Source organism: Paenibacillus sp. FSL L8-0663, assembly GCF_038008125.1.
GTDB lineage: Bacteria > Bacillota > Bacilli > Paenibacillales > Paenibacillaceae > Paenibacillus > Paenibacillus polymyxa_D.
This window is the reverse complement of sequence record NZ_JBBOYM010000001.1, coordinates 1,915,144-2,030,486: the sequence shown is the minus strand read 5'-3', so window position 1 is coordinate 2,030,486 and position 115,343 is coordinate 1,915,144. Positions and strand designations below refer to the sequence as shown.

Below are 115,343 nucleotides of genomic sequence, written 5' to 3'. Positions count from 1 at the left end.
TATCACCGACTGGCGTAGACGTACCATGTGCATTGATATAATCAATCTCTTCAGGATTCAATCCAGCGTCACGGATCGCCATTCTAATGCAGCGTGCTGCTCCCTCTGGATCAGGCTCTGTCATATGATGAGCATCGCCAGAAAGACCGTAGCCAATCACTTCACCGTAAATACGCGCACCACGCTTCAAAGCATGATCCAACGATTCCAGAATAAGAACACCAGAGCCTTCGCCCATAACAAACCCGTCTCTTTCGGTATCAAAAGGGCGGCTTGCCTTTTCAGGCTCGTCGTTACGCGTGGACATCGCTCGCATGGAACAAAATCCAGCCATACCAATCGGACGGATAGTCGCCTCAGCTCCTCCGCAAATCATGGCGTCTGCGTCACCGCGCTGAATCATGCGGAAGGAATCGCCAATAGCATGACTGCCCGTGGCACAAGCCGTAACTGGTGATGTATTTGGGCCTTTAGCACCGAGCGAAATCGACACTTGACCGGAACCCATATTAGCAATCATCATCGGGATGAAGAAAGGGCTTACGCGTTTAGGTCCTTTTTCAATCAGTGCGTTGTGCTGATCTTCCCAAGTTCCCAATCCGCCAATACCGGAACCGACAGATACACCAACACGCTCAGCTTCAGCATTTTCTCCGATTACAAGTCCGCTGTCCTCAAGCGCCAATTTACTAGCAGCAACCGCAAACTGCACAAAGCGGTCCATTTTACGCGCATCCTTACGTTCAATATAATCCTCTGGATTAAAATCTTTAATGGAAGCGGCTATTTTCGTAGTGTACTCACTTGTATCGAAAGCTTCGATTTCACTGACGCCGGATTTTCCGGCCATCAGATTATCCCATAGTGTGTTCAAATCCTGTCCCAGCGAAGTGATTACACCCATTCCTGTTATGACAACACGTTGTTTCAAAGATAATCACCTCTATGTCTACTGCATATTGTATTTTAAGACCGCACACTTTTGTGCGTAAAAATAATATAGAATCAACTAAAGTTAGTAATGCGGCATACTTCTCAGCCTTTGACTAAGTTAAGCTGAACCAAACTCAAAAACACGCAGCAATTCCGCCTTTAGTTCAATCTGTATAATTAGGAGAAAGTCCCGCCTGTAACAGAACGGGACTTTTGATGACATGAATTAGGTATGAGATTGTATGTACTTCACAACTTCACCTACAGTTGTAATTTTCTCTGCATCTTCATCAGAGATTTCCATATCAAACTCATCTTCCAATTCCATTACCAATTCAACTACATCGAGAGAATCAGCGCCTAAATCATCTTTAAAAGATGCTTCAAGTGTAACTTCGGCTTCGTCGGCTCCCAAACGGTCAACGACAATGCGTTTTACGCGCTCCAATACATCGGACATCCGGCTCACCTCCTCTTAGGTATTATACGAAAATTACAATTAAAATGCCATAGAAGAGAGTTTTCTTTGACAACTCTTCATCGGGGCATGCAGATTGGCAACATGCTACTACATATACATGCCGCCATCCACATGCAAAGTCTGGCCCGTCATATATGAGGAAGCATCCGAGGCCAAGAACAGCACCACGTCAGCAATTTCCTCAGGCCGTCCAAGACGGGCCAGCGGAATACCGCTAAGCATATTGTCACGCAAATCATCAGCCAGTACCTGTGTCATCTCAGTATCGATGAATCCGGGAGCTACACAGTTCACTGTAATACCTCTCGATGCAAGCTCTCGAGCAGAGGATTTGGTAAGACCAATCACCCCTGCTTTAGCAGCAACGTAGTTGGCTTGTCCTGCGTTGCCAAGGACACCAACCACGGAGGAGATATTGATAATTCGGCCAGAACGCTGTTTCATCATTGGACGTGTTGCCGCCTTAAGACAATTAAACACACCCTTCAGATTCGTTTCGATCACCTGATCGAATTCCTCTTCCTTCATGCGCATGATTAAATTATCTCTTGTTATGCCGGCATTATTCACCAGGATGTCAATCTTGCCCCAAGCGCCAATCACATCCTTGATCAACTGATCTGCTTCGTCAGCGCGACCGACATTAGCCTGAACTGTAATAGCCTCCACACCTTTGGCACGAATCTGCTCAGCTACCTCAGTCGCAGCCGCTTCACTGCCAGCATAGTTTACCGCCACATTAGCGCCTGCATCAGCCAGCGCCAGCGCGATACTACGGCCAATTCCGCGCGACGCTCCCGTAACGAGCGCCGTTTTTCCACTTAATGGCTTAGACATCATAGTCCTCCCTTGCAAGTATATAACCCGTTAAGGCAATGATTATACTTTTAACGGGCCTCCAAGGCTTCCGTTACAGAAGCAATCGACTCCAGGCTACTTATATTATACAGCTTAACCGTTTTGTCGATTTTTTTAACCAGTCCAGTCAAAACACTTCCTGGTCCAAACTCAACAAAAGTGTCAACACCTTGTTCCAGTAGCCATGCTACACTGTCTTCCCACAGTACCGGAGAATAGACCTGATCCACCAACAGTTGGCGGATTTCACTCCCCTCACGTACAGGTTTAGCTGTTACATTAGCCACCACCGGAATCTGAGCTTCAGAGAAAGTTACAGTCCCCAACTTGTCTGAGAGCTTGGTCGCTGCTTCCTTCATCAATGACGAGTGGAAAGGACCGCTAACCTCCAGAGTAATAGCACGCTTGCCGCCTGCTTCCTTCACACGTTCAGCGACAGCAGCTACGCCCTCCTTCGTACCAGATACAACAATTTGTCCAGGACAATTGATATTAGCTAGTTCGACCAGTTGACCAGACTCCGTAATATCACGGCACAATGCTGTCAATGCTTCACGATCAGCTCCCAACACAGCAGCCATACCGCCTTGTCCATCAGGAATAGCCTGTTCCATAAACTGACCACGTGCACGAACAGTCTCAACCGCATCCGCAAATGCAAGGACACCTGAAGCAACTAGCGCGCTGTACTCTCCTAGACTGTGTCCAGCTACATAATCGGGATGAATGTCCATTTTTTCCTTGAACGCTTCATACAGCGCAATGCTCGCCGTTAACAGTGCAGGCTGCGTATTGGATGTTTGCTTCAAAGCTGTGTCTGGCCCTTCAAAAACCAGTGTGCTTAGTGCGAACCCTAACCGTTCGTCCGCTTGGCGAAATACTTCTGTTGCAGCTGGAACTGCTTCATAAGCATCTTTAGCCATACCTACAGCTTGTGAACCCTGACCGGGGAATATAAATGCCGTTTTGCCCATCGTGTATGCACCTCTCTATATCCAATGCTTGTCCTGTAAAACACTACACAAATTCAATATTATATCAAAAATTCCATCTTATTACCAGACAAGAACCGACGCTCCCCAGGTCAAGCCACCGCCAAAGCCCACCATTAATACACGGTCGCCTTCCTTCATGCGGCCTTCCTCAGCTGCTTCTACTAGGGCGAGAGGGATTGATGCTGCGGATGTATTCGCATATTTATGAACATTAACAACTACCTTTTCCTCTGGCAAATCCAGACGTTGCATCGCCGATTGGATGATGCGAACATTGGCTTGATGTGGAACGAACAGATCAATATCATCTTTGGACAGCCCTGCTTTTTCCAACACATCAACCGTTGCCGTTCCCATAACACGAACCGCGAACTTGAACACTTCGCGTCCGTTCATGTAAATATAGTGCTGTTTATTCTCCAGTGTGTCTGCACTCGCAGGCAAACGCGAGCCACCAGCTTCCAGCTTAAGCAAGGTTCCACCTGCACCTTCAGCCCCGAGATCAAAGGATTGGAATCCTCTGCCTTCAGGCACTTCGCCAATCACTACAGCTCCTGCACCATCTCCGAATAGGACACAGGTATTGCGGTCGGTATAATCTGTAATCCGAGAAAGACAGTCTGCCCCAATGATTAACGCATTATTATAAATACCTGTCTTAATGAAGCTCGTTGCCGTAGCCAGTCCGTATACAAAACCCGAGCATGCCGCAGACAAATCGAAAGCCGCTGCGCCTTTGGCTCCCAGTTTGTCCTGAAGAATGCAGGCAGTTGACGGAAACGCCATATCCGGTGTAACCGTAGCTACAATAATTAAATCCAGATCCTGTGCCGTCATACCCGCGGACTCCAACGCCTTAATTGCTGCTTCATAAGCTAAATCAGATGTAGCCTGCTCTGGAGCTGCAATATGGCGCTCCTGAATCCCTGTACGGCTGACAATCCATTCATCACTTGTTTCTACGATTGCTTCCAAATCTTTATTCGTCAGAATTTTCTCAGGTACGTATTTCCCTGTTCCGATAACACCAACCGGCCGTAATTTATTCATATCGTCACTCACTTCCTGCTGATTTCCTTGGATATACTTTCCACCAACCGGTTTTGCAGGGCCGTACGAGCCTGCCTTACCGCATTTTTGACGGCAACGCCGTCAGACGAACCGTGACTTTTCAGGACGAGTCCACTCAAACCCAGCAAAGGAGCCCCACCATGCTCTTTATAATCCAATTTACCTTTCAGACTGCGGAGCTCAGGCATAATCAAGGCTGCCGCAAGCTTGGTCTTCAAGGATTTGGTGAATTGCTCTTTTAAGAGAGAAAATATGGCCCCCGCTGTACCCTCTAGTGATTTTAGCATGATATTTCCAGCAAATCCATCACACACCAGTACGTCGCAATTCCCAGTTAACACATCTCTCGATTCAACATTACCCACAAAATGGACAGGTAACTGCTCAATAAGTGGAAATGCCAACTTCGTCAGTTCATTGCCCTTCCCAGCTTCGGTCCCCACATTCAGCAGACCCACCCTTGGAGAAGCCACACCGTGAACTTTCTGACGATACAAGCTCCCCATCAGTGCATACTGGGCAAGATGCTCAGGCTTGGCATCCATATTGGCTCCCAAGTCAAGCGCCAGAATACCCTGATCGTCAATCGTCGGTATCATCGGCGCGAGAGCCGGACGTTCAATGCCCTCCATTCTTCCAACCACCAGCAACCCCGTGGTCATTAGCGCGCCTGTATTACCTGCAGATATCATGGCATCCGCTTCGCCTTCTCTGACCATTCGACCAGCTACGACCATTGAAGCATCCTTTTTGCGGCGCACTGCCTTTACAGGCTCGTCCTGCGCATCTATCGTTTCGGATGCATGGCGAATGCTGAGGTTCGTCGGCAACGCTCTACCGTTCAGAACCGATTCAATTCGTTCCCGGTCACCAACCAGCGTAATGTCCGTATCCTTCCATTCCGCCGCCGCAGATAGCGCGCCCTCTACTGTCGCCTCAGGAGCATTATCTCCCCCCATGGCATCAATGGCGATCCGCATGCTGACTTCCTCCTTCGCTATACTCTTCCTCCGTGGAGCGATAAATGACAAAGTTGCCTTGGAACACCATTTCTTCTCCTACGTAGGCGAAAACTTCCACTTTAGCCTTCCCTTTTTGTTCTGGATTTGAACGTACATATGCCTTGGCAATGCACTTTTCACCTAAATGAACCGGGCGGACAAAGCGTATATCCGCTGATGCAGTCAATGCTATCTCATCATTAATCACAGCAACGGCCAATGAATTGGCCTGAGCAAATACATAATGCCCCCGCGCAATGCCAGTACGCGAAAAAACATGTTCCTCTTTAATCTCAAAAATCGAAATACCGCTTCGATCCAACTGCAGATCAACGATATCCCCGATCACTTCATGCAAAGGCAAGGAACGAACCTGGTCGTAGGAGCGCTCAGCCATCAGCTTTAGCCGTTCCCGCAATTCCGGGATTCCCAGCTCCATCCGGTCCAGCCGAATAGTCTGAATACTCACCTTCAGCTGTCTTGTCAATTCCTGATCCGTTACGAATGGATTATCATCAATTAATTGAGTCAGCCGCTGCTGTCTCTGTCTCTTCGGCAAACGTTCGATGTCAGTGACGCCTCCTTTCCCTACAATAAACCATCGTTCAGACGACAGTTCGGGTTACTTTACTTCACTTTCTAACGGCGAAACTTCAAGCCGATTTGTCTTCTTGTATGTATAAAGGAACCCCTTCGGCCCTTCTTTCTTAGAACCTGGTACTAAAACAGTATATAGCATGCTGACGTAAAAAGGAAGCATGCAGACAAAAAAAGTAGCGCCTCACTGAAGTGAAGCGCTACTTTTTCTGCGAAGATTCCAAAGAATCCGCTTATCGGACATTATTGAGAGATGATCTCTCTAGCTTTGTACGTTCCGCAAACTTTGCACACATGGTGAGCAAGTTTCAATTCGCCGCATTCGGAGCATTTCACCATACCTGGTACTGCCAGTTTAAAGTGAGTACGACGTTTGTCGCGACGAGTTTTGGATGTTCTCCGTTGAGGTACTGCCATTATTCCCACCTCCTTAACCAGATCAACCCCGCATAACGGGTATGACTTCTTATCTCATTCAAGACTGAAGAAAATGCCAGAAGCAATTATCTTACAGCCGGTGAATCAAGCCTGCAACATCCACGCATCGGTTCTGTAACTTTCCGGCACAAGCGGATGATGATTTTTCAGAATTGAACTCAATTCTCATTTAAAAAAATCCTTAAGCCCTGCCAGACGCGGATCAATCTTTTCCGTATCGCCATCGCTACTGTCATCGGAGCCAATACTCCAGTTTTGTCCGGTCTTTGGTGCGATTCCCTGACAATCCTCACTGCACAAAGGCGCAAACGGCACATGCAGTACAAACAGTTCTTCACAATACGGTGCAATGTCGAAGGAGTCCTCCGTCACTGCGATAAAATCGCCATCTTCATCCTCCTCTTCAACACTCGAAGAGGTTTGCTTGAACCGTTCACGGAATTCAATCTTTAAATCCTCGTGCATCGGGCTTAAACAGCGTGAGCAGAGCATGTCCAGACCTGCGGTCAACGTGCCTTCCACGCTCATCAACCCTTGACCCAGACTAACGGCGACCAAGTCGGCCTCCAGCGGGGAAACGGCCGTAACATCAGCACGATCATCCACCAATTCACTCACATTAAGAGATTCACGGATAGGAAAAGGACCGTCACTTGTTGCTACTTTGCGAAAAAATAGTTGCATCACTATCACTCCAAACAAACAAAAATTATTATACCGACTGATCGAGTCGTTTGTCAACACCTTTCACTTTACACCACTCACAAATCCACCGGTTTTCCAATGGTTCGACAAGTTTTATGCAGAAGCAAAAATGCATTGTGCTAAACATGTACCGATGAGTATTCGTACCCCCGCCACTCTTCGTGTACAATAATGCGAGTATAAAGCTTTTTCGTCCAGGTCTCAATGGTCTTGTTCATGCCGATGATGAAAAATCAGTATAGCTGCCCTGAAAACAATCATTCACGGGTACTTAACCATTATTGTCAAAATAGTTATCCAATAAGCTACCATAAGAAAGGAGCCGACATACGGTCTTGAAAACACTCGGTATGATTGTAGAGTACAATCCCCTGCATAACGGACATGTCCATCACTGGGAGGAATCTCTTCGCATCACTGGTGCACAGCGCACAGTGGCTGTGATGAGTGGTCCTTTCCTTCAGCGGGGTGAACCCGCGATTACAGACAAATGGTCCCGCACCGAAATGGCACTCGCCATGGGTGTGGACCTGGTTCTGGAGCTGCCTGTGGCCTATGCCGTCCAGCCTGCAGAATGGTTTGCCCACGGAGCAGTCGCCCTGCTCCATGCGACGGGCATCGTAGACGCGCTCTGCTTCGGCAGCGAGAGCGGAGACATTGCCCCGCTGCGCGCGCTGGCCCGCGTGCTGGCGGCAGAGCCGGCCGAGCTCAAGGCCGGCATCGCGCAGCGCCTGAGTAGCGGCGCGAGCTATCCCGCTGCCTACGCGGGAGCCGCAGCCGCGCTCGCGGCCGAAGGAGCGGACGGCGCTGCGCTCGCCGCCCTCATGCAGCAGCCCAACAATACGTTGGGGCTGCATTACTTGATTGCGCTGGAACGGCTGGGCAGCACAATCAAGCCCTTCACGGTAGCCCGCACGGGATCGGGCTACCATGAAGCCGTGGCCCCTGCGGACGGAGTCATCGCCAGTGCCACGGCCATTCGCCGTCTGCTGCTGGACGGCGGGCCGGAGGCCGCGTCGCCATACATACCTGCGGCGACACTGGGGATTTTGCGGCGCGAGTGGCAAGCCGAACGCGCTCCGCTGCATTGGGAAGCGTTCAGCCAGCCGCTGCTGAACGCCCTGATCACACGTAGCTCGCAGCAGCTGGCGGAGCTGCACGAGGTCACCGAAGGGCTGGAGCATCGTCTGCGACAATCGCTTTACACGCTGCCCCAGCCCTCTGTGGAGGCCCTGCTCGCCGCGATCAAGACAAGGCGCTATACTCGTACGAAGCTCCAGCGGATGTGTGCACATATTTTGCTAAATCATGCCAAATCCGATATGACTCCGGCTGAGCTGGCGAAAGGTCCGGGCTATATCCGCGTGCTTGGCTTTAACAGGGCTGGACGCGAACTGCTGGCACGTATGAAGCAGACAGCCACCCTTCCGGTATGGGTCAAGCTGTCTGCCGGATCACATCCTCATCTGGACTGGGATACAGCCGCAGCCGCCATACATGCAGCCGGGATGCCACGCCCCGCCATCCGCGACATGTATGCTGATTACTTGCGACCGCCCATTATGGTTTGATGGGCAGCTTTTCCATATAATTCAGCGCATCGCCAAGTTTGCGAACCGGAACAAGCTTCATTCGGGTTCCAATTTGCTCAGCTTTGGTCTTGGCCTCTTTATAATTATCCGCAGGGACGAAAAACAAATCCGCACCCTGACGGTCAGCAGCAACTATTTTATACTTTGCACCACCAATCGCTCCAACCTGACCGTCCTTATCAATGGTACCCGTACCGGCTACACGATATCCCTTACTCAAATCACCTGGTGTCAGTTGGTTATAGATTTCCATGGTAAACATCAAACCTGCCGAAGGACCGCCAACATCCGTAGATGTAAAATGAATCGTTTTACGTCCATCCTTCGGCTCTACCTTCTGTACCGTGGCAATACTGACGCCAAATCCGGAACGTTGCTTGCCCGTCTCACTGTCCGTAATGGTCGTTAAAGGAGCTTGCACGGACAGCAACTTTCCATCGCGCTTTAGCTTCACTTTAGCCATTATTCCCGGTTTTTCGTCCTCCAAAGCCTTCCGAATGGAACGATTATCGGTCACCCTCACGCCGTTCAGCTCCAATATTTCATCCCCGGGGTCAAACACGCTGCTCGATCCCGGGACCTTAAATACATACACGTAATCCGGCACAATGCGATAGGGGACATGGGCACGGGTGTAGGCAGCCTCCATCGCGGAAGATTGGGAATCCCCCATATACCATAACTGTTCTGCCGCATACTCGTCTTCACTTTTTCCATGCAGACGATCCTCTTTGCGCTGAATCTCCGAATTGCGGTCCAACTTGGACAGACCCAACATGATAACATTGGCATAACGCGCCGATACCGTCGTCATCATAAAGGCCCCCCGTTCGATGTTGTCACCCTCCCGGACTCTAACCATCGGTTTGATCTCATTTGCCCCACCTGGTCCGTAGATCAGATAAGGGGTTGGCATATAGACCAGCACATAGACCATTGCAGCCAGCATTAAGACATAACCGGTTGTAAAAAAAGCTCTTTTCCGGTTTATTCGTTTCATTGCTTCTCCCCCCTTCCAGCCTAACTTCTCCCATCTTATCCAAGTGCCTCTGTGCACCTGTTCTCAAGCCTTTCAAAAAAGCATACATTGTTTACGACAACGTATACGAACAACCTATCCCAAGACAACGAACGTGAATAAACGCTGGAGATAGCATCCGACTCTCCTTAGCATATTTATGAGAGGTGAATTTTTTGATGCAAAAGGAAGCCCATTCCGCTCCTTATTGGACAACCGTACTGCTTGGCCTCGGAGCCATTTTGCTTGTACTGGCTGTTGTCGCCTCACCAGAAAAAGTATTTCAAGCCTCTACTCAAGGCCTTAAGCTATGGTGGAGTATTATTTTCCCAGCTATGCTACCTTTTTTGATGCTGTCCGAAATGCTCATCGCCTTTGGTCTAGTACATGGACTAGGTGTCCTGCTGGAGCCGTTTATGCGATTCTGGTTCCGTCTACCCGGACGAAGTGGCTGGGTGTTGGCCCTCGGCCTGACCGCGGGATTCCCGGCTGCTGCGGAAGCAGTACGCCAATGGTCACAACAGGAAGATATGACCGCGCTTCAGCTTCGACGTCTAACCGCCATCGCTCATTTCTGCAATCCGATTACCATCCTGCTCGTCATCGGGACAGGGCTACTGCACAATGCTGCCGTAGGCGTGATGTTACTTGCCGTTCACTGGATTTCCGGGCTGCTGGCAGGCTGGATCACCGCCAGACTACCTGTATCGTCCAAAGAATTGCAAAAACGGGAAACGCCAGCTGCCCTTCGGCGCACCTCAGTTTCCCGTACTTCTCCCTCCCTGATCCGATCCGCATGGGAAGCTACCCGTTCTGCCAGAGAACGGGACGGCCGCAGCTTCGGAAAACTGTTGGGCGAAACCGTATCCCATGCTGTACAGACGCTGATGGTGACAGGTGGATTCATTATTTTCTTTTCCGTACTGATTCGACTGCTGTCCATATACACAGGCCAAGGATCGCTTTCTTTCATATGGCCTGCTTGGATGGAAATCCATCTGGGTTCCTATGAAACCAGCCGTCTGCCCTACGATCTCCGTACACAAGCAGCGCTGATCAGTGCTGTGTTGGGCTGGGGCGGCCTGTGCGGCTGGCTTCAAATTACCGCCGTCACCAGACCTTCCGACAAGGGTATCACCTTCACCTTGTCACGAGTGCTCCATGGGATCATTGCTTTTGGACTTACCTTGGCGACATGGGTCCCGCTTAACCGCATCGTCAGCAATACAATTCCCGCTTACGTCAGTCGGAGTTCTGTGTCTTCTTTTGCGGAAAGCGTAAATGAATCCGGCACGCATCCTGTCATGGCCGAAGCCAGCAGCTTACTAACACAAATAGAAGGAACATCTATGTACCCCTGGCAACTAACCGTACTGTCCATTGCGCTGCTGGGTACAATTATAGTTACCCTGCTGGCCTTTTCCTTTATGACTTCATGGTGGAGCCGCCGCGATTTGCGTTGACCTTTGCACGCAGCGCGTCTTCCACCTCCGGTGCCACCAGATCTACAACCTTGCCATCAAAATGCGCAATTTCCTTCACCATACTGGAACTCAGATATGAATAAGCCGGATTGGTCATCATAAAGATCGTTTCCGCATCCGGGTTCAGCTTATGATTTGTAGAGGCTAATTGCAGCTCATATTCAAAATCAGTCACCGACCGGATTCCTCTGACAATAACTTGGGCCCCTTTTTGACGTACATAATTAGCTGTCAAATCACGGAAGCTGTCCACCTCAACGTTCGGGATATTGCGAGTTACCGTTCGCAGCAGCTCCATTCGTTCCTCAAGTGAAAACAGCGGATTTTTACTAATATTGTTAAGAACCGCGACAATCAATAGATCAAACTGTCTGGCTGCTCTTTGAATAATATCCTGGTGCCCCATTGTCACAGGATCAAAGGTTCCCGGATATACGGCAATACGTGGTTTGTGCTCAATCATGATGGTCCTCCCCGTCTGATTCGATGATGCCGAACTTGACCACTCCGGCTTCTGTATGTTCTTCGACATCCGATAAAGCATCGGCTGCAAAATGATAAATGGATAACGCCGTTTCCCCATAGACTGCTTTTCTAACCTGTTCGAACGGCCCGAAGCTTTCCGGATATTCATGTCCCGATTCATACTCCAGCACGATGATTGCATCTGAACGAAGCAAGTTCAATTCAACCATACGGCTCATCAATTCATCTCCGTGTTTGAGACGATAGGGCGGATCCAGAAAAACAGCATCAAAAAGAGCTCCACGTTTTGCCAGCGCCTTGAGCGCTCGTCCGGCATCATTGCGGAACACTTCAGCCTGTCCTTCCAATCCAGTTTTTCGCAAATTTTCTTTAATGACATCAATGCTTTTGGATTCCATATCAATAAAAACAGCCTTGTCCATCCCCCGGCTAAGCGCCTCTATACCTAGGCCGCCACTGCCAGCAAACAGATCAAGTGCGACTCCCCCATCAAAATAAGGACCTATCATGCTAAATAGCGCTTCCTTGACCTTATCCGTGGTTGGCCGCGTCCCTGTGCCGGGAACTGCCTTTAACGGCCTTCCTTTGGCACTACCTGATACCACTCTCACGCTGAAACTCACCTATTTTCTATATGTGTTCATAACCATAGATTATGACGCTATCGTACCACATGCACCGCCGTTTGAAAAACTTAGGATGAGGCAGGTATAAAAAACCATTCCCTGGGCATCCTTAGGATATCGGCATTCAACCAATGTCGTAGACAACCGCGGAGAAGACTTACGTTTCCCCATAAGCTCTTCGTCCGGTTTCTCCTCTCCCATTCGGGCGCTCTTTAAATGGAGCGCCTGATTTTTTTTGCATAAAAAGAAGCTGCTTAATAGCAGCTCTATGTATCATTTTTCTATCTCGGCATTTTGTTTATTTCAGTAGTTCCTCGGGTGTATCCCCTTGATAAACATACACGTAACTCGCCACTGATACAGCAAATGTAGCAAACATAGACAACGATGTGGCTAACCCATATACCATTTTTCTCATCATTCCACTCACCTCCTTCCCCGGATCAATGTTAGGCTTTGGACCAAAAAAGCAACAGCCACTACAGAGGAACCGATTACAAAATTAGTACATACAAGCAAGGAGGATAACAGCCGCAAGAAGGGATAAAACCGTACTGGAATGCGCGACTGCTTTTCAATTCTGGACGGGGCAAAACATAAAACGAAAATGAGAGCTATTCCGGTAAACAGGTTTGTCCACCCACTATTTAAGGCAATGCAGGATATGTAAGTAAAAGCTGCTGAGGTCACCAACACACATGTCATGCCCGTTTTCAAATGAATGCCTCCTGACATTTGGCGCAGTAGGGCGAAAGCGACGAGAATCGTAACAGCCTCTACCATACGCCCCGTGAAGAATGAGGCGAATAGTGTCAACACAATGATCAGGGACGCATTCAGAATGAGAGCAAGTGCGTATTTAAGTACCGCGACAGAGGCCGGATGATCAGGCACAGTACGTTTGATCTGGTTAGCAAGTTTGAAAGCCATCGCTTCAATCATCCCGGTATTCCTTTCCGATTGCATAATAGATGAAAAATCCCGAAACCAGTGCAAAAAATATCATACTTAACCATACCTCGTTATAGTAGAGCACAATAGAAGTTGAAATGAGAGACAGGATAATCAGCGTGATGACAATGCCATATTCCTCTTTGAACTTAAGCTTCTTGAAATTAGGGGAAAAGCCGATCCCTTTTCGAGACAACATCAATGAAATAAGCAGTCCTACTGCTGCGCTTACCACTTGTAGCAGATAGCCCTTCAAGGACCCATCCTGCAGCTCAGAAACCGGAAGATTGCCGAACATGACTTTTAAGAGTACCGACTGAACAACGGCATATGCAAAATAACCTGTAACCGTCATAATACCGGACCACACAATCGGAATCTTCACGACCGTAGCGAGTAAAAAAATAAAAAGCAGCATATTTACGACAGGCACCAAATACGAAAGGGAAAACTCTTCTCTAAGCATATAACTTTGCATATTCATAATCAGGTTAACAAAAATGGCCTGCCATAGATAAGGGGTCATTTTAACTTTAAAAATACTCAAAATAAGCGCAAAAACAGCGACTCCCTCAAGTGTGGAGAAAAGCAAAAAGCCGATTGGCTTCAAAAGCATGCGTGCATCTCCTTTACAATTCCAACAAACCTCATCGGTGTATTCAAAAACTTGGATGTACATCGAATATAAAGGGCTGGGAGCTACTTTTCAAGAGGTCTTTTCAATTATTTCATAAATTTATTCAAGCACTTCAACCAAATGTTATCGGATGCCACTTCAAGTTGTAGCTTAGGCAACACTTTCTTTGACCGAATCTCCCTGCTTGCGCACAGGCTTCATACGTGATATAAGCTTTTTCCCCCAACGGATACCGGGCTGTTCAATCCACGAGTAGGTAAACCAAGATAGTCCGATGGTGACTAGCAACGTCATGATAAACATAAGTGTGAGGCTGACTAGGGGAGCAAAAGGTATTTTAACCTGTACGATTAGTCCCAGAGCCAGCATATGCGTTAAATACATGCTGTAGCTAAGGCGGCCGATCCATGACCATACCCGATTAAGCAGCCATATCGGCTGCCAGTGATACAAAGCATACGCTCCCAGCAGCAACCCGACACCTATGAGAACATCGGTCATGCCTTCTAAAAATGAAAATAGCACAGAAACAAGCAGCAAACCTCCACTGACTCGGTCTATACTTTTCCAATGCCGCTCGTCTTTCCAAATGAAAAACAACAATATACCTAGCCCAAAGACAGGCAATTGATTCGGAAACCATAAATACAGATAGTGCCCCCATAAAGAGTGATCACTAATCCATGGATTTTGAACACTTACCGTATTTAGCCCCAAGCTTACCACAAGCGCCATCACGACAAACCACGTCGCATGGCGGACGGATCGGATCAGCTTAAATAATAGAGGGATAAACAGATAAAACATACATTCCACCGCAATGGACCATTCCACACCGATAATGCTGTTGATCCAGTACGGATTCAGACCATTCAGAAACAGGACATGAGCTGCGATATTGGCGGCAGTGACTCCCTCCTGATCCCCAAGCCAAAATCGTGGACCTGTCCCGTTCACAACTAAATAGATTCCTAACATCACGTAATACAAAGGAGCAATCCGAAAAAAACGACGCATCAGGTAAGCTGAAATTCTTTCACTCTTGTTACCCGAACGTCTGCTTAAGGACAAAAATAGCGTAAAAGCGCTGGCCATATAAAATAAAGCGACACCTTTGGCTCCTATACTCAAGCCTTTTTGCAACCATCCGTTTAATCCGTCCACATGCTGGCTGACATGCACAAGCAAAACTCCAATAATAGCCAGCGCCCTTAGCGTATCTACAAATTGCAGCTTGTCATCTTCCATTTTCCCCTTAGCTTCGGGCATCGTATCCCTCCATAACAGCCTCAAATGATACATTTTGTATCTATAATACACAAAATGTATCACTAAAGTAAATATCCTCGTTATGCAAAAAAACACCTTCCGACCGCAAAGAAATGCCGCCAAAAGATGTTCATTTTGTCATTTGTTTAAATGAAAAGGTACGGTCGTTACGATCACGTCTTTATAATTAATTAAATAAGCTCTCATCAGTAAGCTGGTCTGATTGTGTAGAATATTTTCCCACCAGTGCTTGGTGATGAATTGTGGAATGAGAACAGTGATATGGTCCTCGTCTGCTTTTTTCCACTCTACTGTATCGATGAACTTGCGAAGCGGATTAATAATGCTGCGATAACGGGATTTCAGTACGACCAAACGTATACCGACATCCCACTCTTCCCATTTCTGTTCCATTTTGCGAATTGCATCATCATCCACACCCACATATACGGCAACCACATTGTCCGACAAGGTTTTGGCATAGCTGATCGTATTCATGACGACTCGCGTAATGCCTGCCACCGGAATAATAATCGTATTGCCTTTCACCATAGGTTTATCCTTGGTAATATCAATGCGCAGTTGTTCAGCCGTATTTTTGTAATGCCTGTTGATCTTCATAAAGAAATACAGAACCAAAGGCAGGAAGATAAAGACTACCCACACCTGGCTAAACTTGGTGAAGATAAAGATGAGCGTAATCGACAGCGTGGTCAGCATCCCAACCGTATTAATAGCAAGTTTGACAATCCAGCCTGGCGGTTTGAGCTTGATCCAGCGAATCATCATACCAAGCTGTGAAAGGGTAAACGGGATAAATACCCCTACTGCATAAAGCGGGATCAGATTTTCTGTGTTACCGCCAAATACGATGACCAGCAATGCCGAGAAGATACTCAGAAACAAAATACCATTAGAGTATCCGAGCCGATCTCCACGAACCATGAACATGTGCGGCATGTATTTGTCCTTCGCGAGCATAAAAGCAAGCAATGGAAAGGCCGAATAGGCTGTATTCGCCGCCAAAAACAAGATGAGCGCCGTTACACCCTGAATGATGTAATACATCACACCGCGCCCGAAAGTGGCGTTCGCAATTTGCGAAATGACCGTTTCATGCGGATTAGGACGAACACCGTACCAATAAGCCAGCAAACTGATTCCGATAAACATACACCCGAGAATCAAACCCATCATCATTAGTGTAGTTGCTGCATTTTTGGCAGCTGGCTTGCGGAAGTTCGGAATGGCATTCGAGACAGCTTCTACCCCAGTTAACGCCGAGCAACCCGAGCTGAACGCCTTCAGTAACAGGAACAGGCTGACGTTGGATACCGTAGCTCCAAATTGCGGTGCTGCAGCATGAGCTCCCCCTGCCACGTAATGAATGATACCGCTAATAATCAAAACAAATATGGCAACAACAAATAAGTAAATCGGTACAGCCAGCACTGAGGCAGATTCTGTTACTCCGCGCAAGTTCATAATCGTCAAAAAGATGATCATAATTAGAGCAATGGCGATCCGATGATCATGTAACGATGGGAACGCCGATGTAATGGCATCTGTACCTGCTGATGAGCTAACTGCTACCGTCAGAATATAATCGACCAGCAAAGAACCGCCTGCAATCAGACTCGGACTCTTTCCCAAATTGTCCTGTGCAACAATGTACGCTCCTCCGCCACCAGGATAGGAAAAAATGGTCTGTCTATAAGACAGGATCAGAATGATCAGCAAACCCAATACCGCAATGGATATAGGAATGGAATACCATAGGGCAGCAAAGCCGGCTGTAATTAAAACCAGCAGAATTTGCTCCGTTCCATAAGCTACAGAGGATAAGGCATCTGAGGACAGAATGGCCAGTGCCTTGAGCTTATTCAGCTTCTCATCTTCAAGGGCCGTCGACTTTCGCGGACGACCGATTAATAATCTTTTGACTTTGCTCAGCATTTCGTTGACTCCTTCTTTGGATGAGGGTTTTGCAAAAGAATTATGGATCTTATGTTTATTATGTCACCTGCACATCAGATTGATGAAACAAATGAACTATTATTTTATACTCCCTCTTCCTGAAAAAAACAATAAGGAATGCTCCCTAAAAAGAGCATTCCCGAGTAAGAAAGAGCATTTCGATAAAATACCTTTATGTATACAGTAATTTGAACCTTTCCGGGGTAATTCCTTCAGCTCGGCGAAAAGTTGCCACAAAATGACTGGTATCTCGGAAGCCCACTCGCTCCGAAATCTCCTTTACTGTTAATTGCGGATATTCCGCCATCATTTCCTTGGCCTTCCGCAGCCGAATCACAATCAGATAAGCATACGAAGTCACACCAAACGCTTGCTTAAATAATGTATTTAAATGACGGGAGCTGACATTCATCATAACTGCCATATCACCTAGACCCACATCTGGACTGGCATAATTTTGCTCCATAAAGGCCAGTACAGGGGTTAATCGTTCCACATTATGGGATAGGGAAGGCATCGAGCTATGTTGTCCATGTTTACGCAGCAGAGTCAGAAAACGATACATATTGGCCGAAGCATCTAATCCAGACAAATCACGTTCACTAACCATGGAATGAAGCATCGTTTCCCCAAAACTGTGCAGCTCGCTATCCGGGTCCCAATGATACCCACGCGTATGCTTCAACCCCAGTGCAGTCAGTACAGCAGCGGCGATGGGGCCGTCAAATGTAATGTATAACGTTCGCCATACCTTGGTCGCCCGTCTGTATGCATGGGATTCCCCAGGTAGCAGCAGAACTCCAGACTGCTCCCCCAGACGAAAGGTCCCCCCTTTAAATGTAAACATCCCTTCACCAGACACCGTCTGAATCCAGTGAAAGCACGGATAGCCCTCTGGACGGGACACATCTTCCTGCCTGCTGTTAAATCCGATACTTTCAATAAAAAGGGGTAAAGAGTGCTCACGCGTAGTCAGGAAAAATCGCAAATGATGGGGAGTTAAAATCATAAAAAGCACCTCCGGCGTATGCGGGTATGTATTTCTCATGTAGATCCATATTGTTATATACACGTTCATTTTATTATATTTAAAAGCAGTTATTTGTATTATAAGATAGAATTATTCTTATATACAGAGGTGATTGGCATGATAAGCAGTAAACTACCTAAAGTATTTTACGGTGGAGATTATAATCCTGAACAATGGGATGAGGCCACGCATCAGGAAGATTTACGGATGTTCAGGCAGGCAGGGATTGATATCGCCACGGTCAACGTATTCTCATGGGCCAAAATTCAATCCGACGAAATCACATATCATTTTGAATGGCTGGATCAATTGATTGACAGTCTTTATGAAAGCGATATCTTCGTTTGTCTAGCTACTAGCACGGCAGCGCATCCTGCTTGGATGGCTACTCGCTACCCCGACGTTCTCCGGGTGGACGCTGACGGACGGAAGCGGAAGTTCGGTGGTCGCCACAATTCTTGTCCGAACAGTCCTACGTATCGAAAATTTGCGGAGCAGATGGCTGGCCAACTTGCAGAACGATACAAAAACCATCCCGCGATCCTCGTGTGGCACGTGTCCAATGAGTACGGTGGGGATTGCTATTGTGATAACTGTGCGGCCGCATTCCGGGTGTGGCTCAAGCAAAAATACGGATCACTGGAAGAGCTAAACCGGGTGTGGAATACTTCCTTCTGGGGTCATACCTTCTATGATTGGGATGAAATCGTGCCACCAAATAATTTGAGCGAGCATTGGGGAGAAAATCACTCCTCCTTTCAGGGCATATCCCTCGATTATGCACGTTTTAATTCAGACAGTATGCTGGATTGCTATCTGCTGGAATACAACGCGATTAAAAAACATATTCCCCATGCCGTGATAACGACCAATCTGATGGGATTTTTCAAACAACTGGACTATTTTAAATGGGCTAAGCACATGGATATTGTATCTTGGGATAGTTATCCTGCGGCTAATACCCCGCCAAGCTATACCGCGATGGCACACGATCTGATGCGCGGCTTGAAGGATGGGCAACCCTTTATGCTGATGGAGCAAACACCGAGCCAGCAGAACTGGCAGGCGTATAATTCGCTTAAACGGCCCGGCGTTATGCGGTTATGGAGTTATCAGGCAGTCGCGCATGGCGCGGACACGGTCATGTTCTTCCAGCTTCGCCGCTCAATCGGCGCATGTGAGAAATTCCACGGGGCTGTTATTGAGCATGCCGGGCATGAGAACACACGTGTATTTCGCGAGGTGGCACAGCTTGGCAGTGAGCTTGGCGCATTAGGCAACACGCTACTTGACGCGACCGTCAATGCCAAAGTAGCCATTTTGTTTGATTGGGATAATTGGTGGGCATTGGAAAAATCAAGCGGTCCTTCTGTCGCCTTGAAATATGTGGATCAGGTGCATAAGTATTATGCGACCCTCTTCCGGCGCAACGTACAGATAGACCTGATTTCCGTTGATGCAAATTTCCAGAAATATGATCTCATTATCGCGCCTGTACTCTACATGGTCAAGCCAGGTACCGCCGAGAAGCTGGAACAATTCACAGAGCATGGAGGCACCTTCGTAACGACCTTTTTCAGTGGCATTGTAAATGAAAACGATTTGGTCACAACCGGAGGATATCCTGGTAAACTGCGTAACTTGCTCGGGATCTGGGTGGAGGAAATTGACGCGCTTCTGCCGGAATCATACAATCGCATTGTATTAAAAGAAAAGGTGGGCGTATTACAAGGTGAATATCAATGTGGTCTGCTCTGCGACCTGTTGCATAGCGAAGGTGCCGAGGTGCTGGCGGAATACGGCGATGATTTCTATCAGGGCATGCCAGTGCTGACACGCAATCGTTTCGGTCAAGGCGAGGCATGGTACGTTGCTTCAGATCCTGAAGAGACTTTCCTTGATGGCCTGCTGGGCTACATTTGTGAGCAAAAAGGGATTCCATCCCTGCTGCGTGCTCCTGCGGGTGTAGAAACCACTGTACGGACCAAAGATGGAAAATCATATCTGTTCATTCTGAATCATAACGCCCAGACGCAGCAATATCATCTGGATGATCAGAAAGGGAATGAGCTAATCAGCGGTAAATACCTGGAAGGAGATATTTCTATTGAAGGTTACGGCTTTCAAGTACTGGAGCTATCATAATCACTCAGATTTGACACATACAGTTCATTTTGCTGCATGAGTATAATCTAGGTATCAAAGGAGTTCATCATGAAACGACTGCTATGGATCGGCAGCTTGTCTTATTTTTTAATCGGCCTGGCACACGTGGTTGTAGGCTCCCTACTGCCTGTGTTGTTAGAGCATTACGGTAGAAACTATACGGATGGCGGTAGTCTAATCTTCGCTCAATTTTCCGGTTTTCTGGTTGGAGTCCTGCTGTCACCGTGGCTTGCCCGAAGTTTCGGCAAACGCCGAAGTCTGGTATTCGCCCTGCTCTTGCTGTGCGCGGCTGAAGTGCTATACTCATTGCTGCCGCCTTGGGATTGGCTATATGTCGTCGGTGCAGCAGCGGGGTTTGGCTTCGGCATGGTAGAAACACTCATTGGCACGATTATTATCAGCGGTATTACTCAAGGAACGGGCGCGGCGATGAGCCGTCTGGAAGTATTTTTTGGGATTGGCGCTTTGGCTATGCCCGCTATCGCCAGCCAACTTATCACTCTCGGTTGGTGGCGATTGGCCTTTCCCATCATTTCCATGTTTGCAGCCGTGACCATTATAGCTTGGTTGCGCGGGTCCTTCGGCCCGCTGGACGCTGTATTGGACGCTGTATTGGACCCACAGGAACACCGAGATAACAGCCTTAAGCGTTCGACTAATTCACTGAAGTCACCCACGGAGAAGGCTTCTGAGGGTAGCCCTATTGGCAATCGGAAGCTACTTACACTATTTATCGTCTTTTTCTTTATCTATGTAGGAACAGAGATGAGCCTAGCTAATTTCCTGCCCTCCATGTTCATCGAACGGCTGGGCCTCACTCAAGCCGAGGCAGCACTCAGTGTTACCTGCTTCTGGCTAGCAATGGCTACCGGACGGTTGTTCGCAGGAAGTATTGCTGATCGGTACGGCTATGGTGTCTTTGTAGCCCTAAGCTCGCTGGCGGCGACCGTGCTGCTATGCGTGTTCCCACTGACCAAGGGAACTACCGTTGCCTTTGTCCTTATCACACTGCTGGGGCTGGGCATGTCGGGCATTTTTTCCATCGCACTTGTTTTTGCCAGCAAAATGATGCCAGGCACCGAAGAATCTACCACCAGCCTGCTTATAGGCGCAGGTGGAGTTGGGGGAGCTCTGCTGCCTTTATGGCTCGGAAATAGCATGGATCGTGGTGGAGCAGTCTCATCGGCGTGGTTGCTGGCAGGCTTCACATGTATCCTGTGCCTGCTTGGGGGCATCTTGTACGCCCTATATGTGCGCAAAAAGCGGCTTCAAACCGCCTCATCATGATATACACCTCTACTGGTGCCTTTGTCTGTTCCTTGGTTGTCATCCAAGTGCACATTCAAAGGTGCTTTTTTTACATACTAGACGAATGTACCTTGTACAGTAGCCTGTTTTTAGTCAAAATAGATCGTTTCCTATGAATCACAGGACAGATATCCATGCCTCCTCTAGATGAATGGAGTAGTATACAACAAACCATATGGAGGTGTTTGTATTGGGTCATCCTGAATTAAAACGAAAAAAAGGCCGTAAAAAAAATGTTTTTGTCCGTGCCTGGTTTGATAAGTTAGAAAAAAAGTTTGAGGAGAAGCCCCCAAAGAGAAAGAGCCGCTCAAAACGGAAAGGGTTTGGGAAAGATATTATCGTCAAAAAGCAACTTGTAAGTGTGAATATTAATCATGGTGCTTTAGGGCCTGAAGGGGATTCTGGAACCATAGGTGATTTAGCGCAGTTTGGTTATATTTACAATGTGAAGCCCCAAGTTGTTCCGATTGAAGGGGATGTCATTTGGGATACGAACGGTATACTTACTCCTGGAATTGCTCATGTTCCAGGAACTACACAGATTGCTGTATCCGATACTGGAAAATATGAAGTTCACTTTTCGGTGTCCGGTGTGGAACCTAACCAATTCGCCATCTTTATTAATGGCGCACTGGCTGTGGGAACTGTATACGGCTCAGGAGCCGGGACACAACAGAACACAGGGCAAGCCATCCTTGCTCTGGCATGCGGTGACGTCCTTACTCTGCGAAACCATAGCTCTACTACTGCTGTTACCCTGCAAACACAAGCCGGAGGAACTCAAGCCAGCATAAACGCTTCTGTCCTCATTAGAAAATTGGGATAGGCTTGAACTCCCGCAAAGCCTCAGTGTACTAAAAAAGGGTTTATCCATACAGCGAGGATAAACCCTGAATATTTTTAAAAGGCCATAATGATCCCTTTGTCATTGGCATACATTGAACTAATCCCTCTGGTGGACACAATATGAATATCTTTAAATTGATAGCGTTTCCTCAGCGCATTCATTAATTTTTCCGCCAGCCCAGGATTATTGCAGTGAGTAATGACAATGCTTTCTCCTTCGGTAGCCCGGCCACTTTTTTCAATAGTATCTGCGAGCTTTTCGATAATTTGATTCTGACCGCGTGCTTGAGTAAAAAATGCGATATTACCGTCACCATCCGAGCCTAAAATAGGCCTGATATGCAAGAGTGAAAGTATCTTTCCAGTGATTTTATTCATCCGCCCGTTCTTAACCAAATTATCTAGATTTTCTAAAACAAAGTAGGTTTTCATCTTGCTGATAAAGCTCTCCAAGGATGAAATAATTTCGCTTTTATGATATCCCTCGTCAATCAACTTGCGCAGTTTTAGAGCTAACAAGAGCTGTCCAGCCGAAGCGCTTTTCGAATCAAATACATGAACATCCGCCCCCTCTTCTTCCGCCATATCTTTTCCTACCAATGCACTGGAATACGAACTGGACAGGTTGCTGGATAATGTAATGGCAAAAGAAGTATGCGCACCTTGAAAGGCTTCCTTATATAGCATAGGTGACGGTGATGCGGATCCAATTTTGGTTGTACAGGCTCTCATTTCTTCCATAAACTGAGGTAAGTCCAATGTGTCATCATCTACGAAGCATTTATCTCCCAGCGTCATATTTAACGGGATCGTAGTAATCTGCATCTCTTCTCTAAGCTCTCTCGTTAAATCACAGCAGCTATCTGCTATTATTTTATATCTCACCCGGTACACCCTCACATTATGTTATTTTTCAATAGAACGCGCGTTCATAATACTCAAAGAAAGCTCAATTAACCGTATAAATTCCTTCACATTCTTCTCACCCAAACCTACTACAAGCGCTTCAAAATAACCTTCAATTCTCTCTTGCTTCTGTCTGATCAAGGATTCACCATTTACTGTGAGCCTTACACACATTCGTCGTCTGTCATGCTCAGACATTTCCATAGTCACATAGCCTTTTTTCCTTAATCCCGTAAGCGCTGCCGTAATTCTTGATCTGGATACATGCAGATCATCGCTGAGCAAGGAAGGATTAATTTCATCATCCCGGTGCTGAACTAAATATTGAAGCACATGGTTTTCCCCCTGAACAAGCTCCGTCAGGCTACTGAATAATTCCATGTCATAAATCCGGTTAACGGATTCTCTCAATTCGTCCCTTAGTTCATAATCTTTCATAGTGAACCTCCGCAACACACGTAATACATACAGTTAACTATTAATACTATGTACTATAATGAATTGCCCACGATAATAACAATGAAATATTTGTGAATTTTTATACTTTATCCCCCCCTTGAATGTCCAGTAACAGGAGGTTTTATACCGTGGACTGTGAGACACCCAGAGGAGACAACAAGGAGTGTTTTATTTTATGAGGTTCTGGAAATGTGTTATATCATAGAATTTCAAGGAAAAGGGGGATTTGAGCAGCTCCAAATGAGATTGTTGTTTGGACTATATTAGAGAAGTATTAACATTTACAAGAAAAGGCCAACCACTAAATACGGGTTGACCTCATCATTTAAAGACTGTCTTACGTTTCTAAGAGAAAATGAACTGACTTTACAGCACCGTTTTAACCGTATCTTGGACTTGCTTTAGCAGCCCTTTATAGCCATCTTCATCAAGGTAGCCGATACTTCCAAGCAGCAAGTGACCGACGGATTCAATTCCAACGAAATCAAAAATTCCCGTATCGGATGTGATCTTCAATCCTGCGGTCATACCGATTTCATCGTAGATTGCGTTGGGAGTACCATGTGTATTCACGATAAAACCTTTTTTACCTGTAAGCAGCTTATTAATCCCTTCCGCACCAGCCGTATATGCAAAGCCGTATGCAAATACACGATCAACGTAACCTTTCAGGATAGCCGGAAGACCTGTCCACCAAATGGGAGAAATAAAAGTAATCGTATCCGCTTGTGAGATGTATTCCTGCTCCAATTTAATATCAGCCGGAGTTTGCCCTGCTCTCATAGCGGCAGTATCCTCAGGTTTTAATACAGGTTGAAAATTAAGGGCATAAAGATCGCGTACAACGACTTCATCACCTTTTTCTTTCAAGGTATTTACAACCGTTTCGAGTATCGCGTGATTGAAGCTTTCTGCGTTTGAGTGAGCATAGATAATAAGATGTTTCATTTTAATAACCTCCAGATGTTTTATTGTTATTTTGATATTAATATTAATATAGATATCTATACATTTACTTAAAAAAATTTATAATCTGTTTTTGACATGCTCCAGCAAATATTCCAGTTGTTCTTTTTCTTCATCTTTGAGACCACCATAGATGGTTTCTTGTAATCTATTGGAGATCATCTCAAATACAGGCTCTATCTCTCTTCCCTTATCGGTCAGAAATATCAGGGTAACTCGGCTATCCTCCCTTTCTTTTTTTCTTTCGACATATCCCAACTTCACTAGCTTGTCGATCAAAACAGTGACCGTGGGTTGCTGACGAGAAATTTTTTGCGTCAATTCCTTAATAGAAAGCCCGTCGTTTTGATAAAGGAACATTAGGATTCCGCCATGAGTAGGAACAATCCCTTCAATTCCATTCGATTCGAGCTCAGACACAATCAATTTATTGATCGAGTCTCTAATGGTTCCTATCAGTGCAGCTGCATTATTTTTTAACATACAAGCATTATTACATAGACATCTATATATATCAAGTGTTGGTGTCAGTCTGAACTAAAAGCAAATATGACTTAATCTATAATGGTTCATGGTGGATTACTATCGCAGACGCATAAAAAAGCCAAAATACCCAAGTTCCTTACCTGACTTTGAGTATTTTGGCTTACAGTATTTATTTATGAAATGAAGAGATGTTCAAAGTATGATATGTTTTAGTTGAGCGTTTGAAGTATCTCAGGTGTAAAGGTTTGAAGATCATGAATTCGGCCTTCACGTATTTTCGTAGCCCATGCAGGATCGCCCAGAAGCGCACGCCCAACAGCTACCAGATCAAATTCATTGTTGTCGAGCCGTTCCAGAAGTTCATTAATATCTTGGTGTCCTGCCCCTTTCCCTTCGATATAACTTACAAAATCCTCATCCAGACCTACAGAGCCAACCGTAATCGTAGTTTTTCCAGTCAGCTTCTTCACCCATCCGGCAAAGCTCAAATCGGAGCCTTCAAATTCAGGTACCCAAAAGCGACGTGTCGAGCAATGGAAGATGTCCACGCCCGCTTCTACTAATACATTCAGGAATTGCTCCAGTTTATCCGGTGTATCGAACGGCTTTGCGTTGTAATCATTCATTTTCCATTGGGATAGGCGCATGGCAATAGGGTAGTCAGGGCCAACCTCAGCACGAATAGCTTCCACAAGCTCAATGGCGAATTGAGCACGTTTTATGATATCGCCACCATAGCGATCCGTACGTTGGTTCGTCCTCTCCCAAAAGAATTGATCAACCAGATAGCCGTGTGCTCCGTGAATTTCAACGCCGTCAAAACCCAGTCGTTTTGCATTCGCAGCTGCATCGACATAGGCGCGAATGACCTTGACAATTTCTTCTTCTGTCATCGGCTCGGTCACTTTATTGCCTTCCAGATCCAGCCCCGATGGACCAATCGATAGCGCTTCGGGATTCGGCTGAGATCCCAAAGGACGAGCCATCCCCATATGCCAAAGCTGTGGGAAAATTTTACTACCAGCTTCATGAACCTGTCTGACCACTTCAGCCCAACCGTTTAAAGCCGCTTCCCCATAAAAATTAGGTATCCTCGGCTCACTTGTTCCAGCCGGATGGTCAATCACTGCGCCTTCAGTAATAATAAGACCTACATCATTCTCTGCGCGACGGCGATAATAAGCGGCTACATCCGGTCCTGGCACACCATTTGGTGAAAAAGCGCGGCCCATTGACGGCATTACAATACGAGTCTGTAGGGTTAGATTATGAATGGTATAAGGTTGAAATAAAGCTTCTGTTGAATGAACATTTTGCGGTTGATTACTCAAGGATTGTCCCTCCTCATTTTCTTTTATTCTTTTAAAGGATTATATATAAGGCTCGTGCATCTTCAAACGGGGTGCAAGTGAAATGTTAGCAATGTTTAATTTATCATTCAACCGACAAAATGTTCATTCTGTTGCTTAACCAAAAGGGTTATGAAATTGTTGTATATCTAAATTCACTTGTTGACAAAACAACACATGTTTATAATGGGGGAATCATTTGATTTACCTGAAAGGAGTGTCTTTAGGATGCCTGGTGTAACTTCACCCAACCCAAACGATCCTCGCGTCATTCGAACACGTAGATTAATTCTCGACGCATTCGTTGACCAATTAAATAAGAAAGACTTCTACACGATTACGATCAATGACATTACCCAAAAAGCCACCATTAACCGCGCCACGTTCTATGCACATTTTCAAGATAAATATGCACTGCTTGAAACCCTTTTGTCAGATGCATTTTTGGAGTATGTTATCAAGAGGATTGATGCTGAGGCACGTTTGTCGGAGGAGATCATTCAGAAACTTATTCTTTCGTTATGTGACTATCACGACTCAAGTAACCAATGCGTTCATAAATATAATTCAGTGGCACCGATCCTGGAAGAACATATTAAGAATCAATTACAGCAATTCATACTTCAACTCATAACAAGAGAAGCCAATAATACAGACCAAAGAACGTTAGAACTTGCCGCGACCATTTTAAGCTGGTCCATTTATGGTGTAACCTTTCGCTGGAATGTGGAAGGAAAAAAAGAGTCTCCTACAGATTTAGCCGAGAGAGCTGTGCCTTTAATCTTCAATGGGGTTGTCTTATCTCTAGTCTCACAAATCTCTTAGTAGAAAATGCGAATAAAAAGGGCCGTTCCCAGTATACTTCGATCAGTTCCTGGGACAGCCCTTATAGTATTTAGTAAAATAATTGCCTCTTTTATTTAAAGAATTTTCTTAAACATCTCGATAACTTGTTCTTTGCTAGGTATAAACGGATTGCCCGGAGCGCAAGCATCCTTCATTGAGTTCTCGGCAAGCAGATCCAAATCCACTTCATTTACACCTAGTTCAGAAAGTTTGGAAGGAATCCCTACTTCCTTCGACAGGTCTTTGATTCTTTGGATTACATAGTCTGCGCATTCCTTATCCGTTTTCCCCTTATCTTCAAAACCGATGACCTTAGCGATGGCACGAAACTTCTCCGGTACATGCTTGGCATTCTCCTCCTCCACAATCGGCAGCAGCATGGCATTACAAACACCATGAGGCAAATCGTAAACGCCGCCAAGCTGATGCGCCATCGCATGAACGTAACCCAATCCGGCATTATTAAATGCAAGTCCTCCCAGGAAAATAGCGTATACCATTTGCTCACGTGCTTCTATATCATGACCGTCTCTCACTGTACGAGCCAAATGATTAAAAATAATTTCTACTGCTGCCAAGGCAGTCGCATCCGTTACAGGATAGGAACCTGGCGTAACCAAAGCTTCAATGGCATGGGTCAAAGCATCTAGTCCTGTAGCTGCCGTTAACGCGGCCGGTTTGTCTACCATCAGTTCAGGATCATTAACTGAAATCGTAGCTACACTATTCTTATCAACCATAACCATCTTTACCTTGCGCTCTTCGTCCGTAATGACATAATTGATCGTGATTTCAGCAGATGTTCCTGCTGTGGTATTAATGGCGACAATAGGAAGCGATTTATGCTTGGATTTATGAACGCCCTCATACTCGGTTATATGTCCCCTATTGGTGGCAATAATGCCGATTCCCTTAGCCGTATCCTGTGGTGATCCTCCGCCAATCGAAATTAAAAAGTCACATTCATTTTCTTGCAGAAACTGAACACCATCATGTACATTTTTACAGGTCGGATTTGGTTTTACTTCATCGTATACCGCATAGTTCAATCCAATATCATCCAGCAAAGATGTAACCTTGCCTGCAATACCACTCTTCATCAAAAATTTATCCGTCACGACTAGAGCTTTGTTTAAATTCAGTTCTTTTATATACGGCCCAACTTCTTGCAAACAGCCTGTTCCCATAAGATTGATAGATGGTACAAAAAATACATGTGCGCTCATATAAAATCGGCCTCCTAAAGGATTCACTTCTTGTTGCCTCGCTAAATATAAGGGTATTTCTCAAAAGTGAAATATTTCACATATATAATGTTATCTTTATTTTATTTTGGTGTCAACAATTAAACACAGATATTTATTGGTTTTATTTTTGTTTGTTTACGTTTTTCGAATCAATCCAATATTTGGTACACAACTAATCGGAGGAAGCCTCGTACAACTTAGATGAACATATTCACAATGAGGTGATGACAGCATGACAATCAACAAGAAAGCATTGCTAGCTCTGCTAGCAGTATCACTGCTCCAAGCAAACCCGTCGTATGCGAAGTCGGTACCGCTGACTCCGGTGACGACCGTTTATGTAGATGACCGCCCACTTCAGCTTGCTGCCCAGCCGCTGCTGCTAGAAGGAACAGCGCTCGTCCCGATGCGCCAGTTGTTTGAGGCACAAGGAGCCGAGCTTTCCTGGAACGCATCCAGCAAAACCGTAACAGCTACCAAAAATGAAGCGGTGCTGACCTACCGTATGGGGGAACTTGCTGCCACCTTAAACGGCAAAACGCTGTCCCTGAATGTTCCTGGACAAATTGTTGAGGGCAACACAATGATTCCACTACGTTTTGTGAGCGAGGCACTTGGGAGCACAGTGAAGTGGGATGCCCTGACCCGAGCGATTCGGATTGTCTCCAGTAACGATTTTTTTACAACGGTTCTTTCGGGAGTCAACCTGCGCAGCAAACCGGATTCGTCGGGAGCTTCCCCTTCCCTGCGGCTTATTCCAGCCAACGAAAAGGTTCATGTCATCCGTGAGATCAATGCCCTCTGGTTGGAAGTGCGCACTAAAGACAACCTGACCGGATACATATCGGCTAAACCCAAATACAGCGATTATACCAGCTCATCCCTGGTGGAACGGCAGGGAGATGAACTCATCGCCTACGGAGAGAAATTCCTTGGTACTCCTTATGAATTCGGCGCAGCAAGCGGCCAGACATCGACCTTTGATTGTTCTTCTTTTGTGGGGGAAGTGTTCCGACATACGCTCTCCATCGACCTCCCCCGTGTCTCTTACGATCAGGCTAAAGAAGGCCAGAAGGTCGGGCTAAACGAGCTACGTAAAGGCGACCTGCTGTTCTTCAGCGCACGCGACCTGGAGATCGGCCATGTGGCGATCTATGCAGGGAACAACAAATTGTTGCATACATTCTCCAAAGAACGTGGCGTTCATTTTGACACGCTTGATGGTAAATGGCAGAATCGTTTCGTAACAGCCCGCAGGCTGTTTTAAGACAAACTGGATGGCTAATAATAGCGGGCTATTCCAGTACCACATTCAATATTTTCTGTTTGCATTTTTGCCGGACGCCTCCCTTGCGGTTTGCGTTCAGGTGGCAAAAGGTATTGATTCGTTCCCATTGTTCAACACGTAATTCGATCCTCTTCTCTAGCACTTTCTCTCAAAATCTTGGATCTTCCCCATCAGATCTGCTTAAATAGGATTAATAGAATGTGCAGAAAACACGAATATGTATGCTAATTATAGACAGGAGGAATCGTTATGCAATTTGAGACAAAACGGCTCATCATTCGTGATATTTGTACATCCGATTGGGGAAGTATACATACCTACACGTCATTGCCTGAAGTTACTAGGCACACAGCATGGGGACCCAATACAGAAGAAGATACAAAGGCATATATAGAACAAGTTCTAGCCTCACAGCAGGAAAAGCCACGACAAGACTACGAACTAGCCATATGTCTGAAAAACACTGGAATCCTGATCGGCGGTGTTGGTATTCATGTCAAAGATACTAATGCAGAAATGGGCTATATTCTAAACCCAGATTATCAAGGAAAGGGTTATGCAACAGAAGCGGCACGAGCCCTGCTAGGCTTTGGATTTAGCACACTTGATGTCCATCGTATTTATGCAACATGTCGTCCAGAAAATAAGGCTTCTGAGAAGATTATGCAACAGATCGGAATGCAACGTGAAGGTATAATGCGAGAACACTGGTACTACAAAGGCGAATTTCACGATTCATATTTGTACTCTATTCTTTCTGAGGAATATAACAGGACATAAAAGGTATTGTTTACATCTTGGGAAGCATGTTGCTGCGATAAATTGATAGTAAACCATTTTGACTATCTAGTTTGAAAATATATATCGTTGGAAATAGGTGTTGTTAAGAACGTGTCTGAGCCATTCTGTGAGGAGTTTTAACGACAAATAGGTTCGAGGAACTTCTCTGAACGATACAATTTTTAATTAAGGAGGGAACAACATGGAAGCTTTTGCAGAATATTTAGCGCATATTGATAACCCCCAACATCGGGCTCGAACGCAAGAAGTATTGGCTTGGGTAACCAAGAAATTTCCAAATTTAATGCCAAAAATTGCGTGGAATCAGCCTATGTTTACGGATCACAGCACATTTATTATTGGCTTTAGCGTAGCCAAACATCATTTGGCCGTTGCCCCTGAAAAGGCAGGGATTAATCATTTTTCTGAGTTAATTGTGCAGGCTGGCTATGATCACACCAAGCAGTTGGTACGTATCCAGTGGGATAGTCCAGTTGATTTCTCATTACTTGAGAAAATGATCGAGTTTAATATTTTGGATAAGGCAGACTGTTCAACCTTTTGGCGGGAATAAAAAAAGGTTCCTTTTCTCGTAAAACTATACACCGAGCATCACAAATAAGTGTTTTTCTTCTCACCCCCTCTACCATCCTTCGAAATCTCATCAGGCTAATGCCCCTTAAAGCGGCTTTATGCTATAATGTGGAAAGTATGGATTGTTACATGCACAGGAGGATTGGAGAAAAATGATTGGGAAATTTTTAATTTTCTCTCTACTATGGAGTTTGCTCGGCAACCCGTTTCTGGCACTGCTCGTACTCTTAATCGTGATCTATATATTGGATCGTAGCTTTGTCGGTGTATTGCCCAGCATCAGCAAACCATGGAAAAGAAGACGCAATGCCGCTCGATTGCGCCAACAGATTGCGCTAAACACCAACGATGTGGCTGCTAGGTTCGATTTGGCTCGTATCTGGATCGAAAGCAAGAAATATCCGCAGGCTTTGGAGCTCTTATTGGAAATTCAATCCCGTTATGAAGACTCAGCAGACTATTGGAACGCACGGGGAACGGCTGAAGTACATACAAACCATCTGGAGGATGGAGAACAACATTTACTAAAAGCACTGGATATTAACCCGCGGGTACAGTACGGTGAGCCTTATTTGCATTTAGCCGCTGCTTTCAAGGAACGTGACGTCAATAAGTCGCTTCATTATCTGCAGCAATTTCAGGAGATTCAGTCTTCTTCCAGCGAGGGTTATTATCTGACAGGCTTGATGTACCGTATGCTGGGACGCAAGGATGAAGCCACTATAGCCTTTAACCAGTCCATTGCCGTCTATCGCTCTCTACCCAAATACCGCAAACGAAGTGAGCGCAAGTGGGCTGCGCGTAGCTTATTTCGTAAATCAATCGGCTAAACAGCGCCTACTAACGCAAACAAAGAGGTTCATAATGGTCAGTTTCTACTGTCATCATGAACCTCTTTCTTTAATATACTTTGTCTGATCCAAAGCATCCTCTCACGCTCGCCTTAATGGCGCATAACCAAGCCGATTCAACTCTTCCGCAATCACGCGATAACCACGACTGTTCGGATGCACCCGGTCTAACGAAAGTAGTGCCCGTTCATAGCCCTCAAATGCGGGATAAATATTCGCCACCCGGTAATTCGGTCCGCCTAATGTATAGAGAAACGAGTTGTACTGACGCACATATACTCCCGCCTCCCTTACTTCTGGAAAAGGATTATATAATCCCACCATTCGAATGATAAATGGCTCACGCTGACCGGACTTTATCTGATACAGGGCATGTACAATTTGGCGTACATGTTCTTTTGTGTGATTCAACGCTTGTGGAATGGAAGAACCCGACAAGCCGGACCCTCCAGCAAGGGCGCTGATGTATGGGCGCAGATCATTCCCGCCGATCGTTACCGTTATAAGTTCAGCCCGGCTGATCGCCGACCGAAAAAGTGGATTGTTGCGGACCATGGACAGCAACTCCTGCGATGTCAGCCCGTTAATTCCCAGATTCTCGTAACTGACTGGCGTACGCAGATGTCTTTCTGCCATTCGCCGATAGATAGGTACAAATCCGCCGCTCAGCAACGTCCCTGCACCTGTTGTTAAAGAATCTCCAATCGCTGTGTAGTGGTACGCCAATGAAACCCACCTCCCTCTTTCTGCATAACATATCTTATGTAGAAAGAGGGACGCGGGACCCGGAGATTCGCTTATTCTTCGTCTATTTCATATACACAATGGAATTGCCCACCATCCGGCAAATCCTCTGATCCATACACGGCAAAGCCCACTTTGCGGAAAAAATCTGCCCCCTCCGCATCCGTGTCCACAGTAAGCCGTTTTGGATTACGCTCCTGAATGAGCGTAAGTAGCATACCTCTGGCATATCCTCTATGACGGTTTTCAGGCAACACGGCCAGATGGCGAATTACAGTTGTTCCATCCTCCTGGTCCTCAAAGCCGACAATACCTACAATAAGTCCTTCATCTTCTACACCGAACAGCTTCCAGTCATCCGAGCCTTGATAGGTACGTAAAGCTGTTTCTCCGCGTTCAGGATGATCCAGCACGGCGTAGGTTAACAGCTCCAGAACTTCCTCACGATCTGAATCTATTTTTATATTTTTAAACATTGTTTGTCGTCTCTCCTTAATATCCTAAAATTAGGATTTCACTCTAATTCTCCATAATAAGCAACGGCCAGTTATCAAGCCATTGCTTCTCAAATACACGCTGCCGAAAAGCCGTTGTGTGACGAAACAAAGGGCTTTGCCGTACCCGCATATCCAGCAGATCTTCCAATCCATGCGGACAAATAACCTCTATTTGATCCTTGTCATTCAATCTAACCGCCACCGCCGTTGCCGTCTCTGGCCAGCGGCTCATCGCATCCTCTACCGAGGAATAAGGAGCCTCCCCGTTGCGAAAATGCATCTGAGCCTGATTTTTGACAGACCAATTACGTCCGGCCTGCTTACGGTTCAAGGACAACTCTAGATACTCATCTCGTTCCTCTAGCGTGTTTTTCGGGTCAAAATAGATAACATCTATATCGTTTAAAGGTGTAGCCGTTGTATACCCATGGAGCTTGTCCCAAACGCGGTTACGTACATAGCCTGCGGCAATACATCCTTGCGGCAACTTCAGCTCTCGCACATAGCGCAAGTCTTCCATTACCTGCGGATCATTCATATATTGTATGACTCGTAGCACATCTTCTTCCGACTTCATCCTGCACTCAACTCCCTTTTTATGATGACAGTTGCTGCACCGATTCTCCTCCTTGAGCCGCGATCCGTGCTGTACGCTGCACCAGGCGGCGGCGTGCGACCAGAAGGAACGGAATGCCAATCACAACCGACAGGGCAACCGGAACAAAAACAACAAGCGGCGCCGTTTGACCATAGATATCCAGCAACCAGCCACCAAATAAAGGAGCCAGCACGCTTCCCAAATTATTAAATCCGATTGTACCGAAGTAGGTCCCTTTATATTGAGCATCTGCAATTTGGTCAATCAATACGTCCAGCATCGTGAACAATAACACTTCACCAACCGTAAACAGCACCATATCCAGTATAAACATCCAGCCTGAGTTTAGCATACCGCACAGCAACAGGCTGACCGCAATACATATATTCCCTGCAATCAGAGAATTCACCGGGGAAAATCGGCTTGCCAGCCGCACCAGCGGATATTGAAATGCCAATACACAAACCGCGTTGACCGTCAGCATATATGTAAACCATCGAGTTCCTTCCGCGAAGGATAAGGACAAGAATTGAGGCATTGTGGAATTGGAATGCGCATAGCCCATTACACAAAATACCGTTCCCAGCAAAATCGGCATAAACACCGGATCACGGCTGGCTGTACGGAATGCCTCAGCCATTCGCAGTGGAGCCTCTCTCGCCGTTGTACCTATATGCAGATCCGATGCATAACGGGCAAATTGGATCAACAACAGTACTCCGTATAGTGCGTACACACCAGCAGCTACCATGAACGGCGTACCATTGGATGCAGATCCTAACATCAAACCAAGCAACGGCCCTGCCACTACCCCAACATTAATGGCCGCATATCTCATATTATAGATAAGCAGTCTTTTCTCCTTGGGGGTTACATCTGATAACAGCGCCCGCGAGGTTGGCTCGAACAAGGACCTGCACAGTCCATTTAGAGCATTAATGACAAAAAAGGCCCAGGCCGCTTCCGCCAACGCAAAAGCAACGAATACAAGCGCCCAGCTCGCAATGGACACCAACATCACCTTACGCCGTCCGATTCGATCTGAAATATATCCACCGTAAAAGCTGGCAAAAATGCCGACCAACGAGCTTACCGACACGATCACCCCCGTATGAAAGGGGGACACTCCTAAACGGGTGGTAAGGTAAATTGACAAAAACGGGATACTCATGGATGTCGCCATCCGCCCGAAAATAGTACCGACAATAATCGTCCAGGCCAGCGGGTGAATGGAACGCAACTGTTCTTTCATATATGCCTCTTACGTTCTCCTTCCGCGTGCAAGTCTAATAAGGGGGGGGAAAACGGTCTAGCACTGGTGAATATAGCGTTCCAGTTCTAAACACGTTGCTTGATAGACAGATTGGAGCGCAGACAACTTCGCTTTCGCATTCTCGAGTCGGTTCTCCCGTGCAAGCTGTTCAATATCCGACAGCAACGAGGACAAACGCCCGACACCCAGACTCACGCTGCCTGATTTCAACTCATGAGCAGCCTCTACTACTTTTGTGACTTCGCCCACAGCAGCCAGTTCTCTTAACTTATTGATTTTGGCAGGTGTATCACTTGTATACATTTCGACCAATGACTCCAGTAGTGCCGTGCTGCCATCCTCGTCCAGCAGCATAATTTCACGTATAACTTCCTTATCCAAAATCGGCTCGGTTTCCGGCTTTGGAAGCCATTTGACAAGCTTTTCAGAGAGCTTTTCAATCGTTACTGGCTTTATCAAGTAATCGTTCACTCCAACCTCCCGGCCCCGTGCCTGATCCTCCTCAGACACATTCCCGGTCAAAGAAATGATCGGTACAGGTGGTTGCTGGTTTTCTGCTTCCCGCTGGCGGATCGCTTTTGCCGCATCATGACCATTTAGCAGAGGCATGTAATGATCCATTAGAATACAAGCGTAGGATCGTTCGGAGGCCGCTTTTACAGCAGCTTGTCCATCCTCAGCAAAATCAATATGCTGGAATCCCAAATGGTTAAGCTGTAATTGCACCACCTGACGATTTACCCGATTATCCTCAGCCACCAAAATAGTTAGAGAATGACTATGCTCACGCAGCAACTCGCTAAATACCTTTAAATCACCATTTTCACGCTTCTCCATTTCGCCTGCCTGCTCCAATCCTTTCATGAGGGGAATTTCAAACCAGAACGTGGAGCCTTGGCCTTCTGTACTGACGACCCCAATTTCTCCCTGCATGAGTTCCACAAATGAACTGCATATCCATAGCCCTAGACCCGTTCCTCCATATTGGGAGGCGCTGCCTTCACCGGCTTGTACATAAGGCTGAAACAGCTTATTCTGATCCTCCGGTGAAATCCCAATACCCGAATCCTGCACCTCAAACCGAACACGTTGGGAGTCTTTTGTTTCCTCCACTAATTTTGTTCGAATGATGAGCAATCCTTCACTCGTAAATTTATTCGCATTGTTCAACAGATTGAGCAAGATCTGCATGATCCTTGCCGAATCTCCCTCCAGATGCTCTGCCACACCGGTATCGGTCTCTATACTCAACCGGTTACCCATCTGATAGATTTGCGGCTCCAACAACTGAGCAACATGGCTCATAATCGCCTGAACTCTGACGTTTCCGATCTCCAGTTCCATCTGTCCTGCTTCCACTTTGGATATATCAAGCAGATTATTAATCATGTTCAATAACAGGGAGGCTGACTCACGTATCACACCGATGGCCTGCCGTTGATCCGGGGAAAGTTTGGATGAACCTAACATTTCGATCATTCCAAGTATTCCGTTCATTGGCGTTCTGAATTCATGACTAACCACAGCCAGAAAAGTGCTCTTTAGGTCATTAGCCCGTACCGCTTCTTCCTTCGTCCGTGATAATTCCGCATTGCTTTTGGCAAGCTGACGCTGCAGATTAACCAGCTCGTTGTTCATCGCTGAAAATTCATTCAGCAGCTTTTCTTCCTCAGCCTTGCTTTTCACTATCTCATCCGTTAATTGTTCGACCGTTTTCCGCAGAACAGCCATTTCTGCTGTCGGTTCCTTCATATTAAAAGGCCCCCTTTACAAAATGACTTACAGGTTCACAAAACCAACCTTATTTCCTGAGCGAAAGTAAGTCACCCGCAACCTCCAGCGCTTCTTCCGCACCTGGTGCGTATCCGTCCGCCCCTACTTCTTGCCACAAGAGGGAATCGAGATTAAAAGGCAAGCCTCCGACCATAATTTTCACATGGCTAGTCGTTGGGTCTTGCCGAATGAGAGCAATCAACTCTTTCACTAGATGGACATGGTAAGCCATGGTAGCTGAGATAGCCACTACATCCGCCTTGTAACTCACAATGGCCTGAAGCAAACTCCGGTTAGGTACATTGGCGCCTAAATAATACGTATCCCAACCATCCATTTCAAATATATCAGCCAGCATACGCACTCCAATTTCATGCTGCTCGCTGCCTACACACGCCGCCACCAGGCAGCGTTCCTTACTTCCACTCCCCATCCATCTGGGATACAGGCTTGAAATAATAAATTGAGTCACGGCAGTGCAAAAATGCTCTTGACCGACGGTGATTTTGCCTTCATGCCATAGACGGCCTATTTCATATTGCGAAATTTGAAAAATATATTTATACGTATGTTGAATAGAGATACCCTCATCCAGCAAGCGAACGATCCAATCCAAAGCCTGTCTGCGATTACCTGAGAGTAAATATTCCAAATATTGAGCCACGTCAGCAGCATAGGGATTATCACCTGTAATAAAAGAGGCATACTCCTCTTTCTTCCCAATTTGCTGTATCCCCAAATCCAGGTGCTCCAGCACCATGACTTTATTCGTATGATCGAAGTGCTCTACCAATGTCTCCTGGATTAATCTGAAATTGATGCTCAAATCTTCTTGGGTTATCCCGAAACCCTCCAGAAGCTTTTTTAACCAAGAAACATACTGTGTAAATAAAATAGGGCTGTTCATGATTACACTTTCAGCCAAATAGTTCAAACTATATATGGAATCCTGTTTTGTCTTTATTTTACCGTTATCCCCAAAACGCTGCAAAAGATCGGGCTGTAATTCGTATTGCTTATGGGTAACTAATTCAGCCAAAGCTCCTGCTTGCATCAATAGCGATTCACCTGCGGTGTATTGCTGTATACTCATGTACAGCTCCTTCCCCGACAAGGTTTTGTATTCGAAACAGGTACTGGGAATTTGTTCCGGACGTGACTATTAGACAATTATACCTGATTTGCGTCCCTACATTAACCCTACTCCCCCATAATACGACAAAAAAATAAAATACCGAAAAGTCGGTATTTTATCTAAAGCAGATTTAACCTGTACATGCACCGTTTATGATCCGTTACTCTTCTGCCCCTCAGCCGTTAGTCCAAGCTTTTTTAACAGATGAATAGCCTGCTCCTTCTCTTCCACAGATAAGCCATCCACGGTCTCCATAATGACACGATGATGCTGCGGGAATATTTGCTCAAAGAAATGACGTCCATCATCAGTCAATTCTGCATAAATCACACGCCGATCATCTTGCGAAGCACGACGGGTAAGCAAGTTTTTCTTCTGAAGTTTATCGACCACGTACGTAATATTCCCACTAGAGATTAGTACCTTTTCTCCAATTTTCTGTAAAGGCTGTGGCCCCCGATAATACAGCAGATCAAGCACACCAAATTCTGTTGTATTTAATCCATGACTATGAATGTCCCGATTCGTACGAGACGTGACCGAATTATAAGCACGAGCCAGAACAACGAACAAGTTAAGTGCTAGGTCCTGATCATCTGGTTTTACAGACATATTAACAGCCTCCGTTACTCATATCTTTATTCCAAGATATCTTAATTGTGCGCTTTTGTCAAGTTTAAGCGTTCCTCCCCCTACTCCTACGGCCTAAAAATGGAGGAATTGTCGTCTATTATGTGAAGATTACAGTTCATTATGTAAAAAAAGCCCGCTCTCAGCCAGTCTTAACACACTGATCCAGAGAGCAGGACGATTATATTGCAATCCCTAACTTCTTACGTAAAAATACGTAGGCAATACGGCCGCATAATACTCCCAGAACATTCAGTATGATGTCATCCACATCCATTGTACCTGCGCCCAGCAGCATTTGGGACACCTCAAGAATGACCAGTGCGATCACTATCGTTAACAACAGACTGCCTATACTTCGCATGGACACCCAAATGATAGGCACAAGGATACCGAAGGGAATGAATACGCCAATATTACCGAGCAAATTAACACCCCATACCCGAAAAGGAAACGACTCCATTGCCCGCCAGTATTGCCTGATCGTATCAAACGGCACAATATTATACGAATACGGGGGTCCTGGCCGTAATGTACGACCAAAACCGAGAAACATCCAATATAATAGAAGTCCTGTATATAAAATCAATAACACCAATGCCACATGATGAAGCAGACGGGTCCTAGACATTACTTGTTACGGACGTCGATCTGTCCATTGGCCCGTGCGATAATCACCTGGTCCGCCATATTAATGAACAGTCCGTTATCGACTACTCCCGGAATTTGGTTCAAGCGGATTTCCAACTCCTGCGGATTCTCAATCGTACCATAGCGACAATCGGCAATATAATTACCGTTATCCGTAAGGTAGCGCTCGGCGTCTTTCTTACGCCACTCCGCTTTGCAGCCCGTCTGCCGCAAGGCCTCCAACGTCCATTCACTGGCAAAGGGTACGACCTCAACGGGTAAAGGAAATGCACCCAGTACCTTCACATCCTTGGACTCATCGACAATAATAATTAATCGGTCGCTATTGCTTTCCACAATTTTCTCTCTCAGCAGGGCTCCGCCTCCACCTTTCACCAGTACCAGTTGCTCGTTCACTTCATCTGCACCGTCGATGGTAACATCAAGCCTTCCAATCTGATCAAACGGAATGATGGGAATTCCCAGCTCCCTGGCCTGATCTTCCGAGGCTTGGGATGTAGCTACAGCCTGTATATGTAATCCTTGCGCTACACGCTCACCAATTTTTTGAATAGCCCAAAAGGCTGTCGAGCCTGTACCAAGTCCTACTTTCATACCGTCCTGAATCGCCTCAACTGCTTTTTCAGCCGCTTTTTGCTTTAAATTCATTATCATCTCTCCCGCTATATAGGCTAGTATTGATCATCATCCATTTTATAAGAGAACGCTTTATATTAATAGAGACAGCTTTTTACCATAACAAAGGCTGTTTTCATCGTGTTCATACTCCCCAAATCGTTCAACAGGTTCGTATCCCCGCTTGGTATAGAGAGCAATCGCTTCAGGTTGAGCCGCTCCGGTCTCCAGTTTAATTCTTACAACTCCCCGTTTGCTGGCTTCCTCTTCCAAAAAAGATAATAGGCTCACCGCAATCCCTTGTCTGCGATAAGAGGAATCGACATAAAATCTTTTAAGTTCCATTTCTTCCGCATCTATAGGCCTAAGCCCTCCACAAGCCACCGGTTTTTCGTCCACATACACAACAGCGAAAAACATTTCTTTAACTTTCGGATTGGAAAAATCAACCAAGTAAATTTCATCGGCAGGATACCTTTCCAGCAAGTCCTCATCCAGCCTTTGAATCAACTTATGCAGATCCTCGTGATTACTCTCAACCTTTAAAATCGTAAGCTTGGACATTCTTCTTATCCCTCTTCTCTTTGCATGGATATAAAGACTCATTTGCAAACAATTCACAAAAACCGCGATAAATCAAGCATTTACAACGTTAAATATGAAAAATGTCCCAAATTGATAAGTGCATTTGACTCTATTATAAAGTATGATGGTTTCTGTTGAATAGTTGCTTATGGACTGTAATGAATTCAAATCTCAAGTTGAAGTATAAATTGGAATATACTGAAACACAGACAGCGTTTACCTATTAAAATTAATTTTTTATTGTGTAAGGTATTCATTTCAAGGGCTTTTCGTACGACATATATATAGGGATATCATACTTGTCTGTAAAAGGACTTAAGACCTATTACATAAAATTCAAGGGTCTATGATCTCGATTATTTTGTTTGTAAGGGGGACTTGATTATCTCATTCGATAAGCGGTTCAACACCATATACAAAAAATACAACCAGGGAGTGGAACATTTTGAAAAAGTGGAGTAGCTTATCATTCTTCACCAAAAACCTATTATTATCCTTCTTCAACATCGTATTGATTGGGCTAGTTCTTATTGTGTCCAGCTATTTGATCCAACGTACGATTTTGATAGACCAATTGCATGGGCAAGTGGAAAAAATCACATTGAAGTGGGCCCAGGGCATTAATTCCGATGAAGTAACCCAAGCGGTTCAAGAGAAAAATTATGATGGACCCATTCAAACCAAACTCCGCGCGTACCTAGATAACATCATGGCGACGAATCCAAATATCTCTCATGCCTATATTTTCGGGACGGAGCTCGAAAATGGCAATCTGACATCTATTGTGGCGATGCCAACGGATCTCAGAGAAGCATTTGAAAAAGATAAGATGCTCGTTGGCTCTATGTATGAGCAACCCAATGTCGTGGCAGTAGGCGTAACCGGTATGCTGGACAGTGGCAAACCAACATTCACCAGCTTCTACGATGATACTTTTGGTACATGGACGACTTTGATGACTCCGATTAAAGATCCAAGCGGCAAAATCTTTGCATATTTTGCAGTCGATGCAGATGCCGGTGCCGTACCTGCAGGATTGACCAAGCTGCTCATTAGCGGCGCTACCATTTTAGTGATTTTCCTACTGATCTGCCTGGCGCTTCAATATTGGGTTGTGAAACGTACGCTGTCCCCGATTAAGCAATTGATGTACGGTATCAGCGAAGTAAGCAGAGGAAATCTGGATGTTCAAATTCATGCAGGTCATGATGATTTGGGACTCGTAAATCAGAATTTCAACGATATGGTAAGTCATATTAACAGCATTATGACTAAAGTGAAGCAGACAACTGATGAAGTCAATGAATCCGCCAAAGAATTACTCGCAATCTGCGAACAAAACGGAATCAATTCCAACATCATCAATCAAAACATCAGTGAAATCACGGAGAATATCCGTTCGCAGGAAAAAGCAACAGGCGATAGTGCACGTGCCATGGCTGAAATGGCTTCGGTCATTCAAAATATTGCCACGAGTTCTTCCAATGTTGCGGAAGAAGCCAATTCGGTAGAGAAACGCTCTAACGAAGGCAACGAGATTGTAAGTAAGGTATCATCCCAAATGCACTTGATTACCGATACAGTAACCAATACTTCCCGTATCATCAAGTTGCTGGACAGTCGTTCGCAGGAAATTGGCAATATCATCAGTACCATTTCAGGCATCTCCAGTCAAACCAACCTGCTCGCTCTGAACGCTTCTATTGAAGCTGCGCGCGTTGGTGAAGAAGGTAAAGGCTTTGCCGTCGTTGCCAGTGAAGTACGTAAGCTGGCAGAACAATCTGCGGAGGCAACCAAACAGATTACATCACTGATTGAAGAAATTCAAAATGAAATCGGACAAGCTGTGAAATCGATGGAGCAAGGAAACGTTGAAGTTCAAAACGGAATCGTCGTTGCTGGACAAGCAGGCGTGCTGTTCAATGATATTCTTCAAGCAACTAAAAATGTAGCATGGCAAATCCAAGAAGTATCCAGCGCTACTGAGCAAATATCTGCGGGTACACAGGAAATGACAGCGACAGCAGACGATCTTTCTTCCACTGTAACCAAAACAGCCAATAACAGTGTTCACATTGTGCAAACGGTGGAGGAACAAAAAGCTTCTTTGGATTCGATTATTGATTCATCCCATAAATTGACATCCATGTCTGAAGAGCTTCAAGAAATTACATCTTATTTCAAAATTGCAGACACCAACCGTAGCAAATCATAATAGCCATTTATCGACTTAAAGTTAATTTCATAGTTAATCATTCATTCGGTAATGCCTCCCTCCTGTTCATGCATTTGAAGGGAGCGAGGCATTTACTGAGTTTACCATTTATATTAAGACATCATACATTCAGGAGGTTAGCGTAATGGCTTCATTACTACAAAACAGTACACAGACAACCCCTTCCCCATTCCTAGTTCCCTTGGATTATGCACGTATACAACGCAAGCATACATCCTCTACTTATCAAGTAGAGTTAGAAGCGTCCATCTCGGAACAATTAAATCAGCAAAAAACTGCGGGAGACAAACAAGCGTTGCTCTTATCAGCATATACTGCATGGGTATATCGCCTTTCCGCAGAAGAAGAAGTTTCTTTTTCTACTTTCGTGCCACAAACTGGTCTGCTTACAGCTTCGCTGACAGTCGAAAAAGAAACGACTTTTCATGAACTAGCAGACTTATTTCAGGAGATGCTCCGTGAGCCAAGTGCATACCTTGCGGAACCACAAGCCGATACTTCATTTTCGGCAAATCTGCCTACGGACAGCGGTGTAGAATCTCGTATTATGGACTGGGCTGTCAGTGAACACAATGGCACTTATCAAATACAGATACGATATGATCAATCACTATTGCTGGAAACAACGGTTGTCCGATACGCAGAATACTTTGAAACCCTTTTGCGTGGCGCGCTAACCAATAGCCATGCACTTGTGAATTCAATTGATATATTATCGGATGCAGATCGAGCTGCTCACGAAGATCTAAATAATACAGTCGTGAAATATCCTGAGCATCAGACCATTCATGGAATGTTTGAAGAGGCGGCTTCACAATACCCTGATCGTCCCGCTATTGCTTCACACACTGGGGAGTACACGTACCGTGAGTTGAACGAACGTGCTAACCAAGTCGCACGTGTCTTGTTATCCAAAGGTCTTACCAAAGGTGAATTCGTGACCATCTTCATGGAACGGAGCTTAGAGACCGTTATTTCACTGCTTGGTATCCTAAAAGCCGGAGGCGTATATGTGCCTGTTGATCCCGCCCACCCCGCTGACCGGAGTAGCTACATTGTCGAAGACACGCGTTCTCCTTTTGTCTTAACAACTTCCGCACTCATGGAACAAGCGACTGAACTGTGCGGTTCTATTGAGACGGTAAAAGAAATTTTAGCTATTAACGGGCCGCTGGCAGGCTATGCTGCAAGCAATCCGAACGTTCGTGTGAGTCCGGATGATCTAGCTTATGTCATCTATACATCCGGCTCTACAGGCAAACCGAAAGGTGCCCTGATCGCTCACCGCGGTGTTGTTAACCTAGGAGCTGTCGTGCAACGCGATTGCGACATTACACCTCAGGATGTATTGACCCAATTTGCGACCTACAGCTTCGATGCATCCGTTTGGGATACCATTGGAGCCTTGTTTTACGGTGCAAAATTGTACTTGCTGTCTTCCGAAGAACGTGTATCTGTTGAAGAATTTGCTGAAGCCATTGCACGTACAGGCACGACGATTATTACCATTTTGCCGACCGTATTCTTTAATCAGCTATCTACGTACTTGTCAGACGAAGGCTATCGCAAACTCGCTAAGGTACGGATTGTTACTGTAGCAGGCGAAGCGCTGTACGGTTCCCAAGTTCGAGCGTTCCAAAGCAAATTCGGCACAGATACCGACATCGTAAACGTATACGGACCGACCGAATGCACCGTAGCGACAACGACCCATCGGGTCCGCGGTGCCGTGCCTGAGCATGTCGTCAATATCCCGATCGGCAAGCCGATTTACAATTACAAAGTGTATATCGTTAACGATGATAACAAACTCTGCCCAGTTAATATTCCGGGTGAAGTATGTATTGCTACTCCTGCATTGGCCCATGGTTATCTCCATCAGCCAGAACGTACAGCGCAATCGTTCGTGGACAATCCTTTTGTTCCGGGTGAAAAAATGTACCGCTCGGGTGATATCGCCAAGCTGCTGCCAGACGGTACGATTGAATACGTAAGCCGCAAGGATTCGCAGCTCAAAATTCGTGGAAATCGGATTGAAATCGGAGAAATTGAAGACCATTTTTCCAAACATCCAGGTGTTCAGGACGTCGCTGTGGTAGCCGTCAAAGATCACACAGATCAGAACATGCTAGTTGGCTATTTCACCACTTCGGATGGACAATCTATTCCACAGGACGTTATTCAGTCTTATATTGGGGGCAAGCTGCCTTCTTATTTTGTACCGAGTCATGTCGTTCATTTGGAAGCTATGCCAATTTCACCAACTGGCAAGATCGATCGCAAAAAGCTGGCCCTGCGACCACTACCGGAAGCGTCTGATCTTTCATTTGGCGGGGAACCTCTCCGAGAAGGAACCGAAACACTCATTGCCGAAGCATGGACTCAAGTGCTTGGTAAAAATAACATTGGCGCTACCGATGATTTCTTCCTGATCGGGGGCGATTCGCTTCGTGTCATCCATGTGCTGGCTATTTTGAAGCCGCGTTATGGCGCGCTGCGCATCGGAGATTTTTTCCGCTACAAAACCGTTCGTGAGCTTGCTGAATACGTGGAACAATTAGGTACGGAACAAATGCCGCAACGCAAGCCACTCGCGATTTCTCAAGAAAAAATGGACTTGAATGAGCATCCTATTGAGTTGTCTGGTGCTTCTGACTTAGCTGAAGTCCGCGACTTGCGCGTGATTTTGTTGACCGGTGCTACAGGCTATCTGGGCTCGCACATTCTGTATGACCTACTTCAACGAACAGAAGCCAAAGTATACGCGATGGTACGCCCTTCTCAGAACGGTCCATCCGGTATTGAGCGTATTCAGTCCGTATTGACAGGATATTTTGGACAAGATGTCTCCAGCCTGATCGAAGGACGGGTAAAGGCTGTCTATGGGGATCTGGAGCAAGCTGATCTGGGTCTCTCTTCCCTCGACCGCCATATGCTGGAGCACCAAATCGACGGCATCATTCACAGCGCCGCTGACGTTCGCCATTTTGGTGATTCTGCAGCCTTCGATCGCACGAATGTGACCGGAACACTGGAACTGTTGAAAATCGCTCAAGCCAAGCCAGGAGTATCCTTCCATCATGTCTCCACTATGGGAATACCGGAGGATCTTGCTAACGAAGGAAAATGGGAGTCGGCATTGGAGCTTTCTGCCTTCCCAGACGAACTGAATGTGGACAACCTGTACACGAATAGTAAACTGGCTGCGGAGAAGCTGTTGTTCCAAGCAGCTCAAGCGGGTACGCCTGTCTCGATCTATCGCGCGGGTAATTTGACAGCCCATTCGGCCAACGGACGCTTCCAGCGAAATATTGATAGCAATGCTTATTATCGTATGATGAAGGCGATGCTGCTGCTGGGCAAAGCGCCACAAGCCGATTGGCATACGGACTTCACACCGATTGATTACGCCAGCCGTGCTATCGTAGAGCTGTCTGTTCATCAAAAAAGCGCAAACCGTATTTTCCATATCTGCAATCCGAACCCACTGCCATATGATGAACTGATCGCTATGGTAAACCAACTCGGTTACGCAGTAGAAACCCTGCCTTTTGACGATTACAGCGCCTGGTTGCTAAATCCGTCTTCCGGCATTCAGGAGGATGCACTTCACCTTGCTATGGGACAACTGGAAGGTGACGGAGCCAAGGATTCAGCTTACCGTTACGGATGCTCTGTAACCACAGCTCTGCTGGAACAAGCTGGCGTTCAATGCCCGGCAACCGACCTGAATTTTATTCGGAACATGATCCAGCATGCCGTCGAGATCGGTTACTTCCCGACCTCTTCACCGGTATCTGTAAAAGCTACACAGAGGTAACAAAGTTGTGATATTTCCCCCGCGTGTTTTCGGTATGATAGACTAGATTTTGCTAGTTTCATATCTAGTATAAACCTCTATACTTTCAGAATTTTTTTGCATGCGGGGGATGTCATTCAATGAAACACACTTTTTTTAAAAGAACGTTGCTGATCATAAGTTTGTTGGCTATTTTAGGAATTTTGGTGTATGAAGCACGTAGCATATACCACACACCTACAGTTAAAGGGGCTCATCGTACACGCACAGCTAATGCAGATCGACTGGTACGCCATTTATTTTCAATGACGCCTACACCAGATAAAGTATATTACCAAAACAAAGTAATTGTCCTGATGTATCATGAGGTGACCAAGACTCCACCTGATCCCGGTGCTCTCAAGCTTAGTAATTTAACGAGGCAGTTGGACGAAATGAAAGCTAACGGCTTCCACTGGATCACGATGAAAGAGTATACGGATTTTATTTTACATAAAGCCAAGGTTCCTGATAATGCGGTACTTATGACATTCGACGATGGCTACGAGTCCTTTTATACGGACACTTTTCCTGTGTTGAAAAAGTACCAGGTACCGGCAACCAATTTTCTCATCACGTCCACGATCAGCAATCCCAAACATATTGGTATTCCAAAGCTGACATGGGATCAAATTCATCAGATGCATGCTGAAGGCATTGATTTCTACAATCATACCAATGACCAGCATGCTTACGGATACTCCAACACAGCGCGCACCCAACAAAAGCCGCTTCTGATGGCTCCAGTGTATTCGAAAAAGCTGGGGCGAATGGAAACCGAGAATGAGTTCAAACAGCGAGTTTCTACCGATTTGGACATGGCTGACAAGAAGCTGTTCAAGCATCTACACAATGATCAGAATGTACTTGCCTTCCCTTATGGTGGGTATACCAAGGAGACGATGGAAATTTGCCGTTCCTTGGGTATTGACGTTACGTTTACGGTGAAACGCGGGATTAACTCGCCAGGGCAAACGAACGGCTATCGCGTCAATGCAGGTGGAATACACAATATTCCCGAAGTATTGGTGCAATACATGAAGGAAGGTGCTCCCCTTCGCCCACTTCCTTTTGCTCAAGGTCCCAACAAGGTATCCTAAACGTTGGCTAGCTTATTGAAGGATAAAAAAGAACCTTTAAAACCATTTTATGTCGTGGTTTTAAAGGTTTTTTTAATGTATGAGATGTAGATTAGGGCCAGATGCGAATTGCCGCGATAACAGCCAGATGTACCGGGTAAAAGCTACGCCACAACCAACGCGGTACCCGACTATAAAATCCGCTTTCTCCAGTTGCAAAACATACGATCAGAATACTGGACAGCAGACTAAAGTGCTGAAGATTCGCGTGATGCACCATATCATACACTACGTTCAAAACAAAATGGGCTGCAATCATCATATATGAACGGGTGTATCGATAAATCAGAACCAACAGCAGTCCATAGGCTCCGTAATCCATCTGGCTGAGCTCCATAACCAGAGCTGAGACGACGTACAGGCACGTTACAGCCGTCCAATGCTTTAAGCGGGATGCAGCAGCCAACGCAAGCAACGAGGTCAATAGCGTCCAGATTACGTTCGGTCTAAGCACATCAAACGCCAGCATATAGGGCACCTGAGAAATCAGAGCCAGTCCGAGTAGACGGAGCATATAGCTCTGCATGTCTCGGGTATGAGTATATCCCGCATACAGCGCGTACGCGTAGATTGGAAAAGCAAGCCTGCCGGCAATTCTCCAAGCCGGATCCGTCGGAAAAAACACAAGTCCGACATGGTCAATCAGCATCGTCAGCATGGCCAACCAGTACATACAAGGCCCCCTTATTTATGTTTTACGTTTTATCTTCTGTCAAGCTCAGAATGGCGTTCATGATGTCCGTTTTCGTAACCCGCCCTACCAACTCCCGAATTGGAGTTGAAGAGCTACATTGCTCGTCCAAAACTGGAAGACAATTGACCTGATGCCGAATCAGTTTCGATATCGCTTCCAGTAAAGTGTCTTCTGGAGCAAGCGTCGTCATTTGGGCCCGGCGCGTCATTGCCATGGTCACCGGGACGGTGTGAAGATCGGTATGCCCCAGCATGACCTTCAGCAAATCCTTGCGGGTAACAATTCCAATGAGCTCCTGCTCCTCTCCTGTGACCATCAGGGTGCCTGTATTTTGCTGAAACAGCATCAGCACCGCATCATAGGCGGTCGTGTCACCGGAAATCAAAATCGGATCACTAAGTATATCCGCCACCGTCAGCTTTTTGAGCATGTTGCCGATATGACTATCATATTTAGGATGACGCCCTGGCAGGTAGCCTACCTTCGGCTTGGCATCCACCAGTCCGAGCATAACGAGCAGAGCAAGGTCAGAACGGAGAGTCGGACGCGTCAATCCCAGTGTTTCAGCAATTTTATCCCCCGTAACAGGTGCCAGACGCTGGACAATATCAACAATTTCCCGCTGTCTTTCAGACAGTTGAATAATGATTACCTCCTTATGGAGTGGGGTAGAATACATTATAAAGAGTATAGATCGGTAAATTTCAGGCATCTTCCGACAATTCATCAAATTTTAATCATACACCGCTTGTTTTCAAATTTAAAATGTGTCACAATTAAGAATGTAATACATACTAATTATAAGTTTAACGTGTGCAATATGCTACATTTATAATGAACTATTGTACATCGCGTGTGATATGTATTATGTATTATATAAACCTGAGGAGGAAATCAAATGAAATTTTTCTTGGATACTGGTAACATTGAAGAAATCAAACGTATTGAACGTTTGGGTCTGGTTGATGGTGTAACAACGAACCCTTCACTGATCGCTAAGGAAGGTCGAGTGTTCAAGGAAGTCATTCAGGAGATTTGCAGTATCGTTGAAGGTCCCGTAAGTGCTGAGGTTATTGGTCTGAAGGCTGAAGATATGCTCAAAGAAGCTTATGATATCGCCAAGTGGGCACCGAACGTGGTTATCAAGCTTCCTATGACTGAAGATGGCTTGTATGCTTGTAACGAGCTGACCAAGAACGGAATCAAAACGAATGTAACACTGATTTTCTCCGCGGCTCAAGGTTTGATGGCAGCCAAAGCTGGCGCTACTTTTATCAGCCCGTTCGTAGGACGTCTGGATGATATCGCTGTTGACGGTATGAAGCTGATTCGTGAACTGAGACAAATTTTGGACATTCATGGTCTGAAATCTGAAATCATCGCCGCATCCATCCGCAATATTAAGCATGTAGAAGATGCTGCTCTGTCTGGTGCACATATTGCCACCATTCCAGGTTCCTTGCTCCCTTCTCTGTGGAAACATCCGCTGACAGACAGCGGTATCGAACGCTTCCTGAAGGACTGGGAAACTGTACCAAAAGCTTAATTCGCCAGTCATGGCAAACGATATTATATCAACCCAAGCAGCCCGTATTTTACGGGCTGTTTTTTTTGCTGTAGTGATAGCAGAACCCAAAACGCTGAACAACTTTTTTTGACAAAATAACTTGTTGTTCATATAATTGTTATAACAACTAATTAATTTCGAAGTAATTTATGTACGGGAAACGGAAAGGAGTACCTATGAATAACTTGCCTCCCGATTGTTCCATTGGGATGTTGCTCGGGATTACTCACCGCAAAATGAGTCAGCAGCTCCTGCAGCGTCTCAAACCTTATGATATTTCCCCAGAGCAATGGTCGGTTCTGTACCAAATCTATCAGGCTGAGGGTTTAAATCAGAAAGAAATTGCAGCTAAGGCCGTGAAGGACCAGCCTACCACGACTCGAATTATTGATTTGTTGGACAAGAAGGGCTGGGTACGGCGTGTGAATAGTCCACAGGATCGTCGGGCCTATTTGCTTCATCTGACTGAAACAGGCCGACAGCTTGTGGAGAAGACTCTTCCTGTCGAACTTGATACCAATCACGATTTTGTAAAAGGAATTTCCTCGGCCGATCTGAAGCAATTCCGCCGGACTCTTTTACAAATTCACGCCAACATGACCGAATCAGAAAAACAAGGAGAGAACGATTAATATGCAACAAGGCAAGCAACCTCTTTGGACCAAGGAATTTATCGTTCTTACGGTTTCCAATTTATTTTTGTTTCTGGAATTACAGATGATCCTATCTTCCATTCCTTCTTATGTGAAAAATACATTCCACGCTAGTTCCGTTCAGGTGAGTCTCGTTACCACCTTATTCGCTTTAAGTGCGATTGCAGCACGACTCTTTTCAGCCCGTATGCTGGAAAAGGGACATCGCAGTACCCTGATCTTCGTGGGACTGCTGTTTGCATTGGCAGGAACGCTGGGGTACAGTGTTTCGCCAACGATTACAGTGCTTCTGCTCATGCGGATGTTATTTGGGATTGGCTTCGGTATGAGTAGCACGGCCTTTCCAACGATGGCCTCTGACGTCATCCCGCCCAAACGTCTCGGTGAAGGAATGGGCTTCTTTAGTCTGTCCACTAGTCTAGCGATGTCGATTGGGCCGACCATCGGCATTTCGATGCTTCAATACGGGAGTTTCAACCTGCTTGCCTATACGACAGCAGCTGTAATTGTTGTGATATTCCCGTTGGCTTACTGGCTGATTCGTACACTACCCAAAGAGCACATCGAACCACCTATGGTTCCTTTGGAAGAAGGGCGAAAACCGGCATTTAACCGTAAATTGTGGGTTCCCGCCTTGTTGAACATGCTGATGTCTATCACATATGGTGGATTACTCGGCTTTATGGCGCTTTACGGGGATGAAGCAAATCTGGCACATCCGGCCTACTTTTTCCTGTTTAATGCGGTATCCGTGCTGATCGTGCGTCCCTTCTCGGGCCGTATTTATGACAAAAAAGGGGCAAAAGCACTGCTCATCCCTGGCTCCCTGTTTTTAATTGGCGGTCTGATCCTGCTTTCCTACGCACACAGTGATGTCTTCATGTATATGTCTGCTCTTTGCTACGGTATCGGGTTTGGTGTCATGCAGCCGACCCTCCAAACCTGGATGATTCAGGTCGTGTCTCCTAAACAGAGGGGCATGGCAAACGGTATGTTTCTCAATTCCCTCGATTTCGGGGTTGCAGCCGGAGCGCTTATACTTGGCATTATCGCCAAAGCAAGTGATTATGCGTGGATGTACCGTCTTTCCTCGCTGTTTGTTGTACTGTTCTTACTAATCTATGTCATACAAATCGTTGTGAGCCGCAAGCCTAAGACGCATCTCCCTCTAGAAGGGTAGACTATATTTTACAAATGAACATTAGCTCTTACTTGCTTAGTTATCAAAAACACCCGTTGCCATGGTTTCATGGACAATGGGTGCTTTTTCATTTATTTCGCAGGAGTTTTGCGTCTTAGCTTGGGAGAACGAGGCTTTTCCCGGGACACGCTTGTTTGCTCCTCATTTACACTCATACGGTCCGTGGATTTGTCATCTGTGGGTTCATCCTGCTTGGGTCTGACCGCAAACAGCATCAGCAGAGCTGCAATGCCTCCCACTGCGGCCATCACGCCAAAGAGCAGACCATGTCCACTGCTGCCCAGCAGCAAGGATACAACCGGAGGGCCTAGTGACACCCCGACAAAGCGCATGCTGCTATACAGGGCAGTAATGGTTCCGCGTTCCTCTTTTTCAATTCCCTTTGTAATGAGAGAATCCAAACAAGGCAGCGCAAGCCCAATTCCGCCGCCCCCTAACGTAAACAGTCCGATCACCGCATAAATATTTTGGATAAATCCGAGAATGGCAAAGCTGATCGTCAATATGGCCAAACCACTAAAACCGATCCACTTCATACGCTTTTTGTGCTTGCCGATGATCTTGCCTCCTACATAAGAACACAGACAGAGGGAAATCAGCGGAATGGCTAACACAAAACCTTTCCACACTCTATGGAGGTTGTAACGACTTTCCAAGATGTCGGATAAGTAGAACAAGACGCCAAAAATGACAAACATACAAATGCCGCCCATAGCGAAAATAGCATAGAGCCAACGTCCTTTTTCGGCAAGCACCCGCTTCACATTTCCCACAAACTCCCGAAACATAATCGGTTGGTTCTTACGCTTAGGCACATGGATCAGCCAAAGCACCAAAATGAGCGAAATCAGACAGAGGCCTGGAATTACGGCCAGTGGCAAAAACCATAGAACAGCTCCCAATGCGGCACCGAGTATCGGACTTAGCACTTTGCCAAATGTGTTGTAAGTCTCGACGACCCCCAGGTTCTTACTGGCCTCATCCTCATTCTCGTACAGATCACCCACAAGCGGAATGACTATAGGAAAAGCCCCTGCCGCTCCCGCACCCTGAAGTAGACGGCCTGCAATAATGGTCCAGTATGCTGCCGAATCGTGAAGCAGCCATGCTCCCGCTGCAGAAATCCCCCCACCAATCACCGTCAGAATCAGACAGGGAACAATCACCGCCTTACGGCCAAATCGGTCGGAGAGATAGCCCGCAATCGGTATCAGTAAAATGGCCACCACCGCATATACTGTAATCAACATGCTAATCCGAAAAGAGCTTACATGTAGCTTACGTCCGATTTCCGGTAACACAGGAATCAGCATGGAATTACCCAGCGTCATCATCAGCGGGATGGAACCTAACGCAAGCAGATTCCCCTTATTTTGTTGCATCCCGTTACCACCTTTGCAAAAGTAATAACACAGCTGTTCAGATTTGTTCAACAGATGTTATTGTGTTTACATTGGTGGGGATTTATACGGCTACACTTTAAATCCACCGACCCTTGCATTCAGCAGTTGCGACATATCCGCCAGTGTATGAATAGATGATGCAATTTCCTCCATGGAAGCCAGTTGCTCTTCAGCCGCCGCACTGACGCTCTGGGTTCCTCCTGCCGACTGCTCTGCTACTTCACGAATACGTTCTACTGCTTCCACCATTCGCTCTGATCCGCCGGACATTTGTTCTACGGACCGGTTTACATTGTGAATCTGTTCGCTGACCTGTTGAATGGAACTTCCAATCTGACGAAATGCGGTTTCTGCGGATTGCATGACCTTTACGCCAGACTGCACTTCAACCGTCCCTGTCTGCATACTGGAAGCGACATTTCCAACATGCTCCTGAATATTTTGCACAAATTGTGTGATTTCTGCTGCTGAAACCGATACCTGCTCGGCCAATCTTCTTACCTCAGAGGCTACAACTGCAAATCCTTTGCCCTGCTCTCCGGCTCTTGCCGCTTCAATCGACGCATTGAGCGCCAGCATTCCTGTCTGTTTAGCAATTCCAGTAATAACAGCTCCAATCATGCCAATCTGTTCGGCCTGTTCACTAAGTGAACGTACAGCACGTGCAGAGCTGTCTACACTTTCGCTTACCTTCTCCATCTGACGCATAGCCTGACCTATAGATTGTTCCCCTGCTTCTGCATCTTTAGCGGCTGTATCAGACAACTCATATACCTGCTGGCTCGTAGCTGCAATATGCTCCAGTTCGTGGGCAAGCTCTTTCACAGTATCTGTAGTTTGTGTAATATCGTCGACCTGATGCTCCATACCAGCCGCTAATTCTTCCATTACACCGGAAGTATGACGATTGGCCTGATTCATTTCCTCTGTACTTACGCTAACCCTTTCTGCGGTTACGGTTAATGTACGCGCCGTATCCTGAGCATCCACTATAATACTGCGGAATCCCTCAATAAGCTTGTTGTAGGAGCTTGCAATCATACCGATTTCGTCTTTGGACGTAATATCCAGTCGGCTACGCAAATCTCCCCCACCTTCAGACATTTCCAACAGTTGCTCATTCATATGGTGTAATGGACGAATTGAACGAATCAGAACGATGGATTGAAAAATACTGTAAATGATAACCAGAAGCCCTACAATACTCGTAATCAAGGATGTATTCGTCATCGTTTGGTGCGCTTGCTGTACTTTCACCGTCACCATATCCTCTTGAGCTTTGACGAAGGCTACTACCTTGGTATCAAGTTGCTTGCGCAACACCCGTTCGTTTTCAAAATCATCGAGCAAATCAGAAAATGGCGGGAAAGCGTCATCTCTTGTACTCTGATACCCCGCTGTAGTCAGTAAACGATGAACTTGATTCATATAGGTATTAATCCCCGTCTTGAGATCAGTCATCTTTTTACTAGAATCCTCATTGCCTGTACTAAGCAGAGCTTCTGTCTCCTGTAGCAACTTTGCAACTTCACTTTGCTTGTTTCCGATCTCTTTCCCATACTGTTCGTCACGAGTTAGCAAATATGCCCGCTCATCATTAGATATGCCGTTTAACAAAAATTGAAGAGACTTCGAGTTATACGCAATAGCCTCTTCACGATTCATAATATCCTTGTACTCATTCTCACTATGTACGCTTAAAATGTAATTGGTCAGCAGCATTGCTGCAATCACACTCGGGATCAGTATCGCGCTAAGAATCATTTTGGCCTTAATCGTTAAATTCATGAATCGGTCCCCCAGTTATTTCTGAATAAAATGTCCAACTTACTATATATCGTTTTATTCGATTGTTTTTTTGAATGAAATAGAAAATAGTGTATAGATTTTTAAATATATTTATGTCTATTCAGTGAACATATATATCTTTTTTAATATCAAAAAACAAAAAAATTCAAAATTAGGTAAATGAACTGTTTTCAGTTTGTACTCTTCGAATTTCAGACTATTTAAATGATATACTATGTATTGGTATAGCATAAGCCTCAAGGAGGATCTGCATGAACAGTCTGGAGCTCAAACCGCTTATTCACGTGCTTAACGAGTTGGAAACCCGCAGCTGCCTTATTGAGCAGCAGGGTAACATGATCTTGAATTACTATCGTGAACCTCAAATTGCTAACGAACTCTATAAAATAAATTCCTGCACCAAAAGCGTGATTTCTGCATTAGTTAGTATCGCTATGAACCAGCAACAGGGACCGAAACCGGAGACGCCGATCCTCGAATTCTTTCCCCAGTTGGCCACAGATAGTGATTCTCGAAAACATGATATTACGATTGAACATCTGCTGACGATGTCCGCAGGCTTTAACTGGACGGAGTTTGGCGGACAAAACTCTTTTCCTACCATGAGCAAAACGTCAGACTGGGTGCAATTTGTACTTTCACAGCCATTATCGGATGTGCCAGGCACGCGAATGGAGTACAGTTCTGGCTGTTCTCAACTTTTGGCCACCATACTACGTCATGTTTCTGGACAAACAGTTGCTGAATTTGCCGAACAGCAATTATTCCAACCGCTCGGTATCGAAAGCTACCATTGGGAAACCGATCCTCAGGGCACTCATACGGGAGGCTTCGGACTGCATCTCAGGCCAATGGACATGCTCAAATTCGGGCAGCTTTACCTGAATGAAGGAGGCTGGGAAGGACGGCAGATCATCCAAGCAGAGACGGTTCGATATTCAACCCGTCCGTTTCTCCCTGCTGCCAAACCACAAAAAGCATTTTACGGATGGCACTGGTGGACTTCTTCCTTTTCAGATGGAACAAATACAGGAAGTGAAACGGACTATTTTTACGCTCTCGGCTTTGGTGGGCAATATATTGTTGTCGTCCCGTCGTATGACATGGTTGTTGTCGTTACCGCCGATAAATTCAAAAAGAAACGGACTCCTGTGGATATTTTCCGGCAGTATATTGTACCGCTACTACTCCAGCAGAATGGATAGGAGTAGATAACCAATGCTAAAAGTTGCAACTGATTCTATCAAAAATCTGCATCAAAAAGGGCTTGCCTGTTGGATCAAGCAAGCCCTTTCTTTACATATAATCGCTACATTGTGACATACTTCATCCACTTTCTAGCGCCTTACCTAGCCCAAGTGAATCGTAAGCTCTTGCTGTCCACTGGAAGCTGGTGTAATAATTACACCCTGTTCTCCCGACTGGCTGCTGCCTCGCTCCACTTGAACAACCTCGTGGATACCGCGCAGGACGATCGACCATGGTTTAACAGCACCTTCTGCCTTCACTGTAATGACAGAATCCTTGCGGCTGGCAATAACCGTTAACTCTTCTTCACCTGACGTATTCACGATAACCGTTCGAGCCTGTTGCCCCTCACCAAGCTCAAACAAATGAAGCGCCACTTGATCAGCATAATCATAATCCGGACGACTGTCCTCATGACCGATTGCCAACAGTGTGTTCGGCTTCACGAGCACAGGCAAAGTTGTAAAATCATGATGCTCGTTGACCCAACGACCACCTGACACTCTCTCATTCGTAAGTAAATTTGTCCACTGACCTTCTGGTACATAATACTGTACATTGCCTTCTTTATTAAAGATTGGGGCTACCAAAATGGAATCCCCCAGCATGTATTGCAGATCCAGTGTTGCACAGGTTGGGTCCTGCGGGAATTCCAATACCATAGCCCGCATCATCGGCAGTCCCTTTACCGAGGATTCCACAGCAGAAGGATACAGGTATGGCATTAGCGAGCATTTGAGTTTTGTAAAGCTACGCACCACATCCACTGATTCTTCGTCAAATAGCCAAGGCACGCGATAGGATTCGTTTCCGTGCAGACGGCTATGGGAGGACAGAAGTCCAAATTGTACCCACCGTTTGTATACGTCCGGCGCAGCCGTTAACTCAAAGCCGCTAATATCATGGCTCCAGAAGCCGAAGCCGCTCAAACCAAGCGACAAACCGCCTCGTAAGGATTCCGCCATCGACTCATACGTCGACGAGCAGTCTCCTCCCCAGTGAACCGGGAACTGTTGCCCCCCGGCTGTAGCGGAACGTGCAAATAACGCGGCTTCATTTTTACCCAGCTTTTCCTCCAGCACATCAAATACAGCCTTGTTGTACAAATGCGTATAATAGTTATGCATTTTCATCGGATCAGATCCGTCATGATATACCACATGGGTAGGGATGCGCTCGCCAAAATCAGTTTTGAAGCAATCTACCCCCTGATCTACTAACACCTTCAGCTTATCCTGGTACCAGGCGACTGCAGCCGGATTCGTGAAGTCAACCAGCCCCATCCCCGCCTGCCACATATCCCATTGCCACACGCCACCATCGGCGGTTTTGACCAGATAACCATTCTCCATGCCTTCATCAAACAAAATGGATTTCTCAGCAATATACGGATTGATCCATGCACAAATTTTGAGACCCTTTGCCTTCAATCTTTGCAGCATGCCTTCCGGGTCTGGGAACATGTCTTGATCCCACTGGAAATCGCACCATTGGTATTCCTTCATCCAGAAGCAGTCAAAATGGAATACCGAGAGTGGCAGATCTCGCTCAGCCATCCCGTCCACAAAATGATTCACTGTGGCTTCATCGTAATCTGTTGTGAACGAAGTGGTCAGCCACAAACCAAAAGTCCAGGCTGGTGGTAATGCAGGCTTACCCGTCAGCTTGGTGTAATTGTCCAGTACCTCTTTAGGGTTAGCTCCTCCAATAATAAAATACTCTAACGATTCGCCGGAGACGCTAAACTGAACCTTTGATACATTTTCCGATGCAATCTCATAGGATACCTTTTCCGGATGGTTGACGAACACACCATACCCTTTATTAGATAGATAAAATGGAATGTTTTTATAGGCCTGCTCACTGCTGGTCCCGCCATCTTCATTCCAGATATCGACCACTTGGCCATTTTTTACGAACGGAGTGAAACGCTCTCCGAGTCCGTATACGTACTCACCGATGCCCAGCTCCAGCTGTTCCCGAAAAAAAGGCTGATCCTGCGGGTCTGTAATATAGCCTGGTCCCCGATGTCCGCTACCTGTGACTCTGCGATCCTCGACATAAAAGCCTACGTCCCAGCTCTTTCCACGACCGACTCGCACACTCAGATCGCCGCTTTTCAGTACCGCTGCGTCCTCATCCACCGTAATGCCTACCTCTGTTGGCAAGGTGTGAATTTCAAAATCCGGTCCCTGATGCACCCGTCCCTTATGGTGGTTTAGACGTACCCGAATGACATTCGGCATAGGCGAGCTGTAGGTCGCTTTCAGCAACGCTCCGTTCAGTGTATCTCCTTTATGCTCGATCCGGTGGGTTGCTGCATATACCGTCATGGAAGCATCGTCCGTCACGATATCACGGATTTCAGCAGGATTTTGTATTTCATAGCCCTTGCGAACCAACCAATAGCCATCTGTAAATTTCATCTGTTCCTTCCTCCGTCTCAATCTTTATATTCTTGATTCCAAATCGCTTGTTGGATTTTTTCGAAATCCTCACTATAATAATATTGATTTATGTAAGGGTTTACTTCTTTTATTTTGACGTATTGTATCAATATTTTGATGTTTTCTATATAAATCAGTTTGCCGAAAGGAATCATTGAAATGCAAAGGGAAATGTTACGAGAAAACCGCATTCACGGCAATCCCATGTATCCAGTCAGCGTATATCCGAGCGTAGAGCAATTGAACGGAAATAGTATATTGGAGTCCCATTGGCATGAGGAAATGGAGTTTATCGTAGTGGAACAAGGGACCGCTGTATTTCAGACGGATATGGTCTATACGGAGGTTAGCGAAGGTGAAGCCCTTTTTGTAAACAGTGGCGAGCTTCACGCCGGTTATTTACAAAAAAGTCCTCGCTGTGTATTTTCTGCGGTGGTGTTTCACCCCGACATACTGCACAGCCGCACGCAGGATACGGTGCAGACGCAGTTTATTGACCCATTTATCAGTAAAAAGCTTGTCCCTCCCCCCCACATTCGCGGCGTGCAGCTCTGGGAGCAAGAGGTGCTGGCTGCATTGCGATACATTATCACCAGCCATGAAAAGAATGCGCCTGCCCGTGAACTGGCGACCAAGGCACAGCTCTATAGCATGATCGCCTGCCTGTACCCACACATGACTCCCGCTAACGGAGAGGATGTGATTATGGCGGGTCAGCGCAACAAAGTTGAACGGATCAAAAAAGCGTTGGCGTATATCAACAGTCATGCTCATGAGCCTATACGTTTACGGGAAATCGCAGATGAGATTGGAATGAGCGAGGGACATTTCTGCCGTTTTTTTAAGCAGATGGTTCAGAAAAGCCCGGTAGAATATATCAACTATCATCGGATTCAAAAGGCTTGCAGGTTGTTGGAGCAAAGTGATCGAAAAGTGGTTGATATTGCGCTGGATGTTGGATTTGACAATCTAAGCTACTTTATTGCGACCTTTAAAAAATGGAAAGGCCTGACCCCTTCGCAGTACCGTAAGCAGCACGAAGCAGATCAGGCGCTTGCTGTCCCTTATATAACAGACTGATATGCATAGGATAAATTATTTGTTTTTTTTGGGCTTCATAAGTACTAAAATTATTTTTCTTCCTCTTAATTTAGTAAATATGTAGCCAGCTACACCTCCTAAAACAGAGGGAATTAACCACCCTAACCCTACATTATATAATGGGAGAAAATGGGTGAAAAAATCATTAATTACATTAATTTTTATTCCAGCAGCATTCAAGCCATCAAATAAACTAATGATAAAGGTTAATATCAAACTGCCTTGATATACTTCTGACTTTCCTTTAAATACGGGATGTAAAAAAGTTAAAAATATTAGAGAAATAGCAATAGGATATATTGCCATTAATACTGGCGTTGAAACCTTAATGAGCTGTGTTAAACCTATGTTGGCTACAAGGATACTAAATATAGATAACATGAGAGCGACTCTTTTGTAAGAGACTTTTGGAAATAATCCATGAAAAAAGGAAGAGCAGGAAGTGATAAGCCCCACACTTGTCGTTAAACACGCTACTGTAATCATTAAGCCTAATAGAATAGATCCATAAGATCCAAAATAATAGGAGGAAACCTTAGCTAACACCTCAGCACCATTTCCTAAAATGCCCAGTTTTTCAACACTAGAAGCTCCCATGTATGAAAGAGACGTATAGATAAAAGCTAAGAGTATAACCGCAATTGCTATCGCTTTGCCACAAATGATCATCAGCTCTTTTTTTGTATTAACCCCTCTATCCTTAATCGCATTCACAATGATAATTCCAAAAATAAAGGCTACAAGAGCGTCCAATGTTAAATAACCCTCTTGAAAGCCTTTAAAAAAGACATTGGATGTATAACCCTCCGCAGGTTCTTGGAATTTTCCTATTGGGTGAATAATAGCTACAATCACAAGTAATCCAATGAATGTCAATTTAATGGGTGTTAGGAACTTTCCGATGACATCAATAATTTTTGTAGGATTAAGTGACAACAAACATGCAACTGCAAAAAAAAGGATAGTAAATACAAAAAGTGCGACAGGATGATCTGCATTGTCTGAAAAAAAAGGCTTTACTCCAATTTCAAATGACACACTACCGGTTCTAGGAATTGCATACAAAGGCCCGATGGCTAGATAAAGGATTGTTGTAAAGACAAGACCGAATACAGGATGTACACGACTCGCTAAAGTTTGCAAATTGCTTTTGCCCGAAAAAACAAAGGCTGTGACGGCTAGTAATGGTAAGCCGACACCGGTAACCAAGAAACCCGCATTGGCTATCCATACATTCTTTCCGGCCATTTGCCCAAGCATAGGTGGAAAGATTAGATTCCCTGCACCAAAAAATAAGGCAAATAGCATTGATCCTATAATGATAATAAAGGACGTAGAAACACTTTTAGACATAATAAATCCTCCAACCACGAACTCACAACATTTTGTTTTTATTCGTTTTCTTTTAATTTTGTATACTGTATGTTAATAGGAACGTAGCCAATTGTCGCATTCAAAGAACGGCATCTGATTGCCTAGAGTATGTTACTCTATATACGATCATCGTTTCAAGTAACTTTGTACTTGCAAAAATGAATCATTTCATCCCCTTGCTTTTGCACTTATGAGGCTACCCTATATTTCTCCTCCTACTTAGTGAGCTTAATGAACTATAAGAGAATTTTACACGTAGGACTTATTTCTTACAAGACATAGATGTAGTTACACACACCCGGTAGGTCTCGTAAAAGTTTTAAATTACTACATAATCTGCGGTTTAATCGAATCATCAACTGATTGTAATAAGCACAGGAAATCTTGGGAAAATGCCCTATGGAAGCAAGCGAATAATCCTTACAATTAATAGTACAACAATGCATATTAACGTTGAATACAATTTGAGCGGCTACAATTGAAGGGGTGCTTAAACATGACGAATTTGGCAAAACGCAACTATTGGTCTCTGAGTATTTTTAACTTCGCTTATCTATTTACATGGTCTGCCGCCATGTCTTTTTTTGTCATTTGGCTGGGACAAAGCCTGGAAATTTCAGAAACCTACACGGGATTTTTATACGCGGCTAATTCAATCGTCGCCTTGATCATGCAGCCTTTGTTCGGTTACTTATCTGACAAGCTGGGCTTGAGAAAACACCTGCTGTACATACTCTTTACAATCCTTTTGCTCGTCGGGCCCTTTTTTATCTATGTATACGGTCCATTGCTTCAAACGCAGTTCGTCATTGGTGCCATTGTTGGTGCGCTATTTATCGGCCTGGTATTTAATGCAGGTAACGGTGTCGTCGATTCGTATATGGACAAAGTTTCGCGTAAATATGGCTTTGAATACGGACGGGTTCGTATGTGGGGTTCACTCGGGTGGGCGGCGGCTACTTTTGTTGCGGGACGGGTCATCAATATCAATGTAAATCTGACCTTCTGGATTGCCTCCGTATCTGCCGTTGTTGCCATGATCTGCATCTTCCTGACCAAAGTCGAAATTTCTGGACAGGAGCAGCAGAAAACAGAATCGTTGAAGCTCATTGATGTGCTGCATCTCGTACGTACCACAAAGTTCTGGTTTCTTATGCTATTCATGGTTGGCGTGACCCAAATTTATGAGGTATATGACCAACAGTTTGCCACATACTTCGTATCGCAGTTCAGTTCCAAAGCGGAAGGAAATCAATTCCTTGGCGATTTGAGCGCTGTGCAGGTTTTTCTGGAATTTGTGTTCCTTTTCGTTACCCCTTGGTTTGTGAACAAAACGACCGCCAAATGGGCATTAATTATTGCCGGGTCGATTATGTCTTTGCGTATTATCGGCTCTTCGCTGCCATTCGGTTCTATATGGGTGGCTGCGATGAAGATGATTCACTCCCTGGAGAAACCACTTATTCTGGTAGCCATCTTCAAGTACATTACCGTTAACTTTGACCAGCGCTTGTCCTCCACCATGTACCTGCTGTATTTGTTTATGGGCTCCCTGGTGGTTTCCATTTTCTCACCCATTGTCGGGCATATGTATGAAGTATTAAATTTCCCGATTACTTATGTAATTCTGGGTTCCATTGCAGGTCTATTCACCATCCTATCCTGTTTTACACTGACAGCAGACAAGAAGAATGGAGAGCGGTATCTGGAAGAACGCCGTAAACAGGATCTGAAAAGAGCAACCAAAAAAGCTGAAGCAGTTCATTCGTAATCTAATGGTTTAAGCTTAACAAAACAGCGGCAGTCTAGGACTTTCTTCTCGTCCAAGGCTGCCGCTCTTAACTCCAGTTGATTTGAAGCTTATTTTAAATCTTGAATACCGACACCGTCTGATTCATCTCTTCCGCCCTCTTGGCAAGCATGTTAGCACCCGCAGACACTTCCTGCATGGATGCAGTAGTTTCCTCGACTACGCTTGCGACTGTTTGAGTAGAATCTGCTGCACGTTCGGAGATTTCAGCAATTTTCTTCATCGATTCCACCATAGAAACGGTCCCTTCATTTACGGATCTTGCTTCTACAGCCGCAGTGTCCACCTCACCGCTCACTTCTTCAACGGCACCTACAATCTCAGAAAAAACGTTACCTACGCCTTCGACAAGCATCATGCCTTCATTCAGAGATTGAACACCTTCATTCATTGAAATCACAACTTCATCTGTTCTTAAGGCAATTTCGTTAACCAGAGAAGAGATCTTGCCTGTTGCTTCACTTGCTTGTGCCGACAGATTGCGTACTTCAAAAGCAACAACCGCAAACCCTTTTCCCTGCTCTCCCGCCCTCGCAGCTTCTATACTCGCATTTAGTGAAAGCAAATTGGTTCGAGCTGCTATATCACGGATCATAGCTGTGATCTGTCTGATCTCCGCAGACTTTTCTCCTAGAATATTTACTACTTCAGCGGATTGAGTTACCTTGGTATGCACATCTCTTATTTGAGAAACAGTCGAAGACATTTGGGTTTTTCCGTTGTTTGCTTTTTCTTGTGCTTGGGTTGTGAGATTTGCCACATTCACAAAGCGATTGGTTATGTTCTCTACACTTTTAGAAACGTCTACCGTGTAATTCAGCGTTTCAGCTATGTCTACAAGCTGTGTCTGAGATCCCTCCGCAACCTGAGTGGCACTTATAGCTATCTGCTCGGTAGCAATGCTTGTCTGTTCCGCACTAGCCGTTAACTGTTCAGCCGTAGAGGCAACCAGTAAGGAATTATCCACAACTTCCTTTAAAAGATTGCGAAGTGAATCGCACATTTCATTAAAATCGGATGCCAGCTCCCCGACCTCATCTTTGGATCGGATACTAAGGGGTTCCACTTGCAGGTCCCCTCTCGTTACCAGCTTTATCTGTTCCGCTATCTTTAATATGGGCTTAGTGAACGATTGAGCCAGTAAAAAAGAACCGATAATTCCAAGGATCGTACATATGATAGTCAGAGAAATCATCAAAAGTCTACCTGAATGGTAAGATTGACTCGATTGATTAGCGGCATCAGTAGCGTACTGCTCATTAAGCAGCTTCAGTTTATTCACATCGTCCAAGGCTGCCTTATAAATAGAAGAATTCCCATGGATGATCATGTAGGCCATCACCTTGTCGTTTTCTTCCATGGCCGCGGAAACCACCTTTAGATGGCGGAGATACATTGCCCACTGACCATAAAAGTCGGTGAATAGTTCTTTTTCCTCTGCCGTGGAGGCTAAACTTTGATATTTATTTACACTCTTATCCATTGACGCTGTAGCTTTGGTTAGTTCTTCTTGATAAGTGCTGCGGACGGCTGCATCCTCTTCGAGTATCATTCGAACGGTGAGCCTATCGATTTCTGTAATCTGCTTATCCATACCTTGAAGAAGAATGACTGCAGGTAAAGACCTGTTATTTACCTTATCAGAAGCCTCCCCCATTTCCGACATCTTAATGACGCCTATAACACTTGAAAGGGACAGCACGATCACCAGTATGAGCGCTGCACTAATTATCTTTTTCTTTAACGTTAATTTAAACACCCTTATCTTCCTCCCGTGACTGGTCTCGTATCATCACTGCTGAGCTTTCCAATATATACGTATTTGGCGCAACAGCTCTGCCTTATCTATCTTTCCACTGATGTAGCTTTGGATAGATGCTCCTGTGATGCCCCCATGATCAGGTGGAAGGGTTGCCATGAACGGCAGCGTCTTTCCGCTCGACATATATGACTTGATCGATTTACTCAAAGGATCGGAAGGCACCATGTCAATATTCTTGAACGCCGGTATAACATTGGCCTTGTTAACCAAAAGTTCTTGTCCGGATTTTTCATATACCAGCCAGTTCAAAAACTTCTTTGCTTCCTCTTGCTGCTGAGGTGTGGTAGTTGTGGAGTCGATGAATATATACTTTGTCACACCGACAGTGATCTTAGCATTGTTAGGATCATCCGTATTATCGTTTAGCGGAAGAGGCAAGAAACCGTATTCCTCATTTGCCGTATCATTGCTCTTTATTCCATTCCAAGCCCAGTTGCCCATAAACCAAAGCCCTACCTTGCCCTCTCCCAAAGCTTTGGCTCCATCTTCATACGTACTGTCCAAAGGCAAGTGCTTATTAATGTTGTTATCCTTGAGCAGATCTAAAGTTTGTACCCATCCAGACATTACATTGTTCTGGGACATATCAATGGAGTTATTCTGCATACCTTTAACAAACTCCGGAAAGCCCCCAGGTTGAACAGAATAAGACAGAGCTAAAAGATGAGAGCCGAGAGACCAGTCCATTGGTGAAAGCATGTCCGGTGCTACTCCCGACTTCTGAATTTTAGCCATTAATGAATTCAGGCTACTTCTACTTTTTACCGAGGAAACATCAAAAGCCCCCCCTGTTGCTTTGTCCAGTACTTTCTTATTGTAAATTAATCCGTAGCCTTCTACTGCAAATGGAAACCCCAGCACAGCATCATTTTTCTTGACGGTGTCAAGTCCATTTTCTATCGTATCGGCTACCCACTTCTCTTTACTTAAATCAATAGCTTTATCCAAGAATGTCTGCGTGTCGCCTGGATCAAGCATCGACATGGTAGCTGGACTTCCTGAGCCATACATCGACATCAGCTTTTGATATGCAGACGTCCCCTCAGGAGCGGTTATAATCTCTAAAGATACTTCAGGGTGCTCTTGATTGTATTGTTTTGCTACTTCCTCTAACTGGGTTTTTATTTCAGATTTAGAATTCAAAAGTGTAATCTTGGTCGTCTGCTGTGATAATGGTGAAGCTGAACAACCTATAAACATAATTAAACATGCTAGAGAAATCGCAACTTTTAGCTGTTTTCTCATTAACTTCCCCCCCTAAGGATTTGCTTTCATAAAATTTATGAACAATATTCAATGTTATCGACATAATCCTTCGCGAAGGTTAGAAGTTTTTCGTTGGTAAATATCGGAAGTTAAATAATAGTACAAACAGGTTGTTACGTTAAGTTAACAGACAAGATAGCACAACAAATTTTATCCAATCGCGTCTTAATATGGGGAAAAGTTACTTCACAACAAATTTAATCAAAAAAGGGGTAATCATTTATGAACAAAGCATTCTGCTGGGTTTTTCTTGCAATCTTTTTATTTATTTCATCATCCACTACTTATGCAGCAGAAAATCAAATCAAAGTTGACGGTGTGACGGTTACATCCGATGTGACGCCCGAAATGAAAAATAAGCGCGCCATGGTGCCTCTACGTGTTATTAGCGAAAGTTTGGGGGCCAACGTCGAATGGTCCGATTCCGAGGTTATTCTCGCTAAGAGTGATGTGAAAGTAAAGTTAGCAATAAACAAAAGCACAGCGGAGAAAAACGGTAAAAAGATACTGCTAGATGTAAAACCATATACGAAAAATAATCGCATATATGTTCCACTTCGTTTTTTAGCAGAGGCGTTTGGCTGCAATGTCAATTACAGCAACTTTACAGTGACTGTGGATACTAAACCATTGCTCATCAACGGTGTACAAGTAAAGGCGCTTCAACAGGAATACCATATGACTTTGGGCGGCGTAGTTCAGCAAATTCATGGCAATGCATATAACAAAACCATTTATAATATTTTCACAAAAAACAAAGGTGAAAAGGTCGAAGCACCTGAAAACTATTCTTGGAGCTTCACTATTGACACACCCGGGTCTTATTATAAAAATGCACAATACGATTTTTTAGACCAAAAGGGGAAAAACTTAGCTCGTTTTGATGTGTATTCTTTAATCCAGTCCTTTCCATCCGAAGTTTTAATCGGATATCCCAAGTTTTTGATTCATGACGTATCGAAAGATGAGTGGTATTTGTTTAGCGAAAGCGCAACAAAATCTATAAATCAGTTAATGGATACCGCCGGAAAGAACGGTTTTCTGAAGGTTATAAGTAATACAGTTGTATAATGCGATTTTTTCTTATTACACTTTTTCGTCTCCAAAAGATAAAAGGCGAATTCCCAGCTGAACATAAGCAGCACAGGAATTCGCCTTTATTAACCGTATATAAGATGAACACTTCATTTTACATAGAAAGCGGAATGACGGTTATTTTTCCATCTGTAGCATTTCTGACTCATAGGACTGAAATGCATTTTCCATACCCATCACTACATCTTTAATCTTCATGTATCCTTTGGTATACGGCTCAGAATCGCGAATTTCTTCCCACATATAGTGATATTGCTTCATGTCCTCCGTTTCGCATACGACGAAATCGGTGTAGTCCTTTCCAGGCAATGCTTCTGCATCAAAAAACCGAACCTGAACCTGTTCGTTATACTTTTGAATGGTAGCCTGCAAGGTCCCCGCATGTTTTCGACGTTCCTCCCGAGGAAGAGCCAACCAGGAAGGGTAGAATTCCAATAATACAATCATCATATAACGCATATGCCTATCTCCTTTTTTTGGTGAAGCTTGAATGATGTATCGTTATTGTACGCTGCTTGTCTACAAATTCGCATTAACATAGGTTAATGCGGATCACTACGCAGCAAACGACTAAGTGACACAGGGGAGACGCCTATGTAAGAAGCTATATGATATTGGGCAACTCGCTTGTCCAATCCGGGGTATTTGAGGAGAAAAGCGTGATAACGTTCCTTAGCGGAGAGGTATAATAATTCGCGTTCCCGCTCCTCTTTTCGAATGTAAAGTCTCTCTACACTCTTGCGCACGAATCTTTCCCACATATGGCTTGTATCCATAAGCTCCTTCAATACGTGATATGGAATTTCAATGACAACCGAATCTTCCATTGCCTCAATCGAAAAAGTGGAGGCTTCTTCTTGGATCATAGCCCCATAAGAGGTTACGAAATCATCTTCTGGCGAAAAACCAACATTGTATTCTCTGCCATCTGCTAATGTATAGAATAAACGGAATAATCCCTCTGAACAAAAATAGGCATGTTTCACAAGCTCACCCGTTTCAATGAGAACCGTTCCCTGCTGAACATGCTTCACACGGGTTTGCTCTACAAACCGGTTCCAATCCTGCTCTATAATCGAGGCATGATGAGCCATTTTTTCTAGTGAACGATAATAGGGATGCATCTGCCCACCTCTTCTTGACTTTTATAAAGGAATCGAAGATAACTTTTATGGCTTCGTATATGAAAAACAGGGGTTATCCCTTAGGTCTGGACAGACCTGCAGGACAACCCCCAGCGACGTGTTCTATCAGACTTCCGCAGCATCCTCTTCCACGAAAAGAGATACCTTGCGGATGCCATCCGCTCCGATGACGACAAGCCCCTGATCCGACAGACGGATTTCAGGGATAACGACCAGTGCGAGCAGTGACAGTGTCATCAGCGCGTTGTTCAGCATGCAGCCGGCTTGCTGAAGCGCGCGGCTGATACTTTCGGACTGCGCTGCCACCTCTGCAAACGGAGCTGGGGACATCAGCCCGGCAATAGGCAGCGGGAAGCGTGTCTCACCCGAGGCGGATACAACCACCACGCCACCACGCAGACCAACAGCCTGCTTCGCCGCCTGGGTCATGAGCTCGTCATCATTACCAATGACGAGCAGGTTGTGACTATCATGCGCGACGGTCATGGCAATCGCAGCCGGCTCGGTGAAGCCGACACCTGTCACAAGTGCGACCGCGTGACTGCCACTGGCATGATGGCGCTCGAAAACGGCGATTTTGCACAAATCCTGCGCAGGATCTGATGCAACTTCACCATCACGCACCGGAACGGTCATCCGCACTTCCTTCGTGTCCACATGATTTTCCGTAACACGAATCACCCGTACGGGTACGTTCCCCTCCTGTACTGGAGCCGCAATGCGGAAATCTGCTGCACTCAGCTCTCGTCCCAGATGGACCGTGTCCATTACTTCCGCAGGATAAACGAATCCGTCCCAATCGGCGACCATTTGACCGTGCTCGGCCACCAGCTGGCCCGCTGCGATGGTAGCCGTCACATTCACTTCGGCCAATCGGCCATCAAGCAAAATAATGTCGGCAATCGCACCCGGAATGATCGAGCCGATGTCCCGTGCCACGCCGAAGCGCTCTGCCGTATTCAGCGTAGCCATCTGAAACGCGGTTACGGGCTTGACGCCCTGTGCAATGGCATGACGCACAACGAAGTCCATCTGCCCTTCATGGAGCAAGGATTCTGCGCTGCGGTCATCCGTTACCAGCATCATGCGGCGCGTGTCGAGACCCATTTCCGTGCTGGCGCGGATCGTCTCGGCCACATCATGCCATGCGGAACCTTGCCGCATCTTGGCATACATGCCGAGCCGGATACGCTCGGCTACATCCTCGGGCGTGACACACTCGTGGTCGCCCGAAATTCCCGCGGCTGCATAGACCGGCAGTCGCCAATCATCGGAGGCCCATGTAAAATGGCCATCCGCCACCTTGCCCGCGCGCAGCGTGGCCTGAATTTCCCCGATCATCACATCGTCTCCATAGACGACACCAGGGAAATTCATGACTTCGCCCAGCCCGATCATATCCGGGCCCCAGCTTAACGCTTCTGCGACTTCTGCCGGGCCGAAGGAGGCCCCCGTCGTTTCCAGCTCCGGACCTGTGGACGGCACGCAAGAAGCCACCTGCATGTAAGCTGCCAGCGGTGTCGTGCGGGCTTCGTCCAACATCAGACGAAGCCCTTTTAGACCCAGTACATTAGAAATTTCATGCGGGTCAAAAAAACCACCCGTCACTCCCAGCGGCAGTACAGCCTTAGCAAACTCAGTTACCGTAAGCTGCGTGCTTTCGATATGACAATGTCCGTCCAGTAACCCCGGTGCCATATAGCGGCCTTCCGCTTCAATGATTATGGTGTCTTCTCCAATCGTATGACTGACGTCCCTACCGACGTAAGCGATACGAGAACCTTGCACAGCAATAGACATGCCCGGCAGCAACTCGCCCGATACCACATTGACCAGTGTTCCTCCGCGGATCACCAGTGATGCCTTGCGCTCCCCTCTAGCTGTAGCTACTAACTCGGGTACACACTCCGCCAGTGGCGGGCGTTGAAATACACTCTTCATGTCCATTACGTTTGTAACCTCCGTTTATGCTTCTTACCTGTTTTGCTTATTTGCTTATGTTACTGGAATACGCTCCATAATGCCAGCCAACTCTATATCTATTCAAACATCGCAAAGGTTCCTGTGGCATTTGTCCCCAGCTGATTGCCAATATCCTCTCTACAGAACACGATCACTTTCTTCCACATTGCGGGTATACGTATCCGAATCCCGTAAACTCACGAATGGTGTAATCTCCCCTATGCTATAAATATGCAGCAAATGCATCGCTCGCGTACAGGCGGTGTAGAACAACTTACGCTCACTCTCACGCTGGTATTGTTTCGCTGATCCGTCATAAATCAGGACCGCATCGAATTCCACGCCTTTTGCCAGGTAGGCTGGAATGATATGAATCCCCTTTTCAAAAGCGGGGGTTGTTTTCTTAATTAATTTTGGCTTCACTGACAGCTGTCCTTCCAGCGCTTCGTAGGCTGCCGCGCTTTCGTCAGCATTTTTACAAATCACCGCGATGGACTCATAGCCTTCTGCCAACAATTCAGTGACATTCCCAGCTATCCGTTGATGCAACTTTTCACGTGAACGCACCTCGGTTACCAGAGGCTTCTCACCCTTACGGTTAAACGGTACAATGTGCTCTCCCCCAGCGACCATCCCCCGGGTAAATTCCACAATCTCCTGTGTCGAGCGATAGCTGCGTGTCAGGGAAATCATCTCGGTCTGATCTGCCCCATACAAGTCATACAATGGCTCTGCATCCTGAAGCACCGAGGCATGGGCATAGATGGCCTGATTAAAATCACCCAGTGCCGTCATTTTAGCCTGTGGAAATAAACGCTTGAAGAACGCCAGTTGGAATGGGGAATAGTCCTGTGCCTCATCAATAAACACGTGACGAATGTTGCTATTGGAACGAAAGCCCAGCATCAGCTCACGCAAATATAAAAAGGGCGTCACATCCTCATACGCTAACTCCCCAGCCTGAATTCGTTGCAGGGTTTGCCGACTAATTTCACTCCAGCTGACGGGCAGCTCTGCATGATTCGCCAGTTGGCTCAACAATGCCTCATTCATAAACAGCTCGCTGTAGAGCCGGGTCGTATCTACGAAGCGAAGCGCCTTAATCCATTTGCGCAGAGGCTTTAAGCGGTCACTGACCACCATACGCGCCAATATTTCTCTTTCACGTGCAAAATCGTCGAAAGTATCGCCCTTATTCTTGGATTTACGGCGCATACGGTTATAGGCACGCTGATAATCCTCCGGCTCCATCAGATCCATCTGTTGATCCACCCATGGAGCGGAGCATTCCTCCTTACCAAAGCGGGCCAGCTCTTTAAGCATCCAATCCCGCAGCAGTTCCAATCGATTCGCCAGTCGCACCGTAGAGTCGAATTCATAAAACTTGCGTGCCATCTGCTCTACTGAAACCACCTCACGTCCCTGAAAGCGGATGGGTTTAAAACGCATGCCCTCCTGCTCCAAATACGCCTTGTAGCCTGTAATCACATGTAGGAACGTCTTAGACGATTTAAAACGGATACCTTCCATCCTGGCTTCATACCCAGGCAGTAACGACGCTGAAAGCACATATTCCAGCTGTTCAAATGGATCTTCTAACTGAAACTCCCGGCCCAAACGCCGCTCCAAATATTCCTGAAACGTGGCCTGAAGCATATTTTCCTCACCTAATTCAGGCAATACTGTCGATACATAACTGTTAAACATCGGATTAGGCGAAAATAACACGACCTGATCCGCTCGTAAGCGATCCCGGTACTTATACAGCAAATACGCTACTCTCTGAAGCGCAGCAGAGGTTTTGCCACTTCCTGCCGCTCCCTGAACAATAAGCATACGGCTTCGGTCATCACGGATAATGCGATTCTGCTCCCTTTGGATGGTAGCGACAATACTTTTCATTTGGGCATCCGAGCTGCGGCTCAATACGGCTTGAAGAAGTTCGTCTCCAATCGTCACCCCTGTATCGAACATAAAACGAATTTGTCCATCACGGATCGAGAATTGACGCTTAAGCGTGAGCTCTCCATCCATCTCCCCTGCCGGAGTTTTATAAGAAGCGGGACCCGGCATGTTATCGTAATAAAGATTGGAAATAGGCGCGCGCCAGTCATAGATCAGAAATTCCTCATCTTGATTATCAAGCAGGGAGGCAATCCCCAGATAAACACGTTCCGCAGTCTGCCCTTCCTCAGCAAAATCAATGCGTGCAAAATACGGTGAATCAAGCAACTTTTTCAAACGACCTAACGCCTCAGTGGAATGCTTGTGTCTTCGTTCCCGCTCAGACAAAATCTCAGACTGCTGACGCAAACTGGTGGACGTCTCGCCCACATCATCCGCCTCACTGAAATTGATCGTTACCTCATCCCAGAAGTCTTTACGCATATCGACGACATCTCCGCGCACAGAACCAACCTCTGTCTCTAGCTTCCGAATACGCCCGCTAATTACTGCGGTCACATCTTCTACTCTTCGTTGTTCTTCATTCCATTGCTGTTCAGTAGTCACTGGCATCGCTCCTGTTCCGTTTCCTCCTGCTCCACGCAGGGCTCCTTTGCGTACAAACTATGCTCTATTATGGACCCGGACATACCCGCGGCATCCCCCTGCTCCGGGAAAATTGACTAATCCTTTGAAGCATGCTATAATGTAAAAAGAAGTGTAACTCACAATTTATGCATATGGTTTTACCATAAAACAGAGCATTCTCTATTGTAGCAAGTTCAGTCCCTGTTCGCAACCAGCGGGCTTTTTTTGTGCGTTCTGGCAACCTTCTATTAACCTGTTCTGACATACTTGAATTCATTACATAAAAAAGCGACCGTTCATCTGATTGATGAATGCGGTCGCTTTTCTTTTAGGAAATTCGCCTATCTGCTCTCTTCCACAGGATGAATATGATCGGCCAATCTGCTCAACCTCTCCAGCTGATGACCATAGTCGTACATGGCCGCAGCCACAATAGAAAGCCGCAGCATTCCTTCCTGACAATGGTCAAAACGTGTAATCGCATGCTTCATAAATTCGCCGTTCGCCTGCTGGAACAATTCACTTTCGTCCTCATTCGGTTTTAGCTTATTTTCGAATTTCAGTAGAGCGTGCTCGTGAAAACGAATCAGCAACTCCAGGTGACTGTCAAAAAAAGCATCCGTTCCCTTTGGCCGTAAAGACTGGAAGTAGTGCCTTTCCACCGCATCCAGTACCTCATATCCTTTGTGTAAACTTCCGAGCATTTGTTTGTATACTACCATTTGTCTCGTTTGACTAAACTTGGAGCGCTTGAGCTTCTTCTGCTCTTCCTCGAACAAATGATATTTGTCCGACAGCGATTTAATGGCTCCCTCTAGATTTCCTTTTTCCTCTTTAAAGACAGACTCCTTAATCTCATCGGAAATAGCAGTACGCAGCAGCAAGGACATGCTGTTAAAGACATTTTGAATCTGATTAATAAACTGCCTTTTCGGTTTCGGGGGAAAAACGCTAACATTGATGACAAAAGCAGACACAATTCCAATCAAAGTGAGCGCAAATCGAGTCACCGCAAATTTCCAGTCCCCTGAGGCTTCCATTACAGAAACAACGGTCACGAGTGTCAATCCAACCGTATCAGCCATATTTATTTTCAGACATATCATAAGTACCAATACACATACGAGTCCGACTGCAATCGGCTCATTCGAAAATACCATTCCGCCCAGCAATGCCATGATTGCACCTAGTGTGCTTGTTTGGAGTTGATCCAAGAAATAACGCCACGACCTATATATCGACGGTTGCATGGCAAAAATAGCGGCTATCGCTGCCCCCACAGGCGAATGGGTGTTCAAAAGCGTGCTCAGAAAAAGGGCGAGCGTCACTGCAATTCCCGTTTTCAACACCCGTGCTCCAAAAGCCAAAGCCATCCCTCCTGCTTACCTTTCAAATTTATTCATACCGAATTACTATAATGAAAATTCAATGTAAAGTCCATGCTTTATTATTACCCAAAACAAGCGAAGATCAGGAATATTTATGAAATGTACAGTTCCTGATAGAATACATATCAACAGAATTAACTTATTTGCAACAACGTCACAGGAGGAACTCATCGTGTCATGGATTAGCAAAATGTTAGAAGAGCCCCGAAAGTGGCCACGCAATATCCGATTGTTTTTTATGGCCAATCTGCTGTACCAGATGGGTACAGGAATGTTTTCTGTGCTGTACAATCTGTATATCCAAAAGCTTGGCTTTGACGATGATATGAACGGCCAAGTGGTCAGCATGCAGGCGCTGGCGACGGCGTTGCTGTTCATTCCGGTCGGATTTTTGGGGGATCGGATAAGCCGCAAAAATATGCTGGTCATCGGTGCATTATTCAGCGGCCTGGCCTTTCTCGCCCGTACCTTTACAGATACCAGCGGAAGCATGTTGGTATTTGCCGTAATCTCAGGTGTATTCGCTGCCTTTATTCAGGTGCTGGCCGTGCCTTTTTTAGCAGAAAGCATAAGCAAAGCCCAACGTTTAAAAATATTCAGCTATTACTCAGCTCTTGTACTGGCAGCCCAAGTCCTGGGCAGCTTCGGGGGTGGCGCACTCGCAGATGGGCTGCAGACGTGGGGAATCACACCGCTATCCAGTCTGCGGGTTGCTCTGTTCCTTGGAGGAATGGCAACATTGACTGCTTTTATTCCTCTATTGTTCATCACAAAAACTACGGCTAACTTAGAAGCACCCGTTCCTGCCGAATCTTCACCTCAAACAGAACAAGTACAGACGCCGTACAGTACATCCGATATCCCTGCCTCGGAGACACCTACTGCTTCTTCTGATCGCCGGGTTATCGGACAATTTGTTCTGGCCCAGTTTTTTCTTGGACTGGGTTCAGGTCTGGTCATCCCGTATCTTAATTTGTATTTTACGAACCGCTTCTCCGTATCGCTCAGCGCAATGAGTTTACTGATTGCACTCGGCCAGCTCATGACCATCCTCTCCATGTTGATCGGACCTACCCTCGGCAGCCGAATTGGTCTGGTCAGAGCTGTAGTTGGCTTCCAACTGCTTTCGCTACCGTTCCTTCTCATTACAGGCTTTACGAACGTGCTATGGATCGCTTCGATCAGCTTTCTATTCAGGCAAGCGCTCATGAATGCAGCTAATCCGCTGCAAACCGCCATTCTCGTCGAACGTGTGTCAGATAAAAATCGTGGCATTGCCAACTCCATTCTCCAGACGACCTGGATGCTAGGCACCGCAGGTATGGGACCTGTACAAGCCTATCTGGTTACAACTTATGGCAACTACTGGGGCTATGCCATCACATTTAGCATGACAGGTGTTTTCTATATTTTGTCCTCCCTCGTCTATTACAGGATGTTTCGAGAAAAGCGTCCGTCCGCGAACCAGCTTTTACAAAACCCGGCAGGCCCGTAAACAAAATCATGACACAATAAAAGCCGGAGCCTCCAAGCGGACTCCCTTGGAACGTCATAGGATAAATGAGAATGGCGGAGGAGGAATGAAGGCATGCTTCGAGTTGCATTATTTACGGACACGTATACGCCTGACGTGAATGGCGCTGCTCTGACCCTGGAACGATGGATTGGCTATCTGGAGACACATGGAGTATCTACGCTCGTCTTCGCACCGGAGGCAGACCATCATCTGCCCTCTGGGCCGGGTGTAGAGCGATTTCGAAGTATTCCCTTTTTGTTGTACCGGGAATGCAGACTTGCGATCCCCAACGCCAAACAGATCAACGAGCGTCTGTCAGCCTTTTCCCCGCATTTGATTCATGTCGCTACTCCGTTTAACCTTGGCCTGTATGGAACAAGCTACGCAGCCAAACACCATATTCCACTCGTTGCCTCATATCACACCCACTTTGATAAATACCTTGAATATTACAAGCTTCGCTGGCTTGAACCTGCGTTATGGAAATACATGCTCTGGTTTCATAGACATTGCGAAAGGGTATATGTCCCCTCTCAATCAACCATGGAATTGTTGCGCAATAAAGGAATGGGGCAGCTCGAAATCTGGAGCAGAGGCATTGATACCGACCGATTTCAACCAAAGGTGGACCGTCATGCAGTATGGAAGAAATGGGACGTTCATGCAGATGCATTTGTTATTTTGTATGTGGGCAGGCTTGCACCAGAAAAGGGGATAGACACGTTACTGGATTCCTACCTCCAGTTACCTGACGACGTCCGCGCAGCCTCTGTGCTGGTCATTGCAGGAGATGGTCCATTATATAAGGTCAAAACTGCAGCGGATATAGGGGTGCCGGAGCATGCACTCCACTGGCTTGGTTTTGTGAAAGGGCCGGAATTAGCTGAACTCTACGCCGCAGCCGACGTATTTCTCTTCCCTTCCACCACGGAAACCTTCGGCAACGTAGTACTGGAGGCTATGGCGAGCGGTACACCTGTGGTCGGTGCCAATGAAGGCGGGGTAAAAGATAATCTAATCCATGGAAAAACGGGGCTATTGTGTCCTGCTGGGGACGCCTCTGCCTTTGCCAAAGCTGTACACCTGTTGTATGAGGACGCCTCACTTCGCGATGCTATATCCAGAACTGGTAGAGCCTACAGTCTGGAGCAGACATGGGACCGTATTTTTGAACGGCTACTGGACAGCTACATGGACTCAGCGACCCTCCATCTTGACAGCCATCCCATGAGGCGAATGTAACTCTGAGGACTTCATAGCTACAGATGCTAAAGGGTGGTTAGAAAATGCTCCTTCACGCATTCTGTAACCACCCTTCATCAGCTTAACTATTTCCCCGTCTAACTACAATTGCAGATAAAAGAAGAAAAGCCTTTGCTAATACCTTAATTGTTTCAGCAGCTTGTTATGTACCCCACTCAACAAAATCACTGCGGTCAAAGCGCCGATGAACGCAAGAAGCATATCCCATTGGGTGTCCCATACATCCCCCTGTGTGCCCAGAAAAGCTTCTGCTGCTGTTCCCGTTGCCTTGGCTACAGCAAACTCAATCAACTCGTATACAGCGCTGATCGCAAGACACACACTAACCGTGAGGAAAGTGAGCCAGCTCCCGCTTCCCAAGGCCGTTTTACGCAACAGCACTTCCCTGACAATGAGTGCGGGTACAAAACCTTGTACAAAGTGCCCAAGTCGATCATAATAATTGCGCTCCAGTCCGAACGTGTCCCGAATCCAGTTGAACAGTGGCATTTCGGCATAGGTATAATGTCCGCCCACAATCAGGATCAATGCGTGCAGCCAGATTAGGGTATATACCAGATTGGTAAACCGAAATCTTCGGTACAGAGCCGCCAGCAGTACAGCTCCCAAAACTGCTGGGAGAACTTCCAGTACCCATGTAAAATAATCCGCCGGGCGAATCAAAGACCAAATGAGGGCAAGCGCCAGCAATACAAGTAAAACAAGCGGGTAGCGATCATTTTTAGACCATGCCGTTGCCTGGTTCATCGTCATTCCTCCTCAGCCCAAAGCTCTAGCCTTCGTTCGTTACGATATGTTTGACACGCCCAACCTGTCCGTCTGCCAAACGCACTTTGATTCCATGCGGATGACGTGGGGAATTGGTCAAAATATCTTTCACCGTTCCTCGCGTCAACTTACCGGTAGGCTGATCCTTTTTAAGTACAATATCTACCTGAAGACCAGTGCGGATGTCGGATCGATTCTGTCCGTTCATTGTAGCTATTCCTCCTTTGTTTTTATATTTATAATGATATTCAGCCACTCAGTTACAACAAAATCACCAACGACGCCATTCGTCCCGGCGGCTGTTCCCCATCCAGACTACGCACATCGTGGATACATAGCTGACGAGCAAAATAACGAATACCATCCCGCTAAACTCCACAAAATGAGTACGTTGCAAGGAGTCTGCCCATATGGAAGATACCTGTGCATACAGTTGAGAAGGCGCAGAAACAATATCCCATGTGTTCCCTCGAAAGAAACGGCCAATATAAATACCCAGGCTGCTCAACAAGAGTACCGCCATCATAAACAGCCAACTAACAAGCCCACCACGTGCACGTTGTACCAACTGTCGTACGGATTCGAGTGATACAAATCCCATTGTCAGGCCAAGTATGGCTACCAGCAGCATCCCCAATACATGATTCCAAAAGTACGGATTTCCCCAGAAACGTTGCTCCCCGAGAAACGGATATCTGGCGAATACATGCAGCAAATCTGTGATCAAATAGGGTGTATTGGGATAAAAGAAAAGCCATGCCGCCCCCGTGACCCAGAGTAAAAAAGTCCTCGTTCCTCGCCTCCACGAGCTATACATTACATCAAGCAGCAGCGTCAACAGCATAGGAATCCAGGCCAGCATCATATTCCACCAAATAAAAAGATAAGGGCGGCCCCCTGAGGGCAGTCGCACGTTAATGATCCACAATGTACTGATTACGGAGCATAAGGCCAGTGTTAAAAAAACATAAAGTTTTACTGGATAATTTAACGATCTTAAACGGGCATACATACGTGTCTTTCCCTCCTTGTAACCGTCCTGCCTTCCTGACGTTCCAATTTACACCTGTTCTGGACAGTGTACACCACAATGGCTTCAAGCTCAATGGAAGCGCTCCACCTCTGCATAAATGAACATAAAAAAACATCTATTCTTTGGGAATTGCCTCATCCCCGAAAAATAGATGCATACTGTGTTTTAGACTTCACTCACAGGTAAAGGCGTAGCTCCGGTAGTTTTAATATTCGGGCAGCATGAATTAGCATAATATCGCTAACGGCATTATAAATTCCGTTGCTGCGCTCTGTCCATTCGCCATCCGTCGTCCGGGATGCACAATTCCCGCTTTTGCTCCGTACCGATGCGCATATTCCACAGATTGCACCAGCAGTTCTATCGCACGTTGTCGCTTGGTCTCATCGTCAAACCCGAGCAGAACGGAATTCGTGCTAATTCGGATCTGGTGTATGAGGAAATGTATTGTACACCCTCGATATGCCGATTTTCCCCCGCTCAATCATAGGCTCAATCGTCGTTAGCATTTCCCGGGTAATGTTATAATTCAGCTCCACCCTGCTAAAGCCCAACTGACGGATTTCCTCTACAAGTTCTCGGCCGCCCATATGTTTTTTTATATTCCAACAGTTAGATGCTGAATAGATAAATTTCTTACAAATGATCTGTTATCACTCAGCTCCCAAGCCTTCTTTTGTTATGTATATGAACATTATGAAATCGCTCCACATATCACAAAAATAAATTTATATTATAAAAAAAGCCTATCCATCATCTACTTAAAGACGGATAAGCTTTTACTGTTGTCTAACCTTGTATCCAATTGACTAATGAATGTACTGCCAATGTACCCGGCGCAGCTGCCACAAATGCCGATGAACCGTTGTGCAAAGCCAAAAATTCCACTGTTTTTGGAATACCGGGAGCTAGATCCAGATGGTTGTCGCTGAAAATACCTTCCTGCTCTGCCGATAGCCACACGTGTCTGGCAAGTACATCTGAACACAGCATGAATCTGCTAGCATCGCTTCCCTGAATCTCTGTCACTTCAATTTTTGCCTGCGGTAAATCCATCTCTTTCGTGTCTGCAAAATAAATTTCACTGGAGGTCACCTGTTCACCATTCTGCGTCAGACGCGCGACCAGCATATGCTCCGCACGGTTCAGGCCACTCAGCCATTTGTCGATAGGCAGTATATGTACAATTCCTGCACCACCTGCTGGTTGCTTTACCTTAACATTCTCTTCACGAACAGCCTGGCTGCTTCGGATATGCAAAAGCGTCAGCCGCAACGTACCTGATATCGGCTCTAGTGTATCGTTGACCAGATGTAGTGCCTTATTCCCCTGTTCTGTATCTGTTGCACTCAACAACACATCGGCAAAGCTACGCTTAGCCGTATATTGGAGCGCTTTCCAACGACCAAAATAGTCCATACTCGACCAGGAGGCAACGGGCCAGCAATCATTCATTTGCCAGTATAATGTTCCCATGCAATAAGGCTTGTGACGACGATGCGCCTCTATAGCTGCTTTCATTGCTTCTGCCTGTAAAATTTGGCTCATGGGAAGAAAACTCGTAAAATCCTTTGGTTCTCGCATGTACCGCTCCATATATTCTTTAATCAGACGATTGCCCGCACCGTTCTTCTGATGTGCCAGCATCACCGCAGATTCCAGTTCCAAATCCTTCTCTTCCGCATAAGTACGAACGGACTTGTATTCAGGAAAAGACTGAAAACCATATTCACTCATAAAACGGCCCACATGTACATGATAATTCTCAAACGGCTCAGACGCGTGCCATACACCCCAATAATGAACATCGCCTGCAGTTGAAGACCGATGGGCATGCTGGTTCCGATCCCTCGTCAGGTCAATTAGCGGGGAGGAGGGCCAATATGCTGTCTGCGCTGACCAGGTGCGTACCACCTCCGGTAGAATCCGATGAAAGAGCATTTCATAATCATCCCACAGGCGTTCCCGTTGCTCAGGTGTGTAGTTCTTTTTCCAGCCCCAGCCTCCATTCTCTTCATAATGCGCCCACGCAGAATCGATCTCATTGTTGCCGCACCATAAGGAAATACAGGGATGATTACGCAGCCGCTTGATATTGTCCTCGGCTTCCTGTGCCACATTGTCTATGAAATCTTCATCGCCTGGGTACATACTGCAAGCGAACATAAAATCTTGCCACACGAGCAAACCGTATTCATCACAAAGCTCATAAAATACGTCTTGTTCATATATACCGCCACCCCACACTCGCAACATATTCATATTCGAGGCGGCTGCGCTGGCAATTTCATACCGATATCGTTCCATCGTAACTTCAGTGACAAAGCTGTCATTCGGAATATGGTTAGCCCCTTTTGCAAACACCGGAATTCCGTTCAGCTCAAAATAAAAGCTCTCTCCTGCTGCATCCCGTTCCCGTACAAGACGGATGGAACGCAGTCCCGTTTTTACTGATTTTTCCGCGATTACAGCTCCTTGTTCTTGTTCCACTAATTCGGCCACAAACGTATATAGATGCGGCTCCCCCAGTCCACGGCACCACCACAGCTTGGGCTTCTTCATCTCCAGCTCCAGCTCCACTGTCTGCTTCCCCTTCAGCAGCCGAACTGGCTTGGACCACACTTTGCCGTCAGCAGAAATACGCAACTCGGCATCTCTAATCTCATCTGCATTTTCGATCTCTACCACTGCCATGAGTTTAGCCCCTGCCGAACTCACTTCGTCCTGTCGAATAAACAAGTCTTTCACGAGCAGACCGGACCAAGCCTCGATCCGAACCTCTCTCCAGATACCGCTCGTCACCAGCCTCGGTCCCCAATCCCAACCATAGTGGTAAGGAGCTTTACGTGCGAAAACGCTTACCTTTTTATCGGACAAACCACCTATTTCGGACTGATCATTGGGTGCAGGGAGTCCATAACCTAAGCTTTCCAGCTTGGGTACATCTTCAGCAATCGGAGAACGAAAACTGATTTCTAGCCGATTTTCCCCTTGCTGAACCAATGCCTTCACATCCTGTCTCCATACTCGAAACATATTATTGGCTGACAAGACAGATTGATCATTCACTTTTACATCTGCGTATGTGTCCAGACCTTCCAACACCAACTCTACACATTGACATTGAAGCTGATCTGCATTTATCTCAAAATGGGCTTCATATATCCAATCCTGCTTATCAATCCACTGTACCTCCATCTCGTTCATACCCATAAACGGATCAGGAATTTTGCCATGTCGTAAAAGATCGGTATGCACACAACCCGGCACTTTCGCGCTGAGCCACTCATCACTTTGTGCTTCTCTAAACCTCCAGCCATCCAACCCTATCACATTAACCATCGTCACAAGCCTCCCTATAAGCATGATTGGGAACATCTGGATTCGTCAGTAACATAACAAAAATAACATTAAGCTAACAAAGTAGTCAATTGTTTTTTTGGAACAAGTGACAAAATACAAAATAAAAGTCGCCCTCTGCCCCAAACAGGCTAAAAGCGACCTCCTTTGTCTTCACGATGTATGGTGTCACACACGTATCTGGACATTAACTATATGTGATTGTGCTGATGGGACGCTCACGGTCATCATTTTCCCGACTGATCCGGGGTGCATGAACTTCCCGTATGAATAGCTCAGCATGTAGCAACTTTTTCTCGACAGGCGAGTTCGGGTTCGTTATGCGCCACAACAATTGGTCCACTGCACGCATTCCCAGCAATTCCTTATCCACTCTCACCGTGGCATAAATTGGCATTTGTTCATTCGTATCGTCAAACCCGGTCACTCCGCAACGCCTCGGAACGTCAATCCCCTTTTCTTTCAGCACATCCACGACCTGCGCAGCAGTCACATCATTAGCACACACAAAAACCTCAGGCAGTTTGTCCTCAGACAACTTGTCCATTTCCTCAGCAAGCGCCTGCGCTCCTCCGTGAAGAAGGGCTTTATTTTGTCGCAATTCTACTCCGCTCATTTCCAGTGTAGAACGACAAGCTTCCCAGCGTTCGTAGAAACTGTGAGCGTCATCAATATGACCCACAAACTGAAAGCGGGTATAGCCCCTACACAGCAAATCCTTCATTAATTCACTCATGCATGTGCGATTATCTGTAAACACCGTATCACTTAAAAATGCAGAATCCCAATGATCTACCATGACGACCGGAATACCCATCCGATAAATGTTCAGCAACAACGAAGTTGAAATTGTCCCTACTGTGATAATCCCTTTAATCGCCTCCGGGTTCAGTAGAGAAAACATATCCTCAGTCGAGGGCTCCGTTAACGTGATCATATCCATCCCCTTACGGTTCAGACGCTCGGAAATCCCTTCAAATACAGGTCCCCAGTACCTGGATTCCCTGTTCTGGTGCCGAATATTTGGAAATAACACCAGCACCGTACCCGACCATTCTCTGGCATCTGTGTCCCGAGGCTCTATCCCAGTCATTTTGGGATGACTGCGAAAATAGCCCATCTGGGCAGCAAGCTTAACCAGCAGCGCCCTCGTCTCTTCACTTACACCGGGTTTGCCTGACAGTGCACGCGAAACAGCAAACTTTGAAACACCCGCCGCATCCGCAATTTCCTGTAATGTTACTTTTCCACGCATCTCCTCACCCAACCCTATTCGAAATCTTTTTCTACCTTAGTCTTCTAAATATACAGGTATGCCTATAAACTGGTACCATCGTAGCATACTTTGTTTTAGATCATCAAACGATGGATTTACACAAATCCACACTTTTCATTAAAATATGTTTGCTTAATAAAAAAACAAACTGCATAACAAACAATTATAAATGACTTGACGTGAGGTTCTTTATTTCCTACAATTTACTATTGAAAGCACTTACATTGTGTAAATCATACTTATTAAGGGGGATTTGCAAATGTTCATGAACAGGTCGGTACGACAGAGCTCTATTCTACTCCTGTCTTTGCTGCTGCTCGTTACAACGGGCTGTGCGAATGGAACAGACGGTAAGGCAGAAAAGGAAGATCCTAATGACACCAGTCCCATTACATTTACTTTCTTTGGCGGTGATTCCAGCTCTAACTGGAACAACATGAAGGATGCTGTCGGACAGGAAATTATCAAGAAAACGGGCGTTACGCTAAATGCCGAACATGCTGTCAATGGTCGAGGCGAGGAAAAGTTTGCTTTAATGGCAGCGAGCGGAGAGTATCCAGATCTCGTGTACCCTAAATCAGACATTGGCAAGTTAGTCGATGCCGGGGCACTCATTGACTTAACCGACCTCATTGACAAATACGGCCCTAACATTAAGAAAGTGTATGGAGACTATTTTAATCGTATTAAATATAGTAGTGAAGATCCAGCCATCTACACGATCCCGACCAATCTGGGTGTGGATCACATTGCGTTTGATGCACAAGCCGGCTTCGAAATCCAGCACCAGGCACTTAAGAAGCTCGGATACCCTAAAATCCGCACCGTTCAAGATTTTGAAAAAGCACTTAAAGATTATGTCGCCAAATATCCAACCACCAATGGACAGCGAACCATCCCCCTATCACTCGATGCCGAGGACTGGAAAATTCAAATTACAGTGACAAACCCGGCTGTTACTGCTACAGGTGGACCCGACGATGGCGAATATTATATTGATCCTAAAACACACAAAGCCATTCTTCACTACAAGCGCCCAGAAGAACGTGAATATTTCCGTTGGTTGAACCATATGTACAATGAAGGACTGTTGGATAAGGATACTTTTGTGCAAAAAAGTGATCAGTACAAGTCCAAAATTGCCGCAGGCCGTGTCATCGGACTCATTGATCAGGAATGGAACTATCAAGATGCCGAAAATGCGCTCAAGGCAGCAGGTAAGGATGAATTCACTTACGCCCATTTTCCAGTCACTTTAAATGAGAAATACGAGGATCATTCCCTTCAGCCCATTGGCTTCGATACCGCATCCGGGATCGGAATTACAACCTCATGTGAAAATCCGGTGCGGGCTATCAAGTTTCTGGATTTTCTGGCCTCCGACGAAGGACAAATTTTACGCAATTGGGGAATTGAAGGCCAGCATTACAACAAAGAGAACGGCAAACGAGTCATTCCAGCGGATGTGCAACAACGTAAGAACACCGATAACGCTTCTTTTAGCAGAGAGTCAGGTATCGGTTTGTACTGGATATGGGGGCCACATTATGGCGATAGCGTGAAAGACCCCTCTGGCAACTATTACACAACCAATTATCCGGAGATGATTACCGAAAATTATAGTCAAGCCGAAAAAGAGTCCCTTCAGGCATACAAAGCCCATACGTGGAAAGACCTGTTCCCGAACGAAAAAGATTTTCCGGTAAAAGAGTGGGGGGCTGCCTACAACATGCCTGTTCCGACCAATACGAATTACAATGTTATTTATCAAAAGTCGCAGGACATTGTACGCAAACGCATTCCTGAGGCCGTACTCGCCAAGCCAGATCAGTTCGACGCTGTGTATGACCGCATGCTCCAAGAGCTGGATCAGGCGGGTGTGCCAAAGGCTGAAGAAATCTACACTGGCCTAATTCAAAATCGGCTGAAACTGTGGTACGGCGAAAAATAGGGTTTGCCTTTTTAATGAAATATTACAGGGCTGACAGACCATGCTGTTCAGCCCTTCTACATTAACTATTGTTACATATTCTGTTTGGTTTCTTTTTCTTTTCAAGAATTACTTTTCCCTGATACACGATTGACGTAAAACAATAAAATGATAGGAATCAACGCAATCCCGCCACACATCACCCAAGATATTTGAATAGGTGTTTGATCGGAAGACAAATCCGTAAAATTACGACTGATGGTCCCTGTCACGATTAAACCTATGCACATGCCTAATTGTGAAATCGCAGAATCCAGAGATAGTAGTGTAGAACGATACTCATTAGAGATTCTTTTGTTCAGAAAAATTTGTTTCGCAACCGGGTACATGCCGCGCCCAATTTCATAGATCAAAAAGGTAAGCAGTACAGGATAAAATGTGTTGAATGCACCGGCTAAAATGAGCCATATCCCAATCATGCCGCAGGCATACATGAGTATATGTACATCACTGAATCGTGCGCCTAGCTTTCGAACCAGGTAACTTCCCAAAGTCATACATAGTGAATACCCTGCCTTGATAAACCCCATAATCCAAATCCCTTGTTCAGAAAGGCCAACCAGACGTGGCTGTTGGAATGTATTCCCCGCCGAGTTCGAAAAGCTGATAAATAAGCCAATCATAAACACAATCCAGATAAACTTATTTTCAAAACCGATACGGACACTTTCTCTGATAATCGTTTTAATACGAGTAGTAGACGTCTTTCGATGTGCAACATTCTCCTCATCCATATAAAAGAAACATAGAAAAATGCATACAATAATAGATAAAATACTAGCCGCCCATGGAAGTGAATAGTTAAAAGTTGCGAGGAAGGCCCCCAACAGACCACAAATAAATCCCGAAATGTACTGTATACTGTTAGAGGTTGTAAAAAGAACTTCCATGGGCTTATCACTATTTTCCACAACCCATGATTCCAACGAACCTGATTGTAAACATATAGCCAGACCTCCAAAGACTTGTGCAAACACAAGCACCCCGATATGATCTGTCGAAACGAACAATACACTATAGGCTAGAAAACAACAAAGTCCCAAAATAACAGAGATTTTTCTTCCATACTTGTCTGCAATAGCCCCAGTAGGTATCTCAAACAGAAAAATACTTATAAAGAATACAACCAGTAAGAAGTTCGCACTCTGCAAAGAAAGTCCTTTAGCTAATAAAAAAAGGATGAGCGTAGTCCCCGTGATTTCACTCATAAAAAATTGAAGAAAGCTGACGGAGTAATATAGCTTATGAGGTTGCACTCTCAGGATTCCGTCGATTGCTGTGCAGCCTCATATTCACTTCGCAAAATCCCCATCTGAATAATGTCATAGTATCGCCCTTCCCTGAATAGCTTTTCCCGCAGCCGCCCTTCCTCCTTGAAGCCGCTGGCCAAATAGCAACGGTGTGCACGTTCATTGAACGCATAGACCTCCAGCTCCAGTCGATGTAGGTTCAGCGTATGAAATGCAAATTTTTGTAACAGCCGGATCGCTTCCCGTCCATAACCTTTGCCCAGATCACCGTCACGCCCGATCACAATTCCAAGGGTGGCATGCCGATTCACCCAGTTGATTTTAAATAAGTCCAATTGTCCGATATAATCCAGGGTGTCTTTATGCGCAATGACAAAACCTTTGATCTCGGGGTTGCCGTCAATCATCATCTGTACAAAAGATTCACTATTCACCTGTGAATGCGGATAGATAAACACGTCGCTTAAACCACGTGTGATTTCCGGGTCATTGACCCATTTTCGGATATCTGGTATATCCTCTTGACGGTATTCTCTCAATACAACTCGTTTTCCAATGATATGCGGCATCGTAATCTTCCCTCCGATTATGTATTTGTTTAAGCACCTTTATGCTTCCATTACTCTCACAAACTCCAGAAAACGTGTACCTTTATAATGAAGCTCCCCACGATCCCCGATCACAATCATACCAAAGTCCCTATCCTTCACCTCCAGCTCCTTACGCTCACCCCCGTCAAACTCAAAGGTGATATAATAATAGGTCGAAGCTGAAAAATCGCCTGATCCCCCACGCACTCTCGTCCGTTTATCCACAACCTTACATGAACGTTGTACCCGTTCGGCTGCTTGATTGGACAGGCCCGCTCCGATCGTTTTGACAATTCCCATAATCATTACAAAAGCAATGAGTCCAAATACGATAAAAAAGATCGTATTAAACGATTGAACTTCCATAGAATCACTTCCCATTCACTTCATCCTTTCTACAGTAAAATGTAAATTTTCCATTCTATTGCCCATTGACAAATCGTACATCTTCACCCTCAAAAACTCCAATACTTTTTTAACATACTTACGAAAAAAAAGTTCTTTCGCTCTTTTCCGCACCCCGCTTGGACTTCTACCCGATCTGGGTCCTCTGATCCCCTCTAGACCGATTGACAAAACTATATATAGATATAAAATAGAGAATGTACTCTAAATATAGTGTAAAAAACGTATTTATGCCCGATATCTTGAAGATACAGGTATGAAAATACATGTAAATATAGAGTCAAAAATCTTAAATGGCGCAGCCAGCAAGGGATTCCATCTATAATAGATCCCAGGCAATGCCGTTTTCTTTTTTCGTTAAATGTTTAAGGAGGTTGCATACCATGCTGATTGCATATGATTCCAAGACCGGCAATGTAAAAAGATTTATAAACAAGCTCAAGCTTCCAGCGGTTCAGATCGAGGAGCAAATGACTATAGAAGAACCTTACGTACTTATTACATATACAACTGGGTTTGGGCAGATACCTGAGAGGGTATCTTCCTTTTTGAAAAAGAATGCTCAAAACCTTGTTGGTGTAGCTGCAAGCGGCAACCGTAACTGGGGTGAGAAATTTGCCAAAAGTGCGGATTTGATTGCCGATCATTATAATGTCCCCGTGATTAGTAAATTTGAATTATCTGGAACGTTCGGAGATGTAGAGCGTTTTAAACAGGAGGTGAGCCGAGTTGCGGCATATTGAATTGAACAACATGTTGATGAAACGCGATACAGACGGCTTTTTCCAATTGGAAAAAGACCAAGAGGCTGTAGCAGAGTTTATGAAGGAAGTTCAGGAACGGAGTTTGAAGTTTGCTGACACAGCCGCTCAAGTGCTGTATATGATTGAGAATGATTATTACGAAAATTTCTATAACAGCTACACGGCTGACGAAATTAATGATATTTTCCATATCACTCATAGCTATAATTTTAAATTTCCTTCCTATATGGCAGCATCCAAGTTTTATACCGACTATGCAATGAAGAGTAACGACCGTAAAGTCTATCTGGAACATTACCCTGACCGGGTTGCTGCTGTCGCGCTGCATTTAGGACGCGGTAACGCCGATACGGCACGCCTGTTGTCTCGCTCGATGATGGAGCAACGTCTCCAGCCAGCGACACCAACGTTCCTGAATGCAGGCAAAAGCCGCCGTGGGGAATTGGTATCCTGCTTCCTGCTCGAAATGGACGACTCCCTGAACTCGATCAACTATGTGCTGAACACCTGCATGCAGTTGTCCAAAATCGGGGGCGGTGTTGCCGTTAACCTGTCGAAGCTGCGGGCACGCGGCGAAGCGATTAAAGGCGTAGAAGGCGCAGCAAAAGGCATTATGCCTGTGCTGAAGCTGATGGAAGACGGCTTCTCCTACGCAGATCAAATGGGGCAACGCAAAGGCTCTGGGGCAGCCTATTACAACATTTTCGGATGGGACGTGCTGGAGTTCCTGGATAGCAAAAAAATCAATGCTGACGAAAGAGTACGTCTCAAGACACTTTCGATTGGATTACTGGTGCCAAATCGCTTTTACAAGCTAGCTCAAGATAACGAACCGCTGCATGTATTTGCTCCTTACAGTGTGTTCAAAGCCTATGGAACACATCTGGACGACATGGATTTGGATGAAATGTACGACACGCTGCTCGCCGACGATCGGGTGAAGAAAAAAATAGCGATGAGCGCACGTGACATGCTGACGAAAATTGCCATGATTCAGTTGGAGTCTGGTTATCCATATATCATGAACAAAAGTAACGCGAACCAGGCACATGCTCTTAAAAACGTGGGTCAAGTCAAGATGTCGAACTTATGCACGGAAATCTTCCAGTTGCAGGAAACTTCCGAAATTACAGATTACGGACAACAGGATACTATCCGCCGGGACGTGAGCTGTAATCTGGCTTCTCTGAACATTGTAAATGTGATGGAGCATGGCAAAATCCGCGAATCCGTTCACGAGGGTATGATTGCTCTTACTTCGGTCAGCGATATGACCCAAGTAGCTAATGCACCAGGTGTCGCGAAAGCGAACCGTGAAATGCATTCCGTCGGTTTGGGTGTCATGAATCTGCACGGCTACTTTGCCAAGAACAAAATTGCGTATGAAAGCAATGAAGCAAAAGACTTTGTCCGTACCTTCTTCATGACGATGAACTATCATTCCATCGAAAAGAGTATGGAAATCGCGAAAGCGGCTGGACAAAGCTTTTATGGATTTGAGGAATCGGATTATGCGACAGGCGTATATTTTGACCGATACCTGAACACAGATTATCGTCCAACAACTGCACGTGTGCAAGAGTTATTCAAGGGCATCTATGTTCCGACTACAGCGGACTGGGACAAATTAAAAGCAGATGTGATGAAAAATGGCCTGTACCACGCCTATCGTATGGCAATTGCGCCGACTGCCAGCATTTCGTACATTCAAAATGCAACATCCAGTGTTATGCCGATTGTTGAGCAGATTGAAACCCGTACCTATGCCAATTCGACGACCTACTATCCAATGCCTTATTTGCAAAAGGATAACGTGTTCTTCTATAAATCTGCTTATCAAATGGACCAATTCAAAGTGCTGGATCTGATTGCAGAAATCCAGCCGCATGTGGACCAAGGAATTTCGACCGTGCTTCATGTGAACAGTGACGTGACTACGCGTCAGTTAGCACGTTGCTATCTGTACGCCGCACACAAAGGACTTAAATCGTTATACTACACACGCACTAAAAAGCTGTCTGTGGAAGAGTGTCTCACCTGCTCCATCTAAAGCATAAATGGTAACAAGCTGTAGTATAAAAATTAGATTTTAAATAGATATGGATGCTTTGCATTAGAAGCTGTATCCAGCGTGTGGTTTAGACCTTTACGGGACTGGACAAGACCCTCGCGGATACAGCTTCCGTATGTCAAGCATACGATGATTCGCCTGCACTATTTCAATGTGTGTTTCCAGGGAATCTCGCAAGCTGAAGGGAGAATGCTAACAATGACAGGTATACAAGCTGTAAACTGGAATCGCTCGGACGATGATTTCACACTGATGTTCTGGAACCAGAACATTATGCAATTTTGGACGGATGACGAAATCCCGTTGTCTGACGATAAAATGTCCTGGGTAACCCTCAGTGATATCGAAAAAGAAGCCTACATGAAGGTGCTAGGCGGACTAACGCTACTGGATACCATTCAAGGCGGCGTGGGTATGCCGCAAATTATGGAGCATGTGGACGGACTACAACGCAAAGCCGTACTAAGCTTTATGGCGATGATGGAACAAATTCATGCCAAGTCGTATAGTAGCATCTTTACAACGCTAGCTTCCACGGAAGAAATTGACGGTGTATTCCGCTGGGTAGAAGAAAATCCACATCTCCAAACCAAGGCAGAAACCATTCGTCAGTATTATATGAATATCCACACACCGAAAGACCTGTATCTCGCGATGGCAGCGTCGGTGCTGTTAGAAAGCTATTTATTTTATAGCGGCTTCTTCTACCCTCTTTATCTGGCGGGCCAGGGCAAGCTGACATGCAGTGGCGAAATTATCGATTTGATCTTACGGGACGAAAGTATTCACGGTGTGTACGTAGGTGTATTGGCACAGGAGATTTATGCAGAATTGGACGAGGAAGAACAACGTGATCTTTACCAGACGCTGGTAGGCTTGCTGCGCTACTTGCATAACAACGAGGAACAATACACCGAGCAAATTTACACCCCTATTGGACTCGTAGACGATGTGAAAGTCTTTTTGCGCTACAACGCCAATAAGGCCATGATGAACTTGGGCTTTGATCCACTGTTTGAAGAAGAAGAAGTTAATCCCATTGTATTCAACGGCATCAGCACCCACACTAAGCAGCATGATTTCTTTTCTAAAAAAGGAAACGGCTATGTGCGGGCGATGAATGTAGAGCCGCTGACAGATGATGATTTTAATTTTGGCGTATAAGTACAATTACGTAAAACTGTAAACAAATAGGGTTTCAGAACTTGTCCCTGAGTTCTGAAACCCTATTGCCTAAATAAAGTAGATAGTTTACATATTTCAGGATTTTGCAAAATCCTCATTTACATGCGTTCGCTTATATAAAACTGGTATTGCCGCTGCTATAAGGATCATACCCATAAAAGCGGGTGCGGCATGACCCAGTGATACATAGATTTGACCTCCAATAATAGGCCCAATCATTCTTGCTAAAGCCTGAATAGATTGACTACCTCCTTGAATCCTTCCTTGTTCACTAGAATCGACAGACTTGGAGAGCATCCCGTTGAATGAAGGCCCAAAGATCGAATCACCAAAACCAAATATAAACATTCCAGCGATAAAAAGAGGATAGAATGAGAACAAAGTAGATAGCGCAATAAGACTGTAACCTATAATCTCCGAAACCATTCCAAGAATGGCTATCTGTTTATCATTAAGTTTTATCAAAAGCTTGGGCATGATGAAACCTTGTGAAATGATGTCTTGGAAACCCATAATTGAAAACATAAGTCCGATTAGTGCAGGCTTCCAACTGAAAGTATCCATTGTAAATTGTGAAAAAACGGCCTGTAAAGATCCGTTGGGTATCCAAAGTAAGAACGCAGAGACAAGTAACCTATTTAAGTTTTTCATGGAAAGCAGATTTGCAAGCTGTGTAAATGGATTCAGTCTTACAAAGGTAATCTCTTTCAGTCTATGTTTCTTGTCAAGGCTCTCAGGCATAAAAAAGAATCCATAAACAACGTTCAATAAAGTTATGATTGCTCCAAAATACATGGGTACAGAATAACCAAACTTGGCAAGTAATCCGCCTAGAGTTGGCCCAATGACAGTGCCTACACCTACAACCGCACTCACCCATCCAAAGTATTTGGTTCTCTCTTCTGGAGGAATGATGTCTGCAAAATAGGCGAAGATCGTGCTTATGCTCCCGCCTGTTAACCCTTCTATGATGCGCCCAGCAAATAGTACCCATAGAGCTCCTCCTATGCCAAAAACCAAGTACCCAATTGCGGAACCCAAAAGGCATACTAAGAGCAATGGACGACGGCCATATTTGTCGCTCAAAGCTCCAAGTACGGGAGCCGCAAAAAACACGCAGAATGCATAAACAGAGGTCAGCAGCGTAACAACTATAGCTTGTTCTCCCGGACTGCTTGTATAAGGCTGCACTAAGAATGGGACGACAGGTATTATGATACTGAAGCCTATTCCGCAAAGAAATACAGAGATAAGGCCGAATATTAAAGCGTGTTTATCTACGGTTTGTTCTGTGTTCTGTTCATTGTGTGATCTACATTTGAACACTTCATTTCTCCCCTTAAAGGTTAATTTTTACTTCCTCGGAAGCAAAAATATCGTATCACAATTTTGCTTCCTCGGCAACAAAATAATAACAAAAAAATGCAGCCCGTTCTCAATAGAGCCCGGCTGCCTATGGTTTGATTTTCATTATTCAAATTTATTCCGTCTTAATATCTATACCCTGTTTTTTTATTTCTGCATCCAAATGCCTACTATACTTTTCCAAGAAGCTAATCATACTGTTAAATTGTTCTTCGGTTACCTGCTCAAATACGGCTTTATCCCGCTCTTGAAACTCTTTGTGCAGTTCCTCATGGATGTTATAGATTACTTTCCCTTCCTCAGTAAGCCTAAAATAGACTTCTTTCTTGTTATCCAGCTTCTGGTAGCTTTCGATAATGCCTTTTTTTATAAGCTTCTTAGTTATTTTACTTATGGCACCGGTAGTCATATAAAGGGACTCCGCAAGTTTTGTCACGTTGGAATCTACATTTCTTTCAATGTATTCGATGCAATGTACTTCAGAAGGCTTATAACCCTTAAGGCTGTCTTCCATCTTATCCTTATTGAGCCAAACCATCTTGTTAAATAAGTCCCTGAAACCCACTATGACCTGTTCTTCTTTGTTCATGGCCTGTCCTCCCACCCGTGGTGCATTAACAATACAATATAGTATACTTTTGTTTCTATTTCAACAATATTAAAATAATTATTTTAGGAATTGAGCACGAGGGCATACACGCAAAAAAAAAACGGCCAGATCGCTAAAGTAGCAGAATCGAGCCGCTTTACATTTCTTAAGACCGAGCCTCAGTGAACATTTGAAAAGTGACACCAAACTTGTCTGTTACATTCCCATAAGCTGGACTAAAATGGGTTTCCTGCAAAGGCATTCCCACCTGTCCTCCCTGCTGTAGAGCATTAAACATTTTTTGAGCTTGCTCCACACTATCGGTTGTAATACAGATGCTCACCTGATTCCCGCGGCTAAACGGTGACCCGGGAAAGGTATCAGAAAACATGAGCTCTGTCTCACCCACTTTAAGGGTAGCATGTCCCACACGTTCCTTGACCTCTGCGGGAATGGGAAAATCGGGGTTTTCCGGCATTTCCCCAAAGGTTTGAATAAAAAGCAGTTGAGCATCCAATGCCTCTTTATAAAATTCGATTGCTTCTTTTGCATTTCCATCCATCGTGATGTAAGGAATCAAACGTTTGGACATCTTCAACACAGCTCCTTTAATTCGAGGTGGTTAACCCAGCATTTCTCCTGTATTATATACAAAACTTGTCAAGAAAAACAAATCTGTATTCTTAGCTTTCATGCACTTGAACGCTAAGCTGCTTTAGCTCCTTTATCGCTTCCGTAACGTTACGCTGTGGATGAAGCGCAGAGATCATCTGTGCAGTGATCGGAACGCCGTTGAAAATCTGGCTTACCACCCCTAGAGAAATCGGCAACTCATAGTAACTCTCAGCCCAATCCTGATATTCCTCCGGTGTAACTATAATTTTCCCCAGCAAAAAGGATGAGCCATCGTCATATCCCTCAGGAAAGTTCGCGTTGCCCATACGCCACTCCTTATCTCCCGCTTCCCTCCACATACAAAAGGTAACGTCCTCTTTCTCCAGTGCTTCATTTTCCAAAAGCTCCATCATATCATCAGGCACACCGTCATATATGCCCGGCCAGACTTCATATTCGTCTCTCGCATGAGGACTTACAGGGGATTCATGGTCAAACCCCTTCATCAGCACACCTTCACCCGTCCATAGCATATGAATCGTATCTCCAGCGCCATTGTTTACCTCACCCAGGCACACATCACCAGACCTTTCAGACTGCATACGATACGTGCGTAACCAATCTTCTGGAGACAATATAATGTCCAGCGCTGACAGTAGTAGCATTCTGTCTTTTAAACCATTCGGCGTTAGCTGTGCATCAAGCATCATATTCTTCATCATTCCCCCACTTTGTTCATGCGTACTAAGAATTCATCTGTCCCTACCTATATCTTTCAAGCTTCGCTCGCTCAACCACCTGCCGAATGAATGGTCCTTTGGCTTCGGTATGCGCTGCACGGTCATATTTGAATGCATAGCTTTCTAAAAAATGCCTTCTAATCGTGCTTGGCACAAATCAGAAGGCATTCTCTTGTTCAATTTAAAAATCATTCAGCAACTCCAACCCTATTATTCGGCTTCTCAATCACGATCAGACAGGTGCTGTCTGGCAAAGAAACCTGCTGGCCCTGCTCATCCATGAACTCAACACGTCTGGACAGCGCCTCGGCATAGCCCTCCTGTAAATAATGACGGCTCACGCGGATAATCGCTTGTGATCCAAGTGTGCTACGAATACACTCTTCATACTGTGACGGGGTAAAATAACCAAACTGCTCCTGCACTTCATGCACATAGGCTTCCGCTCCCCATGTATAGGTATAGAGAAATTCCATCGCATCGTTCACTGGTAAAACAGCCTCATGCTCCCCCACACGCTCTATTTCAATGTGGCGACCTGCAAAATCTTGCGCATACCGTATCAGCCATTCCATTCCATCCGGCTCCAAGAATCGAATTCGTCTGCGCTGCTCTACTGGTTCGGTCATAATCCCGTCACGAATGATGATACGCCCGCCGGGTGCAAGCACACGATAGGCGCTCTGCAGAGCTGCCTCCACTGTTTGTGGATTGAACCGAATCCCATCTCGTTCAATGTAGGAATAGAGCTCGTGAAGAATTGAAGAGAAGATGACCGTGTCCATACTCTCCGTTTCCACATATTCCTCTAACTGAAGCGCATCCCCTTTGATGACATCCCAACGATGGCGCTCCAATTGCTTTTTACGTTTAAGTGCCTCAATGACATTTACAGAAATATCAAGACCTAATGGCTTCGCATCTGGTCTTTCCTGTTCGATCAGATCCAGCAGTACACCCCCGCCGGGTCCAATATCCAGTATGCGGGTTCCAGTCACATAATCTAAAATGACCCTTTTGTAATCTACGGTCTGGTTCATATCTGTAAGGTACGTTTCCTCATTGTGAAAGCGATCATACGCATCGCGCCGTAATCCGAACAGATCGAACAGCAGCAGGACTGCTTTGTCATACAGAGGCGTTTTTTCTGCCTCAATACAAAAGTCAATCAGTTTCTCAGCCGCAGATGAAAATACAAAATTAAAAAATACAGTACTCGGCAGCTCTTCTTTATGCTCCACGATCACACTCAAATGAGGATTATGCTTCCGTTTTCCTTTTGAAATGTCCTGCCAAGACAGTGCACTTAAATATTTTTCTATCATTCGTTTTTTATATACGTTAATTTTCTTGACACCACGATAGTCATAATACATCGTATTCATGAGCGATTCGAAACTGATATGGCGAACGGTCGCAGGCTGTTCCTGCCCTGTGCCATCCCTTAATGTGAGTAAAAATACCTTTACCAGTTCTTGAAGTGAAAAATCTTGCAAAGCTGATTCTACATACCAAAGTGTCCGATTCTCCAACGGAGCCAGCGCCTTCTCTACATTCAACTCCCGCTCTAGTTCTGTGTAAGCCTGCTCGAACGGCTCCCCTTCATGAATGGAAACCGACCGTAACCTTTCCAGTCGCTCCTTTACACTCCAGACTACAGGTGCGTTATCCCATGCAATCCAGCCGATCAGCTGCTCCACTTCACTGCGTACTTGATCCCATAATGCAGGTTCCACCCCGGCGATAATACACTCGTTCAGGGCCCGTAAAACAAGCTCCAGTTCCTCAGGGCTTAGCCAGCCCTTACGAGTAATTTCAAGCAGCAGTCGATTTTCAGCAAAAGGAATTTCCCCCCGTATATATTGCCCTATCAATCCATGCGTCTCAATCAGAATTCGGGTCATGCTATTGCGCGGGTAAGCAGGGGACTCCGCTTGGGCCTGTCTGACATACAGTTGGGAGGATCCGATATTATGTACAAATAAATTAATACCCTCATGCTGCCAGCGTAGCCGTTCGCGGACTGTGCCTCCTTTGGCTGTCTCAGACCATACCAATACATCCTCCAGTAGCTCTTTAACCCAGAATGACAATGGAAGTCCGTCCAAAATAAGCAACGTACGCTCCACGTAATCCAGTACAGGATTGGCATCCTTTAACTCACCTATAGATCGAATGCGTTCCAAATTTACAATACGCTCCTCAGCCGAAACAAGCAGCTTTAACCAAGTCGGTGTATCCCAGGCCAGATCATTTTCTTTCCTGTAATTAGCAATGGCTTTTAACGATTGCAACATTTTTCTCACCTCGTGTGATTCGGATTCGGTATGCACAGGAGACTTTGAATAAGACATTTGGATTAAAACCTTGTATATACTACACTTTACCATACATTTGTAACTTCCACCTCGTGGAAAATATTAAACATTTGTATCAATCAACCGCTTGACATACTTTCCAAACGCACACATAACCCTCAAGTGCACTAGACAGTGCCACTTCAGACAAAACAAATGACCGTAACTTCCATATAAGGAATTACGGTCAGCCTGTTTATTTCCATATACAGTTTAACGACACGACTCCCACTACCTCCATCTTCCGAACTTATCATTCTGTACTTCGTTAACCTGTCCAAAAAATACCTGCATGATCTATTTCTACCTGTTCGAGCTGTTCTTCAAAGCACGGATTAGGTGCAATCTCTTTTACACGCTGCCAGCTTTCAGCCTCTTGCCGGGCATATACATGCCAATGATTTTCTTCCCAGCGAAATTGGACAATGTCCGTGCGATCCCACAACTCAGTTTCATTAGAAGGCCTTTCCTCCGTCAAGATCAAACAGTTATCCTCTATTTGATAAATGAGCCGCACGTCAGAACGCACGTAGCCTGGCACCTTTAGCGCAATATAGCCATTCAGCAGGTATTCAACCTTTTTAACGGTAAACGGATCAATCCGTTCGTTCACGAGATTTCCACCCCTTGATCAATTCGTAAATATTACGATTTAAATATAGCAGAAATCGAAGTTTTTGAAAAGAGTCCTTCATGCCGTCCCAAAATCAAAAAGATATCCTCCAGCCTGAAGGCTCAGAAGATATCTCATTACTCTTGTTATACGCAGCCGAATCATAATCCCCTATGATTTCTAGAAAGTTAAAGTGCCACTGTGCAACACGTCAACCATCTATAATAAATTTCGCTTATTTATCAACAGAAACGCCATCTGGTACTGGAATACCAAAATCAGGTGTTCCATCTTCTTTCCAGTAGAACGGCTGCACACGTGTATGACGATTCGGATCATACAGCGGGTCGCCTGTAATTTCCTTGTAATTCCGGGCGTGATATACGATTACATCGCTACCATCAGCAGCAACCGTAAAACTGTTATGACCTGGCCCGAATTGTCCTGTTTCCTCATGGGTGCAGAATACCGGCTGAGGTGATTTCGTCCATGATTTCGGATCAAGTAAATCCGCATTCTCATCTGCCGTCAACAGACCCATGCAATAATTGTGGTCTGTGGCGCTAGCTGAATAACTGATAAAGATCCGCCCGTTCCGTTTCAGAACCGCTGCTCCTTCATTCACCTTAAAACCGATGATTTCCCAATCATATTCAGGAGTGGAGATCATCACCTGCTCACCGCGCAACGTCCATGGATTGCTCATTTCGGAAATATACAGATTGGAATTACCGACGATGTCAGGGTCCTTCTGAGCCCACACATAATACAAAACTCCATTATGCTGGAAGGTTGTCGCATCGAGAGCGAACGTCTCCCAACGGGTTTTGATCTGTCCTTTTTCCACCCATTCCCCTTCCAGAGGATTAGCTGAATCATTTTCAAGCACGAACATCCGGTGGTCGAACAGGCCTTCCTTCGTTTCTGTTGTACGAGCTGCTGCAAAATAAATGTACCATTTGTCGTTTATATAGTGAATTTCCGGTGCCCAAATGTTCGCACTTAACGGGCCCGTTTCATATTTGTGCCACACTGCGACAGGCTCTGCTGTACTCAAGCCTTGAATAGTACTTGCTCGTCGAACCTCAATGCGGTCATACTCTGGTACAGATCCGGTGAAATAATAGTATCCGTCACTATGCTTGTAAATCCAAGGGTCTGCCCGTTGCTCAATGACCGGATTATTAAAGGGTACAGTTTGATTCATGGTTATTCTCTCCTCTATGTGTAGTATGTAGTTCATACAATTAATCGCTGATACGCTTTCCCCAAATGGAAATTCCCTTTTCATTCATACCCGTGAAAATTAAAGTATGGCGACCAAGCTCCCAGTCCCATGAAGGAAGCAATAACAATTCTTCCTTAGTTCCTTCGGATGTATTGCTCCAATCCATTGTTAGAGTACGCCTGCCATCAAAGCTCCAGTGACCTTCAAGAGAACCGCTAGTTGCCCGCCCTCCATCTTCTAGACGGAGCTGTTCAGCTTCCACCTGGCCGTCTACTTCCTGCTTTATCACGATGCGCTCCCAGTTGCCGGATAATAGCCTTTTGGGTATATCCTGCTCCTTTTCGCCGGCATAGCGCTCTGGAGAGACGACCGGCCAGCCCTCTGTCGTCCACAATATTCTGCGTACATGCAGGTACGGCCAGCTCTTGTCCGTTTCTCCTCGCGCATGATGTACAATATAATAATCCGCACCGTCCTTCAGGACAGAATTGTGACCTGGCGCAACCCAGCCTTCTCCTTCGCTGAACCGATAACCGCCCAATACCTTGTTTCCAATCTCGTATTGAGGCAAATAGTTGGTATCTGCCATATCATGTCCATTCATGTCCACATAAGGGCCTGTGATAGAATCTGAACGGGCAACGCGAACATTGTAGTCCTCAAACAAAGAATCATACGAGACGAACAAGTAGTATTTACGGAACATTGGATTGTACACAATGTATGGTCCTTCTACAGCACCGTCCTTAGTTGCCCGATCTCTGGCAGCGATATTTTTACCATAGCCAGATTCTTTGAGCTTTCCAGTCTGGGGATCAAGCGGTGTAATATAAATACCGCCGAAAAAAGAGCCGTATACCATCCATGGATTACCCTCTGCATCCAGCACCGGATTGGCATCAATCGCATTCAGCTTGTCATGCTCTTTCGTTTTAACGACCAGCCCCTCATCCTTCCAAGGGCCTTCCGGGGAGCTGGATGTCTGCAATCCGATCGCAGACCGTGTGCTGCCAAAGGTAGAAGCAGAGTAATACATCCGATAGGTATCACCCATCTTGATGACGTCCGGTGCCCACAGATTGGTTGCCGATGACCACGATTCTGCTTCCTTTGGAATGCCGGGGAGTGCATACTGCACCCAATTCCAATGAATCAGATCAGTCGATTTGCGTACCATGACACCGGGTCTCAATTCTCCACCTGTCTTTACATCCGTTGAGTAGACATAATAGCCTTGATCTGTTTTGATAATCGCCGGGTCATGTGCATTGTTAATGGTCCAGCGCTGTTCATCGTTAATCGTACTTTGATCATACAAGTGATCGGGAGGCGGAGCCTGCGGATACACAGGGTCCGGAGTGTTATCCCCACAGCCAGATAGACCCAGCATGAGCAGCATAACCATAACTGTTATTCTCCTCCTTCCTTTACCCATTACATATTGTAACTGCCTTACATCATTCATGCGTACCCTCCAAGTGTCAATTAACCTTTGACACCCGAAATAGCAACCGATTCAATAATTTGTTTCTGGAAGATCAAGAATATAATCAGTACAGGTAACAAGGCTATTATTGATGCTGCCATTATAAGCGGATAGTCCGTCTGAATGGCGTAAGTCGCATTAAAATTCGCGATAACCAGTTGCAATGTCTGCGTTTCTGGTGAGTTCAAGTAAATAATCGGTGCCAAATAATCGTTCCAAATCCCCATGAACCATAAAATAAGCTGTGCCGCAACTGCTGGCTTAATGAGCGGGAACGTAATCGACGAATAGAGTCGGAAATAAGAACTTCCGTCAATTTTCGCAGCTTCGATAATGGCATCCGGTACACTAAGCAAGTACTGCCGCAGGAAAAAGATCATAACTACATTTCCGAACAAACCCGGAACGATCAGAGGCAAAAGTGTATCAACCCAGCCAAGTTTGGAAAACATCATAAACTGTGGAATCATAACCGTTGGGTATGGAATCATCATAGATGCGATGAGTGCCAAAAACAGTTTGTTTTTATGGGGAAATCTCAGCTTAGCAAATGCAAAAGCCGCCACACTGGATGTAAAGGTACCTACAACGGTAACACTTACAGCTACAATCACGCTGTTCTTGATTCCGCTTAACAAAGGCCCTGCTTCCCAAATTTCCTTATACTTGCCAAACTGGAACACCTCTGGTATCCATACTGGTGGAAGAGCAAAGACATCCTGCTTTTCTTTCACTGAAGTGGACAGCATCCAAAGCAGCGGCGCGATCATCACAATCGCTCCAATCGCTAGTGCAATAAAGATAATGATATTGGTAACTTTCGTTTTTTGACTATGGGACATAATCAGACTCACTCCTTTCCGCGAAAATCAATCCCCATCAAAGGACGATTTTTCATTCATTTTGAATTGAATCAAAGTTACGATAAAAATGAAGATGCCGAGAATCATAGCCATCGCGGAGGCATATCCCATTTGCAGGTTTTTAAATGCCTTATCCCAAATATAAAAGACGATTGAGGCGGATGAGTATTCCGGACCCCCTGTAGGTGTCATAATGTTCATTTCAGTAAAGATTTGCGAACCACCAATGATATTAGTTACGACCAGGAAAAAAGTTACTGGTTTCACCATTGGCCATGTAATATTGCGGAACATTTGGAATCCGCTAGCTCCATCTAGCTCTGCTGCTTCATAATAAGAGCGAGATACGCTTTGCAGGGCTGCCAAATATAGCAGCATCGTATATCCGAGACCCTTCCAGACGGTCATGAGGATCAAGGCCGGTTTGACCGTATCCTTATCCATTAGCCAGTTAGGACCCTTAATACCGAATATTTCGAGGAATTGGTTCACCAAACCATAGTCCCCGTTGTATGCCCAGTTCCACATAATAGAAACGGCAGCCAACGAAGAAATAACCGGGATATAGTAAATCACACGAAATGTTGTCGTACCTGGAATCTTGCGATTCAAACCTAGTGCCAGCAGTAAAGCTAGTACAAGACCGATTGGAATACCTAGCATTAAGAAAAGAGTATTGTACATCGATTTATAAAAGAGCTCATCGCTAAATAAATCTTTAAAATTGTCGAGACCAATAAAGTTCATTTGTCCCAATCCGTCCCAGTCTGTAAAAGAGCCGTATAATGAATAGACAAACGGGAATAACGTAAAGATTAGCAGACCGAGAATAGGTGGAAGAATAAATAAGTATCCATATACCTTCTCTTTGCGGTAGAGATTAGATTTGGTTATCACAGGGCTCACCTCTGTTTCTAATTTGGAATGAAGATGATGTTAGCAGCATGATATTCAGCCACTAACATCATCCTTTTTTCCTCTATTTACGCATTATTTCTGTGATTTTTTCTCTTGCTCCACCGCTTTATCCAGCAGTTTCTGCATCTTCGGTTGTTCTTGTTTCACATAATCTGCCGCCGTAATTTTACCATCCAGCACAGGTTGAATATCTGTGAAGAAAATATCGTACCATTCTGCATTATACGTATAGTTGCCTGGTAATGAGCGTCCATAGTCATTTACGATATCAATAAATTCTTGTTTATTGTTAGGCTTGGTTTTCGTATCTTTGGACCATTCATCAGCCATGTCCAGCAGATTCGGAATTTGTACCTTGGCATCTACGAGCTGCTTCATTCCTTCTTTAGAAGTCGTCAGATAGTTAACCAGTTCAACAGCTTCATCCGGGTATTTTGTTTTAGAGGAAACGCCGATACCCAGAGAACCGATCCATGTTGCTGATTTGCCAGTCGATCCGGCTGGGAACGGCAGTAAATCATATTCGAATGGCAGTTTTTCAAATGTACTCATATCCCAAGGACCAACCGGGAAGAATGCCATTTCGCCCTTCATCCAACGTTGGTATGTGTCCAATGTTTGTGATTGTTCAATACCAGGTGTGATTTTATATTTGTTTTGCATGTCAGCAAAGTACTGAAGAGCTTCCGCAAATTTCGGATCATCAATCGTTACTTTCGTTTTGCTCTCATCCAGCCAATCAGCCCCATTACTCCATACAAAGGCTTGCAATGCCCACTGAACGTTAAAACCTGTACCGTATTGATCTGGCTTGCCGTCACCATTGGTATCTTTGGTCAACTCTTGGCTAACCTTGATAAATTCATCCCATGTATACGGTTTGTCTTTGTCAGGCAATGGAACGCCCGCTTTTTCGAACATCGTTTTGTTGTAGCCAAGTGCGAATGGACCTAAGTCCTTCGGCATACCGTAAATATCTCCTTGACCGGCCATTTTACCGTCATAGCGATACAAATCTATACCGTATTTCCAGATGTTATCCAGTTTAATATCCTTGTTCTTCTCAATGTAAGGAGTGAGATTCTTCAATACCCCACTGTTTACATAAGCTTTCACATCTCCAGGGGCAAAGTAAAAGATATCTGGAAGATTATTTCCTGTGATCGCAGCTCTTAGCTTTGTAGCATATTGATCCGCTGCCGTCACGACCATTTTAACTTTTACGCCAGGATGTTCCTCTTCAAATTTCTTGATTACTTCCTTATAAGCCTTTTGTTCATCTGTGCCACCACGGAACATGAATGTCAGTTCCTTACTTCCATCACTACTGGAACTTCCCCCACTACAACCAGCCAGTGCAGCCACCATTAACAACAGAACAACCATTGTTATTGCAAAACCTTTTTTCTTTATCAACGCGACCCCTCCTAAATTTAAATGAAACCGCATACATTTAGTGTTAAAATAACTTTATACCACTCGGCCTAATCTTTAACTGTGCGGTACACAACCCGTTGTTGATTGCCGCTGTGATTATCATCCCTCTCATGTACCATATAATTAACATTTTACTTTATCAATAATGAATTCGTTTACAAACAAAATATAGCATGCCTTTCCTCGGTTCGTCAATGTATTTTTCAATCTTTTTAAATAATTATAAAACATAGATTAGAGTAACATGGAAAGCAAAATTAAATCGTATTTAAGTTAACTTTTATCGAAATAATCAGTGATAAAGCTTAAATACGATTTATTTTTGAAGTAATTCTTACTTCGGAGTTTAATTTGCTCCCCTCTTTATTTAGTAAAAAAAATTTACAAAAAAGCAGTTTACTTCTTTTTGATTTTATTTTAACATAAATCAAAGTAAATATATAAGCGCTTACATCACAATTTTTATAGATAAGGATGGTCTATAGCTATGATTTATATTAAGGACTTAATGTCAGGATTAGATATTTTTAAAGCACTGGGTTCAGAAATCCGCATTCAAATTCTCGAGTTACTTGCCTACCAGGGACAAAGTATGAATGACATTGCTAACAAACTTAATTTGAGCAACGGTACCATTACAATGCATATTCGAAAATTGGAAGAATGCGGCCTTGTGGAGATCAATACCGTGAGCGGCAAGCACGGCACCCGAAAAATGTGCTATTTGAACAAGGATAAACTGATGGTAGATTTGCGCAGTAGAGAACAAAAAAATGTGTATGAGGTTGAGATTCGCGTAGGTCATTATAGTAACTATCAAGCGTCCCCCACTTGTGGATTGGTGACCCGAGACAGCATTATCGGCGATTTTGATGATCCACGCTATTTTGCAGATCCCGGGCGGCTGGAGTCGGAAATGATCTGGATGGCTGAGGGCTTTTTGGAATACCGTATCCCCAACTATCTGAAAGCGAATCAATCCTTTAAAGAAATTCAATTCTCCGCAGAACTGGGCTCAGAAGCACCCTGCTATTGTGAGGAATATCCCTCCGACATTTGTTTTCACATTAACGGTATCCCTATTGGGCACTGGACCAGCGCCGGAGATTTTGGAGAAGTGCCGGGGGTTCTCAATCCAGATTGGTGGCCACCGCATCTGAATCAATATGGTATGCTCAAATTAATTCGCATCAATCAACAAGGCAGCTTCATTGACGGGTGCCGCATTTCCGAGGTCACAATAGATGATATTAACCTTAACTATAAAAGCGACATTACACTCCGTCTATCTGTAACCGATGAATCAGAAAACAAAGGAGGACTCACTATTTTTGGCAAAAGATTCGGGAATTTCAGTCAGGATCTGCTTGTGCGCGTGCTTTACGATGTGCATGGGGAGGACAACGCCAACTCCTGACTCGCCACATGTAAAAATAGGCCGAAGCCTGTATTCATGGAATACATGTCCTCGGCCTAAACATCCTGATCCTCACTTAAAGAGATATAGATCAATAAATAAAAAATGACTGCTATCCCAAACACCAGCCAGCAAAAGGACAGCAAATGAAGCCTAGGTCCAGCATATACTCCCCATCTCCAAATATCCGTAAGGAGCACCAGTGGCTGCAACAACACATCCCAGCTATTCCAGCGAGCAAATCTGCCTATATATACGCCTATGCTGTCCAGCCACAACAACACCAAAACTACAGCCCATGCGAGCCCCTTTGAACAAATCCTCCTCAGCATATGATGGATCACCAACACACAAAGGGATGTAAGAAAAAGGCCAAGCCCTGCTGCTGAAAAAGACGTAAATAAGATTAACCAAAATTGGGTGTTCAACCAAAAACGTGTATCAGGATTCACATCGTAAAAACGAAACGCATGAAGTAACTCAGTCACCAAATAGAGAGCATTCGGCAGAAAAAACAACCATACAATTAAAGAGAAAAATAAAAGAATACTCCTCACTTTTGTACTTCGCAGTCTGGATAAAGCCATCATGCCGAGAGTGATAAAGACCGGAACCCAGGCCAGGAATATATCCCAGTACAGAAATTGATACATCCTCGTTCCGCTTGTGGACTGTAAATACATAATGAGCCCGAAACAGCCCAACGTAGCTACAAGCAGCACTCCCAACAAACTGGGCAGCTTGTAACCCTTCCTTCTTAACAGCAAGTTTCCATCTACCTCCTGCCTGAGTTGCGTATATACGTCTTTTCTAATCCTAATTTTATAACGCTTTCATATTAAGAAAGAGGGTCTTTGTCTGTTTACTCCACGTTTCGTATGTCCTCAGATACATGGTTTGTTATCGTCAAGGCATCAAAGGTAACAGCACAGCCCTCCCCCACGGGAGATTGAGCAACAACTCCGACTTTTAGCTGGTTAGGAACATTCATCCCAAAATATCTCGCCAGCTTCCAATGCTGACCATCTGATGAATAATGAAATGCAAAGCAATTTCCAGCTCGTGCCACTCGTAAATACGGATTGGACACGTCCATCGCCCCAGAGATACAATCATCAGATGTATCCCGAGTGACCACACTAAGAATAGATGGAATGCTTTCGAAATATTCAAAACACAGCTTAGCCCAGCGGGTATCATCCGCCATTATCATCAAACATCCTGAATCATAAGGCTGCTTCATATCAACACGAACCCTCGTCCATATTGTAAAATCACCTTGAAGCGTTGTATGCAAAAAGGGTGCGGACGATTTAGTCGCTGCGCCGGACGGATCCCTAAAGAAATCTGCCTGTGAAGGTGCAAAAATTTGCAAAGACTTGGTATCATCAAATCTCCATTCTGTCGGCTCATTGATCCAGCTCCAATCCGCCGGCAAAACTTCATCGCTAAAGCGTTCAAATACGTTCATATGGATACCATTCCTCTCTGGCAATATAGTCATATAACACATTGAAATCTGGGGCACAATCCCCTTGATACCACTATATACGTTATTTTCCAGTCGTCAATAATGATGATATGTCTTTAGAGTTTATGAAAAAAAGACTTGCCATCCTGAAATGTTGTGCTTATAATTACACCTAACTTGATACAGTAACAAATTTCAATGACGAGAACGAGTAAGCTATACAGCGGATTTGCAGAGAGTTGGGGCAGGTGAAAGCCAACATTCCGAGGGTAGCCGAACGCCATCTCTGAGAAGCGGGCTGAACCTGAAGTAAGCTCTGCCGCCTTTCCAGCGTTAACCGGAACACGTATTGATGGATACGTGAACAGAGTGTCATTTCCTATGGAATGAAACTAGGGTGGTAACACGGGTATAAACTCGTCCCTTTTACAGGGGCGGGTTTTTTTGTTTTTCAAAAAGGAGGAAATCATCATGACAAATGTATCGACAGTAGTATCTATAACCGATTTTTTGACTCCAGCTGTACGGGAAATGCCGCCTTCAGGCATCCGTAAGTTTTTCGAATATAGTACAGGCAGAAAAGATATTGTATCGCTTGGTGTCGGTGAACCCGACTTTGTAACCCCTCAACATGTCAGAAAGGCCTGTATCACAGCACTGGAAAATGGCAAAACATCATACACACCAAATGCCGGTCTTCCTGAGCTTCGTGAGGAGATTGCCGGGTATCTGGAGAGCAACTTCAACACATCCTACAACCCGACAGATGAAATCATGGTTACCATTGGCAGCAGTGAAGCCCTAGATTTGGCACTACGCGCCCTCATCTCAACACACGATGAAATACTCATTCCGGCTCCATGTTATATTTCGTATTCGCCCATCACGTTTCTGAACGGAGGACATACCGTAACGGTTGAAACCTCTGCGAATCAGCAGTTCAAGCTGACAGCTGAGGCACTTCAAGCCAAGCTGACTCCACGATCCAAAGTGCTTATTCTCTGTTACCCGAATAATCCAACGGGTGGGGTGATGACCTATGAGGATTGGCTACCGATTGCCCGCCTGGTTGAGGAGCATAATCTTGTCGTCATATCAGACGAAATTTATGCTGAACTGACCTATGGACAGAAGCATGTAAGCTTCGCTGCTCTGCCAGGAATGAAAGAGCGCACCCTGCTCATCAGCGGCTTTTCCAAAGCATTTGCGATGACAGGCTGGAGGGTCGGCTATGTGTGTGGCCCCAGAGAGTTGATTTCGGCTATGCTGAAGATTCATCAATATACCGCCATGTGCGCTCCTATTATCGGGCAAATTGCCGCTATTGAATCCCTGCGTAATGGGCTGGAGGAAAAAGATCGTATGATGGAATCCTACAATCTGCGTAGAAAATGGTTCGTTGAAGGCCTATGTCAGACAGGACTGCCATGTCACGAACCAAACGGTGCCTTCTATGCTTTTCCCTCCATTATGCACACAGGGTTAAACTCAGAGCAGTTTGCCAAGCGGTTGCTGGAAGAAGAAGGAGTCATTACTGTACCCGGTTCCGCATTTGGCCCAGGCGGCGAGGGCTTTATCCGCTGCTCGTATGCATCATCGCGAGATCAGTTGGAAATGGCTTTGGAGCGCATTAGCGCATTTTTGAAGCGCCTGTAAATGCGATTTTTCCTATCTTGAAATGAACATGAGTACTGGATGAACCCTACTGTAACAGCTTCTGAATAAGCTTTTTCTGGTGTGCTGGCAAGCCTTCCGGCCATTCCCCTACACGGCAATAACAAATGTCGGAGACTTCAGCGCTTGGTCGGAAAGTACCCGGAATGTCCGGTCGTCCTAGTCTTTAGGATGTCCGATATTCAGAACGTTTTGCACAAAATCAGTCTTGGCATCCGTGTACGCTTCACGATCATGCTGATTTTCCATCGCCAGCCGCCTTTTTAATACATCATATTGCTGAATCAGCTCAGGCTGTTCACGAAGTCGGTTCCGAAACAATAGCTGCCGATCCCAATGCTCATCAGATTTCAGTATGAGATGCAGATGTCCCTTTCTTTGATCCTGTTCCACTTTAACCAAAAATCTTCTCCATTCCCGACCGTCCAATTCAGGCGGAACATAGTTCCAGCCTGCTGGTTGTAAAGTAGAAACGATCTGTTCCAGTTGATCCCAAGATTCTAATTTTGCCATTATGTCAATAATGGGCTTAGCGGAAAGATTGGGAATTGCCGTGCTTCCTATATGTTCGATTTCCGTCACCTTAAACGGCAGTAATAACTCCCGCAACTGGTGAATGATCTTTAGGCCCTGCTCTGACCAGGCAGGATCAGGATTCACTATTTTTACAGGCTCCGTAGCCCACACCGGCCAATGTTCCTGGTTTTGCTCCTCATGCATTCATGATCCCCCCCTAATTTCTATTCATGTATTCTCTCTTCAACTGTATCTTTTTGAATATCCTTAACACCATCTTGTAACTTACGGCTGTATAACTGAGCATTTTCCGCATCAAAACAAACAAAAATAATCTCATTCAAAGCCGAATGTTCACGTACAAAACGTGTCACTTCCTGTATAGCAATATCCGCCGCCTTTTCTTTCGGGAAACGGTAGATGCCTGTGCTGATATTCGGAAAGGCAATGCTTCGTGCATTCAGTTTTAAAGCTAATTGGAGTGCATTATGGTAGCATTTCGCCAATAGCTCCTCTTCCCGATGGTCGCCACCATTCCACACAGGGCCGACGGTATGAATAACATATTGGGCATCCAGCTTGCCAGCTGTGGTATAAACTGCCTCTCCTACGGGACATCCACCCTGCTTGTTTCTGATACTTACACAATCTTCTAAGATAGCCGGACCGCCAGCCCTATGAATCGCGCCGTCTACGCCACCGCCACCCAGCAAGCTTGTATTGGCTGCATTGACAATAATATCCGCCTTACAACGGGTAATATCCCCTTGCATCACACGTATTGTCACGTTTAATAGTTCAATTTGGGTATCCATTGATCCTCTCCCTCTTCTAAAAATCAACTCGTTTATATAGTCATCTTATAGTCTCTACAGGCAATTTCTACTATATCGTCATAGGTTTTCAACATATAGTGCTTTAGATTTTTCCCCCGTGCGCTTGCTACTGTAGCTAATAACGGCGTATCTATAAGCTCATCAAAGCTGCTGCCCTGCGTATATTCCCGTTCAGACATGTGCAAAGCGACGTCCAATTCAATCATGTTGAAGTAGTAGACTTCTGTAAATATCAGTTCATAAGGCACAAAATCATCTGCTGCTTCCGTTGCCAGCCCCCCATTAATCTCTCCCTTTAAAATCAGCTCCTTCTTCGAATAATTCATATGCACATGGTCCAAATAGATCGCATCTCGTCCATACAATACTCCAATCGGGGTTTGAACGGCCTTTATCTGTGGCATCCACGCTACCCTCCCTTCATCTCTATTTACCATCCAGCAACATAAGTGCGGTCGCAACCGCATGATCCACAAAAGAACGCTCTGGGCGTGATTTCATCATCACGGTAATCCCGATTAACAAAGAGACCAACATATGCGCCAAAGCCCGTGCATCCATAGTCGCCTCAAGCTCCCCAGATTGAACACCACGTTCGAGGGTCTCCTGAAAGACAGCAGAAAGATACATTTGATGTTCTCTAGTTAAAATTTCGAATTTTTCATCATGAGGGGCTAATTCTACCATCGTGTTGATGCAAAAGCATCCCTTATTGGGTCCCTCCTCGTACTCTTCTGCCACCACTCCTCCAAAAAAATTGTAAAATGCTTCTTTTACAGATGAACTATTTTGCAGCTTAGCCCTTACACAAGCTGCATGAGATTGCGTATATTTGCGCAGCGCGGCTTCGAATAATTGCTTCTTGTCTCCAAAAGCAGCGTAAATGCTAGGACGCTGAATTCCCATTTTGAAGGTTAAATCGCTTAAAGAGGTAGCCTCGAATCCTTTTTCCCAAAAAATTTGCATCGCTGCATCCAACGCTTGATCTTCATCAAATTCCCGTGGTCGAACCATAAGCAGCTCCTTCTTTTCGTATCGTTCAGTATATTAAGATTGTATGATTACGAAAAGGAACTGTCAAATATGTACAGGATAAACTCTTGACATAACATATATGCACGAGTTATATTGACCTAAATTAATTACATACCAATCGGTATATTATACTTAACGGTATGTAACTTACAGAAAGCGATGTGGTATGTGAAAATGAAGACGTCAGAAGAAAAAGCGGTACTCTTCCCTCATCAAACGGTAGCAAATGCTACCGAAACAGCCCCCATTCCCTCCCTGTCCCGATCTGTGGCACTCCTATTTGCCATAGCCTGCGGGCTGGTTGTCGCTAACATTTACTATGCACAGCCACTGCTGGATGCGCTGGCAAATGAATTTGGCATTACGCACTCATCGGTAGGCATGGTCATTACCATCACGCAAATTTGTTATGCATTGGGTTTATTGCTGCTCGTTCCGCTTGGCGATCTTTTGAATCGACGGCGGCTGATCGCTGGGCAAATGCTACTGTCCGTGCTGGCATTAAGCGTGGTTAGCTTTGCTCCTACTCGTACAATACTGCTTATGGGAATGGCAATGGTTGGACTGCTGGCTGTAGTTACTCAAACACTCGTGGCTTTCGCCTCTACCTTGGCTAATCCGACTGAACGGGGTAAGGTCGTAGGTCTGGTGACCAGTGGAGTCGTTATTGGCATTCTGCTTGCACGAACCGTGGCCGGTGTATTAACTGATCTGGCAGGCTGGCGTTCAGTTTACCTTGTTTCTGCTATACTTACGCTGTTTATGGCTGTAGCTCTGTTGCGGGTGTTGCCAAAGAACGAACCCACGAGTGCGACACTTTCCTATCCGCAGCTGCTCCGATCGGTTATCTTGTTGTTCGTGCAAGAACGAATTCTACGCATTCGCGCTGTCCTTGCGTTGCTCATTTTTATGGCATTCAGCATATTGTGGACTTCGCTTGTGTTACCTCTCAGTGCCCCGCCTCTATCTCTTTCACATACAGCCGTCGGAGCCTTTGGCCTGGCTGGAGTCGCCGGAGCATTAGCAGCAGCACGAGCAGGGCGTCTTGCTGATCAAGGCTTGGGACAACGGACGACAGGTATCGCACTCGTTGTATTGCTGCTGTCCTGGTTACCTATCCGCTACACCGAGCATTCTTTGTTCGCTTTAGTTCTTGGCGTAATACTTTTGGATTTGGCCGTACAGGCTGTACATGTCACCAACCAAAGCTTGATTTTCAATGTTCGCCCTGAGGCACGGAGCCGACTTACCGCAGGCTACATGATATTTTATTCCATCGGTAGCGCCATCGGGGCTATTGCTTCCACTCATATGTACATCTATGCCGGATGGAACGGGGTGTGTCTATTAGGAGCTGGTGTCAGTGCTCTGGCTCTCATCTTTTGGGCTGTGACCCGACGTTCAACTTGATGGGGAGAATGCTATGGATTGAATCAGAAAAAACCGCCGGGTCCACGACAATGACCGGGTGGTTCTCTTCTGTCACGACAAAATCATCACTTGATTGCGATATAAATCAAAACAGGTTCATCAGGACTGCCATACACTTCAAAATCACCTGTGTATGTCCGCTCCCCTTGTCCCGCGGCAGCCCACGCCCAAATCGTCTGCCATACACGGAAGACAGAAGAGGGTTCCTGAGTGGCCTGAAAAATAGCATAGCGTGCAGCCGGAATGACAAGTTCTTCAAGATCGTCAGGAGTTTGGAAATCAACAGCCGCTTCCTTCCCGATAAAGAATGTATACTCACCCAAAGCTCCATTTTCATAGTCAGTATAGCAACCATAGACGGAAGCAGATCCTTCATGCCCCCTGATCCGACCTGGCACACCCTCGCTCCAAAAACGTTCCCACATGTTTGGAATGATCCCGTGAGATGTTTGTTCCTTCTGATTATTTGTACGTGCTTTTAGTCCAATTAAATGGATTTCACCTCGGTATTCCTCCCGAATGGGTCCATCAAGTTGAAGCTCTGTATCCTCTAAAGACCTCCACCTTTTCAAATGCGGTAGGTAATTACGCAGCATCGAAGTCGCTTCTTCTGCCTGCATCCCCTCTTCTACCAGGATAGGCACACACTGCTGAATCATCCCCTCCATAGTCAATTCAGGCTGTACAAATTCGCCTTCCTTGTAACAATACTTGCAATACTCATCCGTTTTATGATGTTGTGCATCCGTTCCATATTGGTCCTCATGCTCCAGCGGCATCCCACAACTTTGACAAGCTTTATCCATCCTCGTAAATCCCCTTTCGCTATCTGATATCAGGTATGCCACCAGTATAACGAAACAAACCTGACAACTATGGGTCAGGTTTGTTTTACTTTAATCTAATAATTCCTTTATGATTCCCGAACTTCTTCGTAATTAGACGCAATACGCAGCGCCATCTTATGAATCTTGTCCCGCAAATGGGCTGGTTCTTTGACAACCACATCCGGTCCCAGGCTTAAAATAAATCCGTACGCCCATGCATCCTCAGGAAACGGGACCGAGACCGTATAGATCCCTTCCTCCTGCTCGGTCAATGCTTCTACGCCAAACCAGTCCTCCGCCAGATGCCTTGAGTTACGGTTAAATTGTAGCGTAAATGGTTGTACGGCCCTGGATACCTCCATCCGCCCCTCATTCCACGGCAACACTTCATAAGAAAGATCCCTGCGAGCAAAAACGGTCTCTGTAACCACAGGGTCACTCATGCGGGAAAGCTTGAATAGACGAAACTGCTCCCTATCGGGACAATATGCATATACAAACCATTGTTGTCCTTTCAGAACGAGCGTATGCGGTTCAACATTCCGTTCTGTAATGGCTCCCCCCGCATTTCGATAGGTAAAGGCGACAGTGCGCGCTTGGCTCATTGCTTCTTTTACCTTTATCAATTTGCCTTCCTGCGCAGCCCGATTTCCCCATCCCGAATGATCGACGATAAACTGTGTGGTATGGACACTAAATTGCTCTTTCCCAGACTCTGGTATAATACTTTCAAATTTATGAAGTAACCGCGACACATTCGGGCCGCCCAACGACGAGGACAAACTCTGCAGCCCCATTACAATGTCCTTGACATCATGATCCGTCAACATACTGCGATCCAGGCGGTATCCTTCCATCAAGCCGATCCCCCCATTGGCTCCCTGATAAGTCACCACCGGAATACCTGCCATACTAATCGCTTCAATATCTCTATAGATCGTCCGGATCGAAACCTCATATAAATCAGCCAGTTCCTTCGCTTGTATTCTATTTTTCTTTAGCAGCAAAATGACGATAGAAAGCAATCGGTCAATTTTCATTTTTTCAAAACCTTTCACCATTAATAAAAATAAGCAATGAACTCCTCATCGTATTCCTTCATCTTACTCTATCTCTTATCTTGGGATTTAGCAAAAATCCAATGAGCGACTATCAATGAACAAGATATAGATCGAAATGGTTTAGTTCGTCTAAATCTTGCACTTCGGAGCGACTAGTATCGAATTTTGCAAAATCCGGATCTAAAATGAATCTGTTATTCTTCAATTAAAATAACCTCAGGTACTCTATCCAGCCGAATAGAATGCCTGAGGTTTCAATAACTCCTTACAAATTATGATTCGTAGCGCTTCAGCACAATGACCGCATTATGACCACCGAAGCCGAAAGAATTAGATAGCCCAATATTTAGTAGAGCCTTGCGCGCTTCGTGAGGCACATAATCCAGATCGCAAGCCGGGTCCGGATTGTCCAGGTGCATCGTTGGTGGAATGATGCCCTCCCGTAGGCTTTGCACAAGCGCAATCGCTTCGACCCCGCCCGCAGCTCCCAGCATATGACCCAGCATGGACTTATTCGCAGTAACCGGAATCTGATAGGCATAGTCGCCAAACAGTTTGTGGATTGCCAAAGTTTCAGCGGTATCCCCTACAGCTGTACTCGTTGCGTGGGCACTGATCACGTCCACTTCTTCCGGGGAGATGTGAGCCGAACGAAGGGCCGCTTTCATCGCCAAGTAAGCTCCGGTTCCTTCGGGATGCGGTGCAACCATGTGATAAGCATCCGAACTCGCTCCATAACCGATGACCTCACCATAGATTTCCGCTCCCCTCCGGGTAGCGTGCTCCAGCGACTCCAGTACTAGGATGCCTGCTCCTTCGCTCATGACAAAACCGTCACGATCTTGATCAAACGGCCGGCTTGCTATCGAAGGCTCCTCGTTACGTGTGGACAAGGCTGTTGCATTAGCGAAACTTGCCAAG

At 45.4% G+C, this 115,343-nt stretch carries 104 protein-coding genes, 1 pseudogene and 1 other annotated feature (2 of these 106 only partly in view); of the genes and pseudogenes, 29 read left to right on the top strand and 76 right to left on the bottom strand.

The features are described 5' to 3' along the window. From fabF (MKY75_RS09305) to MKY75_RS09265, 9 genes are all read right to left on the bottom strand, one after another. A protein-coding gene (gene fabF / locus MKY75_RS09305) for a beta-ketoacyl-ACP synthase II (RefSeq protein WP_029515005.1) crosses the window boundary here: on the bottom strand, positions 1 to 931 show its 5' portion. The gene continues 308 nt to the left of window position 1, outside the view; the window shows 931 of its 1,239 coding nt (coding positions 1-931); its start codon is at positions 929 to 931; its stop codon lies off the left edge, out of view. Positions 932 to 1,159: 228 nt separating this feature from the next. Further along, the gene (locus MKY75_RS09300; protein WP_007429985.1) at positions 1,160 to 1,393 is read right to left on the bottom strand and encodes an acyl carrier protein; all 234 of its coding nucleotides are present in this window, start codon (positions 1,391 to 1,393) and stop codon (positions 1,160 to 1,162) included. Between the two features lie 108 nt (positions 1,394 to 1,501). Continuing rightward, positions 1,502 to 2,251: a 3-oxoacyl-[acyl-carrier-protein] reductase gene (gene fabG / locus MKY75_RS09295; RefSeq protein ID WP_039274753.1), complete on the bottom strand. Its 750-nt coding sequence runs from the start codon at positions 2,249 to 2,251 to the stop codon at positions 1,502 to 1,504. A 50-nt stretch (positions 2,252 to 2,301) separates the two neighbouring features. Next, entirely contained in the window at positions 2,302 to 3,246 is a 945-nt protein-coding gene (fabD, locus tag MKY75_RS09290) for an ACP S-malonyltransferase (protein WP_165147628.1), read from the bottom strand. An 81-nt stretch (positions 3,247 to 3,327) separates the two neighbouring features. Then, entirely contained in the window at positions 3,328 to 4,317 is a 990-nt protein-coding gene (locus MKY75_RS09285; protein ID WP_029515009.1) for a beta-ketoacyl-ACP synthase III, read from the bottom strand. A gap of 8 nt (positions 4,318 to 4,325) precedes the next feature. Continuing rightward, positions 4,326 to 5,318, bottom strand: a complete 993-nt coding sequence (plsX, locus tag MKY75_RS09280; protein WP_029515010.1) for a phosphate acyltransferase PlsX — start codon at positions 5,316 to 5,318, stop codon at positions 4,326 to 4,328. Then, the gene (gene fapR, locus MKY75_RS09275; RefSeq protein WP_039274761.1) at positions 5,302 to 5,898 is read right to left on the bottom strand and encodes a transcription factor FapR; all 597 of its coding nucleotides are present in this window, start codon (positions 5,896 to 5,898) and stop codon (positions 5,302 to 5,304) included. The genes plsX and fapR overlap by 17 nt, the downstream gene beginning before the upstream one ends. Before the next feature lie 281 nt (positions 5,899 to 6,179). Continuing rightward, positions 6,180 to 6,353, bottom strand: coding sequence for a 50S ribosomal protein L32 (gene rpmF / locus MKY75_RS09270; protein ID WP_007429979.1), 174 nt, complete (start codon positions 6,351 to 6,353; stop codon positions 6,180 to 6,182). A 186-nt stretch (positions 6,354 to 6,539) separates the two neighbouring features. Then, positions 6,540 to 7,058 carry a YceD family protein gene (locus MKY75_RS09265; protein WP_340885077.1) on the bottom strand — a complete coding sequence of 173 codons (519 nt, stop codon included), beginning with the start codon at positions 7,056 to 7,058 and terminating at the stop codon, positions 6,540 to 6,542. Positions 7,059 to 7,414: 356 nt separating this feature from the next. On the opposite strand from MKY75_RS09265, the gene MKY75_RS09260 reads away from it, so the two are divergent. Next, on the top strand, positions 7,415 to 8,650 hold the full coding sequence (locus MKY75_RS09260; RefSeq protein ID WP_340885074.1) for a nucleotidyltransferase: 1,236 nt from the start codon (positions 7,415 to 7,417) through the stop codon (positions 8,648 to 8,650). Here MKY75_RS09260 and MKY75_RS09255 read toward each other — a convergent pair. Beyond that, complete coding sequence (locus MKY75_RS09255) at positions 8,640 to 9,671, bottom strand: YlbL family protein (RefSeq protein WP_340885071.1); 1,032 nt, start codon at positions 9,669 to 9,671, stop codon at positions 8,640 to 8,642. The two genes, MKY75_RS09260 and MKY75_RS09255, sit on opposite strands and share 11 nt — an antisense overlap. Before the next feature lie 197 nt (positions 9,672 to 9,868). Between MKY75_RS09255 and MKY75_RS09250 the strand changes: the two genes are divergently transcribed. Then, complete coding sequence (locus MKY75_RS09250) at positions 9,869 to 11,152, top strand: nucleoside recognition domain-containing protein (RefSeq protein ID WP_069011387.1); 1,284 nt, start codon at positions 9,869 to 9,871, stop codon at positions 11,150 to 11,152. Here the strand turns inward: MKY75_RS09250 and coaD are convergent. From coaD to MKY75_RS09210, 8 genes are all read right to left on the bottom strand, one after another. Next, a complete protein-coding gene (gene coaD / locus MKY75_RS09245) occupies positions 11,115 to 11,636 on the bottom strand; it encodes a pantetheine-phosphate adenylyltransferase (RefSeq protein WP_029514739.1) in 522 nt (173 codons plus the stop codon). The genes MKY75_RS09250 and coaD overlap by 38 nt on opposite strands. Beyond that, positions 11,629 to 12,270: a 16S rRNA (guanine(966)-N(2))-methyltransferase RsmD gene (rsmD, locus tag MKY75_RS09240; protein WP_029514740.1), complete on the bottom strand. Its 642-nt coding sequence runs from the start codon at positions 12,268 to 12,270 to the stop codon at positions 11,629 to 11,631. Before rsmD ends, coaD begins: the two co-directional genes overlap by 8 nt. Positions 12,271 to 12,583: 313 nt before the next feature. After that, complete coding sequence (locus tag MKY75_RS09235) at positions 12,584 to 12,706, bottom strand: cyclic lactone autoinducer peptide (RefSeq protein ID WP_023988155.1); 123 nt, start codon at positions 12,704 to 12,706, stop codon at positions 12,584 to 12,586. A 5-nt stretch (positions 12,707 to 12,711) separates the two neighbouring features. Then, positions 12,712 to 13,227, bottom strand: coding sequence for an accessory gene regulator ArgB-like protein (locus MKY75_RS09230; RefSeq protein WP_029514741.1), 516 nt, complete (start codon positions 13,225 to 13,227; stop codon positions 12,712 to 12,714). Continuing rightward, complete coding sequence (locus MKY75_RS09225; protein ID WP_069011386.1) at positions 13,220 to 13,852, bottom strand: hypothetical protein; 633 nt, start codon at positions 13,850 to 13,852, stop codon at positions 13,220 to 13,222. Before MKY75_RS09225 ends, MKY75_RS09230 begins: the two co-directional genes overlap by 8 nt. 171 nt (positions 13,853 to 14,023) lie before the next feature. Next, positions 14,024 to 15,142, bottom strand: a complete 1,119-nt coding sequence (locus tag MKY75_RS09220) for an acyltransferase family protein (RefSeq protein WP_340885069.1) — start codon at positions 15,140 to 15,142, stop codon at positions 14,024 to 14,026. A 138-nt stretch (positions 15,143 to 15,280) separates the two neighbouring features. Then, on the bottom strand, positions 15,281 to 17,098 hold the full coding sequence (locus tag MKY75_RS09215) for an APC family permease (RefSeq protein WP_029514744.1): 1,818 nt from the start codon (positions 17,096 to 17,098) through the stop codon (positions 15,281 to 15,283). Between the two features lie 193 nt (positions 17,099 to 17,291). Further along, positions 17,292 to 18,128 carry an AraC family transcriptional regulator gene (locus tag MKY75_RS09210; protein ID WP_029514745.1) on the bottom strand — a complete coding sequence of 279 codons (837 nt, stop codon included), beginning with the start codon at positions 18,126 to 18,128 and terminating at the stop codon, positions 17,292 to 17,294. A 138-nt stretch (positions 18,129 to 18,266) separates the two neighbouring features. Here MKY75_RS09210 and MKY75_RS09205 point away from each other — a divergent pair, with 138 nt between their 5' ends. The 3 genes from MKY75_RS09205 (at position 18,267) to MKY75_RS09195 (ending at position 22,449) form a co-directional block, all read left to right on the top strand. Beyond that, positions 18,267 to 20,294, top strand: coding sequence for a beta-galactosidase (locus tag MKY75_RS09205; RefSeq protein WP_029514746.1), 2,028 nt, complete (start codon positions 18,267 to 18,269; stop codon positions 20,292 to 20,294). Positions 20,295 to 20,363: 69 nt separating this feature from the next. Continuing rightward, positions 20,364 to 21,602: an MFS transporter gene (locus MKY75_RS09200; protein WP_340885067.1), complete on the top strand. Its 1,239-nt coding sequence runs from the start codon at positions 20,364 to 20,366 to the stop codon at positions 21,600 to 21,602. 211 nt (positions 21,603 to 21,813) lie between these two features. After that, positions 21,814 to 22,449: a hypothetical protein gene (locus MKY75_RS09195; protein WP_029514748.1), complete on the top strand. Its 636-nt coding sequence runs from the start codon at positions 21,814 to 21,816 to the stop codon at positions 22,447 to 22,449. 74 nt (positions 22,450 to 22,523) lie between these two features. Here the strand turns inward: MKY75_RS09195 and MKY75_RS09190 are convergent, their stop codons facing one another. The 5 genes from MKY75_RS09190 to MKY75_RS09170 all read right to left on the bottom strand — a co-directional run bounded on the left by MKY75_RS09190 (position 22,524) and on the right by MKY75_RS09170 (position 26,617). After that, positions 22,524 to 23,354, bottom strand: coding sequence for a DegV family protein (locus MKY75_RS09190; protein ID WP_029514749.1), 831 nt, complete (start codon positions 23,352 to 23,354; stop codon positions 22,524 to 22,526). Positions 23,355 to 23,375: 21 nt separating this feature from the next. Further along, positions 23,376 to 23,813 carry a MarR family winged helix-turn-helix transcriptional regulator gene (locus MKY75_RS09185; RefSeq protein ID WP_029514750.1) on the bottom strand — a complete coding sequence of 146 codons (438 nt, stop codon included), beginning with the start codon at positions 23,811 to 23,813 and terminating at the stop codon, positions 23,376 to 23,378. Positions 23,814 to 24,200: 387 nt separating this feature from the next. After that, the gene (locus tag MKY75_RS09180) at positions 24,201 to 24,782 is read right to left on the bottom strand and encodes an NAD(P)H-dependent oxidoreductase (protein ID WP_069011382.1); all 582 of its coding nucleotides are present in this window, start codon (positions 24,780 to 24,782) and stop codon (positions 24,201 to 24,203) included. A 78-nt stretch (positions 24,783 to 24,860) separates the two neighbouring features. After that, positions 24,861 to 25,283 carry a MarR family winged helix-turn-helix transcriptional regulator gene (locus MKY75_RS09175; protein ID WP_039274799.1) on the bottom strand — a complete coding sequence of 141 codons (423 nt, stop codon included), beginning with the start codon at positions 25,281 to 25,283 and terminating at the stop codon, positions 24,861 to 24,863. 212 nt (positions 25,284 to 25,495) lie between these two features. Beyond that, positions 25,496 to 26,617: an NADH:flavin oxidoreductase gene (locus MKY75_RS09170; protein ID WP_029514752.1), complete on the bottom strand. Its 1,122-nt coding sequence runs from the start codon at positions 26,615 to 26,617 to the stop codon at positions 25,496 to 25,498. 246 nt (positions 26,618 to 26,863) lie between these two features. Between MKY75_RS09170 and MKY75_RS09165 the strand changes: the two genes are divergently transcribed. Continuing rightward, a complete protein-coding gene (locus MKY75_RS09165) occupies positions 26,864 to 27,460 on the top strand; it encodes a TetR/AcrR family transcriptional regulator C-terminal domain-containing protein (RefSeq protein WP_029514753.1) in 597 nt (198 codons plus the stop codon). 95 nt (positions 27,461 to 27,555) lie between these two features. On the opposite strand, the gene MKY75_RS09160 is transcribed toward MKY75_RS09165, so the two are convergent. Next, entirely contained in the window at positions 27,556 to 28,707 is a 1,152-nt protein-coding gene (locus MKY75_RS09160) for an iron-containing alcohol dehydrogenase (protein WP_340885065.1), read from the bottom strand. Positions 28,708 to 28,960: 253 nt separating this feature from the next. Here MKY75_RS09160 and MKY75_RS09155 point away from each other — a divergent pair, with 253 nt between their 5' ends. The 4 genes from MKY75_RS09155 (at position 28,961) to MKY75_RS09140 (ending at position 32,220) form a co-directional block, all read left to right on the top strand. Continuing rightward, the gene (locus MKY75_RS09155) at positions 28,961 to 29,995 is read left to right on the top strand and encodes a C40 family peptidase (protein ID WP_318626687.1); all 1,035 of its coding nucleotides are present in this window, start codon (positions 28,961 to 28,963) and stop codon (positions 29,993 to 29,995) included. 270 nt (positions 29,996 to 30,265) lie between these two features. Continuing rightward, positions 30,266 to 30,796, top strand: coding sequence for a GNAT family N-acetyltransferase (locus MKY75_RS09150; protein WP_340885064.1), 531 nt, complete (start codon positions 30,266 to 30,268; stop codon positions 30,794 to 30,796). A 202-nt stretch (positions 30,797 to 30,998) separates the two neighbouring features. After that, positions 30,999 to 31,370 (top strand): iron chaperone, encoded by a 372-nt coding sequence (locus MKY75_RS09145; protein WP_029514757.1) that lies wholly within the window; start codon positions 30,999 to 31,001, stop codon positions 31,368 to 31,370. A 172-nt stretch (positions 31,371 to 31,542) separates the two neighbouring features. Beyond that, positions 31,543 to 32,220, top strand: coding sequence for a tetratricopeptide repeat protein (locus MKY75_RS09140; protein WP_029514758.1), 678 nt, complete (start codon positions 31,543 to 31,545; stop codon positions 32,218 to 32,220). Positions 32,221 to 32,322: 102 nt separating this feature from the next. On the opposite strand, the gene MKY75_RS09135 is transcribed toward MKY75_RS09140, so the two are convergent. The 10 genes from MKY75_RS09135 to MKY75_RS09090 all read right to left on the bottom strand — a co-directional run bounded on the left by MKY75_RS09135 (position 32,323) and on the right by MKY75_RS09090 (position 40,721). Then, positions 32,323 to 32,967, bottom strand: a complete 645-nt coding sequence (locus MKY75_RS09135; protein ID WP_039274815.1) for a GDSL-type esterase/lipase family protein — start codon at positions 32,965 to 32,967, stop codon at positions 32,323 to 32,325. Positions 32,968 to 33,038: 71 nt separating this feature from the next. Next, positions 33,039 to 33,461: a GNAT family N-acetyltransferase gene (locus tag MKY75_RS09130; RefSeq protein ID WP_029514761.1), complete on the bottom strand. Its 423-nt coding sequence runs from the start codon at positions 33,459 to 33,461 to the stop codon at positions 33,039 to 33,041. Positions 33,462 to 33,504: 43 nt separating this feature from the next. After that, positions 33,505 to 34,059, bottom strand: a complete 555-nt coding sequence (locus MKY75_RS09125; RefSeq protein ID WP_340885062.1) for a nucleotidyltransferase family protein — start codon at positions 34,057 to 34,059, stop codon at positions 33,505 to 33,507. Between the two features lie 19 nt (positions 34,060 to 34,078). Then, positions 34,079 to 35,332 carry an MDR family MFS transporter gene (locus tag MKY75_RS09120; protein WP_029514763.1) on the bottom strand — a complete coding sequence of 418 codons (1,254 nt, stop codon included), beginning with the start codon at positions 35,330 to 35,332 and terminating at the stop codon, positions 34,079 to 34,081. Positions 35,333 to 35,389: 57 nt separating this feature from the next. Beyond that, on the bottom strand, positions 35,390 to 37,105 hold the full coding sequence (locus tag MKY75_RS09115) for an ATP-binding protein (protein ID WP_029514764.1): 1,716 nt from the start codon (positions 37,103 to 37,105) through the stop codon (positions 35,390 to 35,392). Positions 37,106 to 37,154: 49 nt separating this feature from the next. Beyond that, positions 37,155 to 38,219: a cobalamin B12-binding domain-containing protein gene (locus tag MKY75_RS09110; RefSeq protein WP_069011378.1), complete on the bottom strand. Its 1,065-nt coding sequence runs from the start codon at positions 38,217 to 38,219 to the stop codon at positions 37,155 to 37,157. A gap of 192 nt (positions 38,220 to 38,411) precedes the next feature. Then, positions 38,412 to 38,873: a MarR family winged helix-turn-helix transcriptional regulator gene (locus tag MKY75_RS09105; RefSeq protein WP_013309820.1), complete on the bottom strand. Its 462-nt coding sequence runs from the start codon at positions 38,871 to 38,873 to the stop codon at positions 38,412 to 38,414. A 199-nt stretch (positions 38,874 to 39,072) separates the two neighbouring features. Next, positions 39,073 to 39,522: a VanZ family protein gene (locus MKY75_RS09100; RefSeq protein WP_165147658.1), complete on the bottom strand. Its 450-nt coding sequence runs from the start codon at positions 39,520 to 39,522 to the stop codon at positions 39,073 to 39,075. Further along, positions 39,522 to 40,190 carry a ribose-5-phosphate isomerase RpiA gene (gene rpiA, locus MKY75_RS09095; RefSeq protein WP_340885059.1) on the bottom strand — a complete coding sequence of 223 codons (669 nt, stop codon included), beginning with the start codon at positions 40,188 to 40,190 and terminating at the stop codon, positions 39,522 to 39,524. Before rpiA ends, MKY75_RS09100 begins: the two co-directional genes overlap by 1 nt. Before the next feature lie 60 nt (positions 40,191 to 40,250). Continuing rightward, positions 40,251 to 40,721, bottom strand: coding sequence for a GNAT family N-acetyltransferase (locus MKY75_RS09090; protein WP_029514769.1), 471 nt, complete (start codon positions 40,719 to 40,721; stop codon positions 40,251 to 40,253). A gap of 466 nt (positions 40,722 to 41,187) precedes the next feature. Between MKY75_RS09090 and MKY75_RS09085 the strand changes: the two genes are divergently transcribed. The 3 genes from MKY75_RS09085 to MKY75_RS09075 all read left to right on the top strand — a co-directional run bounded on the left by MKY75_RS09085 (position 41,188) and on the right by MKY75_RS09075 (position 47,916). After that, positions 41,188 to 42,957: a methyl-accepting chemotaxis protein gene (locus MKY75_RS09085; protein ID WP_029514770.1), complete on the top strand. Its 1,770-nt coding sequence runs from the start codon at positions 41,188 to 41,190 to the stop codon at positions 42,955 to 42,957. Between the two features lie 145 nt (positions 42,958 to 43,102). Beyond that, positions 43,103 to 46,798: a non-ribosomal peptide synthetase family protein gene (locus MKY75_RS09080; RefSeq protein ID WP_340885057.1), complete on the top strand. Its 3,696-nt coding sequence runs from the start codon at positions 43,103 to 43,105 to the stop codon at positions 46,796 to 46,798. Between the two features lie 119 nt (positions 46,799 to 46,917). Further along, a complete protein-coding gene (locus tag MKY75_RS09075; protein WP_165147683.1) occupies positions 46,918 to 47,916 on the top strand; it encodes a polysaccharide deacetylase family protein in 999 nt (332 codons plus the stop codon). Positions 47,917 to 48,007: 91 nt separating this feature from the next. Here the strand turns inward: MKY75_RS09075 and MKY75_RS09070 are convergent, their stop codons facing one another. Continuing rightward, positions 48,008 to 48,628 (bottom strand): TraX family protein, encoded by a 621-nt coding sequence (locus MKY75_RS09070; protein WP_029514773.1) that lies wholly within the window; start codon positions 48,626 to 48,628, stop codon positions 48,008 to 48,010. Positions 48,629 to 48,650: 22 nt separating this feature from the next. Further along, positions 48,651 to 49,328, bottom strand: a complete 678-nt coding sequence (locus MKY75_RS09065; RefSeq protein ID WP_049816861.1) for a CBS domain-containing protein — start codon at positions 49,326 to 49,328, stop codon at positions 48,651 to 48,653. Between the two features lie 219 nt (positions 49,329 to 49,547). On the opposite strand from MKY75_RS09065, the gene fsa reads away from it, so the two are divergent. From fsa to MKY75_RS09050, 3 genes are all read left to right on the top strand, one after another. Beyond that, positions 49,548 to 50,195, top strand: coding sequence for a fructose-6-phosphate aldolase (fsa, locus tag MKY75_RS09060; protein ID WP_013309811.1), 648 nt, complete (start codon positions 49,548 to 49,550; stop codon positions 50,193 to 50,195). A 197-nt stretch (positions 50,196 to 50,392) separates the two neighbouring features. Then, positions 50,393 to 50,848, top strand: coding sequence for a MarR family winged helix-turn-helix transcriptional regulator (locus MKY75_RS09055; RefSeq protein WP_340885056.1), 456 nt, complete (start codon positions 50,393 to 50,395; stop codon positions 50,846 to 50,848). A 1-nt stretch (position 50,849) separates the two neighbouring features. After that, the gene (locus MKY75_RS09050; protein ID WP_069011373.1) at positions 50,850 to 52,049 is read left to right on the top strand and encodes an MFS transporter; all 1,200 of its coding nucleotides are present in this window, start codon (positions 50,850 to 50,852) and stop codon (positions 52,047 to 52,049) included. 92 nt (positions 52,050 to 52,141) lie between these two features. Here the strand turns inward: MKY75_RS09050 and MKY75_RS09045 are convergent, their stop codons facing one another. After that, positions 52,142 to 53,452 carry an MFS transporter gene (locus MKY75_RS09045; protein WP_209947997.1) on the bottom strand — a complete coding sequence of 437 codons (1,311 nt, stop codon included), beginning with the start codon at positions 53,450 to 53,452 and terminating at the stop codon, positions 52,142 to 52,144. Positions 53,453 to 53,542: 90 nt separating this feature from the next. Beyond that, positions 53,543 to 55,261, bottom strand: a complete 1,719-nt coding sequence (locus MKY75_RS09040; protein WP_069011371.1) for a methyl-accepting chemotaxis protein — start codon at positions 55,259 to 55,261, stop codon at positions 53,543 to 53,545. 272 nt (positions 55,262 to 55,533) lie between these two features. Between MKY75_RS09040 and MKY75_RS09035 the strand changes: the two genes are divergently transcribed. Next, positions 55,534 to 56,487: a serine hydrolase domain-containing protein gene (locus MKY75_RS09035; protein WP_340885053.1), complete on the top strand. Its 954-nt coding sequence runs from the start codon at positions 55,534 to 55,536 to the stop codon at positions 56,485 to 56,487. A gap of 144 nt (positions 56,488 to 56,631) precedes the next feature. Here MKY75_RS09035 and yicI read toward each other — a convergent pair whose 3' ends face one another. Next, positions 56,632 to 58,956: an alpha-xylosidase gene (gene yicI, locus MKY75_RS09030; RefSeq protein ID WP_340885050.1), complete on the bottom strand. Its 2,325-nt coding sequence runs from the start codon at positions 58,954 to 58,956 to the stop codon at positions 56,632 to 56,634. A gap of 180 nt (positions 58,957 to 59,136) precedes the next feature. Here yicI and MKY75_RS09025 point away from each other — a divergent pair, with 180 nt between their 5' ends. Then, positions 59,137 to 60,057 (top strand): AraC family transcriptional regulator, encoded by a 921-nt coding sequence (locus MKY75_RS09025; protein ID WP_029516781.1) that lies wholly within the window; start codon positions 59,137 to 59,139, stop codon positions 60,055 to 60,057. A 15-nt stretch (positions 60,058 to 60,072) separates the two neighbouring features. Here MKY75_RS09025 and brnQ read toward each other — a convergent pair whose 3' ends face one another. Further along, entirely contained in the window at positions 60,073 to 61,431 is a 1,359-nt protein-coding gene (gene brnQ, locus MKY75_RS09020) for a branched-chain amino acid transport system II carrier protein (protein WP_069011368.1), read from the bottom strand. Positions 61,432 to 61,948: 517 nt separating this feature from the next. Here brnQ and MKY75_RS09015 point away from each other — a divergent pair. Beyond that, positions 61,949 to 63,223 carry an oligosaccharide MFS transporter gene (locus tag MKY75_RS09015; protein WP_029516779.1) on the top strand — a complete coding sequence of 425 codons (1,275 nt, stop codon included), beginning with the start codon at positions 61,949 to 61,951 and terminating at the stop codon, positions 63,221 to 63,223. Positions 63,224 to 63,317: 94 nt separating this feature from the next. Here MKY75_RS09015 and MKY75_RS09010 read toward each other — a convergent pair whose 3' ends face one another. Beyond that, the gene (locus tag MKY75_RS09010) at positions 63,318 to 65,021 is read right to left on the bottom strand and encodes a methyl-accepting chemotaxis protein (protein WP_029516778.1); all 1,704 of its coding nucleotides are present in this window, start codon (positions 65,019 to 65,021) and stop codon (positions 63,318 to 63,320) included. Between the two features lie 33 nt (positions 65,022 to 65,054). After that, positions 65,055 to 66,329, bottom strand: a complete 1,275-nt coding sequence (locus MKY75_RS09005) for an ABC transporter substrate-binding protein (protein WP_029516777.1) — start codon at positions 66,327 to 66,329, stop codon at positions 65,055 to 65,057. 243 nt (positions 66,330 to 66,572) lie between these two features. Here MKY75_RS09005 and MKY75_RS09000 point away from each other — a divergent pair, with 243 nt between their 5' ends. Then, positions 66,573 to 67,421 carry a copper amine oxidase N-terminal domain-containing protein gene (locus tag MKY75_RS09000; RefSeq protein WP_340885048.1) on the top strand — a complete coding sequence of 283 codons (849 nt, stop codon included), beginning with the start codon at positions 66,573 to 66,575 and terminating at the stop codon, positions 67,419 to 67,421. A gap of 141 nt (positions 67,422 to 67,562) precedes the next feature. Here the strand turns inward: MKY75_RS09000 and MKY75_RS08995 are convergent, their stop codons facing one another. The 5 genes from MKY75_RS08995 to MKY75_RS08975 form a co-directional block, all read right to left on the bottom strand. Beyond that, complete coding sequence (locus tag MKY75_RS08995) at positions 67,563 to 67,904, bottom strand: darcynin family protein (RefSeq protein ID WP_029516775.1); 342 nt, start codon at positions 67,902 to 67,904, stop codon at positions 67,563 to 67,565. Positions 67,905 to 67,987: 83 nt separating this feature from the next. After that, a complete protein-coding gene (locus tag MKY75_RS08990) occupies positions 67,988 to 68,569 on the bottom strand; it encodes a Crp/Fnr family transcriptional regulator (protein ID WP_165147701.1) in 582 nt (193 codons plus the stop codon). 126 nt (positions 68,570 to 68,695) lie between these two features. Further along, the gene (locus tag MKY75_RS08985; RefSeq protein ID WP_165147704.1) at positions 68,696 to 70,537 is read right to left on the bottom strand and encodes an adenine deaminase; all 1,842 of its coding nucleotides are present in this window, start codon (positions 70,535 to 70,537) and stop codon (positions 68,696 to 68,698) included. Positions 70,538 to 70,690: 153 nt separating this feature from the next. Continuing rightward, positions 70,691 to 73,069: an RNA polymerase recycling motor HelD gene (helD, locus tag MKY75_RS08980; protein ID WP_340885046.1), complete on the bottom strand. Its 2,379-nt coding sequence runs from the start codon at positions 73,067 to 73,069 to the stop codon at positions 70,691 to 70,693. A gap of 356 nt (positions 73,070 to 73,425) precedes the next feature. Then, positions 73,426 to 74,457: an FUSC family protein gene (locus MKY75_RS08975; RefSeq protein WP_175405266.1), complete on the bottom strand. Its 1,032-nt coding sequence runs from the start codon at positions 74,455 to 74,457 to the stop codon at positions 73,426 to 73,428. 187 nt (positions 74,458 to 74,644) lie between these two features. Here MKY75_RS08975 and MKY75_RS08970 point away from each other — a divergent pair, with 187 nt between their 5' ends. Next, complete coding sequence (locus MKY75_RS08970; RefSeq protein WP_165147710.1) at positions 74,645 to 75,967, top strand: MFS transporter; 1,323 nt, start codon at positions 74,645 to 74,647, stop codon at positions 75,965 to 75,967. A gap of 93 nt (positions 75,968 to 76,060) precedes the next feature. Beyond that, positions 76,061 to 77,230 (top strand): glycosyltransferase family 4 protein, encoded by a 1,170-nt coding sequence (locus MKY75_RS08965; protein WP_165147713.1) that lies wholly within the window; start codon positions 76,061 to 76,063, stop codon positions 77,228 to 77,230. Positions 77,231 to 77,365: 135 nt separating this feature from the next. Here MKY75_RS08965 and MKY75_RS08960 read toward each other — a convergent pair whose 3' ends face one another. From MKY75_RS08960 to MKY75_RS08935, 6 genes and pseudogenes are all read right to left on the bottom strand, one after another. Further along, positions 77,366 to 77,998: a DUF2238 domain-containing protein gene (locus MKY75_RS08960; RefSeq protein WP_025721732.1), complete on the bottom strand. Its 633-nt coding sequence runs from the start codon at positions 77,996 to 77,998 to the stop codon at positions 77,366 to 77,368. Positions 77,999 to 78,023: 25 nt separating this feature from the next. Next, on the bottom strand, positions 78,024 to 78,227 hold the full coding sequence (locus MKY75_RS08955; RefSeq protein WP_165147716.1) for a YwbE family protein: 204 nt from the start codon (positions 78,225 to 78,227) through the stop codon (positions 78,024 to 78,026). A gap of 63 nt (positions 78,228 to 78,290) precedes the next feature. Continuing rightward, positions 78,291 to 79,031 (bottom strand): DUF1361 domain-containing protein, encoded by a 741-nt coding sequence (locus MKY75_RS08950; RefSeq protein WP_209947985.1) that lies wholly within the window; start codon positions 79,029 to 79,031, stop codon positions 78,291 to 78,293. Between the two features lie 313 nt (positions 79,032 to 79,344). Continuing rightward, positions 79,345 to 79,642: pseudogene (locus MKY75_RS08945) on the bottom strand (sugar phosphate isomerase/epimerase); the annotation flags it as partial. Between the two features lie 199 nt (positions 79,643 to 79,841). Next, positions 79,842 to 82,394: a beta-mannosidase gene (locus tag MKY75_RS08940; protein WP_340885043.1), complete on the bottom strand. Its 2,553-nt coding sequence runs from the start codon at positions 82,392 to 82,394 to the stop codon at positions 79,842 to 79,844. Positions 82,395 to 82,599: 205 nt separating this feature from the next. Next, positions 82,600 to 83,667 (bottom strand): LacI family DNA-binding transcriptional regulator, encoded by a 1,068-nt coding sequence (locus tag MKY75_RS08935; protein ID WP_039270191.1) that lies wholly within the window; start codon positions 83,665 to 83,667, stop codon positions 82,600 to 82,602. A gap of 280 nt (positions 83,668 to 83,947) precedes the next feature. Here MKY75_RS08935 and MKY75_RS08930 point away from each other — a divergent pair, with 280 nt between their 5' ends. Continuing rightward, positions 83,948 to 85,639, top strand: a complete 1,692-nt coding sequence (locus MKY75_RS08930) for an ABC transporter substrate-binding protein (protein WP_039270082.1) — start codon at positions 83,948 to 83,950, stop codon at positions 85,637 to 85,639. Between the two features lie 101 nt (positions 85,640 to 85,740). On the opposite strand, the gene MKY75_RS08925 is transcribed toward MKY75_RS08930, so the two are convergent. Genes MKY75_RS08925 through MKY75_RS08915 form a run of 3 tightly spaced genes read right to left on the bottom strand, consistent with a single transcriptional unit; the run spans position 85,741 to position 87,884 of the window. Further along, positions 85,741 to 86,934 (bottom strand): MFS transporter, encoded by a 1,194-nt coding sequence (locus tag MKY75_RS08925; protein WP_340885042.1) that lies wholly within the window; start codon positions 86,932 to 86,934, stop codon positions 85,741 to 85,743. Between the two features lie 2 nt (positions 86,935 to 86,936). Further along, positions 86,937 to 87,497 (bottom strand): GNAT family N-acetyltransferase, encoded by a 561-nt coding sequence (locus tag MKY75_RS08920; protein ID WP_029516763.1) that lies wholly within the window; start codon positions 87,495 to 87,497, stop codon positions 86,937 to 86,939. A 39-nt stretch (positions 87,498 to 87,536) separates the two neighbouring features. Further along, positions 87,537 to 87,884 (bottom strand): DUF2500 domain-containing protein, encoded by a 348-nt coding sequence (locus MKY75_RS08915; RefSeq protein WP_412178735.1) that lies wholly within the window; start codon positions 87,882 to 87,884, stop codon positions 87,537 to 87,539. 422 nt (positions 87,885 to 88,306) lie between these two features. Here MKY75_RS08915 and nrdI point away from each other — a divergent pair, with 422 nt between their 5' ends. The 3 genes from nrdI (at position 88,307) to nrdF (ending at position 91,922) form a co-directional block, all read left to right on the top strand. Continuing rightward, on the top strand, positions 88,307 to 88,666 hold the full coding sequence (nrdI, locus tag MKY75_RS08910) for a class Ib ribonucleoside-diphosphate reductase assembly flavoprotein NrdI (RefSeq protein ID WP_016819181.1): 360 nt from the start codon (positions 88,307 to 88,309) through the stop codon (positions 88,664 to 88,666). Continuing rightward, on the top strand, positions 88,653 to 90,737 hold the full coding sequence (gene nrdE / locus MKY75_RS08905) for a class 1b ribonucleoside-diphosphate reductase subunit alpha (protein WP_029516761.1): 2,085 nt from the start codon (positions 88,653 to 88,655) through the stop codon (positions 90,735 to 90,737). The genes nrdI and nrdE overlap by 14 nt, the downstream gene beginning before the upstream one ends. Positions 90,738 to 90,956: 219 nt before the next feature. Continuing rightward, positions 90,957 to 91,922: a class 1b ribonucleoside-diphosphate reductase subunit beta gene (gene nrdF / locus MKY75_RS08900; RefSeq protein ID WP_029516760.1), complete on the top strand. Its 966-nt coding sequence runs from the start codon at positions 90,957 to 90,959 to the stop codon at positions 91,920 to 91,922. A 96-nt stretch (positions 91,923 to 92,018) separates the two neighbouring features. Here the strand turns inward: nrdF and MKY75_RS08895 are convergent, their stop codons facing one another. From MKY75_RS08895 to MKY75_RS08845, 11 genes are all read right to left on the bottom strand, one after another. Beyond that, complete coding sequence (locus MKY75_RS08895) at positions 92,019 to 93,269, bottom strand: MFS transporter (RefSeq protein WP_340885040.1); 1,251 nt, start codon at positions 93,267 to 93,269, stop codon at positions 92,019 to 92,021. A gap of 154 nt (positions 93,270 to 93,423) precedes the next feature. Continuing rightward, positions 93,424 to 93,897: a MarR family transcriptional regulator gene (locus tag MKY75_RS08890; RefSeq protein WP_340885038.1), complete on the bottom strand. Its 474-nt coding sequence runs from the start codon at positions 93,895 to 93,897 to the stop codon at positions 93,424 to 93,426. Positions 93,898 to 94,063: 166 nt separating this feature from the next. Further along, a complete protein-coding gene (locus MKY75_RS08885; protein WP_039270073.1) occupies positions 94,064 to 94,489 on the bottom strand; it encodes a VOC family protein in 426 nt (141 codons plus the stop codon). Positions 94,490 to 94,580: 91 nt separating this feature from the next. Further along, positions 94,581 to 95,231, bottom strand: a complete 651-nt coding sequence (locus MKY75_RS08880) for a hypothetical protein (protein ID WP_340885035.1) — start codon at positions 95,229 to 95,231, stop codon at positions 94,581 to 94,583. Positions 95,232 to 95,440: 209 nt separating this feature from the next. Beyond that, the gene (locus tag MKY75_RS08875) at positions 95,441 to 97,549 is read right to left on the bottom strand and encodes a class I SAM-dependent methyltransferase (RefSeq protein ID WP_340885033.1); all 2,109 of its coding nucleotides are present in this window, start codon (positions 97,547 to 97,549) and stop codon (positions 95,441 to 95,443) included. Positions 97,550 to 97,877: 328 nt separating this feature from the next. Then, positions 97,878 to 98,222 (bottom strand): DUF3024 domain-containing protein, encoded by a 345-nt coding sequence (locus MKY75_RS08870; RefSeq protein ID WP_029516754.1) that lies wholly within the window; start codon positions 98,220 to 98,222, stop codon positions 97,878 to 97,880. A 235-nt stretch (positions 98,223 to 98,457) separates the two neighbouring features. Beyond that, positions 98,458 to 99,429 carry a glycoside hydrolase family 43 protein gene (locus tag MKY75_RS08865; protein WP_029516753.1) on the bottom strand — a complete coding sequence of 324 codons (972 nt, stop codon included), beginning with the start codon at positions 99,427 to 99,429 and terminating at the stop codon, positions 98,458 to 98,460. A gap of 40 nt (positions 99,430 to 99,469) precedes the next feature. Then, positions 99,470 to 100,855 carry an arabinan endo-1,5-alpha-L-arabinosidase gene (locus tag MKY75_RS08860; RefSeq protein WP_340887081.1) on the bottom strand — a complete coding sequence of 462 codons (1,386 nt, stop codon included), beginning with the start codon at positions 100,853 to 100,855 and terminating at the stop codon, positions 99,470 to 99,472. Positions 100,856 to 100,935: 80 nt separating this feature from the next. Beyond that, the gene (locus tag MKY75_RS08855; RefSeq protein ID WP_029516751.1) at positions 100,936 to 101,778 is read right to left on the bottom strand and encodes a carbohydrate ABC transporter permease; all 843 of its coding nucleotides are present in this window, start codon (positions 101,776 to 101,778) and stop codon (positions 100,936 to 100,938) included. A gap of 27 nt (positions 101,779 to 101,805) precedes the next feature. Then, positions 101,806 to 102,696, bottom strand: coding sequence for a carbohydrate ABC transporter permease (locus MKY75_RS08850; RefSeq protein ID WP_013309768.1), 891 nt, complete (start codon positions 102,694 to 102,696; stop codon positions 101,806 to 101,808). A 93-nt stretch (positions 102,697 to 102,789) separates the two neighbouring features. Beyond that, positions 102,790 to 104,133, bottom strand: a complete 1,344-nt coding sequence (locus MKY75_RS08845) for an ABC transporter substrate-binding protein (protein WP_029516750.1) — start codon at positions 104,131 to 104,133, stop codon at positions 102,790 to 102,792. 508 nt (positions 104,134 to 104,641) lie between these two features. On the opposite strand from MKY75_RS08845, the gene MKY75_RS08840 reads away from it, so the two are divergent. After that, positions 104,642 to 105,571, top strand: coding sequence for an ArsR/SmtB family transcription factor (locus tag MKY75_RS08840; protein WP_029516749.1), 930 nt, complete (start codon positions 104,642 to 104,644; stop codon positions 105,569 to 105,571). A 56-nt stretch (positions 105,572 to 105,627) separates the two neighbouring features. On the opposite strand, the gene MKY75_RS08835 is transcribed toward MKY75_RS08840, so the two are convergent. Together MKY75_RS08835 and MKY75_RS08830 are read right to left on the bottom strand one after the other, a co-directional pair. Continuing rightward, complete coding sequence (locus tag MKY75_RS08835; protein ID WP_165147743.1) at positions 105,628 to 106,338, bottom strand: DUF1361 domain-containing protein; 711 nt, start codon at positions 106,336 to 106,338, stop codon at positions 105,628 to 105,630. A gap of 95 nt (positions 106,339 to 106,433) precedes the next feature. Then, positions 106,434 to 107,042, bottom strand: coding sequence for a DUF1349 domain-containing protein (locus MKY75_RS08830; RefSeq protein WP_340885031.1), 609 nt, complete (start codon positions 107,040 to 107,042; stop codon positions 106,434 to 106,436). A gap of 189 nt (positions 107,043 to 107,231) precedes the next feature. Continuing rightward, positions 107,232 to 107,470: a binding site (T-box leader), on the top strand. A gap of 43 nt (positions 107,471 to 107,513) precedes the next feature. On the opposite strand from MKY75_RS08830, the gene MKY75_RS08825 reads away from it, so the two are divergent. Beyond that, positions 107,514 to 108,698: an aminotransferase class I/II-fold pyridoxal phosphate-dependent enzyme gene (locus MKY75_RS08825; RefSeq protein ID WP_039270056.1), complete on the top strand. Its 1,185-nt coding sequence runs from the start codon at positions 107,514 to 107,516 to the stop codon at positions 108,696 to 108,698. Between the two features lie 177 nt (positions 108,699 to 108,875). Here MKY75_RS08825 and MKY75_RS08820 read toward each other — a convergent pair whose 3' ends face one another. Genes MKY75_RS08820 through MKY75_RS08805 form a run of 4 tightly spaced genes read right to left on the bottom strand, consistent with a single transcriptional unit; the run spans position 108,876 to position 111,082 of the window. Beyond that, positions 108,876 to 109,436 (bottom strand): GrpB family protein, encoded by a 561-nt coding sequence (locus MKY75_RS08820; RefSeq protein ID WP_029516746.1) that lies wholly within the window; start codon positions 109,434 to 109,436, stop codon positions 108,876 to 108,878. Between the two features lie 20 nt (positions 109,437 to 109,456). Then, complete coding sequence (locus tag MKY75_RS08815; RefSeq protein WP_340885028.1) at positions 109,457 to 110,047, bottom strand: O-acetyl-ADP-ribose deacetylase; 591 nt, start codon at positions 110,045 to 110,047, stop codon at positions 109,457 to 109,459. Positions 110,048 to 110,079: 32 nt separating this feature from the next. Further along, positions 110,080 to 110,472, bottom strand: a complete 393-nt coding sequence (locus MKY75_RS08810; RefSeq protein ID WP_029516744.1) for a hypothetical protein — start codon at positions 110,470 to 110,472, stop codon at positions 110,080 to 110,082. A gap of 22 nt (positions 110,473 to 110,494) precedes the next feature. Beyond that, positions 110,495 to 111,082 carry a TetR/AcrR family transcriptional regulator gene (locus MKY75_RS08805; RefSeq protein ID WP_318626711.1) on the bottom strand — a complete coding sequence of 196 codons (588 nt, stop codon included), beginning with the start codon at positions 111,080 to 111,082 and terminating at the stop codon, positions 110,495 to 110,497. Positions 111,083 to 111,277: 195 nt separating this feature from the next. Between MKY75_RS08805 and MKY75_RS08800 the strand changes: the two genes are divergently transcribed. Continuing rightward, on the top strand, positions 111,278 to 112,513 hold the full coding sequence (locus MKY75_RS08800; protein WP_340885025.1) for an MFS transporter: 1,236 nt from the start codon (positions 111,278 to 111,280) through the stop codon (positions 112,511 to 112,513). A gap of 86 nt (positions 112,514 to 112,599) precedes the next feature. Here MKY75_RS08800 and MKY75_RS08795 read toward each other — a convergent pair whose 3' ends face one another. From MKY75_RS08795 to fabF (MKY75_RS08785), 3 genes are all read right to left on the bottom strand, one after another. Next, on the bottom strand, positions 112,600 to 113,340 hold the full coding sequence (locus MKY75_RS08795; protein WP_340885022.1) for a zinc ribbon domain-containing protein: 741 nt from the start codon (positions 113,338 to 113,340) through the stop codon (positions 112,600 to 112,602). A gap of 107 nt (positions 113,341 to 113,447) precedes the next feature. Next, a complete protein-coding gene (locus tag MKY75_RS08790) occupies positions 113,448 to 114,401 on the bottom strand; it encodes a helix-turn-helix transcriptional regulator (protein WP_039270185.1) in 954 nt (317 codons plus the stop codon). Between the two features lie 293 nt (positions 114,402 to 114,694). Then, positions 114,695 to 115,343, bottom strand: the 3' portion of a protein-coding gene (gene fabF, locus MKY75_RS08785) for a beta-ketoacyl-ACP synthase II (protein ID WP_029516739.1). Its footprint extends 590 nt past the window's final position; 649 of the gene's 1,239 nt are visible here — the last part of the coding sequence; the start codon falls outside the window, past its right edge — the gene reads right to left on this strand; the stop codon is at positions 114,695 to 114,697.

Coding starts and splice junctions, on each gene's coding strand:
- plsX (WP_029515010.1), bottom strand. CDS start 5,318: ATGCGGATCGCCATTGATGCCATGGGGGGAGATAATGCTCCTGAGGCG.
- MKY75_RS08990 (WP_165147701.1), bottom strand. CDS start 68,569: ATGCATCCCTATTATCGTTCACTAGAAAAAATGGCTCATCATGCCTCG.
- MKY75_RS09165 (WP_029514753.1), top strand. CDS start 26,864: ATGCCTGGTGTAACTTCACCCAACCCAAACGATCCTCGCGTCATTCGA.
- MKY75_RS08960 (WP_025721732.1), bottom strand. CDS start 77,998: ATGAACCAGGCAACGGCATGGTCTAAAAATGATCGCTACCCGCTTGTT.
- MKY75_RS08995 (WP_029516775.1), bottom strand. CDS start 67,904: ATGCGTTATATGATGATTGTATTATTGGAATTCTACCCTTCCTGGTTG.
- MKY75_RS09015 (WP_029516779.1), top strand. CDS start 61,949: ATGACGAATTTGGCAAAACGCAACTATTGGTCTCTGAGTATTTTTAAC.
- MKY75_RS09130 (WP_029514761.1), bottom strand. CDS start 33,461: ATGTTTAAAAATATAAAAATAGATTCAGATCGTGAGGAAGTTCTGGAG.
- fsa (WP_013309811.1), top strand. CDS start 49,548: ATGAAATTTTTCTTGGATACTGGTAACATTGAAGAAATCAAACGTATT.
- MKY75_RS08915 (WP_412178735.1), bottom strand. CDS start 87,884: ATGGAAGTTCAATCGTTTAATACGATCTTTTTTATCGTATTTGGACTC.
- MKY75_RS09175 (WP_039274799.1), bottom strand. CDS start 25,283: ATGTTAAAAAATAATGCAGCTGCACTGATAGGAACCATTAGAGACTCG.
- MKY75_RS09225 (WP_069011386.1), bottom strand. CDS start 13,852: ATGCTTTTGAAGCCAATCGGCTTTTTGCTTTTCTCCACACTTGAGGGA.
- MKY75_RS08940 (WP_340885043.1), bottom strand. CDS start 82,394: ATGGTTAATGTGATAGGGTTGGATGGCTGGAGGTTTAGAGAAGCACAA.
- MKY75_RS08865 (WP_029516753.1), bottom strand. CDS start 99,429: ATGAATCAAACTGTACCCTTTAATAATCCGGTCATTGAGCAACGGGCA.
- nrdI (WP_016819181.1), top strand. CDS start 88,307: ATGCTGATTGCATATGATTCCAAGACCGGCAATGTAAAAAGATTTATA.
- helD (WP_340885046.1), bottom strand. CDS start 73,069: ATGCCAGTGACTACTGAACAGCAATGGAATGAAGAACAACGAAGAGTA.
- brnQ (WP_069011368.1), bottom strand. CDS start 61,431: ATGTCTAAAAGTGTTTCTACGTCCTTTATTATCATTATAGGATCAATG.
- MKY75_RS09090 (WP_029514769.1), bottom strand. CDS start 40,721: ATGTCCAAGCTTACGATTTTAAAGGTTGAGAGTAATCACGAGGATCTG.
- MKY75_RS08795 (WP_340885022.1), bottom strand. CDS start 113,340: ATGGATAAAGCTTGTCAAAGTTGTGGGATGCCGCTGGAGCATGAGGAC.
- MKY75_RS08830 (WP_340885031.1), bottom strand. CDS start 107,042: ATGAACGTATTTGAACGCTTTAGCGATGAAGTTTTGCCGGCGGATTGG.
- MKY75_RS08965 (WP_165147713.1), top strand. CDS start 76,061: ATGCTTCGAGTTGCATTATTTACGGACACGTATACGCCTGACGTGAAT.
- MKY75_RS09120 (WP_029514763.1), bottom strand. CDS start 35,332: ATGAAAGAACAGTTGCGTTCCATTCACCCGCTGGCCTGGACGATTATT.
- MKY75_RS09210 (WP_029514745.1), bottom strand. CDS start 18,128: ATGATTTTAACTCCCCATCATTTGCGATTTTTCCTGACTACGCGTGAG.
- MKY75_RS08890 (WP_340885038.1), bottom strand. CDS start 93,897: ATGAACAAAGAAGAACAGGTCATAGTGGGTTTCAGGGACTTATTTAAC.
- MKY75_RS08855 (WP_029516751.1), bottom strand. CDS start 101,778: ATGTCCCATAGTCAAAAAACGAAAGTTACCAATATCATTATCTTTATT.
- MKY75_RS08955 (WP_165147716.1), bottom strand. CDS start 78,227: ATGAACGGACAGAATCGATCCGACATCCGCACTGGTCTTCAGGTAGAT.
- MKY75_RS09155 (WP_318626687.1), top strand. CDS start 28,961: ATGACAATCAACAAGAAAGCATTGCTAGCTCTGCTAGCAGTATCACTG.
- MKY75_RS09040 (WP_069011371.1), bottom strand. CDS start 55,261: ATGAATTTAACGATTAAGGCCAAAATGATTCTTAGCGCGATACTGATC.
- MKY75_RS09075 (WP_165147683.1), top strand. CDS start 46,918: ATGAAACACACTTTTTTTAAAAGAACGTTGCTGATCATAAGTTTGTTG.
- MKY75_RS08820 (WP_029516746.1), bottom strand. CDS start 109,436: ATGCATGAGGAGCAAAACCAGGAACATTGGCCGGTGTGGGCTACGGAG.
- fabD (WP_165147628.1), bottom strand. CDS start 3,246: ATGGGCAAAACGGCATTTATATTCCCCGGTCAGGGTTCACAAGCTGTA.
- MKY75_RS08920 (WP_029516763.1), bottom strand. CDS start 87,497: ATGCCGCATATCATTGGAAAACGAGTTGTATTGAGAGAATACCGTCAA.
- rpiA (WP_340885059.1), bottom strand. CDS start 40,190: ATGAATTTAAAGCAAAAAGCGGCTGAAAAAGCAGTTGAGGCGATTCAG.
- MKY75_RS08840 (WP_029516749.1), top strand. CDS start 104,642: ATGATTTATATTAAGGACTTAATGTCAGGATTAGATATTTTTAAAGCA.
- MKY75_RS09160 (WP_340885065.1), bottom strand. CDS start 28,707: ATGAGCGCACATGTATTTTTTGTACCATCTATCAATCTTATGGGAACA.
- MKY75_RS09105 (WP_013309820.1), bottom strand. CDS start 38,873: ATGTCTGTAAAACCAGATGATCAGGACCTAGCACTTAACTTGTTCGTT.
- MKY75_RS08880 (WP_340885035.1), bottom strand. CDS start 95,231: ATGAAGAATATGATGCTTGATGCACAGCTAACGCCGAATGGTTTAAAA.
- MKY75_RS08825 (WP_039270056.1), top strand. CDS start 107,514: ATGACAAATGTATCGACAGTAGTATCTATAACCGATTTTTTGACTCCA.
- MKY75_RS09300 (WP_007429985.1), bottom strand. CDS start 1,393: ATGTCCGATGTATTGGAGCGCGTAAAACGCATTGTCGTTGACCGTTTG.
- MKY75_RS09230 (WP_029514741.1), bottom strand. CDS start 13,227: ATGATTGAAGCGATGGCTTTCAAACTTGCTAACCAGATCAAACGTACT.
- MKY75_RS08930 (WP_039270082.1), top strand. CDS start 83,948: ATGTTCATGAACAGGTCGGTACGACAGAGCTCTATTCTACTCCTGTCT.
- MKY75_RS09045 (WP_209947997.1), bottom strand. CDS start 53,452: ATGCAACAAAATAAGGGGAATCTGCTTGCGTTAGGTTCCATCCCGCTG.
- MKY75_RS08935 (WP_039270191.1), bottom strand. CDS start 83,667: ATGCGTGGAAAAGTAACATTACAGGAAATTGCGGATGCGGCGGGTGTT.
- MKY75_RS09050 (WP_069011373.1), top strand. CDS start 50,850: ATGCAACAAGGCAAGCAACCTCTTTGGACCAAGGAATTTATCGTTCTT.
- MKY75_RS08875 (WP_340885033.1), bottom strand. CDS start 97,549: ATGTTGCAATCGTTAAAAGCCATTGCTAATTACAGGAAAGAAAATGAT.
- MKY75_RS09100 (WP_165147658.1), bottom strand. CDS start 39,522: ATGTCTAGGACCCGTCTGCTTCATCATGTGGCATTGGTGTTATTGATT.
- rpmF (WP_007429979.1), bottom strand. CDS start 6,353: ATGGCAGTACCTCAACGGAGAACATCCAAAACTCGTCGCGACAAACGT.
- MKY75_RS09110 (WP_069011378.1), bottom strand. CDS start 38,219: ATGAGTATACAGCAATACACCGCAGGTGAATCGCTATTGATGCAAGCA.
- MKY75_RS09205 (WP_029514746.1), top strand. CDS start 18,267: ATGATAAGCAGTAAACTACCTAAAGTATTTTACGGTGGAGATTATAAT.
- MKY75_RS09250 (WP_069011387.1), top strand. CDS start 9,869: ATGCAAAAGGAAGCCCATTCCGCTCCTTATTGGACAACCGTACTGCTT.
- coaD (WP_029514739.1), bottom strand. CDS start 11,636: ATGATTGAGCACAAACCACGTATTGCCGTATATCCGGGAACCTTTGAT.
- MKY75_RS09265 (WP_340885077.1), bottom strand. CDS start 7,058: ATGCAACTATTTTTTCGCAAAGTAGCAACAAGTGACGGTCCTTTTCCT.
- MKY75_RS09055 (WP_340885056.1), top strand. CDS start 50,393: ATGAATAACTTGCCTCCCGATTGTTCCATTGGGATGTTGCTCGGGATT.
- fabG (WP_039274753.1), bottom strand. CDS start 2,251: ATGTCTAAGCCATTAAGTGGAAAAACGGCGCTCGTTACGGGAGCGTCG.
- MKY75_RS09220 (WP_340885069.1), bottom strand. CDS start 15,142: ATGCCCGAAGCTAAGGGGAAAATGGAAGATGACAAGCTGCAATTTGTA.
- MKY75_RS09080 (WP_340885057.1), top strand. CDS start 43,103: ATGGCTTCATTACTACAAAACAGTACACAGACAACCCCTTCCCCATTC.
- MKY75_RS08810 (WP_029516744.1), bottom strand. CDS start 110,472: ATGCCACAGATAAAGGCCGTTCAAACCCCGATTGGAGTATTGTATGGA.
- MKY75_RS09145 (WP_029514757.1), top strand. CDS start 30,999: ATGGAAGCTTTTGCAGAATATTTAGCGCATATTGATAACCCCCAACAT.
- MKY75_RS08790 (WP_039270185.1), bottom strand. CDS start 114,401: ATGAAAATTGACCGATTGCTTTCTATCGTCATTTTGCTGCTAAAGAAA.
- MKY75_RS08805 (WP_318626711.1), bottom strand. CDS start 111,082: ATGGTTCGACCACGGGAATTTGATGAAGATCAAGCGTTGGATGCAGCG.
- MKY75_RS09125 (WP_340885062.1), bottom strand. CDS start 34,059: ATGAAGTCGGAAGAAGATGTGCTACGAGTCATACAATATATGAATGAT.
- MKY75_RS09180 (WP_069011382.1), bottom strand. CDS start 24,782: ATGAAACATCTTATTATCTATGCTCACTCAAACGCAGAAAGCTTCAAT.
- MKY75_RS08885 (WP_039270073.1), bottom strand. CDS start 94,489: ATGTCCAAACGTTTGATTCCTTACATCACGATGGATGGAAATGCAAAA.
- yicI (WP_340885050.1), bottom strand. CDS start 58,956: ATGAAATTTACAGATGGCTATTGGTTGGTTCGCAAGGGCTATGAAATA.
- MKY75_RS09035 (WP_340885053.1), top strand. CDS start 55,534: ATGAACAGTCTGGAGCTCAAACCGCTTATTCACGTGCTTAACGAGTTG.
- MKY75_RS09235 (WP_023988155.1), bottom strand. CDS start 12,706: ATGATGAGAAAAATGGTATATGGGTTAGCCACATCGTTGTCTATGTTT.
- MKY75_RS08860 (WP_340887081.1), bottom strand. CDS start 100,855: ATGGTTATGCTGCTCATGCTGGGTCTATCTGGCTGTGGGGATAACACT.
- MKY75_RS09255 (WP_340885071.1), bottom strand. CDS start 9,671: ATGAAACGAATAAACCGGAAAAGAGCTTTTTTTACAACCGGTTATGTC.
- MKY75_RS08800 (WP_340885025.1), top strand. CDS start 111,278: ATGAAGACGTCAGAAGAAAAAGCGGTACTCTTCCCTCATCAAACGGTA.
- MKY75_RS09285 (WP_029515009.1), bottom strand. CDS start 4,317: ATGAATAAATTACGGCCGGTTGGTGTTATCGGAACAGGGAAATACGTA.
- nrdF (WP_029516760.1), top strand. CDS start 90,957: ATGACAGGTATACAAGCTGTAAACTGGAATCGCTCGGACGATGATTTC.
- MKY75_RS09000 (WP_340885048.1), top strand. CDS start 66,573: ATGAACAAAGCATTCTGCTGGGTTTTTCTTGCAATCTTTTTATTTATT.
- MKY75_RS09025 (WP_029516781.1), top strand. CDS start 59,137: ATGCAAAGGGAAATGTTACGAGAAAACCGCATTCACGGCAATCCCATG.
- MKY75_RS08985 (WP_165147704.1), bottom strand. CDS start 70,537: ATGGACATGAAGAGTGTATTTCAACGCCCGCCACTGGCGGAGTGTGTA.
- MKY75_RS09185 (WP_029514750.1), bottom strand. CDS start 23,813: ATGAAAGATTATGAACTAAGGGACGAATTGAGAGAATCCGTTAACCGG.
- MKY75_RS09065 (WP_049816861.1), bottom strand. CDS start 49,328: ATGTATTCTACCCCACTCCATAAGGAGGTAATCATTATTCAACTGTCT.
- MKY75_RS08815 (WP_340885028.1), bottom strand. CDS start 110,047: ATGGATACCCAAATTGAACTATTAAACGTGACAATACGTGTGATGCAA.
- MKY75_RS09005 (WP_029516777.1), bottom strand. CDS start 66,329: ATGAGAAAACAGCTAAAAGTTGCGATTTCTCTAGCATGTTTAATTATG.
- MKY75_RS08975 (WP_175405266.1), bottom strand. CDS start 74,457: ATGGCTTTGGCTTTTGGAGCACGGGTGTTGAAAACGGGAATTGCAGTG.
- MKY75_RS09070 (WP_029514773.1), bottom strand. CDS start 48,628: ATGTACTGGTTGGCCATGCTGACGATGCTGATTGACCATGTCGGACTT.
- MKY75_RS09140 (WP_029514758.1), top strand. CDS start 31,543: ATGATTGGGAAATTTTTAATTTTCTCTCTACTATGGAGTTTGCTCGGC.
- MKY75_RS09200 (WP_340885067.1), top strand. CDS start 20,364: ATGAAACGACTGCTATGGATCGGCAGCTTGTCTTATTTTTTAATCGGC.
- MKY75_RS09115 (WP_029514764.1), bottom strand. CDS start 37,105: ATGAAGGAACCGACAGCAGAAATGGCTGTTCTGCGGAAAACGGTCGAA.
- MKY75_RS09150 (WP_340885064.1), top strand. CDS start 30,266: ATGCAATTTGAGACAAAACGGCTCATCATTCGTGATATTTGTACATCC.
- MKY75_RS09215 (WP_029514744.1), bottom strand. CDS start 17,098: ATGCTGAGCAAAGTCAAAAGATTATTAATCGGTCGTCCGCGAAAGTCG.
- MKY75_RS08950 (WP_209947985.1), bottom strand. CDS start 79,031: ATGTATGCCCGTTTAAGATCGTTAAATTATCCAGTAAAACTTTATGTT.